Genomic DNA, 115,343 nt, shown 5'->3' on the forward strand with positions numbered 1-115,343 from the left:
GTACAACATGCCGTAACTGTGAAGATCAATGTCCAGTAATGAATGAGCATGTCGATAAAATTATCGATTTACGTCGTTATTTAACGATGACAGAAGGGAAAGTAAACCCAGATGCACAGCGCGCGATGACAAATATCGAGCGTCAAGGCAATCCGTGGGGCTTAAACCGTAAAGAAAAAGAAAATTGGCGTGAGCTTGATGAAACCGTTACTATTCCTACAGTAAAAGAACTGAAAAAGTCAGGCGAAGAAATGGAATATTTATTCTGGGTTGGTTCTATGGGTTCATTCGACAACCGTTCACAAAAAATTGCGCTAGCATTTGCACGTTTAATGAACCAAGCAGGTGTAAAGTTTGCGATTTTAGGTAACAAGGAAAAGAACTCGGGAGATACACCACGCCGCTTAGGGAATGAATTCTTATTCCAAGAAATTGCTGGGGAAAATATTGCAGAGTTCGAGAAAAATAATGTCACAAAAATCGTAACAATTGATCCGCATGCATACAATATTTTTAAAAATGAATACCAGGATTTCGGCTGGAAAGGTGAAGTCCTGCACCATACGGAATTATTATACGATTTAGTGCAAGCTGGTCGTTTAACAATGAATCACCGTGTTGATGAAACAATTGTGTTCCATGATTCATGTTACTTAGGTCGTTACAACGATGTTTATGATCCGCCTCGTGAAATTTTAAAAGGCATTCCAGGTGTGAAGCTTGTTGAAATGGCACGTAACCGTGAAGAAGGAATGTGCTGTGGCGCAGGTGGTGGTTTAATGTGGATGGAAGAACATGTGGGTAACCGTATTAATGTTGCACGAACTGAGCAAGCAATCGCGACACAAGCTTCGGTTATTTCTTCAGGCTGTCCGTACTGCTTAACAATGCTTTCAGATGGTACGAAGGCGAAGGAAGTAGAGGATACAGTAGGCACGTACGATATTGCAGAGCTATTAGAGCGTGCGGTATTCGGTACACCTCAAGCGGCACCGGTTGAAGAAGTAGTGGAAGAAGTAGAAGTTGCATCTGATGTAGAAGAAGAACCAGTGACAGCTGTTCAACCAGAAGTAGTTTCTGAAGAAGTAGCTACTGCAGAAGAAATTCAACAAGTTATCGGAACGGAAAATGTGTCATTAAACGAAGAAAATAAGAATTAGTGAGCACAAATTATTAATTTCAGTATATTCTAATAATATTGTTGCGAAATAATTATGGATTTAATACAATGAAATTAATTAAAAAATGAGAGTCTTTGTTACTCTCATTTTTTTTAAAACATCAAATTGAGCGAGCGTTCAGTCGGATGTCAAACAAAGGGGATTTTCATAAAAATAGTTCGGATATTCAAACAAAGGGGTGTATGGATTGTCGAGAACAGTCATTTTAGATGGGGCAAGAACGCCATTCGGTAAATTTGGCGGTGCATTAAGTGTATTAACTGCAAGCGATTTAGGTGGTATTGCCATACAAGCTGCTTTATCAAAGGCAAATGTTGATACAGAAGAAGTCGGAGAAGTGATTATGGGGACTGTTTTACAAGCGGGACAAGGGCAAATTCCATCTCGTCAAGCAGCGACAAAAGCAGGTATCCCATGGACTGTGAAAACAGAAACGATTAACAAAGTATGTGCATCAGGCATGCGTAGTGTGACGTTAGCTGATCAGCTCATTCGTTTAGGGGACGAAGAGACAATTGTAGCAGGTGGCATGGAATCGATGTCAAATGCACCGTACTATATGCCGAAAGGCCGCTTTGGTTTACGCATGGGTGATGCGAGTTTAGTAGATGGCATGATTTATGATGGCTTGTCTTGTGCATTTCATCCAAAGCAAGTGCATATGGGGATTTACGGCAACGAAACCGCTAACAAATTCACAGTCTCTCGTGATGCGCAAGATGCATGGGCAGTACGTAGTCATAGTAAGGCTTTGGAAGCAATTGAAACAGGGAAATTTGCTGAGGAAATTGTTGCAGTCGAAATTCCGCAGCGTAAAGGAGACTCAATCGTAGTCGCACAAGATGAAGCACCACGAGTAGGCACAACAATGGAAACGCTTGCAAAATTAAAATCAGCCTTTAGTCAAGACGGTACGATTACGGCAGGGAATGCACCTGGTGTCAATGATGGAGCATGTGCGTTAGTACTAATGAATGAAGAGAAAGCGAAGCAAGATAATCGCCCGATACTCGCAACGATTTTAGGTCATGCAGAAGTGGGTGTTGCACCAGAGGATTTCCCGCAAACGCCTGGGCTTGTCATTAATGAGCTATTACAGAAAACAGGGAAGTCACTTGAGGAAATCGATTTATTTGAAATAAACGAAGCGTTTGCGGCAGTAGCGCTTGTTAGTAATCAAATTGCAGGGTTAGATGCAGAAAAAGTCAATGTGAATGGCGGCGCGGTGGCACTTGGTCATCCAATTGGTGCAAGTGGCGCGCGTATTATTTTAACGCTTGCCTATGAATTAAAGCGTCGCGGTGGGGGCCTAGGGATTGCCGCGATTTGTTCAGGTGGCGGTCAAGGAGATGCGGTATTAATTGAAGTATCAAATTAAGGGGATGAAGGAATGAACATAAAAAAAGTGATGGTTATTGGCGCGGGACAAATGGGTTCAGGTATTGCTCAAGTATGTGCTCAGGCTGGTTTTACAGTCATTTTAAATGATGTAAAAGACGAATTTTATGAGCGCGGTTTAGCGACAATTACGAAAAATCTGGCGCGTGATGTGGAAAAAGGGCGAAAATCAGAAGACGAAAAATCGCAAATACTAGCACGCATTACAAAATCAACATCAATTGATGATGCAAAGGATGCGGATATTGTCATTGAAGCAGCTGTTGAAAATATGGAAATTAAACAATCGATTTTCAAACAGCTGGATACCATTGCTCCAGCACATACGATTTTAGCGACGAATACATCAAGTTTACCAATTACGGAAATTGCAGCAGTGACGAATCGTCCTGAAAAAGTAATCGGTATGCACTTTATGAACCCGGTGCCAGTGATGAAGCTTGTTGAAATTATTCGTGGTTTAGCAACAGCGGATGAAGTTTATGAGGCTGTTGCAGAGATGACGAAGCATTTAGGGAAAACAGGTGTTGAAGTAAATGATTTCCCAGGCTTTATTTCGAATCGTATTTTATTACCGATGATTAATGAAGCAATTTATGCGCTTTATGAAGGGGTTGCGACGAAGGAAGCAATTGATGATGTCATGAAAATGGGCATGAATCATCCGATGGGACCATTAACATTAGCTGACTTTATTGGCTTAGATACATGTCTATCCATCATGGAAATTTTACATGAAGGGCTTGGCGATAGTAAATACCGCCCTTGTCCACTACTACGTAAATATGTGGCGGCTGGCTGGTTAGGTAAAAAATCTGGTCGTGGCTTCTACGTATACGAAAGCTGAGGTGCACATGCATGAACTTACAATTTACAGATGAACAGTTGATGATGCGTAATATGGTTCGTGATTTTGCACAAACAGAAATTGCACCGTTTGTTGAACAAATGGAGGCGGGCGAGTTTCCGCGCCATTTGCTAAAAAAAATGGGCGAGCTTGGCTTAATGGGGATTACAGTACCTACAGAATACGGCGGAGCAGAAATGGATTTTACGTCGTATATCATTGCGATTAATGAACTATCGAAGGTCAGTGCAGTAATGGGCGTCATTTTATCAGTACATACATCAGTTGGAACAAACCCAATTTTGTATTTCGGAAATGATATACAAAAGCAAAAATACGTCCCAAAGCTTGCAAGTGGTGAATTTATTGGTGCATTTTGCTTAACTGAGCCAGGAGCGGGTAGTGATGCAGGTTCTTTAAAGACACGTGCGGTCCGTGACGGCGATGACTATGTATTAGATGGCTCGAAGGTGTTTATTACAAATGGTGGTGAGGCAGACGTTTACATAGTGTTTGCTTCAACGAATTCTGAAGCAGGGACACGTGGAATTTCGGCATTTATTGTAGAAAAAGGAACACCAGGATTTATTATCGGAAAAGATGAGAAAAAGATGGGGCTTCACGGTTCACGTACAGTGCAATTAACATTCGAAAATATGCGTATTCCTGTTGGAAATCTACTCGGTAATGAAGGGGAAGGTTTTAAAATTGCGATGGCGAATTTAGATGCTGGTCGCATTGGGATTGCCGCACAAAGCTTAGGTATAGCAGAAGCAGCGCTTGAAGCGGCAACAGATTATGCCAAAGAGCGTGTGCAATTCGGTAAGCCAATCGCACAGCAACAGGCAGTCGGTTTTAAAGTAGCCGATATGGCAACAGCAGTGGAAGCCGCCAAACTACTCGTTTACCGTGCAGCTCATTTACGTAGTGAAGGATTACCGTGTGGTAAGGAAGCAGCAATGGCGAAGTTATTTGCCTCACAAGCGGCAATGGACACAGCAATTGAAGCGGTTCAAATTTTTGGTGGTTATGGCTACACCGAAGATTACCCAGTAGAGCGCTATTTCCGCGATGCTAAAGTAACGCAAATTTACGAAGGAACAAGCGAAATTCAGCGCATTGTCATTAGTAAGCACTTACTTGGCTAACGCTTTAAAATAAAACAATAAAGGGGTATGGGGAAATGAACTTTCAATTATCAGAAGAGCATCAACAATTACGCGAAATGATTCGCGACTTTGCAATGAACGAAGTAGCACCAACTGCAGAACACCGTGATGAGCACGAGGAATTTGATCGCGGGATTTTTGACAAAATGGCGGAGCTTGGTTTAACAGGAATTCCATGGCCAGAAGAGTACGGCGGCGCAGGCTTTGACTATTTAGCATACTGTATCGCAGTAGAAGAATTATCACGTGTTTGTGCATCAACTGGAGTAACATTATCTGCGCATACTTCACTAGCAGGTTGGCCGATTTTCAAATTCGGTAACGAAGAACAAAAGCAAAAATACCTACGTCCAATGGCAGAAGGTAAAAAGATCGGAGCATACGGTTTAACAGAGGCCGGTTCAGGGTCTGATGCGGGTGGTATGAAAACATACGCAGTAAAAGATGGCGATGATTACGTATTAAATGGCTCAAAAATCTTCATCACAAATGGTGGCGTTGCAGATATTTATGTTGTATTTGCTGTAACAGATCCGAATTCAAAAAATGGTACTTCGGCATTCATCGTAGAGGCAGATTTCCCTGGCTTCTCTGTTGGGAAAAAGGAGAAAAAGCTTGGAATCCGTTCATCACCGACGACAGAAATTATTTTTGACAACTGCCGCGTACCAAAAGAAAACCTACTTGGCGAAGAAGGTCAAGGCTTTGTTATCGCGATGAAAACATTAGATGGTGGCCGTAACGGGATTGCTGCACAAGCAGTTGGGATCGCACAAGGTGCACTAGATGCAGCGGTGGATTATGCAAAAGAGCGTGTACAATTTGGTAAGCCAATTACTGCAAACCAAGGCGTATCATTTAAATTAGCGGATATGGCAACAGAAATCGAAGCTTCTCGCTTATTGACGTATCAAGCAGCATGGTTAGAATCAAATGATTTATCATATGGAAAAGCATCAGCAATGGCAAAATTATTAGCTGGGGATACAGCGATGAAGGTAACGACAGAAGCTGTACAAGTATTTGGTGGTTACGGCTATACAAAGGACTACCCAGTCGAGCGCTATATGCGTGATGCAAAAATTACGCAAATTTACGAGGGCACACAAGAGATTCAACGCCTTGTAATTTCGCGTATGATTACGAAATAATGTATGACAAACATAGATAAGCTGCATGTAGAATCGTCAATAAAAGATGGAAATAAAATTATCGAAAGACGCCAACAAATTGTTGATGCCGGTGTAAAGCTCTTTAAAGAAAAAGGCTTTCACCGCGCGACGACACGCGAGCTCGCAAAAGCAGCAGGATTTAGCATCGGTACGCTGTACGAATATATCCGTACAAAAGAAGATGTGCTGTTTTTAGTATGTGACAATATTTTCAACGAAGTAACAAAATGCTTATCCCAATTTCCAGCTGATAATGGCACGATTACAGCATTGGAGGAAGCAATTCGTCAATATTATTTATTGATCGATAAAATGCCTGAAGAATTTACGATTATGTATCAAGAAACGAAGTCATTGCAAAAAGAGGCAATGCATTACATTTTGGGTAAGGAACTTGAAATGGTCGCTATTTTTGAACGCATGTTAAAAGGCTGTGTCGAGGCTGGAAGTTTAACTTTGAGCGACGAAGCAATTTATTTAGCTGCTAATCAAATTGTGATTCAAGGCCAAAGTTGGGCGTTTCGTAAATGGGCATTGCAAAAGCGTTATACCATTGAACAATATATAAAATTACAAACAACAATGTTTTTACAAGGCATTATGAAGTTTGAATAATACCAAGAAATCTGCCATGTAGAGCGCTAGTAATGAATACGTGCTTTATGTGGTGGGTTTTTATTATTTTGATATAACAAAGGGGTAGAGAGACATGGGGAAAATCGAAGTATATAAACCAAAAAACCACGTTCGTTTTGTTACTGCATCAAGTCTATTTGATGGTCATGATGCATCCATTAATATTATGCGTCGAATTTTACAAGGAAGTGGCGTGGAAGTAATTCATTTGGGGCATAATCGTTCTGTTGAAGAAGTAGTAAATGCGGCGATTCAAGAAGATGCGCAAGGGGTGGCCATCTCTTCTTATCAAGGTGGGCATATGGAATACTTTAAATATATGTATGACCTACTGCGTGAAAAAGGCGCACCACATATTAAAATTTTTGGCGGCGGTGGTGGTGTAATTTTACCGCGTGAAATTAATGAGCTACATGCATATGGGATTGCGGGAATTTTTTCTCCAGAAGATGGCCGTCAATTAGGGTTGCAGGGCATGATCAACAAAAATATAGAAGGTGCTGACTTTTCAACATTAAAAGGAAATTACAGTGAGTTACTAGAAGATTTATCAACAGATACGCCAGAAATTTTGGCAAATTTAATAACAGCTGCTGAAAATGGTCATGATGTAGAGATTGAAGATATGTTAGAACTAGCACGTAAAAAATCAAAAAATACGCCAATTATCGGTATTACTGGAACAGGTGGCGCTGGGAAGTCTTCATTAACGGATGAATTGATTCGTCGCTTTTTACAGGAATTCCCTAACAAGAAAATAGCTATTTTGTCAGTCGATCCTACGAAGCAAAAAACAGGTGGGGCCTTACTTGGTGACCGGATTCGTATGAATGCAATATTTAATAATCGTGTGTATATGCGTAGTTTAGCAACACGTGGCTCACGTACAGAATTATCAAGCTCGATTGGCGATGTGCTGGATGTTGTGCGTGTAGCAGGATTTGACCTAGTCGTTGTTGAAACAAGTGGTATTGGCCAAGGTGACGCAGAAATTACGAAGTACACCGATCTTTCGATGTATGTAATGACGAGTGAGTTCGGTGCGCCAACGCAGCTTGAAAAAATCGATATGATTGATTATGCCGATTTAATAGCGATTAACAAATTTGAACGGAAAGGTTCTGAAGATGCACTAAGACAAGTGCAAAAGCAATACCAACGTTCACGTGAATTATGGGATGAATCGATTGATACAATGCCAGTGTTCGGTACGATTGCATCACAATTTAATGATTTAGGAACGAATTCATTATTCGCTGCACTTGTCGGTAAAATTAATGAAAAATTTGGCTTCGATTGGCATACATCGTACGAGCAATTTGTAAAAACACAAAAGCAAAACATTGTCATTCCAACAGACCGTCGCTATTATTTACGTGAAATTTCAGAAGCGATTCGCAACTACCATAAGCATGCTGAACAACAAGCTCAATTAGCGACGAAATGGTATCAATTAGAAGGAACAAAAGCGCAATTAGCTCCATCTGAAACAGCATTAATCGAGTCATTGAATATGTTAATCGAAGGTGTCCAAAATGAATTAACCGCCGAAACGAAGCGTATTTTAAACAATTGGCATGCATTAAAAGAGGCTTATATGGGTGATGAGCTCATTACAAAAGTGCGCGATAAAGAAATTAAAACGATTTTACGTACCGAATCATTATCGGGCTTAAAAATTCCGAAAGTGGCATTACCAAGCTTTAAAGATTACGGTGATATTTTACGCTGGGTATATAAAGAAAACGTTCCTGGCGAATTCCCATATACAGCAGGCGTATTCCCATTTAAACGTGAAGGGGAAGATCCAAAACGTCAATTCGCAGGGGAAGGCACACCAGAGCGTACGAATAAACGCTTCCACTATTTATCGAAGGATGATGATGCGAAGCGTCTTTCAACGGCATTTGACTCGGTAACATTATACGGTGAAGACCCGCATATACGACCTGATATTTACGGTAAGGTTGGCGAGTCGGGTGTAAGTATTTGTACATTAGATGATATGAAAAAGCTGTATGCCGGCTTTGATTTATGTGCACCCTCTACTTCCGTATCGATGACGATTAATGGTCCAGCACCGATTATTTTAGCGATGTTTATGAATACCGCGATTGATCAGCAAGTGCAAAAGCGTGAACAAGCACTGGGACGTACATTAACTGTTGATGAATTTACTGAAACACGTGAACAAACACTACAAGTTGTGCGCGGTACTGTGCAAGCAGATATTTTAAAAGAAGATCAAGGTCAAAATACTTGTATTTTCTCGACAGAATTTGCATTACGTATGATGGGCGATATTCAGCAATATTTCATCGACCATAAAGTACGTAATTATTATTCTGTATCAATTTCGGGTTACCATATTGCAGAAGCAGGTGCAAACCCGATTTCACAATTAGCGTTTACATTGGCAAATGGCTTTACGTATGTGGAATATTACTTAAGTCGTGGTATGAATATCGATGACTTTGCACCGAATCTAAGCTTTTTCTTCTCAAACGGTCTAGACCCGGAGTATACCGTTATTGGTCGTGTTGCTCGTCGTATATGGGCAGTTGTCATGCGTGATAAATACGGTGCGAATGAACGCTCGCAAAAACTGAAGTATCATATTCAAACATCAGGTCGAAGCTTGCACGCACAGGAAATTGATTTCAATGATATTCGTACAACATTACAGGCATTGATGGCATTGCAAGACAACTGTAATTCACTGCATACAAATGCATATGACGAAGCGATTACAACACCAACAGAGGAATCGGTACGCCGCGCGATGGCCATTCAAATGATTATTACAAAAGAGCATGGCTTATCGAAAAATGAAAATCCATTACAAGGGGCATTCATTATTGAGGAGTTAACGCAATTAGTGGAGCAAGCGGTATTGGAGGAGTTCGACCGGATTAATGATCGTGGCGGTGTCTTAGGTGCTATGGAAACGCAATATCAACGCGGTAAAATTCAAGAAGAATCAATGTACTATGAGCATTTAAAGCATTCAGGTGAACTACCGATTATCGGCGTAAATACGTATTTGAATCCAAATCCACCTTCAGATGAAGCGATTAACAACATGGAAATCGCACGTGCATCTATAGATGAGAAAGATTTACAGATTACTAATTTACAAAATTTTAAAGCGCAACATGAGGCAACGAGTGAAACGGCCATTGAACAATTAAAGCAAGTGGCAAAAACAAACGGCAATATATTTGAACAGCTAATGGAAACAGTAAAGGTTGCAAGTCTAGGACAAATTACAAATGCTTTATACGAAGTAGGTGGACAATATCGCCGAAATATGTAGATGAAATTAGCTACTTCGATAAATAAAATTTCTTCTATACTTGAGATTTTAAAAAAAATATAAAAACTGCGACTTGAAATTCCACGTTTGGTACAAATTTCGTTATACTAAATAGCATGAACAACTATTTTTGAAAGAAGGTGCGGCACGTTGCGACAATATACACATTACATTTTAATTTTAGCTTGCCTTGTGGCGACCTTCTTTTTATATAACAAACAACTAGCTGCAATACCACTGCTTCTGTTATCATTAATTTTGTTTTACGTTGCCTATAAGAAAGCAACAAATTTAAAAAACAAGAAATGAAACTAGCATAGTAGTAGCATGTTTGTATATAATGGGTATTATGCTTATCAATAGACATGTAATAAAGGAAAGGACGTGCACGATTTGAACTTTCGTGGAATGACAGACGAGCAATTAGCAGAAGAGTCGTTAATCGACTTAGCATACGCAATTTTAGAAGATAAAAAACAAGCAATGCCTTTAAATGATTTATTAAAAGAAATCCAAAAATTAAATGGTATATCAGAAGAGGACTTAAAATCACGCTTAGTACAATTCTACACAGACTTAAATGTAGAAGGACGCTTTTTATTAAACCACGAAAATGGTTGGGGCTTACGTGAATGGTACAAAGTTGAAACAATTGAAGAAGAAACAGCACCAACAATTAAAACACGTAAAAAGAAATCAAAAGTGGCTGACGATGAAGACGAAGATTTAGTAGAGCTTGATGAAGAAGATGTATTATTCGAGGAAGACTACGATGAGTTCGTAGACGGTGAAGATGATGCAGATGATTCAGAAGAAGAAATCGATTTCGTTGAAGAAGATATCGAAGACTTAGATTCTGATATCGATGAAGAATTAATCGATGAAGAAGATGATAGCTTCATTGTTGAAGACGACGACGAAGACGTTGAAGAAGACGAAGACGAGGAGTTTGAAGACGAATTAAAATAAGCACTTTGGATTTTTAATGTAAAGTACTTGACTTCTAATTCACTTCCGTATAATCTTTTACTTGGGCTCCTTTAAAGAGGAGAATGACCGTATAAGTAATACGCTCCCCCTGCAAGCAAGATGCAGGAGGAGCGTTTTTTTATTTTTTAGTGGATACGGAAGTATAAGTTTTCAAAAAAATCCACATAAGAAAAGACAACAGTTCATGCCGTTTGGTACGAAATGCTCTTTTCTAATAGGACACTTTATTAGAAAAACATTCATTTGCACTGGGAGCAACGGATGTTTTTCTAATTTGTTTAGCAACGAGGAGGAATTAGCAATGACAAAGTATATTTTCGTAACAGGTGGCGTAGTTTCATCACTTGGTAAAGGGATTGTAGCAGCATCTTTAGGCCGCTTATTAAAAAACCGTGGACTAGAAGTAACGATCCAAAAGTTTGACCCTTATTTAAACATCGATCCAGGTACAATGAGCCCATATCAGCACGGTGAGGTTTTCGTAACAGATGATGGCGCAGAGGCTGACTTAGACTTAGGTCACTATGAGCGTTTCATCGATATCAATCTGGGTAAACACTCAACAGTAACGTCTGGTAAAGTATATCAATCTGTATTAAATAAAGAACGCCGTGGTGATTATAACGGTGGTACCGTTCAAGTAATTCCTCATGTAACAAATGAAATTAAAGACCGTGTGCAACGTGCGGGTCGCGAAACTTCTGCTGATGTAGTAATTACAGAAATCGGTGGTACGGTAGGTGACTTCGAATCACTTTCATTCTTAGAAGCCGTTCGTCAAATGCGTCGTGACTTAGGTCATGAAAACGTAATGTACATTCACTGTACGTTAATGCCGTATATCGCAGCTGCTGGTGAAATGAAAACAAAACCAACGCAACACTCTGTAAAAGAGCTACGTTCATTAGGGATTCAACCAAACATCATCGTTTTACGTACAGAACAACCTGTACCACAAGATATGAAAGAAAAAATTGCGCTATTCTGTGATGTTCGCTCATCAGACATTATCGAATCTCGTGATGCTGAACACCTATATGAAGTACCATTAAATTTACACGCGCAAGGCTTTGACCAAATCGTTCTTGATCACTTCGGTATAAATGCTCCGAAAGCAGATATGGAAGACTGGAAAGAGCTAGTACAGCTAGTGAAAAACCTAGAGCACAAAACACGTATTGCATTAGTTGGTAAATATGTAGAGCTACAAGATGCCTACATTTCTGTTGTTGAAGCACTTAAACACGCAGGTTATGTTTACAATTCAGATATCGAGATTGAGTGGATCAATGCAGAGCACGTAACACCAGAAAATGTACAAGAATTACTTGGACAAGTAGATGGTATTTTAGTACCAGGTGGCTTCGGTGATCGTGGTGTTGAAGGTAAAATCGAAGCAATTCGCTATGCACGTGAAAACGATGTACCGTTCTTCGGTATTTGCTTAGGTATGCAAATGGCGACTGTAGAATTCGCACGTAACGTAATGGGCTTAGAAGGCGCACACTCTGCAGAATTAAACAAAGATACGAAGTACCCAATTATTGACTTCTTACCAGATCAATCAGAGAGTACAGATATTGGTGGTACATTACGTCTTGGTTTATATCCATGTAAATTAAAAGAAGGTTCAGTTGCTCGTGCAGCTTACAACGGCGAAGAGTTAGTTTACGAACGTCACCGTCACCGTTATGAGTTCAACAACGAATTCCGTGAAGCAATGGAAGCAGCGGGCATGGTATTCTCAGGACTTTCACCAGATGGCAAATTAGTAGAAATTGTAGAATTACCAGAGAAGAAATTCTTCGTAGCGGGTCAATTCCACCCAGAATTAATTTCACGCCCTCAACGTCCACAATCACTATTCCGTGAGTTCGTAGGCGCGGCGTTTAATAATCGTAAATAATGAAAAATACAAAGGGAATGTCCGAGAAGTAATTCTGGGACATTCCCTTTTTGCTGAGGCTGTAGGCCAGCACGATGTTAGTCAAGAATGCGTTGTCACATGATGTGACAACGCATTCGTTCTTATTCTGACCATCGCCTATAGTGGATTTTTAATACATGAGAAGAACACTGTCCGAAAAGTTTTTACTTTTTGGACATTCCTTTACTTATGCAAATGGTGAAGTTATTTCTGATTCGTCCTCGTCTTCATCATCGTCTACCATTTCATCAAATTCCATTTTGATTGCTTCATAAATATATAAAGCGGCCATAATATGTGGGAAAACAATACGCTCGCCAAGTTTTGTAGGGTGCGGTAAAATTCCCCCACGCATTTTTAATGAAATGTATGTGTACGCTAAATTGCTTAATTCATTGTCTTCTGACGCTACTTCGCTTGCCACTGCAGCAAATGGAATAAAATCAGCATGTAATTTTTGTGCTAATTGAATTACTTGTGCATCATTTGCCTGACGTGTGAAAATAATGACACGATCTGCAGGGATTAATTTTACTGAATCGTTATAACGTGCAAATTTTGTGAACCGCTGTACACCTAGTTCTGCCTGCATCGCAATGGCATCCATCTCACCAAATGTTGCAAAGTAGACCGTTCCTTGACCAATTGCAGCTTGAGCAAGTAATCGTGCTGTTTCTTCAATCGCTTCTTCTTCTGATTGCCCGATACGCTGTAGAAGACCTGTTAATTGTGTTGTTAAAATTTTTGACATGATTCCACCTCAAAACTATTATAAAATTGAAGGTACGAAAAAGCAAAATGGTCAAATATTAGCTTGCTAAAGAAGGAATTTATTGTTATTAATAGAAGTAGTTTACTTACATATCGAGTTTGTAAGGGGGATGGCTTTGAAGGAAATTTTAATAGTTGATGATCAATCAGGCATTCGATTGTTACTGAATGAAGTATTTAAAAAGGAAGGCTACAACACACATTTAGCCGCAAATGGTTTAGATGCATTAAAAATAGCGGAAACAGTCACACTGAATTGTGTATTATTAGATATGAAAATACCGGGTATGGATGGCTTAGAAATTTTAGCACGTTTAAAAAGGATGCAGCCAAATTTACCGGTAATTATGATGACAGCTTATATTGAGCAGCATATGATTGATAGCGCGACGGAACTTGGTGTCACAAAATATTTTGCAAAGCCATTTAATATTTTTGAGATGCGCGATGAAGTGGGGAAGATATTAGCTATTCCAGAAAAAATATAGTGAAAAACAAGTTAGCAGGCAGTAGCGCATACTGTCTGTTTTTGTTATGATTAATCTGAATGTTTTTTGTCTTTTTAGTTTAAAAATTTTATGAATTCTGGCAAAAAACACAGTACTTCAAAAAGTAATCTATTTTTTTACTTGTAGTAAACTAACTAACTATCTTCGAGGAGGATTTTAATAATGGCATTAGTTTCGATGAAAGACATGTTAATTAAGGCAAAGGCAGAAGGTTATGCAGTTGGTCAATTTAACATTAACAACTTAGAGTGGACACAGGCAATTTTACAAGCAGCAGAAGAGGAAAAATCACCAGTAATTTTAGGAGTATCTGAAGGCGCTGGTAAATATATGGGTGGCTTTATCGCACTTGTAAAAATGGTTGAAGGCTTAATGGAAAGCTATAAAATTACAGTTCCAGTTGCAATTCACTTAGACCATGGTTCAAGCTTTGAAAAATGTAAAGAAGCAATCGATGCTGGTTTCACTTCTGTAATGATTGATGCTTCTCACCACTCATTCGAAGAGAACGTAGCGATTACAAAAGAAGTTGTAGAGTATGCGCATGCTAAAAATGTTTCAGTTGAAGCAGAATTAGGTACAGTTGGTGGAGAAGAAGACGGCGTAATCGGTGGTATTATGTACGCAAACCCACAAGAATGTAAAGCATTAGTAGAAGCAACAGCAATCGACTGCTTAGCTCCTGCATTAGGATCTGTACACGGTCCATACAAAGGTGAACCAAACTTAGGCTTTGCTGAAATGGAAGAAATCTCTACATTAACTGACTTACCATTAGTATTACACGGTGGTACTGGTATCCCAACGAAAGATATCCAACGTTCAATTTCTTTAGGTACAGCAAAAATTAACGTAAACACTGAAAATCAAATCGCGGCTACGAAAGTTATCCGTGAATTTTTAGATAACGACAAGAAAACTTACGACCCACGTAAATTCTTAGGCCCAGCTCGTGAAGCGATTAAAACAACAGTAATCGGCAAAATGCGCGAATTTGGCAGCTCTCAAAAAGCGTAATTTATGATGGATTCAACGAAAAAGGGATGTACCGAAATGACTTTTCGAACAGTCCCTTCTTTGTGAACATTTGTTTTCTACTAAAGCATCTCGTTCACAATTGGGCGGGATGCATTTTGTTAATTATAAAAGGATTCATTGCATTTAAATTTAATTTTGGAGGAAAATAATTATGAAATTTTTTATCGATACAGCAAACTTTGATGAGATCAAAGAAGCATATAACTGGGGAATTTTATCAGGCGTAACGACAAACCCATCATTAGTAGCAAAAGAATCCGGCGTTAATTTCCACGATCGTTTACGTGAAATCGCGGAATTAGTAAATGGTTCAGTTTCGGGTGAAGTTATTTCTCTAGACGCTGAAGGCATGATTCGTGAAGGGGAAGAGCTAGCAGCCATTCACCCAAATATCACAGTGAAATTACCAATGACGCCAGCTGGTTTACAAGCTTGCCGTCACTTCGCAAATAAAGGGATTAAAACAAACGTAACATTAATTTTTTCTGCAAACCAAGCATTAATGGCTGCTCGTGCAGGTGCAACGTATGTATCACCATTTATCGGTCGTTTAGACGATATTGGCCAAGATGGTTCAGAATTAATTTCAACGATTGCAGAAATGTTTGCGATTCACGGTATTGAAACAGAAATTATCGCTGCATCGATTCGTCACCCACAACATATCCAAGCAGCAGCTTTAGCGGGTGCGCATATTGCAACAACACCATTTAAAGTATTACAACAATTGTTCAAACATCCATTAACAGACAAAGGAATTGAAGGATTTTTAGCGGATTGGGCAAAGCGAGAAGGGAAATAATAAGACTAACCTTTAAAAGCTTCTTGTAATTGTTCAATTGTAAAGTAAGGGAGAACTCAAAATGGATGTTTATAAAATTAAGGGCGGAAATCGTCTACAAGGTAAAGTAACAGTAAGTGGCGCTAAAAATAGTGCGGTCGCTTTGATTCCTGCATCAATTTTGGCAGGTTCTTCCGTTACGATTGACGGAATTCCTGAAATTTCAGATGCATGGACGTTAAAAGCACTATTAGAAGAAATTGGCGGAGAAGTGTCATTTGAAAATGGCATAATGACGATTGACCCTACAAAAATGGTTGCAATGCCTTTACCAAACGGAAACGTTAAGAAGTTGCGCGCATCGTATTATATGATGGGTGCGATGCTAGGACGTTTTAAAAAGGCAGTTATCGGTTTACCAGGCGGCTGTTTTTTAGGTCCTCGACCAATCGATCAGCATATTAAAGGCTTTGAAGCATTGGGTGCAAAGGTAACAAACGAGCACGGTGCAATTTATTTGCGTGCGGATGAGCTAATCGGTGCGAAAATTTATTTAGACGTTGCAAGTGTAGGCGCGACAATTAACATTATGTTAGCTGCAGTGCGTGCAAAAGGGAAAACAATTATCGAAAACGCTGCAAAAGAACCGGAAATTATCGATGTAGCAACCCTGTTAACAAATATGGGTGCCAATATTAAAGGTGCAGGTACAAGTGTTATTCGTATTGAAGGTGTCGAAGAGCTTAATGGCACGAATCATACGATTATTCCTGACCGTATCGAAGCAGCGACTTTTATGATTATGGCTGCTGCAGTGGGGGATGGTGTACTAATCGATAATGTCATTCCCCTGCACTTAGAGGCAGTAACCGCAAAGCTACGTGAAATGGGCGTAAAAATTGAAGAAAACGAAGAAAGTGTTTACATCCCGAAACACGAAAAATTCCGTGCGGTCGATGTTAAAACACAGGTTTATCCAGGTTTCCCGACAGATGTACAGCAGCCATTAGCTGTGTTAATGACCCAATCGGAAGGTACATCAAAAGTAACGGACACAATTTATTCTGCTCGCTTTAAACATATCGATGAATTGCGCCGCATGAATGCAAAAGCGCGTGTGGAAGGTAGTACAGCAATTATCCAAGGTCCGTCTGCTTTAGAGGGATCTGCAGTAACTGCAACTGACCTTCGAGCGGGTGCCGCACTTGTTTTAGCAGGATTAATTGCAAAGGGTGAAACAGAAATTCACGACATTTATCATATAGAACGTGGTTATAGCGAGCTAATCCAAAAGCTTTGTGCACTTGGTGCAGATATTCGCAAAGAATCAATCATGGTAAATACAAATAATAAGGCGTAAAATGGCGTAAGACAGTTTCGGTTTTAACCGAACAATCAGGAGGCAAATATAAAATGGAACGTAGTTTATCAATGGAAGTAGTTCGTGTAACAGAAGCAGCAGCAATTGCATCAGCAAAATGGATGGGACGCGGACTAAAAAATGAAGCAGACGACGCAGCAACAACAGCAATGCGTGTCATGTTTGATACAATCCCAATGCATGCGACAGTTGTAATTGGTGAAGGTGAAATGGATGAAGCGCCAATGCTTTACATCGGTGAAGAATTAGGACTTCGTAACGGCGGACCGGAAGTTGATATTGCAGTCGATCCATTAGAAGGAACAAATATCGTAGCAAAAGGTACTAACGGTGCAATGACAGTTCTTGCAATTGCAGACCGTGGCAATCTTTTAAATGCGCCAGATATGTACATGGAAAAAATTGCTGTTGGCCCAGAAGCAGCAGGTAAAGTAGATATTAACGCATCTGTAACATATAACTTATTACAAGTGGCAAAAGCGAAAAACAAAGACATCTCAGACGTAGTGGCAACATTACTGGACCGTCCACGTCATCAGCATATCGTTGATGAGATTCGTGAAGCAGGCGCGCGTATTAAATTTATCCAAGACGGGGATGTAGGTGCTGCAATTAATACAGCATTCGACGAAACGGGTATTGACATTATGTTCGGTATGGGTGGCGCACCAGAGGGCGTTATCTCAGCAGTTGCATTAAAATGTTTAGGTGGCGATTTCCAAGCGAAATTAGTACCGGAAGACGAAGAACAATTAGAGCGATGCAAAAAAATGGGCATCGACGTAGACAAAGTGTTAATGATGGATGACTTAGTAAAAGGCGATGATGCTATTTTCGCAGCTACAGCAGTAACAGACTCAGAGCTTTTACGTGGTGTTCAATACAAAGGTTCTTATGCGTTAACACATTCAGTAGTAATGCGTGCAAAGTCAGGGACAGTTCGCTTTATCGAAGGGCGTCACAGTATTGCTAAAAAACCAAAATATGGTCAAAAATAACGTTCAAAAGTATAAATGATTTTTATCTTTATATAAGCGGGTGTCCAAACATTTGCTATAAAGAAAAAATACTATTTCCACTTCATTTACGCTATTATATACTTAATGCCCGGTGATCTTTTACCGGGCATCTTTCAAATAAAAGTAAATATACTTCTTCTACTAAACCCTTAAGTTTGCACACATTCAAGTGTTATTACCCACAGACAGAAATTATAAAAAGACTGGAGAAAATTTATGACAGCATTAACAATTGCTCAATTAGAAAGCATGACGTTAAAAGAATTATATGCTTTAGCGAAGCAATACAAGTTAACAAATGCGAGTAAACTAAATAAAAAGGAACTGATTTTTGCTATTTTAAAATCTCGTTCTGAACAAGAAGGCTTCTTTTTCATGGAAGGCGTACTTGAAATTATTCCAACAGATGGCTTTGGCTTCTTACGCCCAATCAATTATTCCCCATCAAAGGAAGATATTTATATTTCGGCTTCGCAAATTCGTCGTTTTGATTTACGTAACGGGGATAAAGTATCGGGGAAAGTACGTCCTCCGAAAGAAAACGAGCGTTACTATGGGTTATTACAAGTCGATGCAGTCAATGGGGAAGACCCTGAAATTGCAAAAGAACGTGTACATTTCCCTGCATTAACGCCACTTTATCCGGATCGTCATATCAAATTAGAAACAACGTCTACTAATCTATCGACGCGTATCATGGATCTAGTAGCGCCAGTTGGTTTCGGGCAACGTGGTTTAATCGTAGCGCCTCCAAAAGCAGGTAAAACATCATTATTAAAAGAAATTGCTAATTCAATTACAACAAATTACCCTGAGGCAGAGTTAATCGTGTTACTAATCGATGAACGTCCAGAAGAGGTAACAGATATTGAGCGTTCGGTAAAAGCGGATGTCGTATCATCGACATTTGACCAAGTCCCTGAAAATCACGTAAAAGTAGCAGAAATGGTATTAGAGCGTGCGCGTCGTTTAGTAGAGCATAAGCGTGATGTTATCATCTTAATGGATTCCATTACACGTCTTGCTCGAGCGTACAATTTAGTCATTCCACCAAGCGGCCGTACGTTGTCAGGTGGTATTGACCCAGCTGCGTTCCACCGTCCTAAACGCTTCTTTGGTTCAGCACGTAATATTGAAGATGGCGGAAGCTTAACAATTTTAGCGACAGCACTTGTTGATACAGGAAGCCGTATGGACGAAGTAATTTACGAAGAATTTAAAGGTACTGGTAATCTAGAGTTACACTTAGATCGTAATTTAGCAGAACGTCGTATTTTCCCTGCACTTGATATTCGCCGCTCAGGTACGCGTAAAGAAGAGCTGCTTATTCCGAAAGATCAGCTTGATAAATTATGGGCAATTCGTAAAACATTTAGCGATTCTTCAGATTTTGCAGAGAAGTTTTTACGCAAATTACGTCCAACAAAAACAAACGAAGAGTTTTTCGCGAAGCTTGATGCAGATATGAAAAAAGCGACGAATGGTAAAGGATTGCTATAAAGGATTGAAACTATAAATTAAATACTTGCAACATAAAATTAATCTTGTTATAATTATTTAGGTATGTATCGTGCACATATATAGCTGACCTCAAACATTGCTTAGCAGTGATATATTCGGGCTATGTAAGGTGCAGTACGAAAATACTCTGTTCCAGATGGTTCAGGGCGAGAGGAGAAAACGAATATGAAACAAGGTATCCACCCAGATTACAAAACTGCAACAGTAACTTGCTCTTGCGGTAACTCATTTGAAACTGGTTCAGTAAAAGAAAAGATCGTTGTCGAGTTCTGTAACGAATGTCACCCATTCTACACAGGTCGTCAAAAGTTCGCTTCTGCTGACGGTCGTGTTGATAAATTCAACAAAAAATACGGTATCAAGTAATATCGTTACCCATTTCCACATTTGTGGAGATGGGTTTTTTTATGTTCTTTCAACATGGTATAATCAATAGAAAAAATGTAATATTAGATAGATGATTGTAGGTGCTAATCATTTAGAGTGGGAAGTAGCAAGCTTCAACAGTCATTAAAAATGATTAGAAATTAAAATAGGCCGAGTGAGAGAACATTTTCTAAAAAGAGGATGTCCCGGAATTACTTCTTGGACATCCTCTTTTTAGAGAGACTTTTCAGGAAAGTATGAAATGGGGTATTTAAGATGGCACAATTATTTTACAAACATGGTGCGATGAATAGCGGGAAATCGATTGAAATTTTAAAAGTCGCACACAATTATGAAGAACAACAAAAAGCAGTATTAATTTTCACCTCAGGTATTGATACACGTGATGAGGTTGGGACTGTTTCAAGTCGTATCGGATTGCGTCGCCCTGCAATAGCGGTATTTGAAGATACGAATCTATATGAAATCGTAAAACAGCATAATGAAAAATTGTATTGTGTATTAGTCGATGAAGTCCAGTTTTTATCAAAAGAGCATGTTCTACAATTAACACAAATCGTCGATGAATTAAATATTCCTGTAATGGGCTTTGGCTTAAAAAATGATTTCCAAAACGAACTTTTTGAAGGAAGCCGCTATATGATGATTTATGCTGACAAAATTGAGGAGATGAAAACCATTTGCTGGTTCTGTCACAAAAAAGCGACGATGAATTTACGTGTCGATGAAAATAAAAAGCCGGTGCGCACAGGTGATCAAATTCAAATTGGGGGTAATGATAGCTATTACCCAGTATGTCGCCAATGTCATACAAACCCACCATTATAAACGGTATAGAAATTCAAGAAAGTTTCAGCATATAGGTAGCAACAAGCGCGGAATTTCTTTATACTAATATAGGTACATTTTACAATGATTCTATGGTTTGAATCGATTGACAATATATATTAATGTTTTGTTTTATGATGAAATTTACTGTTGCTTGAAGCGGAGAGAATCGACTCCAAGGGCAGCGAGCAACTTTTATAAAAACAAAACCTAAAAATTCTCTCTAGAGGTGAAAATAGATGTTTGATCGTTTACAAGCGGTTGAAGACCGTTACGAAAGATTAAATGAATTACTAAGTGATCCGGATATCGTTAGTGATTCGAATAAATTACGCGAGTATTCTAAAGAACAATCGGATATTCAAGAGATGGTAGACGTATATCGCGAATACAAATCCGTAAAAGAGCAATTAGCTGATACACGTGAGCTGATGGAAATGGAAAAAGATGCAGAAATGCTAGACATGATGAAGGAAGAGTTTAATGATTTAAACAAACAAGTTCCTGATTTAGAGGATCGTCTACGTATTTTATTAATTCCAAAAGACCCGAACGACTCTAAAAACGTAATTATGGAGGTTCGTGGCGCAGCAGGTGGGGACGAAGCTAATATTTTTGCGGGCGACTTATTCCGTATGTATACACGCTATGCAGAAACGCAAGGCTGGAAAATCGACATTATGGAAGCCACGCCAAACCCTGCTGGTGGATACAAAGAAGTGATCTTCATGATTAATGGTCAAGGTGCTTATTCAAAATTCAAGTATGAAAATGGCGCACACCGTGTACAACGTGTCCCAGCGACAGAGTCACAAGGCCGTATTCACACGTCTACAGCAACAGTAGCGTGTTTACCAGAAGTACATGTTGAAGAAGTAGAAATTCATGAAAAAGATATCCGTGTAGACACATTCGCATCATCTGGTGCAGGTGGTCAATCGGTAAATACAACGATGTCTGCCGTACGTATGACTCACTTACCAACAGGGGTTGTCGTGTCGATGCAAGATGAGCGTTCACAAATTAAAAACCGTGAAAAAGCGATGAAAATTTTAGTGGCACGTGTAGCGGATAAACACCGTGCTGAGGCGCAAGCAGAAATCGATTCTACACGTAAGTCGGCAGTTGGAACAGGCGACCGTTCTGAACGTATTCGTACTTACAACTATCCACAAAACCGTGTAACAGATCACCGTATTGGTTTAACGATTCAAAAATTAGACCAAATCGTTGAAGGTAAGCTGGATGAAATTATTGATGCACTCATTTTAGATGAGCAAGCAACACGCTTAGCGAACTTAAACGAAAATGCATAAAACAATTTTTGAGGCCCTTAATTGGGCTTCTTCTTTTTTAGAGAACAATGGTCGCGAAGGAAATGCCGCTAGATTATTATTGCAACATGTATTGCAAACAAATTATTCTGGCTTAATGATGAAAATGCATGATGAAATTTCAGCAGGACAGATGCAACAGTTTACTGCCTATATCGAGGCCCATGTAAAAGGACGCCCAGTACAATACATTACAGGTGTTGAAGAATTTTATGGTCGTACATTTGAAGTAAATGAATCGGTTTTAATTCCACGTCCTGAAACAGAGGAATTAATTGTAGGAACAATAGAGCGCATCAATCAATTATTTAACAATAATGATTTAACGCTTGCTGATATTGGAACGGGTAGCGGTGCCATTGCGATTACGATGAAAAAAGAATGTCCAAAATTAGATATTACGGCAACCGATCTTTCAACTGCCGCGCTAAAAACAGCGCAGAAAAATGCGAAAGATTTACAGGCAGAACTCACATTTATTGAAGGGGATTTAACAGCGCCAATTGCCTATCAAAAATGGGATATTGTTTTATCGAATCCCCCGTATATCGCGTTTGATGATATGTCTTCAATGTCTGATGTTGTTGTCGAGTATGAACCGCATAGCGCATTATTTGCTGATGAGGACGGGCTTATTTTATATCGTAAATTGGCAGAGCAATTGCCACCGCTTATGAATATACCGGGTCTGATTGGCTTAGAAATTGGTTATACACAAGGGGAGACAGTGGCAAATTTCTTCCGTGAGCATTTCCCGCAAGCACAGGTTTCAGTTGTAAAAGACATTAATGGCAAAGATCGTATGGTATTTTGTGAAATTATTGAATAAAATCTTCTATTCTTGCAAACAATGAGTTGCAAGGGGGAGAGAACATGTTACATGATTACGAGATTGTAAAAAAATCAAAATGGTGGATTGCTAGCTGGAAGTTGCTCGCAATGACATTTGTTTTATATAGTGCATTTATAATCATTCCAACAATTGTAGCGGATGTACAGGCAGAACGTCAGCAGTTAAATGAACAATTAAAGGTGCGTGTGATTGCAAATAGTTCATCAAAGGCGGATCAGCTTATAAAGCAGCAAGTTGTGGATAATATTCAATATGTAATCGAAAGTTCTGATGAATGGACTGTGGATAAACAAGGAATGGACATGATTGTTCAAGAAATTCAAAAAAATTACCCACAATTAAAATTCCGCTATGAATTTGGGGATAACTTAATGCCGCCGAAATGGCAATTTGGCGAGTTTTATCCACAAAATCATTATTATTCTGTGAACTTTATTATTGGACAAGGGCGCGGAGAAAATTGGTTTTGTTCAGTATTTCCAACGCTTTGCGCACCGAAAAAACAAGAAGTAAGTGAACGTCCGCAATTTTATTTGAGCGAATGGTGGCACAAAAAGAAAAATAAGAATAATCCACAAATTTCAGAAAATTACCCACAGTCACCTGTGAATTATTAACGATTTGTGGATATAGTACAGAAAAATTTATAGAAAGAAGCAGAATAAATGAAGACGTTATTATTAACTGCGGATGAATTTGTGGATAATTCAGAAAATTATACACAAGCGGTGGATTTTTTAAATAATGGGGAAGTTGTAGCTTTTCCTACTGAAACGGTTTATGGTTTAGGAGCAGTAGCAACGGATGAGCAAGCGGTAAAGAAAATATTTACTGCGAAAGGTCGACCGTCTGATAATCCACTGATTGTTCATATTGGAACAATTGAAGAAGTGGAAGACTATGCTGTGGATATCCCTGCAGTAGCAAAGAAATGTATGGAAGCGTTTTGGCCAGGACCGCTTACATTAGTGATGAATGTGAAGCCAAATGTATTGGCAGCTAGTGTGACGCCTGGTATGCAAACGGTAGGACTTCGCATGCCGGATCATCCTGTTGCACTTAATTTGTTAAAAGCATTAAAAAAACCATTAGCTGCACCAAGTGCCAATCGTAGTGGGAAACCAAGTCCAACGAAAGCAACTCATGTATTTGAGGATTTACAAGGTATTATTCCTTGTATTTTAGATGGTGGAATCACTGGAATCGGTGTGGAATCAACGGTGCTTGATGTGACATTAGATCAACCTGTTATTTTACGTCCAGGCGGTGTGACAAAAGAAATGCTTGAGCAAGTGATTGGTTCAGTATTAGAGCCGAACTTTGAGCAGCAAAAAATTGAATCAACACCAAAAGCACCAGGTATGAAATATACGCATTATGCCCCGGATGCACCGGTCTATTTAATTAACCAAGACAAGAATCAAATTGAGTGTGCGGTAGAAAAGTTACAGCAACAACAGCACAAAGTAGCTTTGCTAGCCCCACAAAAATTTGACAATATAAATGCCGATTATTTTTTCTCATTTGGGGATGAACATGAGCTAGCGCAAATGAGTAGTAAACTATACGATGTGTTACGTGCATGCGATAAAACAGATGCCACAATTATTTTAGCAACTGTAACTGAGCGAAAAGGTGTCGGTACAGCTATTATGAACCGCCTCGAAAAAGCAGCGGGCGGCAATTGGTATCAACAATAATGAAATCCATATTTTACACGGATGATGTGTAGAATGTGGATTTTTTTTATGTTAAAAAAAAGATTGAAATTCGTATTGTGGATAACTTAAGCGCTTATGTTTATACACCTAAAAAATTTGACTTCGGTTAGCATTGGCGTATTTGAATGGGGAAACGCATAACGTATAAGAGGAATGTAGTTTTGTGATTAACAAAAAATAAATGAAAGAAGGCCTTTATGCAGGAAATTATAGCAGGCATATTAATGTCATTTGATGTAGTGGCACTGTATTTAGTTGCGAATAATGTAAAATATAAATGGCTGCTTGCGGGTTGGACAGCCTGCTTACATATGATTTTCCCATTAATTGGTTTTTATTGTGGTCAGTGGCTTGCGGATTTATTAGTGCAATGGTCAAATAGTATTTCACTGTTGTTATTATTTTTTATTGGATTACAATTACTGCTATCAAGGGGAAATGAGAATTTTCCAGCAAAAACTTTACCTATTATCGCAATATTTGCGAGTTTTGATACCTTTTCAGTAAGCCTATCTTTTGGTATGCTAAATTTAGATAAATATACTTTTATTTTAAGTGCTGGGATTTCGACTCTGATTTTGTCTTATATGGCACTAATTATTGCGCAAAAAAATACAATTTTAAAAAATGGCTTGTTAAAAAAATTGGCAGGATTATTATTAATTATTATGAGTGTTTTACTATTAATATAAGGAATGATTGTAGATGAACATATATTTTATTTGTACCGGAAATACTTGCCGTAGTCCAATGGCAGCAGCTATTTTAATGAATAAAGATATTCCAAATGTAGAAGTGCGTTCGGCGGGGATTTATGCTCAGACTGGAAGTATAATGTCGATTAATGCACAACATGTTTTAAATCAACAAAATATTAAACATAACCATTCTTCAGAGCTATTTAATGAGCAAGATGCTCAGTGGGCAGATTTAATTTTGACGATGACCGCGGCCCATAAAGAGCTAGTCTTACATTTAGTAAATAATATTGAACATAAAACATTTACATTAAATGAGTATGTAGCGCAAGATGTTCTTGATATTCAAGATCCTTATGGTGGTAATGTAACCGTCTATGAACAAACATTCGAACAGTTAAATGAAGCAATTGAAAAGTTAGAGACAAAAATACGTTTGGGGGAACATCAATAATATGGAAACGAACAAAAAAATGTTTACATTACGTAGTAAGCTTGTACTGTTTGTAGGGATTTTAGCATTAATTACTTATTCAACGAGCTTTCTATTTATCGAGTTTATTCATCCTATGTTTTTTGAACAAACCAATCCACTAATCTTTCAAATCATTACATATGCGCTAGGAATTTTTTGGTCGTGCTTACTAGCAGCAGTATTTAGTTTAATTATTGTGCGCCCGTTACAGCGATTAGAAAATAGTGCAAATCAAGTAGCGGAAGGCAAAATAGGTAAAGATGTAGAAATGCCACGAACTAATGATGAAATTCGAAGCGTAGGGGAAGCATTTCAAGCGATGGTTGTTAACTTACGCAAAATGGTAAGTGGAATTGAAGATAACTACAAGTCAACAGATGCCACGATTGAGGACCTATCTATGCAAAGTAGCTCCGTAGCGAAAAATGCAGAATCGATTTCAAGTAATATCGGGCAAATTTCGCTGGGTGCGGAATCTTCAGCCGCTGCCATTCAAGAAACTGTAGAAGCAATTGAAGAAGTCCGTGAATTAGCAACTGAAGTGAATCTCAAGGCAATTGGCTCGGCAAATCGTTCTAAAGAAATCTTATCCAATCTATCTTCGACAACAGAAGCGATTCACGGTGTAGTATTAAGTATTCAGAAAATCGCCTCCGATAACGAGGATGCGTTGGTAAATATTCGTGAACTTGAAAAAAATGCAGAGCAAATTGAGCACATTATCGGTCTAGTGGGGGATATTGCAGGGCAAACGAACTTACTTGCACTCAATGCCTCAATTGAAGCTGCACGTGCGGGTGAACATGGAAAAGGCTTTGCGGTAGTAGCTGAAGAAGTGCGCGGTTTAGCAGATGAAAGTGCCAATGCGGTGAAGGGGATTACGACATTAGTACAAACAATGCAACAAAATGTAAACGTAGTAGTAGCGCAAATGAATAAGCAAGTTTCATTTGCCGTAAGTGAATCTTCACGAGTATCAGAAACGACAGTTGCTGTAGAAGGTATGTCCAAAGCAGTTCATGAAATGGCAGATGATGTTGTTCAAATATCACAATTAGTTAGTCAACAAATGCATAATATTGAATATACTTCACGTCAATCACAAGAAGTAGCAGCGATTGCTCAAGAAACGTCAGCGAGTGCACAGGAAGTGAACGCTGCATCAAACGAACAATCCTTTGCTATTCAGCAAGTAGAAGCATTAGCGAATGATTTACAAAAACAATCTGCTGAGCTTTACAAGATGATTCAGCAATTTGATAATAATTAATCTTACACCGAAATTTTAATTAAATTAAAGTTTCGGTGTTTTTTCCGTATATTACTCGTACTTAGACAATCAAATATACGTGAAAAACTAACGATTATTCACACGGACGCTCAATTATTCGTGTTTTATGCCGAAAATTGAAAATCATTATGGAAAATACGTGTCATTCTGATGTAATAAATGGTACACTGTTGATGAAAATAAAAGTAAAAATATATTAGGGAGGAAACCCTCTATGAAAATTGCGATTTCTTCAGATCATGGCGGCAATAATTTACGTAAAGAAATTATGGCACTATTAGACGAATTAGCGATTAGCTACGAAGACTTTGGTCCACAATCAAGCGACTCAGTTGACTACCCAGATTACGCGCGCCCTGTTGCAGAGCGTGTTGCATCAGGTGAATTTGACAAGGGTATTTTAATTTGCGGAACAGGGATTGGAATTTCAATCGCTGCCAATAAATTTAAAGGTATCCGTTGTGCATTAGTACATGATACTTTTTCAGCTAAAGCGACACGTAACCATAACGACTCAAATATTTTAGCGATGGGTGAGCGTGTTATTGGTGCGGGTCTGGCACGAGAAATTGTAACAACTTGGTTAAACGCAGAATTCGAAGGTGGACGTCATATCCGCCGTGTTGAAAAAATTTCTGAAATCGAAGAACAACAACAATAGGTGACCGCATGAAAAACTTACGCGATGTTCAAAAACAGTTGGCCGGGGCCTTACATGAATTCGAGCAGCAAGTGAAGTTTACCGAGGATCAGTTATTTGTTGTCGGCTGTTCGACGTCCGAAATACTTGGCGAAAAAATCGGAACAGCCGGTGCACTCGATGTTGCGCAAATGCTGTATGAGGAGTTTTCAAACTTTGCACACAAGCATAAGATGTATTTAGTTTTTCAAGGCTGCGAGCATATTAACCGTGCGTTAACATTAGAAGCAGCAGCCGCTAAAAAGTACCATTTAGAGCCTGTTTCAGTCGTCCCTATACGAACAGCAGGTGGCTCAATGTCAGCTTACGCTCATACACAAATGAACGAACCTGTTGTTGTAGAATCCATTCAAGCTCATGCGGGTATTGATATTGGACAAACATTAATAGGCATGCATTTAAAGCATGTGGCAGTACCCATTCGTACATCAGTAAAGTGTGTAGGAGACGCAGTCATTACGTTAGCTACAACACGTCCAAAGCTAATTGGCGGCGAACGTGCGCAATATAAGTAACGTTATTACGTTACATAACTATCATTTTGAATTGGAAACTCCGGAGTTAATTCGGAACAAAATTTAGGAGGATTTAGACAAATGGCATTTGAAAAATTAGCAGGACAAGACAAGGCAATCTTAGACGCGATTTTATTAGAGAAAAAACGTCAAAATACAAACATCGAATTAATCGCATCAGAAAACTTCGTATCAGAAGCAGTAATGGAAGCACAAGGTTCTTACCTTACAAACAAATACGCTGAAGGTTACCCAGGTAAACGTTACTATGGTGGCTGTGAGCATGTAGACGTAGTGGAAAATATCGCGCGTGATCGTGCAAAAGAATTATTCGGTGCAGCTTATGTAAACGTACAACCTCACTCAGGCGCACAAGCAAACATGGCAGTTTATCATACAATTTTACAACCAGGTGATACGGTGCTTGGTATGAACCTTTCACATGGTGGTCACTTAACACATGGTTCACCAGTGAACTTCTCTGGTATTTTATATAACTTCGTTGAGTACGGTGTAACAGCAGATACAAACGTAATCGACTATGAAGATGTTCGTCAAAAAGCTTTAGAATCAAAACCAAAATTAATTGTTGCTGGTGCTTCCGCTTATCCACGTGCAATTGACTTCGCAAAATTCCGTGAAATCGCGGATGAAGTAGGTGCATACTTCATGGTAGATATGGCGCACATCGCAGGTTTAGTAGCTGTTGGTGAGCATATGAACCCAGTACCATACGCTGATTTTGTAACAACAACTACACATAAAACATTACGTGGTCCACGTGGCGGTATGATTTTAACAAATGATGAAAAATGGGAAAAAGAATTAAATAAATCAGTATTCCCAGGTATTCAAGGTGGCCCATTAATGCACGTAATCGCTGCAAAAGCAGTAGCATTTGGTGAAGCATTACAACCTGAATTTAAAGACTATGCAAAACAAATTAAAGTAAACGCAGCAGCACTTGCAAAGAGCTTACAAGAAGAAGGCGTTGAAATCGTATCTGGTGGTACAGACAACCACTTACTATTATTAAACGTAAAATCTTTAGGCTTAACTGGTAAAGTTGCAGAGCACATCCTTGATGAAGTGGCGATTACAACAAACAAAAACACAATTCCTTACGATACTGAAAAGCCATTCGTAACATCTGGTGTTCGAGTTGGTACAGCAGCAATCACTTCTCGAGGTTTCAAAGAAGAAGATGCAATCGAAGTAGGTAAAATTATTGCATTAGTACTTAAAAACCCAGAAGACGCAGCTGTGAAAGAAGAAGCTCGTAAGCGTGTAGATGCATTAACTGCGAAACACCCATTATATGCATAATTAAAAATAATATAAAAAAGGCCTTTTTATCTCTTAATTATGAGGTGAAAAGGCCTTTTTTAAAATAATAGTGATTAATTTAAAGATTCCGTACATAATTACCTATTTTTCTGAATTATTTGATTGATTTATATTAAAATGGATATAGAATGTAAAGTATGTTATTACTATTTATAGAATAAAAATACAGAGTGAGCGAGGGAAATTGAAATTTGATGGAGGTACTATGGAAAAAACAAATGTAAGTTATTTTGAAAGATTAAAAAAAGTTGGCGACCATATACAAACAAACCTCATTATTATTGATGATACTTTACAAATTATCGATAGTAATCTCGTTTATTCGCAAGGAAACTTTCAATCATTATCTAATCTTTTGGAGCATTTTATCTTTCAACCCGAAGAACAACAGCAATTTGTAAGCTCTATTATTAATGCAACTGGTGACCCGATAAAAGTTCACCATAATCGGCAAGATGGTTCTACCTGTTTAGTTCAACTTCACAGTGTACCTATTTTATTAGAAAAACAATACTATATGTTAATAATGGTAGAGGTCGAACCCAACGCATCAGTATTACTTACACACACCACGAATGATATTATCATTCAAGAAACAAGTTTCGAAAATAAGATTCAAAAAATTTGTACAGAATTAGAGCCCTTGTATCGTGTGATGATTACATTTACATATACAAAAGAACATTCAATCTTACTTATTCCATCAAATAGTTTTAAGGGAGTTGAAGTTCCGCCCATTTCAAGCGAAGAGCAGCATTACCACAGTCAAATGCGAGGTAAAGCATTAGTGCAGTTAGCATTGCATCAGTCAACAAAACAATATGCAGAACAAAATGGCTATAGTAATAGCTTTGTTGTACCAGTCAGTACAATAGAAAATGAAGCAATCGGCTATTTTGTCATCTATCATAATGACCGAGAAATATTTGATAAAGAAGATGATTTGTTTCAGGAGAGGCTAATACAAGTTGTACAACTGCTCAATAAAATTTCGATGTATGAACAGCGAATTCAAATACTACAAACGATTGATAGTACAACAAATTTGCCTAGCTATAATCAATTTATTAAACAACTCAATCTACATAAACAACAGCAAAAAGTAGGGGTCATCAAAATTATCGAGCCAGGTGAGTTTTCAAAAGTAGTGGAACTGTATGGCCGACCTGCTGGAGATGAGTTACTAAAACAATTAGGAAAACATTTAAAACAAGCTTCAATTAGTAAAGATAGTGAAATTGCACGTTTCACAAGCTCTTCACTCATCATGTATACACCGGTCGATTTTCAAACACTCTTCAATCGCCAATCAGTAATAAGTGGGGATGAAATGGAGTCATTTACGATATTTAATCAACAAATACATATCACACTAAAAGTTGGGATTGCGCCATTAGATGACTACACATCAACGCATGATTCGGTTCGCTTTGCGGAATATGCATTGACGAAGGCACGTCAAATTCATGGCGCACATACGGAATTTTATACCGCACGCCATGATGATATTCTGGGGCGTGAAATACAACTGAGTAATCATTTAAAAAATGCGATTCGAAATAAGGAAATTACCGCATATTTTCAGCCGAAATATGCAGTTCATAATGAAAAAATCGCCAGCATGGAGGCATTAGCGCGTTGGTTTTCGCCTTCCCTTGGATTTATTTCGCCGGTAGAGTTTATTGCAATTGCCGAAAATACAGGACTGATTAGAGATTTAGAGTTGCAAATTATTGAAAAGGTGCTCGCATGGCAGCAACAACGTCAATATGATGGTAAGCGGATTGTGCCAATTGCTGTTAATATTTCGCCAGATCATTTCTATCATCCTCAGTTCATTCCAAAGTTAAAACATTTGCTTAATCACTATTATGCTGACCCAAAATATTTAATTGTAGAAGTGACAGAAAATATGGGGCTGTTTGATTTTGAACGAGCCAACAAAATTATAAATAAATTACAGACAATTGGGATTGTGACAAGTATAGATGATTTCGGAATTGGCTATTCATCTCTCAGTTATCTACAAAAATTTTCATTTAACGAATTAAAAATTGATCGTAGTTTTGTTATGAAAATTAAAGAACTGGCAACACAAACAATCGTGAAGGCCATTATTGATATCGCACATACACTTAATATGGTCGTTATTGCTGAAGGTGTTGAAACAAAGGAGCAACGTGATATATTAAAAGCTATTCGTTGTGATGAAATTCAAGGGTACTATTATTCAAAACCATTATCGATGGAAGAAGCCTCGAAGTTAATTGATGACGAACGTCAAAAAAGAAAGTGAATTTGATAATCTTTGTGAACGTATAAAAAACATCCGGTGAATAGTTTTCGATAATATCCTTTTCTGTTATACTAACTTAGATAAACAACAGTTAGGAGATGTTAACGTGAGCAAAGTATACGTATTTGACCACCCGTTAATTCAACATAAGTTAACTTATATTCGAGATAAAGAAACAGGTACAAAAGAATTCCGTGAGTTAGTTGATGAAGTAGCAACATTAATGGCATTCGAAATTACACGTGAATTACCATTAGAAGAAATTGAAGTGGAAACGCCAGTTACAAAAGCGAAAGCAAAAGTTCTATCAGGTAAGAAAATTGCTATCGTGCCAATTTTACGCGCTGGTATCGGGATGGTAGACGGGGTATTAAAATTAATCCCTGCCGCAAAAGTAGGTCACATTGGTCTTTACCGTGATCCAGAAACGTTAAAACCAGTAGAATATTATGCAAAACTTCCAGCAGATGTGGAAGAGCGTGATTTCATCATTGTTGACCCAATGTTAGCAACAGGTGGTTCAGCAGTAGAGGCTATTAACTCACTGAAAAAACGTGGTGCGAAAAGTATTAAGTTCATGTGCTTAATCGCTGCTCCAGAAGGTGTAGAAGAAATTCAAAAAAATCACCCAGATGTAGATATTTACATCGCAGCTCTAGATGAAAAATTAAATGATCACGGTTATATCGTACCTGGCTTAGGTGACGCAGGTGACCGTTTGTTCGGCACAAAATAATATACAACAACGCCCGTGAAGTCGTTTACGGGCGTTTTTTATAGAAGAAGCCAATATTATTTAAATTAATAAAAGGAGCTCTATCATGACTAACAAATATAAAGTAATGACAATTTTTGGTACGCGCCCTGAGGCAATTAAAATGGCGCCGCTTGTATTAGAACTTCAAAAACATCCAGAACAAATCGAATCAATCGTTACCGTTACTGCACAGCACCGTCAAATGCTTGACCAAGTGCTTGAAACATTCAAAATTACCCCAGACTATGACTTAAATATTATGAAAGATCGCCAAACGTTAGTGGACGTGGCTACAAACGCATTAATTGGCTTAGATCGTGTTATGAAAGAGGCAAAACCGGATATAGTACTTGTACATGGTGATACCGCAACAACCTTTATAGGAAGCTTAGCGGCATTCTATAACCAAATTGCAATTGGTCACGTAGAAGCAGGTTTACGTACGGGTCAAAAATACTCTCCATATCCAGAAGAAATGAACCGTCAATTAACAGGAGTTATGGCAGATCTACACTTCTCGCCAACTGAGCAATCACGCGAAAACTTATTAAAAGAAAATAAGCCTGCTGAAGCAATTTTTGTAACAGGTAATACGGCAATTGATGCATTAAAAACGACAGTAAGCGAAAACTATACACACCCAGTGCTAGAAAAAATGGGTACGGATCGCATGATTCTATTAACTGCGCACCGTCGTGAAAACTTAGGGGAGCCAATGCGCAATATGTTCCGTGCAATCATGCGCTTACTAGCTGAACATGAGGATGTACAAATAGTGTATCCAGTGCACATGAACCCAGCTGTGCGTGAAGTAGCAAACGAAATTTTAGGGGACAATCCACGTGTACATTTAATCGAGCCGTTAGAAGTGTTTGACTTCCATAATTTCGCGGCACGTTCATTTATGATTTTAACGGATTCGGGTGGGGTACAAGAAGAAGCGCCATCTCTAGGTAAGCCGGTACTTGTATTACGCGACACAACAGAGCGCCCAGAAGGTATTGCAGCAGGTACATTAAAGCTTGCAGGGACTGATGAAGAAGTGATATACACAATGGCAAAGGAATTACTAACGAATCAAGCGGCCTATGACAAAATGGCACATGCCTCAAATCCGTATGGTGATGGATTTGCTTCTCAACGAATTGTAGAAACACTAATTAAACACGCTAAGTTATAGAATGAACAATCTTTTAGGCGGATGTCACAGATTTTTAGAGGAGCTTTTTCGAGTAAGCTCAAAAAAATCTGGACGCAATTACGCCGAGGTGTATTCCAAAGGTTTAACAACTTTTACATGAGCGTAGAAGTTGTTAAACTTCACTCAAAAATAATAGGGTTTGATGAGTAAGCGTTTTTTTTATGAGGAATTATATAATAAACAAAAAAATAGTTTTGTCAATAGTAAAAATCAATTTAAATACAAGAAAAAAAACTTTTTTTACGTAGAAATAAATGGAAAACAGAAAGAAAGCGTGAAATAGCGAATTTTGTTGTTAGTGAAGAAATGCAGATTGAGATTATGCATAACTTTACACAAATTTGTCAACAATTTGACAAGGACTACAACTGTGTGAAGTTTTTCACCAATAGCAATTGACATCAAAAACCCCCTATTGTATGCTTACAAAGGGTAAGAATGATAAGAGTTTCCTCTAGTCTCAAGACGTTGAAACACTTGTTATATCAAGTTTCTACTAGATTGACATTTGAAACTAAACTTGTCAATTTGCAACGTTTTATGCGTCTGGATTAAACGTCCACAAGATTACGAGTCATTTAGAAGTATGGAATGAATAGTGACGTTGGATAATGCTTCCATAGTTAAAATTATTTAGTACTTGTAACGGCCTCTGATTTTGTAGTGCATTCACTACAATTTAAATTCACTTAATGGTCGAAGAACGCTTTCTTTACTCGAAAAATGTTTCAGGAGATTAATTGCCAATGCTAAATTTGCATCACATGTTCGCAATGCAGAAAAAGGCGTTCTTTTTTTTGCTTGCTATTTGTGCGTTAGGCTGGGGATTTTCGCCATATGATTCGATATTTGCTGGTATAGCCCTAGGTGCTTTCTTTGGTACGTATAACTTTTGGATATTAGTTCGACGTATGGAAAAATTTGACCGTTCCATGAGTGAAGGGACAAAAGCACCATCTATAGGCATGGCATATCGCTTTTTTTCAGGTGTTGCCGCAGTCGCAATCGCAATATCGTTGCCACAATATTTCCACTTAATAAGCACGGTCATTGGGCTCATGATTCCGTACATCTTTTTAGTAATAGAAAGAATTGTACACCAGAATAAAAGCCATTAATGTGCATTTGAAAGAGAGGTGAATGCAGAAATGAATCATACAGCTCCAGAGTTCGACTTGGATTTAGGTTTTATAACACTTACGTTCAACATGTCTACAGTGTTAACTCTTTTTGTATCGGCAGTCATCGTATTTTTAATAGCAGTTACTGCAACGCGTAAATTAGCGTTAAAACCGACTGGAATGCAAAACTTCATGGAATGGATTATGGATTTCGTGAAGGGGATTATTAAGAGTAACATGGACTGGAAAACAGGTGGTCGCTTCCACATTCTAGGTATTACATTAATCATGTTTATCGCGGTATCAAACTTACTTGGTTTACCATTAGGTGGTATCGTTATCGGACATGATTTATGGTGGAAATCACCAACAGCCGATCCAGTCGTAACAATGACATTAGCGTCGATGATTTTAGTATTAACTCATTACTACGGTATTAAAATGCAGGGTACAGGTGGTTATGCAAAAACATTCGTCCAACCAATGTCATTCATGTTCCCTCTAAAGGTTATTGAAGAGTTCGCGAACACGTTAACTCTTGGTCTACGTCTTTATGGTAACATCTATGCCGGTGAGATCTTACTAGGTTTACTAGGTGGTCTAGCAGGCGCAAGTGTTCTAGGCTTTGTCGGTGCAATCGTACCAACAATGGCATGGATGGGATTCTCGATTTTCGTCGGGTTTATCCAAGCTTTCATTTTCACTATGTTAACGATGGTATACATGGCTCACAAAGTGAGTACAGACCATTAATTATAAATTTTCACATTCAACATAATGTGAGGATTTGAACCAAAAAAAATTACACATCCAAGGAGGATATTTACAAATGGTAGGTTCAGTAGGTTTATTAGCAGCAGCAATCGCAATCGGTTTAGCAGCACTAGGTGCAGGTATTGGTAACGGTTTAATCGTTTCAAAAACAGTAGAAGGTATCGCTCGTCAACCAGAAGCACGTGGCGCACTTCAAACAGTTATGTTCATCGGGGTTGCGTTAGTAGAAGCATTACCGATCATCGCAGTAGTAATCGCATTCATCGTAATGAACAAATAGTCTTTATAAAAGATTATTTCCAGTGGCGAAGAAGACTTTTCGAAGGCCCTTCGCCATTACTTTTGTATAAATAAGGTATACCCTTATTTATCATCCTTTAACATGAAAGTAAAAGTTTTACAAAATATAGATTTCTATTTAAGCTCTTGAAGGGAGTGAAACAATCGTGTTTTTAGACTATCTTGTACTAGGTGCAGGCGCTACTAAAATCAACTTAGGTGATATCATCGCGACTTTAGTTATCTTCTTAGGTTTAATGGCCCTTCTTAAAAAGTTCGCTTGGGGTCCTTTAATGGGTATCATGCGCGAGCGTGAAGAATTAGTGGCAAGTGGCATTGATGCTGCTGAAAAAGCTAAGAAAGAAACGCAAGCACTATTAGAAGAACAAAAGAGCCTTCTTAAAGAAGCTCGCACAGAAGCGCAATCTATCGTAGAAGGCGCTAAAAAGCAAGGCGAAGCAACTCGCGAGGAAATCGTGTCAGCTGCACGCGCTGAAGCTAACCGTCTAAAAGAATCTGCAGTTCGTGATATCGAAGCAGAGAAAGAAAAAGCAATCGCTGCGGTACGCGAAGAAGTGGTTTCATTATCAGTTCTTGCTGCATCTAAAGTTCTTGGAAAAGAAATTTCTGAAGCAGACAACAGCGCATTAATTAAAGAAACGATTGCGAAGGCAGGCGAAGCGAAATGAGTCAATCGACTGTAGCAAATCGCTATGCTCAAGCAATATTTGAATTAGCGTCTCAGCAAAACTTACTTTCAGAAGTGGGTGCAGATTTAAAAGAGATCAAAGAAGTATTAGCTTCAAACGATGAGTTTATGGCATTACTTACTGCTCCAAAAATCTCAGCTGACCGCAAAAAAGAGCTTATCGCCCAAATCTTAACTGGTGCTCAGCCAATCGTTGTAAACATGGTTCAATTTTTAATTGAAAAGAAACGTTTAAACGAATTATCAGCTGTAGCTGAACAGTTTCAAGCATTAGCAGCAGCTGCTCAAGGCGCTGCAGATGCAAAAGTATTCTCTACTCGTGAATTAACTGAACAAGAGCGTGCAGAAATTTCTGCTGCTTTCGGTAAATTAGTAGGTAAAGAAACACTTAATATTACAAACATTATCGATGCGTCACTAATCGGTGGCGTACGCGTTCAAATTGGCAACTATATTTTCGACAGCACTGTAGCATCTAAGCTAGAGGACTTAAAAAAAGTATTAGTTGGTTAAATCTTAAGAAATGTGAGAGGTGAACATACATGGGCATCAAAGCTGAAGAAATCAGCAGTCTGATTAAACAGCAGATTGAAGGTTATCAATCGGAATTAAAAGTAAGCGAAGTAGGTACAGTTATCACTGTTGGTGACGGTATCGCTCGTGCTCATGGCCTCGACAACGCCATGGCTGGAGAGCTTTTAGAGTTCTCAAACGGTGTTATGGGTATGGCACAAAACCTAGAAGAAGGTAACGTTGGTATCGTAATTTTAGGGGACTACCTAGGCATCAAAGAAGGCGATGAAGTTCGTCGTACAGGTCGTATTATGCAAGTTCCAACTGGGGAAGCGTTAATTGGACGTGTTGTAAATCCACTTGGACAACCAGTTGATGGTTTAGGACCAATCAACACAACTACTAGTCGTCCAATCGAGAGCCCAGCTTTCGGTGTAATGGCTCGTAAATCAGTACATGAACCATTACAAACTGGTATCAAAGCGATTGACGCTTTAGTACCAATCGGTCGTGGTCAACGTGAGTTAATCATCGGTGACCGCCAAGTTGGTAAAACATCTGTAGCGATCGATACAATCTTAAACCAACAAGGCGAAGATATGATTTGTATCTACGTTGCAATTGGTCAAAAAGAATCAACTGTACGTGGTACTGTTGAAACTTTACGTAAGCACGGTGCTTTAGAATACACAATCGTTGTAACTGCATCTGCTTCACAACCAGCGCCATTATTATACTTAGCACCATTTGCTGGTGTATCTATGGCTGAAGAGTTCATGTTAGATGGTAAACACGTATTAATCGTGTATGATGACTTAACTAAACAAGCATCAGCTTACCGTGAGCTTTCATTATTATTACGTCGTCCTCCAGGTCGTGAAGCTTACCCTGGTGACGTATTCTACTTACACTCACGTTTATTAGAGCGTGCAGCGAAGTTAAACGAAACTTACAAAAACGGTTCTATTACGGCGCTTCCATTCGTAGAAACGCAAGCGGGCGATATCTCTGCATATATCCCAACAAACGTAATTTCAATTACAGATGGTCAGATCTTCTTACAATCTGACTTATTCAACTCTGGTGTACGTCCAGCAATCAACGCAGGTTTATCAGTATCACGTGTAGGTGGTTCTGCTCAAATCAAAGCAATGAAAAAAGTAGCTGGTACATTACGTCTTGACTTAGCATCATTCCGTGAGTTAGAGTCATTCGCTCAATTCGGTTCTGATTTAGACGCAATCACACTTAAAAAATTAGAGCGTGGTAAACGTACAGTTGAAGTTTTAAAACAAGACTTAAACAAGCCACTTAAAGTTGAAAAACAAGTAGCGATCCTTTATGCATTAACTAAAGGTCACTTAGATGATATTCCAGTACAAGACATCGTTCGTTTTGAAAACGAATTCTTAAGCTGGTTAGATTCAAACCACACAAACGTTTTAGATCACGTTCGTACAACTAAAGAACTTGCTCCAGATGCTGAGTATATCGAAGCAATTAACGCATTCAAAAAAACTTTCGCTAAATCTGAGTAAGAATTGAACAGATTTTTTACGTGTGTATTCGTATGCACGTAAAAAACTGAACAGCTCTTTTTAAGAACTTGATAAAAATCAAAAGGTGGTGAAATACCAGTGGTAAACTTACGCGAAATTAAAGGTCGTATTAACTCTACAAAGTCTACGAAACAAATCACAAAAGCAATGCAGATGGTTTCTTCTTCAAAGTTACGTCGTGCAGAGCAAAACGCTAAAGCTTACGTTCCTTACATGGAAAAGATCCAAGACGTAGTAGGTGCAATCGCAGCAGGTACAAAAGACATTGGACACCCAATGTTAACTGTGCGTCCTGTTAAGAAAACAGCTTACTTAGTTATCGGTTCTGACCGTGGTTTAGCAGGTGCTTACAACTCAAGCATTTTACGTGAAGTTCAAAATACAATTAACTCACGTCACAAGTCTAAAGACGAGTACGTAGTATTAGCAGTAGGTCGTGTTGTTCGTGATTACTTTGTAAAGCGTGGACACAACGTTATCGCAGATGTAGTTGCTCTACCAGACCAACCATCATTTGCTGATATTAAAGAAATCGCACGTAATGCTGTTGGTATGTTCACTGATGGTACGTATGATGAACTTTATATGTACTACAATCACTTCGTATCAGCAATCGCTAATGAAGTGACTGTGAAAAAAGTTCTTCCTTTAACTGATATTGCACCGTCATCAAGCAATGCTGCATATGAATTCGAGCCATCAGGCGAAGCAATTCTTGAAGTATTATTACCTCAATATGCAGAAAGCTTAATTTACGGCGCGGTATTAGACGGAAAAGCGAGTGAACATTCAGCGCGTATGACAGCAATGAAAAACGCTACAGACAATGCCAACGATCTTATTGCAGACCTTTCTCTACAATACAACCGTGCACGTCAAGCGGCGATTACACAAGAAATTACAGAAATCGTTGGTGGAGCTGCAGCCTTAGAATAGGCCGCACACACCAACGTCGTATAAGAATACGATAGGAGGGTACACAGTAATGAACAAAGGACACGTTCTTCAAGTAATGGGTCCAGTAGTAGACGTTAAGTTTGCTAATGGTCAATTACCTGCAATTTATAACGCTTTAACAGTTACAATCGAACGTCCTAATGAAGAACCAACTACTCTTGCATTAGAAGTAGCGCTTCATTTAGGTGACGATTCTGTTCGTACGATTGCCATGTCATCTACTGACGGTTTACAACGTGGAGCAGAAGTAACAAACTCAGGAGCACCAATCTCAGTACCAGTTGGTGAAGCTACATTAGGTCGTGTATTCAACGTACTTGGTGAAGTTATCGACTTAGGCGAAGAGATTCCTGCTGAAGTTCGTCGTGATTCAATTCACCGCGAAGCTCCATCATTCGATCAATTATCAACTACTGTAGAAATCCTTGAAACAGGTATCAAAGTAGTAGACTTATTAGCACCATACATTAAAGGTGGTAAAATCGGTCTATTCGGTGGTGCCGGTGTAGGTAAAACAGTATTAATCCAAGAATTAATCAACAACATCGCACAAGAGCACGCTGGTATCTCAGTATTCGCAGGTGTAGGTGAGCGTACTCGTGAGGGTAACGACTTATTCTTCGAAATGACTGATTCAGGCGTAATCAAACAAACAGCGATGGTATTCGGACAAATGAACGAGCCACCTGGAGCACGTATGCGCGTTGCTTTAACTGGTTTAACAATGGCTGAATTCTTCCGTGATGAGCAAGGTGCTGACGTACTTTTATTCATCGACAACATCTTCCGTTTCACACAAGCAGGTTCTGAGGTTTCTGCCCTATTAGGTCGTATGCCTTCTGCGGTAGGTTACCAACCAACACTTGCTACTGAAATGGGTAAATTACAAGAACGTATCACATCTACAACTAAAGGTTCTGTAACTTCTATCCAAGCGATTTACGTACCAGCCGATGACTATACTGACCCGGCTCCGGCTACAACTTTCGCTCACTTAGATGCAACAACAAACCTTGAGCGTAAATTATCTGAAATGGGTATCTATCCTGCGGTTGACCCATTAGCTTCGACTTCTCGTGCATTATCACCAGAAATCGTTGGTCCAGAACACTACGCAATCGCAACTAACGTTCAACGTACAATCCAACGTTACCGTGAGTTACAAGATATCATCGCCATCTTAGGTATGGATGAGTTATCTGATGAAGATAAACAAACTGTAGAACGCGCTCGTCGTATCCAGTTCTTCTTATCTCAAAACTTCCACGTAGCGGAACAATTCACTGGTCAAAAAGGTTCTTATGTACCTGTTAAAGAAACTGTTCGTTCATTCAAGGAAATCCTTGATGGCAAATGGGATCACTTACCAGAAGATGCATTCCGTCTAGTTGGTTCTATTGATGAAGTAGTAGCGAAAGCTAAAGAAATGGGCGTACAAGTTTAATTAGCTGACGAGGAGGAAAAAATATGAAGACAGTTACAGTCAATATTGTCACTCCCGACGGCCCAGTATACGATTCTGAAGTAACGATGGTAATCGCTAAAACAACTTCAGGTGAAATTGGTGTGTTAGCAGGCCATATTCCTATGGTTGCTCCACTAACAATTGGTGCAGTTAAGCTGAAAAAAGCTGACGGTACTACTGAGGTTGCAGCGATTAGCGGCGGTTTCATTGAAGTTCGTCCTGAAAAAATTTCGATTTTAGCTCCTTCTGCTGAAGTTGCTTCTTCAATCGATTTAGCTCGTGCTAAAGAAGCTTTAGTTCGCGCTGAAGGCCGCCTTCAAAAGAAACAAGATGACATCGATTTCAAACGTGCTGATTTAGCATTAAAACGTGCGTTGAATCGTATCAACGTTCATGAGGGTAATATCTAATTTTGATACAAAGTGGGCAGAGCAATCTGCCCGCTTTTTTAAATATATCCTTGACGTTTGAAAACTCTAAGGATTTATAATCTTCAATTAGTAATTTTCCTTGATTTAAAGGCTTAATGAATAGAAGGAGTGAAAGTGTGAAATGGATTTAATCGTGCAAACTGGTCAACAAGCACTAATGAATATTATTGCAAATATTATTTTTATTGGTATGGCTTTGTATGCTTTACAAGGACTTCGTATTGAGCAGCTGTTTAAAAAAGGGAAAACATTTCAAATTCAACTATTTTATATATTTATGAGTATTGTTATAGGATCAACTGTGGCAGATTTCTTTTTAAATTTTTTGAGTTGGTCTAAATCCATTCCCTATATTTACCAATAAAACAGGAAATTTAATGTGTCATTTTATTTCTTGTAGGGGGCAATAATCACTTGTTTTTCACTACAAGGAATAAAAATTTCCTAGGAAATACAGTACGTTTATAAGATTATGACGTGCAGGTAGTTATTTAGGTATGGTACTTCTTTCATAAGTGGTTAGGAATGCATAATTTTTTTTGCGAGGAAAACCCAAAAAAAAAAGACCTCATATCGCGTTATTCTGCGTGTGATTTGTATTTCTAATGAATATTTGTCTATTCACATTAAATACTTGTACTGCGTATTATATATTTATAGCTATTTTGATAAAATTAGCTTAAAATAGTGATTTGGGTGCTTGAATGTGCACCATTATTTATGTAGTATGTTTTAGTGTGTAAAATAACAGTCAAATGAAAAATTAATTGAACTTATCCATTCATTTATTAATTATATGAGAATCGAATTCGGAGGGACGAATTGTGGAAAGAATTATTGTTACTGGGGGTAAAACGCTAAAAGGTAACGTACGTGTCGAAGGTGCGAAAAATGCTGTATTACCGATTTTAGCTGCGTCTCTATTAGCTTCTAAAGATAAAAATATTATAAAAGATGTACCAAACTTAGCAGATGTAAGTACAATTAGCGAAGTATTGAAAAGCTTAAATGCAAAAGTAGAATATAAAGTAGAACAAAATGAAATGATCATTGATACGTCGATGAAGCTTTCTAGTGAAGCACAATTCGAGTATGTTAGCAAAATGCGTGCCTCAATTTTAGTAATGGGGTCATTATTAGCACGTAATGGCTACGCACGTGTAGCTTTGCCTGGTGGATGTGCAATTGGTTCACGTCCAATAGAACTTCATTTAAAAGGCTTCGAAGCAATGGGTGCTAAAATATCATTTGGTCATGGTTATGTAGAAGCAAAAGTAATAGAAGAATTAAAAGGCGCAGAGATTTATTTAGACTTCCCAAGTGTTGGGGCGACTGAGAATATTATGACAGCAGCAGCATTAGCAAAAGGCATAACAGTCATTGAAAATGCAGCTAAAGAGCCTGAAATTGTTGATTTAGCAAACTTCATTAATTCAATGGGCGGTCGTGTCATCGGTGCAGGTACTGATACGATACGTATTGAAGGTGTGAAAGAATTAAAAGGTTGCGAGCATTATATTATTCCAGACCGTATCGAAGCAGGGACGTTTATGGTGGCTGCAGCAATTACTCGTGGTGATGTATTTATCGAAAACGCTGTACCAGAGCATATGACGGCATTGATTGCGAAAATGCGCGAAATGGGTGTTGAAGTAATCGAAGAAGATGAAGGTCTACGCGTACGTGCAAATGATCCGTTAAAAGCAGTGGATATTAAAACTATGCCACACCCAGGCTTCCCAACAGATATGCAATCACAAATGATGGCATTAATGTTAACGGCTAAAGGCACAAGTATCATCACTGAAACTGTATTTGAAAATCGTTTCATGCACGTAGAAGAATTCCGCCGTATGAACGCGGACGCTAAGATTGAAGGCCGTTCTGTGTTTATTGAAGGTGATAAAAACTTACAAGGTGCAGAAGTTTCAGCAACAGATTTACGCGCAGCAGCAGCACTAATTTTAACAGGATTAGTTTCTGAAGGTGTAACACGCGTTACAAAATTACATCACTTAGACCGTGGCTATGTGGACTTCCACAAGAAATTAGCTGCTCTAGGTGCAAATATTGAGCGCGTAGATATAGAAGAAGTTGTAGTAGAAACAGTGGTAACAGTATAACCGTTTAAGTATTTTTAAGCATCTAGTTGCTCGAATAGAATTTCGAGTAGTTAGGTGCTTTTTATATTGCTTAGATATATGGTAGGAAATATTTTTCCGTAGAATATTTTGAGTTTTCAGGTATATCTACTGGCAAAAAACATACATTGTCACATGAAAAAAATCATTCTCACGTTGTTAGTAATTAGCTTATTCCTTATGCCAGTTTTTATGCAAAAAGGTGAGACAAAACAATCGGTTTCTACTATAGAAACACCGAAAGATGAATGTCCAATATTTATCAAAATCAATAATACTTCGATCCCGTTAGAAGAATATTTAGTAGGGGTACTAGCTGGAGAAATGCCAGCGAGCTTTCATGAAGAAGCACTAAAAGCACAAGCAATCGCCTCAAGGACGTATGTATTAAAGCAAACAAATAATGGACAAACTCCGATTTTAGCAACTACCGCACATCAAGTTTTTCATGATAAAGATTTGCGCGAAGAAAGATGGAAGGCCGCGTTTGCACAAAACGAACAAAAGGTGCAACAGGCTGTCGAGCAAACTAAACAACAAGTGCTTACTTATAACGATCAGTTAATTACAGCAATGTTCCATGCTTCTTCCTTCGAACAAACTGAGTCCGCACAAAATTATAGCAATAGCATAGTTCCCTATTTACAGTCTGTCTCATCACCAGAGCCGCTTGAAGAAACGGAAACTACTTACACATACAGTGAATTAAACAAGCTGCTCAAACAAAATTTCACCATTGCACAGTACAAAAATACGAAAGTTAGTTTTAATAGCTCAGGTCGCGTGCAATCTATTACAATTGCAAATAAAACGTGGTCAGGGCGTGAAATGCGAGAATTATTAAATTTACGTGCAACCCACTTTACTTGGCAGTCCACTACAAAGGGGGTCACACTAACAACTCTTGGATATGGGCATGGTGTCGGCATGAGTCAGGAGGGGGCAAATACGCTGGCACAAGGTGGAACCACAGCACAGGAAATTTTGGCGCATTATTATCCGAATACATCATTACAAACTTTTAATAATTGTCAAAAATAATGTTTAACTTGAGAACTTCCTGTCCACACTCTCTCTTGAGGTGATGAATATGGGAGAAGATAAACGAAAGCCTTCTCGGAAACCATTTATGGAGAGACCGTGGTTTTGGCCGGTGATTTATAGTAGCATTGCAGTAATGATTGTTGGTGTTATCTTAAGTTACAATGTTCTGTACAACAGTAAGCAAGATGAGGTTGCAATTAAAGGACAGCCAGAAACGAATCAACAATCTATTTTGCCAACTGCATCGAAGTTAGAAATGTTAAAATATCCGTTTAAAGAGGAATTATTCAATGAAGTAAGCATCGTACAAGAATTTTATGATGTAACTGCTGACGAAGCGACTCGAGAAAAAGGATTATTAGTTTTTAATCAAGTATATACGACTTCTACAGGCGTCTCTATTGCCATTAATAGCGAGCCATTTGAAGTTGTAGCAGCAATGAGCGGCGAGGTCACACAAGTCAAAATGGACGTTTTCACAGGTAATCAAATTACGCTGAAACATCCAAATGGTATGGAAACACGTTACAGCTCAGTCTCTGATATTGTAGTAAAAGAAGGAGACAAAGTTACACAAGGGGAAGCCATTGCCAAATCGCAAGAAAATGAATGGAACCCACAAGCAGGCGTTCATTTATACTTTGAATTGTTAGAAGATGGTGTGCTAATCAACCCACGTAAATATTTATCGTTCTAAATCTGAAAACAAATTCGAATAAACCTAAACGTTGACACATAAGGTGAACCAATAAGAACTAAACACTCTTCATACATTTTATAGAGAGGAAGAGAACGTGCACGAGCATATTCGGCAGCGTTGCGTTCGATTAGGTGAGCTGTTTGTGGAGACAGGTGGAACGGTGCGTGCTCTTGCCAGTAAAACAGGATTTTCGAAAAGTACGGTGCATAAGGATTTAACAGAAAGGCTTGTACAAGTAAATGAGCCGCTTGCTAAACAAGTCCAAGACATGCTAGCGTACAATAAATCGATTCGACATTTACGAGGCGGAGAAGCAACACGCAAAAAATGGTTAACAAAGCCAATACAATCCCAAGCAATGTCTAGCGAGTTTTAACCTCACTAGGCATTTTTGTATTTGCAAGGTACACAAAAAAACCCTATAAATCCCAAAGTAAAGGAAATTCCCTACCATAATTTTAGATGTAATTTACGTATTGTATATGATAAAATAATCTAGATAAAGAGAAAAATGAAACGTACACATGTTGAAATCGGTGGAAGGAGATTAAATAAACATGTTTTCTAAAGATATTGGGATAGATTTAGGTACTGCAAACGTGTTAATTCACTTGAAAGGGAAGGGCATTGTCTTAAATGAACCTTCAGTAGTGGCGATTGACAAAAAGAGTGGAAAAGTACTTGCTGTAGGTGAAGAAGCGCGTCAAATGGTAGGGCGTACACCTGGGAATATCGTTGCAATTCGTCCGTTAAAGGATGGGGTAATTGCCGACTTTGATGTAACGGAAGCCATGTTAAAGCATTTTATCAATAAGTTGGATTTAAAAGGATTCTTATCAAAACCTCGTATTTTAATTTGCTGTCCGACAAATATTACATCTGTCGAGCAAAAAGCGATTCGTGAAGCAGCTGAAAAATCAGGCGGTAAAAGGGTTTATTTAGAAGAAGAACCGAAAGTTGCAGCAATTGGGGCAGGTATGGATATTTTCCAACCAAGCGGTAATATGGTCGTTGATATCGGTGGTGGTACAACAGACGTAGCAGTATTATCAATGGGCGATATCGTAACGAGCGAGTCAATTAAAGTCGCAGGCGACGTATTCGACAATGACATCTTGCAATACATAAAGAAAGAATACAAGCTATTAATCGGTGAACGTACAGCAGAGGATATTAAAACAACAATCGGTACAGTATTCCCTGGTAGCCGTGAAGAAGCGATGGAAATACGTGGACGTGATATGGTAACGGGTTTACCGCGTACCATCGAAATCCACTCAGTAGAAATTGAGCAAGCATTGCGTGAATCAGTAAGCATGATTGTACAAGCGGCGAAGGACGTACTTGAAAAAACACCGCCAGAATTATCAGCAGATATTATTGACCGCGGCGTTATTTTAACAGGTGGTGGTGCATTATTACATGGCATTGATCAATTGTTAATCGAAGAATTGAAAGTACCAGTATTCATTGCTGAAAATCCGATGAACTGTGTAGCTGTTGGAACAGGCATTATGTTAGATAATATTGACCGAGCAGTTAGTAATAAATAACTAACTAACTATTCTCACCTATGTTCCTAACATTTAAGTGACTTTTACCGATATATAAACAATTACGCATCGGCGTAATTGTGTCCAGGTTCTTTCTAGTATAGTGCCACAGGGCGTTGGTCAGTCAGCTGCTGTTACAGAATGTAATGTTTTTAGCCTTCGTTCTCCTATTCAGCCGGGGATGCCTCCACTGAAGTAAGGTCCTTTGGTATTCAACGCCCACTTTTAGAATTAGGGGACTTCTGTATCTGTCACTTTGCTGATGGTACAAAAAGAATCTGCAGTAGCAAGGTAAATAAGACGTAAATTCGAGGTGAAGCGAATGTTTAAAGGGTTTTATACAGTAGCGACAGGAATGGTTGCTCAACAACGTAAAACAGAAATTTTAACAAATAATATGGCGAATGCGAATACACCTGGTTTCAAATCAGATCAAACGACAATTCGCTCATTTCCAGATATGTTGATGTCGGCAGTAAGTTCAACAAATATCCCTACAGAAAATGGCTTTGCACTTAAAAGACTAGATACAGTTGGCGCATTAAATGCGGGTGTATATTTACAAGAAACAATGCCAGACCAAGCACAAGGACAGATTTATTCTACGGGCTTGACGACAGACGTAGCGCTTATTAATAGTCAAGTTCCAACAGATGTAGCTTCAGGCAACTCCGGGCAAATTTTCTTCCGTTTAGAAAACGAAAACGGCACAGAAAGCTATACGCGTAACGGGAATTTTACTTTAGACGGCGCGGGGAACTTAGTGAATCCAATGGGGTTATTCGTACTTGATGAAAACGGCAACCGTATGCAATTTGCGAACGATAACATTCGCATTGATTCAACAGGGGTTATTTTTGATGAAAACAACGCACAAGTGGGCGTATTAGGCGTAGCATTTTCGGCAAACCCAGACGTTTTAGTAAAGCGTGGCAATGGTCTTTACAATACGTTAGATGGTGCAGACTTACCTTCAGCTTACGGACAAGATGGCGTACAATTTTCAATGCAACAACAATACTTAGAAGGTTCTAATGTCGATGCTTCAAAAGCAATGACGGACCTATTAACGGCTTATCGCGCATTCGAAGCCAACCAAAAAGTATTACAGGCATACGATAAAAGTATGGATAAAGCCGTAAACGAAATCGGACGTGTGTAACTTCGTTTAGCACAGTGAATTATTTTCATTCATGGACGAAATTACGTATAATAAGGAGGTAGTATTCAAATGCTACGTACAATGATTACAGCGACAAATACGTTGTCTCAAATCCAGAATCAATTAGATACCATTAGTACAAATATCGCAAATAGTAATACACACGGTTATAAAGCACAACAAGCGAACTTTACAGAGCTGCTATATCAACAGTTTAATAATGATGAATACGACAAAACAGTACGACAAACGCCAGTGGGCATTCGCTATGGAGTTGGAGCACAAATTGGTCAAATTCAATCAAATCAAACGCAAGGATCGATCCAAGTAACAGATCGTGACTTAGATTTTGCTTTAACAACGAAAAATCAATACTTCAACGTACTGATGACAAATGATGCAGGCGAAACGCGTACAGCATATACGCGTAACGGGAGCTTTTACGTATCGCCAACGCAACCAGGTATTGTAACACTTGTAAATAGTGATGGCTATCAAGTGGCGGATGTGAATGGTCAAGCAATTACGTTCCCAGACAACGCAACACAGTTTACGATGGATTCAGATGGAACATTAGTAGTAAATTATGCAAATGGTCAACCACAACGTTTCCAATTAGCGGTTTCATCACTGCAAAAGCCACAAATTATGGAAAACCTGCAAGGTGGTACATACATTGGCTTGCCAGAAAATCTTGACGAACTTGGTTACACAGAAGCCGAGATTTTAACAGATTTACAGGGGGCAAACCGTCAAGTTGGCATTCAAAAAGGGGCACTTGAAATGTCAAACGTTGATTTATCGAAAGAAATGACAAATTTAATTCAGGCACAGCGTTCTTACCAGTTCAACACACGCGCGGTAACGATTGCTGATCAAATGCTGGGCTTAATAAACGGTATTCGCTAAAGGATATTGTAAGGGAGAATAGTTATGACAGATGAGTTTGAACAACAAGCAGCACAGCCGACATTAAAAAAGACGAGACGTGGCTTCAGAAGACAACAAGAGACACCACAGCCGGAGCCAACGAACGATCAGCCAGTCCGCTGGGTTCAGCTTCGTCTCATTCCCATTTGGTTACGCATAATTTTAGTAGTAGTACTTTTTGTTGCCGCTGCTGCAATTGGTCTTATAATTGGCTACAGCGTCATTGGTGATGGTGATTCTGCCGACGCATTAAAATGGAGCACTTGGCAACATTTACTCGATATTATGAGTGGAAAACAGTAAAGAAGTTGTCATAAACATGATTTTGTGCTACCCTTTTAAGCCTACTAATTGTGATATAAAGAGTGAGTGAGCATGGCTGTAGGAAAGAATTTCTACAGCCTGTTTACACATAGTTTATAAGAATTTTCTACATAGTTATCACGTTTCAAACAACAGAGGGGGAAGTTATATGTTAAATGCAGAGCAAATTCAAAATATTTTACCACATCGTTATCCGTTTCTATTAGTTGATCGTATTTTAGAGATTGAAGAAGGTAAGCGTGCAATCGGTTTAAAAAATGTGTCAATTAATGAACAATTTTTCAATGGACATTTTCCAGGTTATCCAGTTATGCCAGGTGTGTTAATTGTGGAAGCATTAGCACAAGTTGGAGGCGTAGCATTACTTAACATGCCGGCCTATAAAGGTCGTCTTGTATTTTTAACAGGCATTGATAATTGCCGCTTTAAACGTCAAGTTGTACCGGGCGATCAGCTAAAACTTGAAGTAGAGTTTATAAAATTACGTGGGCAAATGGGCAAAGGGAAAGCAATTGCTACTGTAGATGGTGAGCTAGCTTGTGAATGTGAAATCTTATTTGCAATTGGACCGGAACAGCCGTAATAAAGCAATTTGCAATTATACCGCAAAGATTATAGAATATATAGGTTGAAGTGAAATTTTTACCTTTTGACAGGAGTTAAAAAAAATCGGAGCTCTACTGATTAATAACCGTATGCAATTGTCAAAATATAAATATAAAGAATGATAACAAGCAAAGTTCGGCTTTAAACGTAGGAGGTTTTAAAAGAGATGTATAAACAATTGTCTTCAGGCGTAAAAATTAGTATTACACGATCAATCTCGACGTCGTTTGAAGCTTATTTAGCAAATATTGGTTGGGATGAAGAAAAATTTTCAATGGAAGACTACATGGTAAGTTGGCAAAGTTACTTCAAGGAAAATGCGGCTTGGATCGACAAAATACCAACAGAGGTATTATTAAGCCCTGAATTCCACGAAGAAATCGCCAAGAAAATGGACGAGGTTATTGCAAAAATTTTAAATGAAGCGCCAACTGATAAGCAAAAGAAAGAAATTGCGAAGTTACAAAAACAGTTAGGCACGGACTATAAATTTGATTGTAAGGCTGAGGCTGCTTACGTGGAGCAACTGTTAAAAGATAAATTAAAATAATCCCATTTATATGTTGGATAGATCCTTCTTTTCCCGGGCACTATATTTATGATCACTTGAAGTGATTATGAATTGAGTTTCTAAGCGAAAGGAGGGATTTTTTTATGCGTACTTCCGCAGTAATGGTAAGTGTATTTTCACTTTTTTTACTTGCTGGCTGTAACTGGAACACAGCTGAGCGTGATACAACAACTCCGGCAGAGGATGTAGAACGTGGAGTAGATGATGTGATGGACGATACGCGGGATGCCATTGATGATACAATCGATACTGTTGATCCGAATCAACCAAGGAACGGGGAAGTAAACGAAAGTACGATTGATGGAAATAAAACGTATCCAAACGGGTCAAGTAACCCAAATGGTGAAAATGGGATAACTGCACCAGGGGCTCCGTCTGTCAATCAGGAGGATATCATCGAGGATAAAAAAGACCGCGAAGATAAAGACAAAGTGGATAATCAATAATGAAAAAAGGAAATCCGTGGTTAATGCGGATTTCCTTTTTCATTGTGTCTAGGCTAAAGTGCCAGCTCCTCGATCTTTTCGGTCCCGCCGTCGAAAGTCGGTGAAGCGCATACTTTCTAGTCGGGCCCTCCAAAGCTGGTCGGAGCTAAACGGGCGCTTTAGCACTTTTCTTATTCGCTTTATTTAATAACCTGTGTATTTTCTAAACGTTCATTTCGTTCTTGGAGTGATGGGCGTTCACGCATGCCTTGTTCAAATGCGACAAGTAGTTCATCGTTGCGCAAGCCCTGCTCAAGCAATTGTGATAATAATAACTCAGCGTATTTTTTGCGCTGTGCTTTCAATCGTCCTTTAAATAGTACCGAAATATTTTGATCAATAGGTGTTAAGGAATGTGTGATAATTGAAAACGGCGCGGGCTCGTTGTCTGGAAATGAAATAATAACGCGTGCATCGAGCATTGTACCGGATAAAATGAGCTCGTCAAAAAGTTCTTTATATTCAGAAGTTGTAAATGCTTCAATTACCCAAAGTTGGTGGCTATTTTCTTGGTTGATAATTATGCCATCTGTTAGTGGGATTTTTTTGAGTTTGCCGTCTAGTTCTAATTCAAACGAAAGCATTTTAAAAGTTTTCAAAAATTATCCCCCCTTCGAATTTATTGATACATAAAGTATAACATATTCAAATTGCGAAACTGTCAAGATCGGCTACAAGAATAATGCTTTCAAACCATGATTACGTCTTATTTTGTTCAAAAATCAATAATATTAACGCATCAAAAAAAGCAATTTGACTTGTAAAATGGGCTTAAAACTCATTTTTCAGATTTTGAAAAAAATTAGGTAATTATTTATTATGTAGTTAATTTAATACGAAAGGAGGAGAACGCATGAATCATGTTGGAATTGTCGGACGCACGACGAAGGATTTGAGCCTGCGTCAATTATCAGAAGGGCGTGTACAAACAACTTTCACCGTAGCGATAAATCGCCAATATAAAAATAGTGAAGGGGTGAATGAGGCAGATTTTGTGCAATGTATTGCATGGGGAAAGCTAGCAGAACTACTAATAAAACATTGCGGAAAAGGCTCATTAATTGGCATTAAAGGTCGTTTACAAACAGGTTCCTATATTAATCGAGAAAACCAAAAAGTGTTTACAACAGATGTTGTAGCCGAGGAAATTCGCTTTTATGCATTGAAGCCAGTTGCAAATGCCACAGAGGCACCAGCAATTCCAAAAGATTTTGTATTACCAGAACAAGAAAGTGAGCTAGTAAAATCGTTATAATTTGTCCTCGTTAGCTTACCGTTACATTGGACAAGTCTACTGTATGACCGCACAGTAAAATTCTATTCCAATCTCAATGAAAACAAGTTGTGAAGTAAGCAAAAACAGAGTCTACTTCAAGGCGTAAAGTAGACTCCACATTTTATTTGAATGTTGCTATATCGAGGGTAAGTAAATTCATGAGTTCCTGATCATCGAGCTCAGTAAGCCATTTACTGGATTGAATCAATTCCTCTGACAGCGCAGACTTCATCGTGATCATTTTATCGATTTTTTCCTCAACTGTTCCAATTGTCACAAATTTATGCACTTGTACAAATTGTGTTTGGCCGATACGATAGGCACGGTCTGTTGCTTGGTTTTCAACTGCCGGATTCCACCAACGATCGGCATGTAGTACATGTGTAGCCGCTGTTAAGTTAAGCCCCGTACCACCAGCCTTCAGTGACAGTAAAAATACTGGAAATTCCCTCGCTTGAAAGGCCTCTACTAAATGGTCACGTTGAGCTTTTGAGGTACTACCTGTTAAAAACGGTGCATCGACATTGTAAAGCTCTTGCAGGCAATGTTGAATTAAATTACCCATACCGATATATTGGGTGAAAATTAAGCATTGTTCACCACTATCAATTATTTCCTTCGTCATTTCAATTATGCGTTTAAGCTTCACCGAACGATTCATCATCGTTTGTGCTTCATCAAAAGGTTCTTTTAAATAAAGGGCAGGGTGATTACATAATTGTTTAAGCTTTCCGAGCATTTTTAAGATGCGACCTTTTTTCTCAAAGCCCGCTAGTTGTTCTAAACTTGCAAGTGTATCTTGAATATAGCCTTCATATAGCGCGGCTTGCTCTGTTGTTAATGCACAGAACTCATGAGATTCTTGTTTGTCAGGTAAATTTAATTGAAGCTCTGGATCTCGTTTAGAGCGACGCAGTAAAAACGGACTAATTTTTGTACGTAGTATGCGTTTATGTGATTCCGATTCGTCGCGTTCAATCGGGATAATATATTGTTCCGAAAATTTATTGAAGCTACCTAAATACCCTTTATGGATAAAGTCAAAAATAGCCCATAATTCAGAGAGGCGATTTTCAACAGGCGTACCGGTTAATGCAATATGGTGTGTCCCACTCAGTTTACGAATGGCACGGGATTGCATCGTTTGCATATTTTTGATATTTTGAGCTTCATCAAGCGCAATCGTCGACCAATGAAGGAGCTTTAAATCATCTGCGTCTTGTGTCACTGTACCATAAGTCGATAAAATTACATTCGGACGCTGTGTTAGTACATAGCTTGTTAAATCGTCACCTTTCAAACGGCGAGGACCGTAATGCGTATACACTTCTAAATCTGGTGCGAATCGCGTTAATTCCTTCTGCCAGTTCCCAACAACAGAAGTTGGACAGACGATTAATGTAGGCTCCTGTACTTGCAAAGTTTGAACCGTGTGTAATATATACGTAATTAACTGAATGGTTTTTCCTAGACCCATATCGTCAGCAAGACAAGCGCCGAATTTTTGCTCACGCATAAACGTTAACCATTCAAATCCCTCTTGCTGATATGGACGTAGCTCGGCGTGTAGCTTAGATGGCACTACGATAGGAGGTAAGCCCTTTTTATGTTGAAGCTGTTCGATATATGCGGCGAGTGATTGCTGCATTTCAAAGGCAAATAGAGGATCATCGCGCTCTGCATCTTCTTCGTCTTCATCAAGTGGTGCGGTTAACGTTTCTGGTAGCTCACGGAATAATAAATCCTTTACGGTCCAATTTTCTTCTTCCGCTTGCTCCATTAGTTCTTTCATTTCAGTAAGCCACTGCTCATCGATGCGGAACCATTCATTACCGATACGTACGAATTCACGTTTTTCGTCAACTAAACGCTTGAATTGCTCGGCAGAAACCTCTTCACCATTCATCGAGAATTGCCACTTAAATGTTAAAATATCATCAAGTCCAGCGACACTACGCGTAGATTGGTTACCTGCGCTTACACGAACTCGTAGTTTTGACTGCTTTAATTCTTTTAACCATGCAGGCAAAATAACTTCAAATCCAATTGCCTGAAGCTTCGCTAAATCATGGCGTAAAAATTCGCGTACAGCTGCATCTGCTAGTGTTAAACGAATAAATTGAGAAGGTTCCAAATCGATTTGCAATAACTCTAACACTTGCTGCTGCGTATTTTCAATTTGTGATGCAATAGGTTCCCATTTTTTCGGTAAGGCATCATTGATTGGTAGTTGTCGTTTTGTAGCAGCAGGTGTCCAATGCTTTGCGGAAGAAGGACTTATTAAAACGGTTTCTAATAGCCAGTTTTCTTCATTGTCCTCTGGTTCACTTAAACGTAGCGCCATTTTTACGCCATCAAAAGTATGTGTTCCTTGCAGTGGCCAACCCCCGTTTAAGAAGTATGGAATTAGCGTAAGAGAATCTTCTTTTGACAGTCCTGCATTTGCGAGCTTTTGTTCCATTGCATGCTGCAATAATTCCTGCTCAAAGTTAAAGCCATCTTCTGTTAATGTTGCATACTGCCATAGCTTTGAATCCGACCATAAAGGGAGTATCATTTTTAGGTCACTAAACAGCTGAGTGGTTTCACTATTTAGCGCCGAAAAATCTATAAATGGATGACGGTAGCGAGGGGATAATACATCAAGTAAATCCGCTGCATCTATAAGTAAGTCACGTTCTTCTAAAGACGTGTTTAACCCATATAAATTTTGATCAAATTTAAAAAACAATGTCGGTACCCAGCTTGCGGTTGGCAAAATTAAATCGTCCTTATTGTACGCAGTCATACGAAAAAGTCCCGGACGTACTGTGGCAAGCTTGATGCGCATTGTTTGTAAAAATGGCAGTTTTGTATTGAGTAAAGTTTGCATAGCTAGCTTGCGTTACGCAAGTTCACCTCCTAATGACAACATACATATTATGAAGCAATTAAATTGCTTTTTATGATTTCTTCTTGTAGTGCACGTAGACGCTTAAACTGCTGTTGCACGGCATCTATATAGTTTTCAAAATAGTCGAGCTTTCCTGCTTTTTTAGCCGCAGATTTCATTGATCGCCAAATACGGACAGCCTGTTTATAATTTTGACGCGATTTTTGGTTAATTTCATCCATCGCATAAAAATGATAAAGCGGTAATGCGGCTTCTGGGGCATGGGCAACAACTTCCTTTAAGCCACTTTGCTCTAAATAAGCAATGGAAGTAGGGTAGAGCTGATGTAATGCGACCCATTCATTATAACGCGCATGGCGTAGTAAATAATCAGAAAACGCCTCGATACCAAATTTACCAAATGCCGCATACAGTGTAAGTTCCTCGGCTTCTGTTAAGTCAATTTGCTCGTACAGTACATCGAGTTTACGAGTGTATTTTTGACGACGAATAGGTAGTAACTGTTCTTGAATAAAGGTTTGTAAAAAAGGAAGCGCCTTTTTCAAAATCAGTGTCGCTTCAGCAAGATAGCCTTTTTCAAGACTTTGCTGCGCAACATCGATAAAGCTTTCTACATTTTCTAATGACATCTCTTGTATTGTTCGTTCTAGCGGTGTGATTGTACGTAATAAAATATAGAACAGCGCTTTCACTACGTTTAAATCGATATCGATTGGAGCGTTTGTTTTTTCTAAAATGGAAAGCTCCGCTGTTAAGCGCTTTTTCTCTGTGAATAGCTTCGTCCAAAATTGTAAGTATAGTGCAAGACGAAAATGCGTAGCCCCTTTTTCGAGCAGTAAAATATCGCGTGTTATTAACTGTAGTGCATCAAAAAATGGTTCGGCTGCGAATAATTTCGTCGTTCTACTAATGATATCAATTGCACGCTCCATACGAATGAACGCATTATCTAAGTAATAGTTGAAGTAATTATTGTCCATTGACATGCCCGTTTTCACAGCATGCTGTAATAGGCGCTTCATACACGCAATTTCCATATACAAATCAAATAATTGCTGCCACTCTTGTTCAAATGGGCGCTGGCGTTGTAATTTTAAACGGGCATTTTCAAGAAGCGAAGAAATTAAAAAGCTATCGATCGGTCGCTGCTCTTTAAAGGTATAGTTCAGCACTTCGTCGGCCATACGCTGCCAGCTTTCAGGACTTCGCTCAGAGGCGAGGGTACTCAACTGCACTGTTTTTTTCGCGCGCCAACTTGTTAGCCAATCTTGCAACGAAATGAAATATTGTGAAAGCTTAAAAATAACTGCTAGCTGATGTCGACATAGCTTTTTTTGAGGGCATGTACAGCTAATTTGCTGCTGTGTAAAAGATATGGTTACGTCGGTAGTGCGAACATCTTGAATTTGGCACACCAATATTTGTGTAAACGCTGAGTAAGTACGCAGCTTGATCGCTTGATTACGCACGGAAAACATCGCACGAGTGACAAGTTCGGCATCCTCATTTGCAGAGGGATGGAGCTGCTCTTCGAAGCGCTGTAATGTTTTTTCAATAAAATCTTTATGTGAATGAGCAACATCAGAAAAACTGGAACTCACAATAGACGTCCTCCTATCTAAAAAAGTCGTTCCTTTCATTATAATATGAATTCCAACAAAGTGAAACTTTACTCGATTGGGGTTTTTCTCATTCCCTTCCGAGCATTAGCCTTCACTAGTCAGGCTTTTGTAAAGCTTTTAAGGGCTACGACATGTCGGCTTTGCGTGAATACGTGAGATTGCCTAGAAAATCCCTGTTTTTTCAATGCGAATTTAAATGCACAAACGCTCGCAAATCATTTTGAATGCATATATTAAAGAAAAAAATGTAATCCCAAATTATGGAGAACAACCTCAATTTTGACCAGGTACATTAATTGGAAAGTTTGAAACGTTGAAAGTATGGGGATACTAAATGCATATAAAAAATTTATCGAATTTTCAAAAATATTTAACCTCGAAATAAGGTCTTTTGGTTAGGATAAAAACGAATGGGAACAAAACGACATCCAAGGAGGAATTCATATGATTCAAGTTCAATTTATGAAACCATTTTATACAAAATTAAATGGTTCAAAACTACGCTTAGTATTTGCCTATCAATACTTTTCAATTACAAAGGACGACGAGATTTTTCATTTCATTCCAATTGAAGGAAAAGAAATGATTGTTGATTTAAATACTTTGCAAGTTGAAAATTTATCAGAAGTATTTGTCTTCCAGCGTGGGAACCGTTTCGTGCGCCTTCCGCTTTATCAACTACTATTAGTATCCAACGTTCACGATCATTTAATGCCGATTATCGATAACGTATCGACACATGTGAAGCCATCACAAGCTGAGGTGCTATATAAATTTGACGAGGAAGTAGAAGGGATTGTGCGCGTATTAGAAGAGGAAAACTTATCTCGTTTGATCGACAACGCACTTGAAGCACGTAATGAAGCATTGTTTCATACTTTAATGGCAAAGAAGGCAAAATTGACTGGAGGCTTCGCCGCATCATGATTGTCAATACGGCTAATTAGCGCCCACTGACGTATAAATTATACGCCAGTGGGCTTTTTTGATTTCAAAAAAAAATCCCATGAAGCTTTTCCTCAAAAATGAAAAGCCCATGGGACCAAAGAAATTATTTACCTGTAAATAGATCCATCGCTAATTGCGCGGTATGTTGTGCTTGTTCATGTAATACGACAATTTGCGTGCGTAACGAAGCTTCGATTGATTCACGTTCTGCTAGCATGTGTTCGGCTTGTTTGAACAAGTCTTTGCCAGTCCAATCATCTTTTTCAACATGTCCAATAGTTGGTTGATTTGCGATATCGGCAAAGGCATCGATTTTTGGGTCATATGAAATGGCGATAAATGGTGTAGTTTGAATCGCGGCAAAAATTAAAGAATGCAGGCGCATCCCAATTAATAAATCCGCGTTGCCAATAATCGCAATTTTTTCTTCGATGGATAAGTTACCAGGTGCGACTAAGCTTTGTTCAGCCATCATTTGTGAAAGCTGAAATGAAGCTTTTTCATCATGTTCATCATGCATCGGAATAAAGACAATTCGCTGACCTGCTTGTGCGAGTAATGATAAGCTATCGACAATTTTTTGTTTGAAGTCCACGTCAGATGGCCAATCACGTACACTTACCGCAATATAGCCACCCTCGAATGCTTGATAGTCTAGCCAGCAGCTTTTGAATTCCGTCGCGTTGAGCCCAATAACGGGGTCAGGGACAATCGACATAGGCTTGTTTACACCGATATCGATTAATAACTGACGAGAAGCTTCATCACGCAGGGTGATTTGGTTGACCTTGTTTAGTGTAAATTTCGTCATCCACTTGCTAAATGCATGATTGATTGGGCCCATCCCTTGTGCATAGACGAAGACAGGTTTTTTATGAAATTTAGCGATCTGCATAATCGCGCAGTAGTAAGGAATGGTTTTCATTCCTGTTTGATCCTGTAGTAAACTACCCCCACCACTAATTAAGCCATCAGCACGCTTTAATACAGCAGATATTTCTTTTAGTTTCCAACGATTCACTGCTTGGACACCGTAAGTAGCTGCTGTGTGCTCTGGATTATTTGATAGCACCGTTATTTTTACAGCAGGCTCTAACTTGCGTAGGGAAGTGATAATTGATAACAAAATAGCTTCATCGCCTACATTATCAAAGCCGAAATAGCCAGAAAGAACGATATGCATTATGACCACCTCGCGATTGCTTTTTTCACTAATTTCGCTAAAACAATATAAATCCCTATAAATACTAACCCAACAACAAAGCCTAACACAACACTATAAAACGTACGTAATAACGAAACATCTAACGGAATGTGTAAGTGTGTAAAGGTATTCATAATTGATAAGAAACCAATTACACCAGGAACTAGTAAAATGCTACCAAGCTTTTTGTTAATCCCCATCACATATAGCGCTAATACAAAGAATGGGAAGCCGATTAAAAATTCCTTCGTACGTGGACGAACATACAGTGTATTTTCTAGCCATTGACGAAGAGCCAGCTCAAGCGCACTTGCTGTACCAGAGTTACCAGTACGCGTAATGTAAAACGCACCCACTGCCGCAATTACAACGAATAATAGAAGATGCCAGTAGCGGACTTCCATGTTCACAAGCTTTACTGAACGAGTAAGCGCATGCTTGTAGCCATTTTCGAAAATATTGTACATTTGCATAATGACAAGAACAATGACACCTGCAATTGGAATTACGTAAACCAATTTAACACCACGGAACGCTTCAATTCCTGTTAAGAAAGGATTGCCGTTTAGTAAACCAACAACGATTGCAATACCTATCGCACTAATCGCAATTGCTTTTACATATTGTACGAGGATGTTACCGATTTTACGCGAACCTTTTGCCGTAGACATTACTGCATAAATAGGTGTTAATACAGCGATAATTAACGCAAAGACTTGAATAAATAGTAAGCGATCTAATAAGAAATACGCCACTGCCAGTAAAATCATCCCCACTGTAGCGACTAAACGTAGCGGATGGCAATTAATAATACTAAACATCATGTACGTAAATAATACACCTGCCAGTAAAATGAATGCCGTAGACCAAGATGGAATCGTTACTTTATCTAATGTAGTCGGCTTGCCTAAAGTGAATGATGAAGGCACGGCTGATTGAATATCTGTTAAGTAATCCGTTGCTAATTCTAGATTTTCTTCAACATCGCCCTTTGTTTTCACATGGTAGAAAATCGATTTAATATTGCGCTCTTTAATTGCACGTACGGTACGTTCTACCATTACTTGGTTTGTTAGATTTGGCTGACGATTAATATCGATACTGTGCAGTCGCACAATGTCGTAATCTGTTTGACGAGCAATCGATTGCTCACCTTTTAGTGGGCCACCTTCGATTAAGTAGAAGAAGTAGCCCGCTTCTTCTAATTTGTCTACAAATTTCGGTTGAGATGTTTGTCCAAATCCGATTGTTTCTTCACCCATACCAAGTAAACCAGATGTAGACTCATTTTTCATCTCTACTAATTGCGATACAATTTTGCCGTTTACTTCATCCGTTTCGGCATTTGTTGCGCGGAAAACATGTAGTAAATTATGCTGTTCAATCGTTTGTAGTGCTTGTTCATCATAGCCAATCGGTGTATCTAAATCATAAAACTCATCTGAGCTTGCTAGGAAGTAGAATGGTTCATCACCAATCTTTGTATTTTCAACGTCGATGGTATCAGTAATCAGCTTTTGATGTTGTTCGTTTTCAGGAATAGAAATATAGAAGCCTGTTTTTTTCACATCCACTTCATCACGATACGGCGTGAAGCGTAGCATAGAAGCTAACTCATTTTCTTCAAAAATAGTCAGCACATTTTGATTTTGTAAATCTTTTAAGCTTAATGGACTTAAGCTAACTGTTGTTAAACCAGCATCCTTCAACTCTGATAGAATATCGTCTACAGATAGCTCACTTTCCATCGATAGCGTTAAAATTTCTTCATATGGAATAATCACTTCATAATTGTGACTGTTTTGCTCGGCATTCCAGCGATTTATAAAGCCAATGGAGCCAGCAAGCAATAAAATAAGAATGGCTGCCCATAGCCATGTACGTTTATTCTTCATAGTAGTACGATTGCCCCCGTTTCTTTCTTTAAGCTGTAGTTTTTTCCCAAGGACAGGGATGCGTTTCAAATCTTCTGGATGAATGGCACGAAGCACCCAAAGTAGCGCAAAGTACACAACGCCGCCAATCGCAATCGCGACGAACACATAACCAAGCGCAAGCATACGCCCAAAGTTTGCTACGTCGAACCACAAAGTAGGGAGCCCAACGATGACTGCCATTATAATAGAAGAAATAATGATTTTTAATATTGTGGCATTGAAAGCCGAGAATGAAATTTTACGTAAAATAAATAGTGTGTTCACAATAAATACAACAGCATACACTATTAAAGTTGACCACGCGGCACCTTCTAAGCCATATTGCTGAATAAGTACGATGTTAAGTACGATTTTTAACGCAACACCTACCAAGATAATATAGGCGGCAAGCTTTGCTTGGTTCATGCCTTGTAAAATCCCAGTACTTACAAGTGTTAATGAAGTAAATACCGCACTCGCATTAATAATAGCAAGCATCGAGCTACCTTCAATATTTGTATAGAGTGCTAAGTTTAGTGGTAACGTTAATGCCAGTAAGCCCATCGCAGCAGGCCATGTAATTAAATGCGTCATTCGGTAAGTTTGCTCGATTACAGAACGTGTACCAGCTACATCATTTTGCGCTAGCTTTTTTGTGATGAGTGGCACAAGCGGTAAAATAATTGACGACGCAAATACCGTAGTAATTTGAACTAACGTAGCACCACGACCATATAGTCCGTATAAGTAGTTAATTTCTTGCTGTGTAGTAATACCGATTTGTTTTAATGAATATGTAGCAGTAAACGAATCAACAAAGTTAAACAATGCCATTGTTACCGAACCTATTGCAATCGGTATCGAAATTTTTAAAATCGTGCCACTCCATTTTGAGAAGTCGCTAGATTGATATTTTTCGTCTGAAGTTACTTTTACAGCAGACCGCTGATATCTCAGACGCAGATAGATTAATGAAGCAAGTGCCCCAATTACAGAGCCGATCATTACACCACCGGCAATTATTTCAGTGGATAGCTCCATTTTTACAAGAACATACGCAGCCACGATAATGAGTACAGCGCGGATAAGCTGTTCTAAAACTTGCGAAATTGCAGTAGGGCGCATATCATCATAGCCTTGGAAAAATCCTCGATAGACTGCCATATAAGGTGCTACTAATAATGTCAATGCTACAACAATAAGGGCAAAGCGTGTTGAGGGCCCCCCAAGCCAATCTGCTAAAACGTGAGAGAAGCTAAAGATAATCGTAAAGCTAAAAAGCCCAAAGCAAATGGCTAATATACTTGCTGTAAGATAAATCTTTTTGACCTGCCCAGCTTCACCTCGCGTATTTGCTTCGGCAATGAGCTTGGAAATCGCGAGTGGAATACCAGCTACTGATAGATACAGTGCCACCATATATACGGGATACACAAGGCTGAAAATACCGAGTACCTCATCGCCCGCGATATTTTGCAGCGGAACACGGAAAATACTGCCTAATATTTTGGAAAGCAATGTAGCAATCGTTAAAATGAGCGTGCTTTTCACTAATGTGGATTGGCTCATTGCTTTTTACCTTGTCCTTTAAATTTAAGTGCAAATACTTTCAAAGCGAATTGTGGAAGCACAAGCGCACGCTTCCAACGGCTAGGCTGTTTTAGGAGGCGATATAGCCATTCTAAATTGAGCTTTTGCCAAACTATCGGTGCACGTTTAACTGTACCAGCGATTACATCAAATGAACCGCCAATCCCCATAAAGACCCCATGTGAAAACTTGTCCATATTTTCAGAGATCCATTTTTCTTGGCGCGGCACACCAAGCGCTACAAAGATGAAATCAGGCTGTAGGGCCGCGGCTTCTTCGGCAATCGTATTGTCATTCCAATCAAAGAACCCATCATGATAGCCAACAACCTCAACATTTGGATAATCACGCTGAATATTGGCCGCTGTTTTTTCAATCGTTTCCTTTTGAGCGCCAAGTAAATAAATTTTGTAATGCTTTTCTTGTCCAATCTTTAAAAGCTCTACCATTGTATCGTAGCCGGTCACACGCCCCGGTAAATCCTCGCCTAGAATGGATGCCGCTTTCACAACACCAATTCCATCTGCGCATATATACGTTGCTTCATTAATATACTGGTTAAGTGTGGCATCTTCATTGGCGCGCATGACAATTTCCGGATTCGCCGTAATGACAAAGGTCTTTTCCTTGTGCTCAGCTCGCTTGGCAAGTAATTTCACAAATCCTTGCTGATCGATATGTAGAAAGGGAACGCCCATAATCTGTACATGTTTCATATTTTTTTGACAACCTTTCTTATTTAAATACAATTAACTGCCCCTTATCATACCACAAATTCTACATGGAAAAAATATGTCACAGGGGGGAAATGGTTAGGTGCAGTTAATCATTTGACGAGGAATCGAAGGGAAGGTTCTTGTGAGCTAAGGTATATAAAAAAAATTGAAAATTAGCGGATTTACAGGAAGAATTTACATTACAATTGCATTACAAGATTGACACTTATATTACTAAAAATAACAAATCGGTAACGTATTTATGATGCTATTTTAAAGTAATTAACCTAAAAAGTTAGTATTTGGTTATACAAAAGAATCAGAATAATAAAATTTTATATTTACAATTTTATTAATTATCTGCCGTATTTTGGTGTTTTATGTTATGAAATGGTTTAAAAAAGCAACGATTCGCCTAAAAATATGCAATATCATAATGCAAACTTTTCCAACATAAGGTATACTAGGTTTTGGATATGCCATAATTAGGGTTAGTAGGATATATTATTATTTTAAACTTTTTGGTAATGTGGAATTATTTAAGAGTCGAAATATATCCTTGTTTTCTAAAATAATAGATGGTATATTATTGAAGTAATTAAATGTGCCAAATTGATACTCTTGTACCAATTTATGCTCATTTACTAAAAAAATCCCTTATTCAGCCGTTAGAGGTAGCTAAAACGCAATGCGTACTATTTCTGGATGGATAAACGGAAAATTTAGGAGGAAAAAAATAAAATGGCAAAATCAAACAAAGGTCGTAAGTTATTTGCGACAACTGCAACTGCTGCATTAGTAGCATCTGCAATCGTACCAGTAGCTTCTGCTGCTCAAATTAATGACTTCAATTCAATTTCATCATACGCTCAAGAAGCGGTACAAGATTTAAACGATCGTGGAGTTATTAAAGGTGACCAAAAAGGGAACTTCAACCCTAAAAACCCAATCACTCGTGCTGAAGCAGCTACAATTTTAGTTGGAGCTTTAGAATTAGAAGGTTCTGGTTCTACTAGCTTCACAGACGTGAAAAAATCTGCTTGGTACTACGAAGCAATCGATGCTGCAGTATCTAACGGAATTTTCCAAGGTCAAGGCGCTGGTAAATTCAACCCATCTGCTAACTTAACTCGTTCTGAAGCGGCAATCATCCTTGTTGATGCTTTCGGTTTAGAAGGTTCTGCTGATCTTTCAGAATTCAAAGACAGCGCTAGCGTTAAATCATGGGCTGAAGAAGCTCTATCAATCGCAGTAGCTAACGGCGTTATGAAAGGCGACAACGGCAACTTAAAACCAAATGCTGCTATTTCTCGTCAAGACTTCGCTGTAATGTACCACCGTACAGAAGCTGCTGAAGGTACTGAAGAAGTATCAGGTTCAGTTAAAGCAATTAACAATACTACTGTAGAAGTAACTTTCGAAGATGCTGTAGCTGATTTATCTGCATTAAACTTCGCAATCGAAGGTTTACAAATTACTAATAAAGCAGTTAAACAAACTGACAAAAAGACTGTAGTATTAACTACTTCAGCTCAAACTGCTGACGTAGAATACACAGTAACAGTTAACAATGAAGCTGTTGGTAAATTCAAAGGTGTTACTGCTGTAATTCCTACAGCTGTTAAAATGCTTACTCCATCTGTACAAGGTACAATTGGTAAAGAAGTAACTGTAAAAGCTCAAGTTGAAGTTCCAGCTGGTCAATCTAAAGCAGGTATCCCAGTAACTTTCAACATCGTTAACGGTACAGTAAACCAATTAAACGAGAAAATTGAAGTTGTTGCTTACACGAACGAAGAAGGTATTGCTTCACACTCTTACACTCGTTACTACAAATACGATGACAATGTTACTGCTTATGCATCTCAAAAATCTTCAGTATTTGCTAATGCTAAAGTTTACTGGGCTCAAGGCTTAACAGTTACAGAAGTTACTTCTGGTAACACATTAGCTAACGGTTCTAAAAAAGTTTACAAAATCAAAACTGATACAACTGTAACTGAAACTTTTGGTACAGCTGCAACTTCTGATGATTACAACTATGTAAACGTAGCATTCTTAGAAAACGTTAACGTTGCTCCAGATAAATTAGTTCGTGGTGTTGAAGTAATTGACACTGGTCTTATTACAAACGCTAGCTACCCATCACAAGTAACTACTGGTGGCGTACAAGTTGTACGTGTAAAAGTGAACGCTAATGGTGAAGGTTCATTCACATTAACAGGTTCTAACGGTACAGTAACACCAATCGTATTCGTTGATGAGTCAACAAATCGCGTTGGTAAATACACTGAAACAGCATTACAATCAGCTGCTCCAGCAGTTAAATTTGAATTAAACCACACATTAGGTTTAACAGTTAAAGCAGAAGGCGTTCAAAATGCTGCTGCAATCAATGTTAATAATGATAAAAACAAAGGTACTGGTGAAGGTGGACGTGATTACACTGTAACTATTACTGATAAAGACGGTAAAGTAGCTCCAGCTGGAACTGTAGCACATGTTACATTCCAAGAAGGTAACTACAGCACAGATAAAAAAGCATATATTTTAGATGCTAATGGTAACCGTGTTGAAGTTAAAAAAGGAACTACTCAAGCAATCGCAGTTACTGGTACAAAAGGTGAAGCAACATTCACTTTAGTAGGTAACCACGATGCATACGCAACTCCTACAGTTTACTTAGAAAACGGTAAAGAAGTTGGTTTAGACAAAGCTGACTTACAAGTTATCGGTGAAGGTACTTACTTCGTAGATGCTGTAATCAAAGACGCTACATTAAAAGTTTTAAATGCTGACGGTAAAGAAGTTAAAACATTACCAAGCTCTCAAGTAGCTACATTTGAATACCAATCTGTTGACCAAAACGGATTTGATTACTTTGCTGGAACTGGATCTTATGAAGTTTCTTACCAAGTAACTGCTCAATTTGCTGATGTAACTGCAGGTGGAAAATTAGTAAAAGCTGGTACAACTGAAACTGTAAAAGTTAACGCTGTAAATGGTAAAGCTGAATTAAAAGTAACTTCAACTAACGTTGCTTCAAACGTATCAGTTCAAGCTTCTGCTTCATTAGTAAGCTTACCAAACCAAACAGCTACTTTAGCATTTACAAAAGGTACTCAAGTTCCTGATGTTTACACAGGTCTAGTATCTTCAATCAATGCTGTTAACAACAAGTTAACATTCGTTGGTGGATTTGACCCAATTACGTATGACACAACAGCATTCAAAAATGAACAAGGTATTACAATTGATGAAGCTACATTTGAATCTACAATTGCAACTGCTCTAGCTGCTGGAAGTGCTGTAAAAGTTTCTGCAGTTAAAAATGCTGATGGTAAATATGTACTTGAAATTGAATCATTAACACACGCTAACAACATTCCTGTTTCTGTAGTTTCTGCAGTTGCAGTTGATAGTGACCGTAACGGTAAAGCAGACCAAGTTCAATTAGTATTCAGCAAACCAGTTGATGCTTCTAAATTAACTGCTCTTGGTGCAGATTTCTCTGTAACTGATGGTACTGTAACTAATGTTGTTGATGGAACAGCAAATGATAATAAAGTAACACTTACATTAGGTACAGAAGCTTCTGACTTATCAGTAGGTACTTTAACTATTACTACTAAAACTGCTGTAGCAGTTGATGGTGCTCCACTAGCTGCAGGTACAATTAATGTTGTTGATGCATCTGCTCAATCTGCTTTAGTTGCTGGAATTTCAACAGCTCCTGGAGTAGTAGTAGATGGTGCTGCTGCTAATAAACAAGTATTAACTGTAACAGCTACTGCTGCTACTTCAACTGGTAATGCTATTGCTACAGTTGCAGGTAATGGTTTCTCTAAAGACATCCACTTTGGTGTAGTTGCTGCAGATACTGATGCACAAGTTGCACAAAAACTTTACAATGCTGTTAAAGATGATGCTACGGTTAAAGCATACTATGATGTTACGTATACAGCTGGTGCAAATACAGTAACGTTTACTAATAAAGTAGCTGGACTTGGTAACGCGGCTGATAAAGTAACTGTAGCAAACCAATTTGCTGCTGCGATCGTATCTACAGTGGCTGCTGGTGCTGATGCTACTAAAGAAGTAACAACTATTGCTAACTTCACAGATGCAGGTGCTGGTGCAACTACTGGAGGTAAACTTGAAGCTACTATTACTAGAGGCGGAGTAGTATTAAAAACTGTTTCAATTGACGTTGCATTAGGAACTACTGGTGCTGCTGCAACTGCTCAACTTTATACTGCATTATATACTGATGCTACAGTTAAAGCATACTATGATGTAGTTTATGATGGAACAAACATCAAACTTACAAATAAAACAGCAGGTGTATTAGCTGGTACTTCTAATGTTACAACTTCTGTAACTGTAACTCCTTAATAAAACTAAACGAAACGTTACTTTATAAGCTAGCTTGCTAGTGAAATAAGTGGAAATGAAAACCCGTGTCTTGTGTTATGCAATACACTGGGTTTTCTTTCTAACTACAATTACCAAATGAAGGGTGAAAATCCTTTCCTTGTAAACAGTCATTCTACAAGTGCCTAATCCTCCTGCATCCAGTGATGTGCTGAATTACACAAAAGGGATGAAGTCAGGTGAAGTCGTACTCAGGTAGACCTGAGGCGGGGTTCTTTAAAAAATTTCTATGGTTAGGCAAACGAATCCATGTAGGCAGGGTAAGTTAGTGTATGGTGCGAAATGAAGCTAGGAGTTCACTGTACATCCCTATAGACGAAATGCTATAGTGGCGATCGATGAATTGACTGTTAAACCGGTCGTTCTTACACCTGGATAGTGGGAACCTAAGGGAATTAAAAAGAGGGATGGAAGTTGTGGAACGTTTGAAGTCTTGTTAGAAGAGGTGTATCAGCACCAGTGATGCTAATAAGATGGCAGCGGGTTCATAGTAGTGTAGATAGCTAGCCGTTTGGACTTGTATGGTAACATACGAGAAGGATAAAACTAGCAGGAGCGAAGGAACCCAGTCAGTAGTGATTCTTGAAGAAACTTATTTCCCCAAGAATTTGTTTCTTACAATTGAATTTACCAAAGAGGCAATCATGTAATGATTGCCTCTTTTTTTGTTTAGAAAGACTTTTTGGGGAAAAATGAGTTTTTGTAGAAAAATGTAGATGGAAGTTTTAAAATGGTTTTTATTTTTAACCTAATTTTAACCTTTAGGTAGTATGCTCATTAATGGGGAATAAGTAGAGTAGAAAATGATTGCTGACGGATCGCCGTGTGCGGTGAAAGCCGCCTGCATGGTGAAGGCTCGTTATAAAACCGAGAGATAGAGAGGGATAAAACGAAAATAGCGTATTTTTACCTGTAACAAATGTGAGTGGAAGTTCAACAGATTTATCACCGGGTGGCGTCAGAAATACAATTACTTGGACAGATACTCAATCATCTGTAGGAACGGTTACTTATACGATAAAACGTAACACAAGCAATAGTTTAGTTGGGGCAACTGTTATACAATCAAACATTGCGAGTGGTACACAACGATGGAATGATGATTCAGTAACACACATGACAACATATTATTATTTCATTGAAGCAACTAATGGTGTGGAAACCGTTGTAACTACAGGTTTTGAGTTATATGCTGTTTGGGATAAGTATGCATTAAATAAAAATTATCAAAATAAACATTTTGCCAGCCTTGTCTTTAATCCGTTAACTGAGTCATTTGACGAGGTGTAAGTATTTGCAAGTAGCCTAATAATTTAGGCTACTTATTTTTAAGAGGTGAAATTAGTGGAAATTTTAAATCTTACTTCAAGTAATTATAGTATGTTTTCATCTTTTTTGAATCCTAATCATTTTAAAAGTTTGCAATTAATAGATGCAAATTTATGGGGAATAGGTTTAGTTGATTATACACGTCCAATAGGTACCCTTATTGCAGACATCAATTTTGATAATAAGTCAGCAGTGATTACACATCTAGTTGTAAATGATGAGGAGAATGCCCATCAATTTATTATGCAACTATATAATGAAGCAAAGAATTATTTTGAAAAGATCGGCTTTTTGTTAACAGAAATAACGATTACTGTGAACAGCAAATCTGATGATTTCATAAATATATTAACCAATCAAGGTTGGAATGGGAATGTACAAGGCATAGACAAATATGTGCTGGATTTTAATCGAATACAGCAAGATGAGTGGTTATGGAATTTAAAAACTCCCACAAATTTATCGGTTGTCCCTTGGAATCAGCGTGTCAATGAAATATTCACAAAAGCAATCTCTAGTAAGAATAAGTTCGATAATCATGTCTATCCTTTTGTTCAGAATCTAGGCGTTATCGATGAAGAATTTAGCTTTGCTTTATTGCATGAGGGGGATATAGTCGGATGGTGCATCGCTGAGAGAGTTGCACAGAACATGATACTTTTACCACATTCCTATGTAAAGCGTTTGCCAGCTACCAGATTGGGAGGAGGGGGGATGTTAGTGTATGCACCCGTTGTCAAAAAGGCAAGAGAAAAGAATATGTTCGTGACATTCTTTACCGATGTAGATAATGCATCTATGCAAAACATTATTAATAGACGCTTTAAAGAATGCATTATACAAAAGAAATTATTAGTTCGTTTAGTAAAAAAATAGGGAAGGTTTCTGTAATTCTTAGAAATAAGTAGAAGTTACATAGCTAGGGGCTGACGAACAACTGTATGTGAAAAATGGATTAACATTACAACTTACATCAGGGAAAAGCATAGAATTTGCTACAGGAAATGGTATGGAAATCATAGCTAATGCAAAGATTACAAATGTTGATTAAAGTGACCTTGCAGGTACATCGGTTGTTAACGATACTATCAGCGGTTATATAAGTGTAGATGCAACTGCTACTGCGAGTATTGTAGGTAAGTAATAAAATACAGTGCACCAGTCGCACAAATGATGCTCACAATTAACTACAATTTCAGAAATGAGGAAGGGCTCTACATGGCTACGGCTGTGTTGGCCTTTTTTTTGCGCCTAGCAGCTTCCACTCATGTCTAAAGCCGTAACAACCCGACTTTCAAATATTTAATATTATTAAGAAGTAATAAGTAGATGCCTTTCATTCCGAATGTGGACTGAAGGGCTATTTTTATTTTGAAGGAGGAGTTTATATGGAAGGGATCTACATGGTATTGCTGTGTAGGACTTTTTTGTGCCATCAGACTCAATGTTACGAACGCATGACGAATAGGTGCAGCCACATTAACTGCTTTAACAGTTAATACCGAAGATTCAGATGTAACAACAGCGGTTGAAGCAAGCTTTAATTTTGAAGGGTTTGATTTTTTCCTCTGTAGCCCCAAAAGCTAGCGTTACGTAAACACAAGAAAATTTAAAATTCGACATAACTTTTACATCTACTTGGATTATTACTTTAATCAATTGGGGAATGTAACAAATTCCAATACGTTAGTTATTACCGAATTATATATATTAAGATATCCATATATTAAATTGATGGAATTGAATTCCCCTATTTTTTACAAAGGTTAATATAAAATAAATATTTAATGAAGTATATTTTCAGATATTTATTTATATATAAGTAATGGGGAAATAAGTTTAGAGTTTTATGACTACTGATGGCACGCCGTATGCGATGAAAGTCGCCTGTCCGGTGTAGGCCCGAAGCGAAAACTGCGGAATAGCAGTATAAGACGGGAATAGCGATAAGAATTTTAAAATGTCATTGATGCATATGAATGACACACATGCAAGTTTAGCAAATGCTGCAAAGACAGTAACAGCAGTAAAGAAAGTGAGAGGGGAAAAACCAGGGGCTCTATTATTACATGCAGGTGATGTATTTACTGGGACATTGTATTTCAACGAATTTAAGGGAAAAGCAGATTTAGAAATTATGAATTTAATGAAGTATGATGCAATGACGTTTGGTAACCATGAGTTTGATTTAGGTTCAACAACGGAAGGGCATCAAGCATTAGTTGATTTCATTAAAGCAGCGAAATTCCCGTTTGTAAGCTCAAATGTTGATTTTACAAAAGATAATAAGTTCAATGGCTTATTCTCGGATTTAAATTCGAGTAAACCTGAAAACGGGAAAATTTATAACGGCATTATTAAAGAAATTAACGGTGAAAAAGTCGGGATTTTTGGGCTAACGACAGCTGAAACAAAAAGCATTTCGAGCCCAGGTAGCATTCAGTTTGAAGATTATATAGCTGAAGCTAAAAAAGCGGTTGCTGCTTTTGAAGGTCAAGGAGTCAATAAAATCATAGCTGTAACACATATTGGCTACGATGATAATGCAGCGATTGACAATGATTTAACTTTAGCGAAACAAGTGGAAGGTATTGATATTATTGTTGGTGGTCACTCGCATACACCGTTAAACAAACCAACAGTGATAGCTGAAGATAAGACACCAACAGTGATTGTACAAGCAAAAGCAAATAATGAATTTTTAGGAACATTGGATGTAGAGTTCGACAAAAATGGTGTAGTTGTAAACCATAAAGGCGAGCTAATTGAGATTGGTAAATTAGCAGAGGACACAGAAGCAAAAGGCATTTTAGCGCCATATAAAGCTAAGGTTGATGAAGTAGCAGCAAAAGAAATTGGTGTCGAGGCAAGTGTAGCTTTAGAAAGCCCACGTACAGATGGTGATAATACAAAGCCAAGTGTTCGTAAAAATGAAACGATTCTTGGAAATTTAATTACTGATGGGATGCTTGCAAAGGCTAAAGATTTTACTGGTAAAAATGTTGTGATGGCACTTCAAAATGGTGGCGGTATTCGTGCATCAATCGATGCGGGTCCGATTACTGTCGGGGAAGTAATTACCGTATTGCCGTTTGGTAACACATTAGCAGTAATGGATGTAACAGGTGTAGAATTAAAAGCTGCATTTGAGCATAGCTTTAGTCTGTATCCAAAAGAGAATGGTGGTTTCTTACATGTAGCTGGTGCAAAGGTGGAGTTCGATTCTTCTAAGCCAGCAGGTCAACGTGTTGTATCCGTTAAATATAAGGATGCGTCAGGTAACTATGTAGAACTTCAAGATGCTGAAACGTATACAGTTGCAACAAATGCCTTTACAGCACAAGGTGGAGACGGCTTTAATATGTTTAAAAAAGCCTATGATGATGGACGAGTAACAGATCTTGGATTATCGGATTGGGAAAACTTGAAAGACCATCTAATTAAAGTGAAAAATTTACCAACAAAGATCGAAGGACGTATTGTAGATGTAGTTTCTAGTAAAATCGTAGAAGTGACTCCTGAAGAATTCAATGGTACAGAAGGAGCTCCAAAAGTCTTTGAAGGAAATATTAGTGTAGATATTTCAAATGTCTCGGAATTAAAAAACGCAGAAATTAAAGGTAACTTAGTGCTATCTGGAACACCTAAGGGAGAATTGAATTTTTCTAATATTAAAGTATTAGGAAATTTAATTTTAACTGATTTAGAAGGAAATATTATAAACTTCGATGGCATTAATGTAGCAGGAGAAACGGTTCTTTAATGAATGAAGACCTTCTTCATAAGGAGAAGGTCTTTATTTTAGCAAATACTTAAAAAGGGGCAAAAAGAGAATGACTAATAATAAATGGAGAAAGTCATTAAATACTTTATTAGCAACAAGTCTAGTAGCGAGTATAGCTGTACCCGCAATGCCTGCATTAGCAAATACTGAAGGACTAGCAGCAGATTTAATTATTTCTGAGTATATTGAAGGATCTGGTAATAACAAGGCTATTGAGCTTTACAATGGAACTGGCGCAACAATTGATTTGAGCCAATATACTTTGGAGTTATATACAAATGGAAGTCCTAATGTTGGGAATAAACAGAATTTAACAGGCGTTTTAGCGCATGGAGAAACGATTATTTTTCATCATAATCAAGCTAATGGTAATTTAAAATCAAAAGGTGGTACTGTATCAACTATAACTAATTTCAATGGTGATGATGCAATCATTCTCAAAAAAGGTGAAGAGGTTGTTGATTCCTTTGGTCAAGTAGGGGTCGATCCGGGAGCATCTTGGGAGGGAAATGGTGTTTCAACTCTTGACAGTACATTAGTTAGAAAGAGCTCAGTAATTTCGGGAGATAAAATTCCAAACGATACATTTGATCCTTCATTAGAGTGGCAGTCATATCCACTAGACACATTTGACCATTTAGGGTCCCACACAATGGAAGTAGGTCAGCCAGAAGAGCCTAAAGTGGCAGTTGTAACAGCATCCACAGCTCCGGGATCAGTTTATCCAGGTACTTCCATTACATTATCTTCTGCAACTGCAGGGGCGACTATCTATTACACAACAGATGGTACAGATCCGACTGTGGATAGTTCTCATTATACTGATCCAATTGTAATCGAAGAAGCGACAACTATTAAAGCAATGGCAGTTGCGGATGGAATGGAAAACAGTGAGGTGCAAACTTTCACCTATACAGTAATTGAGGAAGAGAATACGGGTTCAATTGCTCATGCTAGAGAAAAAGCAATTGGTGAAACAGTTACACTTAAAGGTGTCGTAGCTGCAAAGTTAAAAAACACTATTTCTGTGCAGGATGAAACCGGTGGGATTGCTGTTCGTCCGACTACTTTAGACGTGCAATTAGGAGAAGAAGTAACTTTAACAGGAAAATTGGCAGACTTTAATGGACTTCTACAATTAGATAGTGCATCAATTGTTGAAAAAGGTTCAAACGTCGGCGTACCTCAACCGAAAACTATAACAGGTGATGCGGTCGCTGAAATCAATGAGTCTCAGTTAGTTACGGTTGAAGATATTACACTCACGCTTAGTACAAGTGGAACTGGGTGGAAAAATTATAAAGCAACAGATGCTTCTGGAAAAACGTTTTTAGTTCGCGATGAAAATGACAATCTTAATTTAGCAGTAAATACAAAATATGAATCGATAACAGGTATTGTTCAGCAATTTAATGCTGACTATCAAATTATTCCTCGTAGCGTAGCGGATATTGTTTTAGATAGTACGACGTTGCATCCGGCAATTGCATCTCCTGCTGCAGGAACATATGTAGAGGCACAAACTGTTAGTCTTTCTACTACAACTGCAGGGGCGGAAATTTATTATACACTAGATGGCTCAGAACCGAGTGTAAATTCAACAAAGTATACTGAACCGATTGCTATTAATAAAACTACAACTTTAAAAGCAATTGTAAAATCAGTCGGTGGTACATTAAGTGAAGTTGCTACATTTGACTATAAAATTACAGATAGCCTACAAATCCATGATATTCAAGGTGAAGCGCATAAGTCACCTCTTTTAGGAAATGCAGTAAAAGGTATTCAAGGGATTGTCACATACGCTTATAAAATTGGTAGTAACAATTATTTCCATATGCAAACACCAGATAGTTTAAAAGATGATAATCCAAATACATCTGAAGCTATTATAGTATTTACAGGAAACCAAGTACTTGCTAGTAAAGGTAATTTAGTAAAGGTTTCTGGAAAAGTAGATGAGTTCCAAATTGATGGCTATACAGATACAAAAAGAGACACTGATTTATCCGTAACACAAATTAATGCAAGAACAGATCAAGGCGGAATTATTACTGTAGAACAGTCATCTGTACCATTACCAGCAGCGGTAACAATTAATGCTTCTAATCTTCCAAATGAAGTAATTGATAATGATGGCTTTGCAAAGTTTGATCCAGAAGAAGATGCAATTGATTTCTGGGAGAGCTTAGAAGGGATGCTTGTAGAAGTAGGGTCAGTAAAAGCTGTTTCGCCACAGGAACATGGTGATTTAATTACGGTTCTTGAGGATAGACCAACTGATACAATTCACGGTGGCGTTAAGTTAACGGAGGAGTCAGCAAACCCAGATCGCATTCAATTTAAGTTATTTGACAATAATGCAGCTAGAAATTTTGAAGTTGCCACAGGTGATAAGTTTACAGGCACAATTCAAGGTGTTGTAAACTACGGTTTCCAAAACTATAAAATTTATGCTGATTATGAATATATGAAGGCAAAGCACGAAAAAGGAAGTACAAAGCCTGAAACTACAACAATTGCAAAAGATGAAAAAAAATTAACGATTGCTTCATATAATCTTGAAAACTTCTCAAATAATACGAAAGAAACAACTGACGATAAAGCACGTAAATTAGCTAGAGCTTTTGTACAAGATATGAAAAGCCCTGATATTATTGGCGTAACGGAAGTACAAGATAATAATGGTTCGAGCACGGGTGATTCAAAGGCTGATCAAAGCTATCAGCGCTTAATTAATGCCATTAAGACAGCGGGTGGCCCTGAGTATAAATACTTGAATATAGACCCGGAAAATAATACAGATGGCGGAGCACCAAATGCTAATATTCGTGTAGGATTTTTATACAATCCTGAACGTGTATCGTTGCCAGCTGGTATCCAGGCAGGAGATGCTAAGACAGCAGTTGGTTATGAAAATGGTAGTCTCACGCTAAATCCAGGTCGTATTGATCCGACAAATGCAGCGTTTAATAGTAGTCGTAAGCCTTTAGCGGCACAGTTTACATTCCAGGGTGAGGATGTTATCGTTATCGCAAATCACTGGAATTCAAAATCTGGCGATACACCGTTATTTGGATCTACACAACCACCAGTATACGAAAGTGAAACGCAGCGCAAAAAAATTGCTCAAATCGTATCTGATTTTGTAGAGGGAATTAAAACAAAAAATCTAAATGCCAATATCGTATCATTAGGGGATTTTAATGATTTTGAATTTACGGATGCTTTAAAAATTCATGAAGGTCAATTTATGACGAACATGATTAATAAAGTAGACGAAAAAGATCGATACACATACTTGTTCCAAGGAAATTCACAAGTATTAGACCATATTTTAGTTTCGAATAACTTAGCAGACAAAACAGCAGTTGATATTCTTCATATTAATGCAGACTTTACTGATATGGCAGGTCGTGCAAGTGACCATGATCCAGTAATGGTACAGGTTGATTTGAAAAATGACTCAAGTGTTGAACCAATCGAGGCTGAAAAAGTCTATAACTTTAAGAACTTTAAAACTGACAAGTTAAAGATTACGAAGCCGAGTGTTGCCTTACATTTAGATGCACAATCTGTTATTTCAAATGGTATTTACTTTAATGGTAGTTACATGGAGTTACACGGGGAAGGACTTAAAACAACAGATGTGACGCTAAATCCTGACAAAGCAGGGGCAATTTTGGACCTAAAAGGGAATGCTGTGAAAACACTTACGATTGATGGTCCAAATGTTAAGGAAATTAGAGGGGCTGAAAATCTTGATTTCAAATCGATAAAATATATTAACGGCGCTACTCCTGAACAAATTAAATTTACAAATTCTAAAGGGGATCCCATTGTGGATCCTTCTTTACCTTCTGAAAATAATAAGCCAATCTTAATAAAGCCTCTTGAAAATAAAAATGCAGCTATTGGAGAAGTAATTCAAATTGATTTAACTAATCATTTTTCTGACCCAGATGGTGACGAACTATCATTTACATCTACTAAAGGTACTGTAAATGGTAAAATATTAAACCTTCAATTAGAAGAAGGTACTCATATTGTAGGAGTGACAGCATCGGATGGAAGCAAGAGTATAACTAGTAACTTCAGTGTTACAATTGGTGCTGAAGATTATTATATGAATGCAATGAATAAGGAGGGGCAAGCTTTGAAAACGGCCCTTCATGAAATTATTTCGAAACAGAAAGTACTATCATATAGTGAAGTATGGGATGCGTTAAAGTATACCGATGAAGATCCTAAAAATAATAATAATGTACTTTTATTTTATTCTGGGAAATCAAGATCAAAAAATAGTAACGGTGGGAACGTCGGGGACTGGAACCGTGAGCATACATGGGCAAAATCACATGGGGATTTTGGGACAAGTAATGGTCCCGGTACAGATATTCATCATTTACGCCCAACAGATGTACAAGTAAATGGTTCAAGAGGGAATTTAGATTTTGATAGTGGCGGTAGTCCTGTTGCTGGTTGTGATGGGTGTTTAAAAGATTCTGACTCATTTGAACCACCAAACCTTGTAAAAGGAGATGTTGCAAGAATCCTGTTCTACATGGCAACTCGTTATGAGGTTGGTGATAAGGTTGACCTCGAATTAAATGAAAAAGTTAATAACGGGAAAGCCCCTTATCACGGAAAGTTGTCTGTACTTTTACAATGGCATCAACAAGACCCTGTTGATGAAGTTGAAAAACAAAGGAATGAAAGAATTTATGAAATTCAAGGCAATCGCAATCCATTTATCGATCATCCTGAATGGGTAAAGTTGATTTGGAAGTAACTACTGAAGACGGACAATTATAGAATACAATAATCACTCTACGTAGCTCTGGCTATGTAGGGTGTTTTTAAATATGAAGTAAAAAATGAACTGCCCCCTTTTGATTTAGAATTAGTAGGTAATGCAAATATTGAACAAGTTATTTTAAATTCAGCGATTGAAGTAGCATTAATGATGACGGGAATTGTATATGCTTTAGAGTTAGTATTTTTTTTTTTTTTTTTTATCCGGTGCATGATATTTAAAATTTGAACATAAATCAAAAATTGAACGCAGTTTAAAAAAATGTTGCATTACCGAAAATAGTCAGATAAAATTAAAATAATCAGAAAATACAGAAAATAGAATACGTGCATTAAGGGGGAATAATTCGACATGAAAGCTACTTTTTTAACGGATGAACATGAAATGTTCCGTGAGGCACTTCGGAAAATGCTCCAAAAAGAAGCGTATCCGTATTACGAAAAATGGGAAGAAGAACGCAATATTCCAAGAGAATTTTGGTTAAAGCTAGGTGAAAATGGTTTTCTACTTCCATGGGTGGACGAACAATATGGTGGCTTAGGGCTTGATTTTTCTTACTCTATGATTTTAACGGAAGAATTAGAAAAAGTTGGGGTTGGTTTAGCCAGTGGCATCTGTTTGCATTCAGATATTGTAAGCCCTTACATCGAGGCTTATGGTACAGCACAACAAAAACAAAAATGGCTGCCAAAGAGCGTTACAGGTGAATATATTTCTGCAATCGCTATGACAGAGCCTGGTGCTGGTTCGGACTTAGCTGGCATTAAAACGAATGCGCGCAAAGACGGAGATTACTATATTTTAAACGGAGAGAAAACATTTATTACAAATGGCATCCATGCAGATTACGTCATTGTTGTTTGTAAAACAGATCCCCATGCACAACCCGCGTATCGAGGGATTAGTTTACTCATCGTAGAAAATGGCGCACCTGGGTTCAAACGGGGAAAAAAGCTAAATAAAATCGGCATGCATTCGGGTGATACGGCAGAGCTTATTTTTGAAGATGTAAAAGTACCTGCCGAAAACCTGCTTGGTGAAGAAGGAAAAGGCTTTTATTACTTAATGGAAAAGCTGCAGCAAGAGCGTCTTGTCGTAGCACTTCAAGTTCAAATAGAAGCAGAGGTCATGCTGCAACTGACAATCAATTATGTGAAAGAACGGAAAGCTTTTGGTAGCCGGATTGCCGATTTTCAAAATACACAGTTTAAGCTAGCAGAAATGGCCACAGAGATCGACATGGGAAGAAACTATGTGAATACACTGACTGAAAAACATATGCACGGCGAAGATATTGTCAAAGAAGTATCGATGGCAAAGTGGTGGATTAGTGAAATGGCGAAACGAGTCGCAGCCGAATGCCTTCAACTTCACGGAGGCTATGGCTATATGGAGGAATACGAAATTGCTCGAAGATATCGCGACATTTCCGTGACGTCCATCTATGCGGGGACAACCGAAATTATGAAAGGCATTATCGCAAAAAAAATACTGTCGTAGGAGGTCTAGTATGAAACTCTCTGAGAAAAAAATCCTAAAGAAGAAAGAACAAATCTTATTATCCGCCATTACGATTGTAAATCGGAGAGGGTATGACGGTGCAACAATGGAAGAGATTGCTGCAGAGATGTTGATGACAAAAGGTTCATTATATTATTACTTTAAAAATAAAGGCGATTTAATGTACCAATGTCATAAACTTGTGCTCGCGCAAGCAACTGGGGAGCTTGAGGAGGAGTTACAAGGGGAGGGCACCGCGGAAGAAATTCTTCGGAAAATGGTCGCTACACATATCAACTATGCGGTGGAGGAAAAAGAAACATTCAACATGATTATCGAACCGAAACAAATGTTTAACCCTGAACAAATCGAACCTGTGCTGAAATTACGAAAACATTACGCTAGTTTGTTTGACCAAGTGATTGAAAAAGGTGTCGCTACAGGGGAATTTCATGTGGATGAGCCGATTATTGTCCGAATGATCATACTTGGTGCAATGAACTGGATTCAACAATGGTATAGCGCGAATGGGAGATTGGCAAAGGAAGAGCTAAAACAGCATTTTGCAGAGTACATTATTAAACTACTGAAATAAAGGGGAGATTGACATGTTACTACCTGAATTATTCGGAAATTATGCGAAAAATCAACCGGACAAAGTGTTTACATCTTATAACGGACGTGAGTGGACGTATCATGAGTTTTATGAAAAGGCGAAACGAATCGCAGCTTATTTTCAATCAAAAGGGTATGAAAAGGAAGATATTATTGCGCTTTATTCATTAAACACTGATGTATTTTTAGTATGTTATTTCGGTTTACAATTAGGTGGATTTACTGTAATGCCCGTTAATACAAAACTTGCTGTACCTGAGGTGGAATATATTTTCAATCATTCAGAAGCAAAGTCCCTTATTTATGATGTACGAATTGAAAATGTCATTAATGAAACACAGCATGTCTTCCATGAAAAGCTAGCAATCGGTGGGGAGAATCAGCTTGGAAAAATTCTTGAAGACGAATCACTCCACTTTTCACCTGTGCCATTAGGAGAACATGATACGTCCGTTATTATGTATACATCTGGAACAACTGGAAAATCAAAAGGAGTTATGTTGACGCATCGAAATATCATTGCGGCTGGGGAAGTTTGGTCAGAAGTAATGGATATTACGGAAAATGATCGGATGCTAGTGTCCACGCCATTATTCCATTGTGCGGCGGCCCATGTATTCGTTGTCCCAGTCACGTATAAAGGGGGCACAATTATTATTGAAGAGGCATTTTCTACTGACAGAACATTAGCACTTTTGCAAAATGCACAGCCGACCATGTTTTTCGGTGTTCCAGCTATGTACACAATCCTGTTGAATTTGCCACATATAAAGGAAATTGAACTTCCAACATTGCGCTTGTTTGGTTATGGAGCAGCACCAATGCCTTACGAAATTTTGAAGAAATTAAAAGAAACATTCCCGAATATAAAGGTACAAAACTTATATGGTCAAACGGAAAATGCACCTGCTGCTTCTTCTCTAAAAGACCATCATGCACTTAGCAAAATCGGCTCAGTTGGTGAACCACTTCCACAAACGGAAGTACGAGTAGTCGATGGAAATGGAAATTTATTACCTATTGGGCAAGTGGGAGAAATCGTTGTTAAAGGTGCACAAGTCATGAAAGGCTATTTAAAAGATGACCAAGAAACAGCGCGCGCCATTAAAGATGGTTGGCTTTATTCGGGCGATTTAGGGCGATTCGACGAGGATGGGCTTCTGTATATTGTCGACCGCAAAAAAGACATGCTTATTCGAGGCGGAGAAAATGTTTATCCTGTTGAAGTTGAAGAGGTGTTATATCAAATCCCTGAATTATTAGAAGCCGCAGTAGTCGGTGTGCCGCATCCAGTGTACGGGGAAGTGCCGAAAGCATTTGTGGTTTTGAAGGAAGGAAAATCATTGACGGCAGCCCAAGTAATGGACTATTGCTCAACACAGCTCGCGAAATATAAAGTGCCAATGGAAGTAGAATTCTTGAATGAATTACCACGAAACGCTTCAGGTAAAGTATTGAAACATACATTGGGGCCAAAAGAGAATATGAGTGTATGAGTCAAGTATTTATGAAGGCGGGTGAGAGAAGTTGAAGATAGGTGTTGTCGGTTCAGGAATTATGGGAAATGGCATTGCCCAAACATTTGCTATGGCCGGATATGATGTTATACTGAGTGACCTTAATGAGGAGGCACTAGTAAGCGCGCGTGAAGTCATTGTCATGAATATTGAAAGAGTGTTAAAAAAGCAAGAAAGTGCGCAGAACGGACATGAAATTCTCCAACGGATTCAGTTTACTACGAGTAAGGGTGCATTAGCAGATGCGGATTTGATTGTAGAAGCCATTATTGAAAATATGGAAATGAAAAAGGCAATTTTCAAAGAGTTAGATGAAATTTGTGAGCAAAAGACCATTTTTGCCTCTAATACGTCTAGTTACTCAATCACAGAAATAGGAGCTGCAACAAAACGCCCTGATCGTGTGTGCGGTATGCATTTCTTCAACCCAGTACCGGTCATGAAGCTCATTGAAGTGATTCGAGGGGAGGCAACTTCGGATGAAACGGTCGCATTTATCCAACAGTTAGTAACGCACATAGGGAAAGAAAGTATTACGGTGGCAGATGCACCATTATTCGTTGGCAATCGTATACTCATACCGATGATTAGTGAGGCGATTTTTGTTTTAGATGAGGGTATTGCCACTGCAGAAGATATCGATAAAGGGGTGGTTTTAGGAACAAATCAGCCCATTGGTCCATTAAAGCTTGCGGATATGATCGGCTTAGATACGTTACTTTACGTTCAAGAGACACTTCTAAATGAAACCGGTGATTCGAAATATCGCATTCCACAATCACTGAAAAAGCTAGTACGCGCAGGGCATTATGGACGAAAAACAGGACAAGGGTTTTATCGTTATACTTAATGGGTGAGCTGTGTGTCTTGTGCCCTGTGCTGCTGTGAGGATTCGTGCGATTTTTCGGTGTTTATGTGCGAATTTATGCAAAATACGTGTAAGTGTGAGACATCTTGCTTGCGGCTTTTGCATTGTATGATCTTTATAACAATCCAACGAGTCCGACACAACACTCCATTAGTGTTGTGTCGGACTCGTTGTTTAAGATGCGGCAGTAAGTTACATAGTGCGATAGTGTGCGTTCTGTCTTTAGTTGAAAATGCTGGAAGATCTGTAGTGGATTTAAATACACTGGTGCTTGATCAGGGATATGACTTTGTTAAATTATTGATTAAATTTAGGATCTAATATACCTAAACCACTGCCTTCAATTTCAAATTTCACTTTTGAAGCACCATCTAAATTAACATTAACCTTTACCTTGTCTTTTATCGAACCACTATCATAAATCAATTTATTATCTGCGTAAATTTTCATAGAACCTATGCCGAAAGAGCCCGCCACTAACTTTTTAACGGGTGCTAAATATGTTTGGAATCCTTTGTAATTTCCATTAGCTAAGTATTCAACTGTATGATCTTGTACAGCCCCTCCACCATGATATCCACCAAGTTGATAGGATTGTTCAAACTTTTCTCCGGTACTACTAATAATAGAGCTTGGGTAATGGAAGAAGTGGTCTTCATCACTCCCGATAGGTTTTACATCTTTTAAAGAGATGAATTTTGGAACATTACCAATATAAACGGATTTCGATTTGCCATCCCATGTCACTTTTTCCCCTAAAGATTCTGTAATAAAACGCATTGGAACATAAGTAGTTCCTTCATAAATAAAGCCAGATTGACCCTCGAGTGGTTTTTTTTCAACCTTATCTACATAGTAATGGATTGTATCTTGAAATACGCTAATCTTTTTCATATTGCTTGCTGCTTCCGTTGTTGAGAGGTAAGTAAAGGTTAAACCTCCTAATATAAAAAAGCCGAAATAACTTGTTATTATAAGTAGTTTTTTCATATAGTCACTCCTCGTATATTGTTATATGTAATTATACCAATAATTACATACTACATAATACCAAAAATTCATGCACCGGGAGAGCAAACGATACGTATGTGACTAAATTCAAAGGAATAGTAACTGGTAGATAAATGTAATAATTATTCTACTAATCTCACAATGATCATTTATTAATATAAAATTTGGAATCGAGTACGTTTATCTAATAAAATCCGTTCTGCATGCTTTCGTCGCAGAAGTTAAAACCAATCCAGACTGCGATTGGTTTTAACTTTGCCGTAGCCCGTCGAAAATAAGTAACACTGCACTTGATCCATTTTCTAGTAGCGGATTTGCTCAATGTCAGGAAGTAATATTAGTAAATACATAATATTGGATAAAATAACAATCCATTTTATGAAACTCTAGCAAAATAGTGTATAATAAATAAGGTCAATTTATTAACTTTATATTAAAGGAATGGAATGAAATGAACTTAAAAGAATCTACTAGAAGATACATATTGTTAGGAGCTTTACTATTTATTGTAGCAGGGCTTATAGCAGCGAATGTACTTGCGAATGGGCAAGATGCGCAATTTACAAAGGAAGATGCACTTTACCAGCAAGTCGCTCAGCTCTATAATGAAAAAAATTATGAAGAAGCCTCCGTTCATATGAAAGAACTCTTAAAAGCACAGCCTAAATCTGAGGCAGTGAATTATTTAGGAGGGTTAGTAGCAGCAAATTTAGAGGACTATGAGCAATCTGCCATCCTACTACAAAAAACATTAGATATTAATCCGCATAAAGTAGAAGATGCGATGTTCATGCTTCAGTTTGGGGAAGTCTTGGTGCTAGCTGAGCGAAAAGAAGATGCGAAAACGGTATTAATGCGCTGCCAAGAGTCAGCGTGGGCTCCAGAGGATTTCCCAGAATATCAAAATCGTGTAGCTGAATTACTTGCACAGATAGACACTAAACAATAAGGAAGGTATATAAAATAATGACTTCATTTTACGAAGAACTGAATAAAACAAGCAAGGTGACCGATGACAAGGAAAACGCCAAATCCCGCGCGAATGTAGATAAATGGATTTTCCGCTTATTGTTACTTCTAATTGGTGTAATGCCACTAATCGTACTTGCTAGTGTTGAGCAAGTAGTAAGCCCACTTATTTCGAATGTTAGTGAACTTTCATCTGGAATGAAAGGGGATTTATTTACACATTATAAAGCATTGTTTGTAATTGCTATTACGGTTATTACGGCCGCAATGCTATTCGTCAAAATCTTTTTTATGGATGGTCAAATTCGAAAAACGCCTTTTAACTATGTCATCGGATTATTCGCATTTGCAATCATTCTATCTACGCTATTTTCACCAAATATTACAGTTGCATTAAATGGTTTATACAATCATTCGGATGGTGCGATTAGCTGGTTATGTTATTTAGCGCTAATGTTCATCGCGATGAATATCGAATATCCGAAAAATGTTACTAAATATGTCATGTACACAATGATACCATTTGTTTTCATTAACTTATTTATTACTTCAATGAACTTTTACGGAAAAGATTTACTTCAGTACGGATGGATGCAAAAGCTCGTTTCAATTGTGCTTCCAGAAGGTGCAAATCTTACGGCAGGCTCTACGTTAGTAGGAACATTAAATCAATGGAACTATATGAGTGGGATGTTTGCAATGATGACGGTCATGTATGTTGCTTGGGCCATTGTCGAAAAATCATGGGTACATAGTATAGTTGGTGCGATTACAGCAGCTGCTGCTATTGCTGTAATGTTTATGTCGATTTCTACAAGTGGGTTTTTAGCAGTATTAATGCTTTTACCTGTATTACTTGTATTAATTTTTAAAGTGCAGCATAAAAAGAAAGCCGCTATTATGCTCGCTATTTTTATCGGGATTTCAGCGCCTATTTTCCATTTCCTTGCCGATAAGGATGACCGCGTATGGGGAGAATCGTTTGGTTTCTTTGTAGGGAACAACCCTTACTTAGATGAAGAGCCAGTCGCAGTAGACAACTCAATTACGCCGCTAAATTGGACAAATAAAGCATATGCCGCGGAGAAAGCATTAGAGCTACCTGTTTTACCGGAACGAGGAATGGCATTTGGCTCTGGTCGTGGTTATATTTGGAAAGAAACTTGGGAATTAGTACAGGATCGACCGCTAGTTGGTTACGGCAGTGACACCTTAATGTATAACTTCCCGCATTTCCAATTAGAAAGCCGAGGTGCGCTAAATTGGGAAGAAATCGTAACGGATAAACCGCATAATGTGTATGTCGGTATTTTATATGGAATGGGTATATTAGGATTTATTGCGATCATCGTACTAGTAATCTTCCAAGTATTAAAATTGGTTCAACAATTATTTAATAAAAAAGGGAATTTAGCGGCTATTGTATTAGGGATAGGCGTAACGGCGTATTTCATTCAAGCGATGTTCAATGACTCTTTACCAGGTATTACTACCGTTGCCTTCGTATTATTTGGCATGATGATTTCTATGATTTCAAATTCTAAAAGGGAGTCAATGGATTAATGGAGGAAACGATTGAATTAAGAGAAATAATTAATATTATTTTAAGAGGGAAATGGCTTATTTCACTTATCGTTATAATTGCCTTACTATTGGCAGGCATTGTTTCTTGGTTTGTAATACCCGAAAAATATGAATCAAAAGCAGTTGTTCAAGTAATTGCTGATGCTCAAGATACAGGCATTATTAACTCGTATGTTAATGCCGAATTTACACCGGTTATTTATACTCAGCGTATTCAAAATGAAGCGATAATGGATGTGCTATTCAAACAAAATGGTTTTGGACAATTCACCCCAAAAAACTTAGTTGTTTCGTCAGATGTTCAAACGAATTTAATAAATCTAAACTATCGCGCAACTAATGCTGAGGAAGCACAAAAACAACTTCAACTATTAACAGAAGAAACTAAAAATCAAATGAATGAATCCGTACAAACGACATTATTGAATTTAGAGAAAACGCATTTAGCTGAATCCGAAAATTTAGCAAAAGAAGTAGAAGTACTAATGGAAAAGTACAATCAATTAATTATTTCAAATAATTTGCCAGAAGTATTGATTTTACAAACGATTTCAACGGAACAATATGTATTGAATTTAAATGAAAATCAAACAGCGGCATTGGCTTCGATTAATGGTGCAATGCAAAATGAATTGTCACGATTAAAGAGTGAAATTGATATTAAATCCGAACAATACCGCCAAGTGTTAGCTAATTATCAATCCGTAAAAACAGGTTTGGACAGCTTTAAGCCGGATCCATTTATTCGCGTGATTGTAGAGCCTACATTACCTAAGGAGCCTTCTGCACCAAATAAAGCAATCAATTTATTGGTTGCACTTGTTTTTGGGGTAATCATTGGTCTAGGGGTCGTATTTTTCCGTGAATATTGGAGAAAATCGGCGGTTGTTAAATAATTGTATTTGAAAGAGGTTGCTAGAAGTGGGTTATAAGCTGCGTTATTTAATATTTTTCATATTAGACTCTTGTATTGTACTTTCAGCGATTTTCATAAGCTATTGGCTACTTCATCCAACTCTTAGTGTCTATTACGATAAAGTCATCGTATTAAGTGCACTTACATTGTTAGTGAGTCATCATATTGCAGCTTATATATTCCAACTTTACACACGAATTTGGAGTGTTGCGACTGTTCGAGAATTGCTAATCATTGTATACGCGGTAACAATTTCTGTTGCTGCGGCCAGTATACTGCAACAAATCATTAATTCCGATATTTACTTTCGCGTTATGACCGTTACATGGATGCTACATATTATTATGATTGGGGGCTCACGCTTTTTATTACGTTTACTGAATGACAGAGAATCGTTTAGGCATGCGCCAGACAGTAAGCGTATTTTAATAGTAGGAGCCGGACAAGCTGGAACGATGCTCGCGAAAAATCTGAAAAATGCACAAAATCAAGAGTCATATGCTGTTGGCTTTGTGGATGATGATGTGAATAAAACGCATTTGAAAGTCATGGGGCTACCTGTTTGGGGGTCTACAAAAGAAATTAAGCGTATTGTCAAAGCGAAAGGAATCGATGAAATTATTATTGCGGTTCCTTCACTGGGTAAGAAAGGGGTTCAGAGCATTTATCAGGAATGCTCGAAAATCGATGTAACAGTGAAAATTATGCCGAAAATTGAAGATGTGATGACAGGTAAAGTAGCTGTTAATGATATGCGAGAAGTAGAGATCAACGACTTGCTAGGGCGTGATGAGGTAAAGCTTGATATGATTGCTATCTCTGGAAAACTAACGGGCAAAGTTATATTAGTAACAGGTGCGGGTGGCTCCATTGGTTCGGAAATTTGCCGCCAAGTGATGAAGTTCCAACCGAGAAAACTAATATTGTTAGGTCATGGGGAAAACTCGATTTATACCATTCATATGGAATTATCCGGGAAAATCGGTAAGGATATTGAGCTTGTACCCGTTATTGCGGATATCCAAGATAGAGAACGAATTTTTGAAATCGTACAGCACTATCAACCGGATGTCATTTACCACGCAGCAGCTCACAAACATGTTCCTTTAATGGAATATAATCCACGTGAAGCGATGAAAAATAACATTTTTGGTACGAAAAATGTTGCCGAAGCAGCGCATGAATATGGTGTCGGTAATTTTGTGATGATTTCAACGGATAAGGCAGTCAACCCACCGAATGTGATGGGAGCAACAAAACGCGTTGCAGAAATGGTTGTCCAAAATTTAGCGAAAACAAGTAGCACAAAATTTGCTGCGGTACGATTTGGTAATGTTCTTGGTTCTCGAGGTTCTGTTATTCCACTCTTTAAAAAGCAAATTGCTGGTGGTGGTCCGGTAACGGTTACGCATCAAGATATGACCCGTTATTTTATGACCATTCCAGAAGCATCACGTCTTGTTTTACAGGCGGGTACCCTAGGTGGAAATGGGGAAATCTTTGTTCTTGATATGGGCGAGCCTGTGAAAATTGTAGATTTAGCGCGTAATCTGATTCAGTTATCCGGTTTGGAAGATGAAATCAAGATTGAATTTACGGGGTTACGTTCAGGTGAAAAAATGTTCGAGGAGCTATTGAACGAGGAAGAAATCCAAGAAGAGCATATATTTCCGGGAATTCATATTGGGCGAGTCAATGTACTTGAGACGAGCAGTCTTTACGAATTGCTTGATTGTATAAAATACATGCCTGAAGAAGAATTAAAAGCAACACTATTAGGGGTTGCTAATAATAAACTAGTCGAAATGAGTTTATAGTACCAAGTAACATGTATTTTGCATACATGATGAAACGATGGATTTTACTGTTCTGGTTATAGTAGGGGATAAAAAAATGAAAATACAAATACTTATTTATATATTGGGCTATAGTTTCGTATATTTCCTATTGTCGACCGGTTTATATTTTCTCAGTGTAACGAGTGGCTATAATGGACTATCACTGCCGATATTTGGCGGTGGAGATGATGGGCAATTTTATTATGAACAGGCAATGAACTTCGCAAATGGTGAGCCCTATATTTATACTTCTATACATGTATGGGTACTGGGCATGATTTTAGATATTTTTAATACTGAAAGTGTAATGATTTTACGGCTTTATAACTTTATATCGAATATTTTAATAATCATTTTGTCACTGCTCATTTTAAAGAAAATAAGCAAGGATCAAACTTTCCATATGGCTGCTACGATATTAGTGCTATTTTTGGCGTTGTATCCAAGTTTACTTTTAAATTCAACACTTTCAATTTATCGAGATTCATGGATTTATGCGTTTTTCTTATGGGCTACATACTTGTTTATTAATCTATTCATTAGTAAAGGCAAATGGCCGAAAGTAATTAATCTGCTGCTTTTAGTGTTTGTTCTAATCATGCTTGGTGGCTATAGAAAGTATGCATTATTAAGCTTTGTAATTGCTTCTATGGTCTACTTATTTATTAATTTGATTAGTAAGAAAAAAGTGAGCCTCATTAAAATCGGTGGGCTATTATTTGTCGGTGTATCTGTATTTTATTTATTGTTTCGCAACTTTAAATTCCCAGTAGTAGGGCTTTCATTTTCGGATGTGCTGCAATATAGGCAGGCAAGTATGGAGTTAGGTGGAAGTCAGATGGGGATATCTTTAGAGCATTCGAATATTTTTTTATTTTACGCAAATTATTTATATAGTATTTTGAGTAATTTTATTGGACCTTTTCCTTGGCAAATTACGGGTGGCTCGACATTACTATTGATGATAACAGAGGGGATTTTATTTTTCTTTATTAGTATTTATTTAGTAAAAAAGATAAAAGTCTTTTCTAAAATCGAATTATTTTTATTTATCCAGGCGGTTGTATGGTTCTTATTAATTAGTATTTCAAACGACAATTTTGGGACGGGTTCTAGACTAAGAATCGTTGGTTGGTTACCATTACTCATTATCTTCGTGAAATATTACTCAGAAGGAATATATAGAAGGAAGTTAAACAGTAAGCGAGTTTAGTGCAGTAAGGAGCTTTTTAGATGCCTAAGATTTCGGTAATTATCCCCATTTATAATAAAGGGAATCGATTAAAAACTACGATTCAATCGGTTTTAGACCAAAGTTATCAGGATTTTGAATTAATTTTAATCAATGATGGTTCAACTGATAATACTGATGAAATCATCCAATTTTATAAAGAGCAATATCCAACTAAAATTAACTGCTATTCTCAAACGAACAAAGGGGTTTCAGCAACACGTAATTTTGGAATGACTGTATCAAAAGGAGACTATATTTCATTTTTAGATGCAGATGATTCTTATCATCGTGATTTTTTGCAAGAAACAATGGCGCAAGTTAATGAAAAGTGCAGCGATGTTATTTTAACAAAACATCATAAACAGTATTTAAGTAATGGCAAATTAATCAAGTCAAAAATGAAAACAAATAGCCGCGATATTCTAAAAGATTTTATTTTAGGTAAAATAGATGCCAATACAGATTCTTGGTTAATTAAGAAAACCTTATTGAATAATCATCAAATCTGTTTTAACGAGGCGTTAACTTTTGGGGAAGACATGCTATTTTTTATAGAGGTTTTATTAAATGCGCAAAATCCTAGCTCTGTGTTAAAAGAGTTAACCACGTATAATATAGGCGTTGAAGATTCATTAAGCTCGAATTCGGTAGATAAAATTTACAAAGATATTGAATGGATCACATTAGCGGTACAATATATTTCGAAGCATTGCAACGATGAAGCAAGAAAATTAGCTTTAGTAGGTGCATTAGAAAGCTATCGATTACCCGCTGCAATTGTTTATCGATTGCATTTGAATAAAGAAGCTGAAAATTATAGCGAGCATAAGACAGCGCTTATGAAATATATTAATAAGTTTCGATTTAACAATGGCCTCAGAAGTATAAAGTTGTTTAAAGCGATTCGGCTACTTTAAATGTAGACGAAAAAGACAATGGGCATACCCAAAATAATTGCACAACTAGCAGGGTGAATGAAGTCATTCATCCTTGTTTAGATTATTGGGTAAAATTTCATTTATACATAGGCAGTGAAATTATTGAATGATGTACTGTGGCAAAGGTAGCTATTAACTACAATAGATAGGCTTCAAAAAAAATATTAAGGATCTAAAGAATGAATCAATTAAAAATAGGAATTGTTTTAAATTATGTTTCAGTAGCTGCAACATTTATTATTGGCTTGTTATATACACCATTCCTGATTCGCACATTAGGACAAGCTGATTATGGAATATACGCATTAGCATTAGCGATTGCTGGTTATTTATCATTGCTTGATTTAGGGATAGGGAATGCCATAGTAAGGTATATCGCACAAAACCAAGCAATCGGTACGAAGAAAAAAGAAGCTCAATTAGTGGGTTATTTCTTTAAAATTTTTTCGTATATCGGACTAGCTACTTTAGTAATCGGGCTTTCTATTGCATTGAATTTGCAAAACGTTGTATCAAGTGATTTTACAAACGAGCAAATAAAAACATTACAGTGGATGATACTTGTATTGACAGTGAATTTCGCAGTAGGTTTTATTTTAAATACGTTTTCGGCCGTTTTACAAGCATACGAAAAGTTTATCTTCTTAAAGGTAGCGAATGTGCTCCGTGTTTCTTTGACACCTATAATTTCTGTCTTTTACTTGTTTTATTCGACGAATCTCATCGTGTTAACGGTGATTTTAGCTTTGGTGAATAGCGCGGTCTTAATTGTCAGTTATTTTTACTATAAAAAAGCATTGAATATTAAGATGTCTTTTGAGCGAGTGCAAAAGGACTTGAAGAAGGAAATTTTAGGCTATTCTTTCGTAATTTTTGTGGTTGCTATTGCAGATAAACTTTACTGGCAAACGGACCAAATTTTATTAGGGATTTTAAAGAACCCTGAAACTGTCGCTGTTTTTGCTTTGGCCATTCAATTTGTCAATATTTTTATGTCATTATCCATTGCGATTAATAGCGTATTTTTACCCCGAGTTACACATATTGTGAGTGCCGAAAATTACGTCAATCAGTTAAATGCTTTATTTATTAAAGTGAGTAAGTTTCAAACATTTGTAATGGGGCTCTTCTTGTCTGGCTTTGTCATCATTGGGGAAGCATTCATCGAGCTATGGGTGGGAAAAACTTTCGAGCTGACATATGTCATTGTTCTGATCTTAATGTCCACTTTCTCGTTAGACTTAATCCAAAATTTAGGCTTAGTCATTATGCAAGCAAAAGGGAAATACATATTCCGAGCGTATACATTAATCATTTGTTCGATCTTAAATGTCTTGATTTCCATTCCAATCATCAAGCTTTATGGTAGTGTAGGCACAGCCATTATTACGGCGATCTTTGTGTTTATCGGAAATGTGCTCGTGTTGAATATTTATTATCACAAAAAATTACAGCTGAATATGCTAGTATATTGGCGAAAAATCGGCAAACTCATTGCTATTATTAGTGTAGTTGCTCTATTAGGGTTTGGTTTAAAAGAGCTATTTTTAGTAGATGACTGGGGCTCATTATTTACGTATATCGTGATTTACTCCGCGCTCTATTGTGTCGTAATCTATTTTACGTATTTGTCAAAAAACGAAAAACAATGGATGCTTACTAAAGTGAAGCGCCTGAAGAATAGAGGCTAAGCTCAGAAAGGAGGCAATTCAATATGATACCTAAAAAGATTCACTATTGCTGGTTTGGCGGCAAAGAATTAGATGAAAAATCTAAAGGCTATATACAAAGCTGGAAGAAATACCTACCTGAATATGAAATCATCGAATGGAATGAAACGAGTTTTGATCTGAGTCAAAATGACTTTGTAAGAGAGGCTTATGAACAAAAAAAATATGCATTCGTTTCCGATTATGTCAGGTTATACGCGTTATATCATCACGGTGGCATATATATGGATACAGATGTAGAAGTGATAAAATCTTTCAATGATCTATTAACTAATAGGGCGTTCACAGGTGTTGAACGAGGCGACTATTGTATAACGGGCACAATGGGAGCAGAGGCATACCATCCATGGATAGAGAAATTGCTACATTACTATAATGGAAGAAAGTTCATTTTAGATAATGGTGAACTTGATTTAACGACAAACACAGTCATTATTACGAAAATCACAAAAGAGCATTATGGATGGAAAGAGGGCAATACGTATTCTGAATTAGCTGAAGGAATCGCTATTTACCCTTTTGATTACTTTTGTGCTAAAAATGGCATGACGAATGAGTATCATATTACAGACAATACATATACGGTACATCATTTTAATGGATCATGGGCGTCTAAGTCGAATAAATTATTGAAAAATTATGTTCGAATAATTAGAAGACTATTTTTCAATAAAAAATACAAAATTTAGTTAGAAAAGAGAAGGATATGAAAATACTATTTGTAGCCTCCGTATACCGTCACCTTACAGTATTCCATATCCCCTATATGCAGTATTTCCAATCGCAAGGATATGAAGTATGGGCCGCGGCAGGTATCGGAAATGAAGATAAAGAGAATTTACAGAAATTGAATATAAAATGCGTAGACATACCTTTTTCAAGAAGTCCGCTTAGTGCACAAAATATGACAGCGTACCAAGCACTCAAAAAGTTGTTCCATAGTGAACGCTTTGACTTAGTGCATGTACATACACCGATAGCTGCGTTATTATCAAGAGCGGCTTTTCGAAATGTCAAGCATGGAAAAATCGTTTATACAGCGCACGGCTTTCATTTTTATAAGGGAGCGCCGAAACAAAATTGGCTTATCTATTATACAGCCGAAAAGTTGGCCGCAAAATGGACAGATTATTTAATTACGATGAATGATGAAGATTATAAAAATGCTCAAAAATTATTGCCAGTGGAGAAAATTTCATACGTGCATGGTGTTGGCGTAGAGTTTACTACAGAAGTATTAACATCATCAGAAAAAGCTGAAATGAAGGCTCAGCTTAGTTTACCAAATGATGCCGTTGTTATTTCATGTGTTGCAGAGATGAATTCCAATAAAAATCATCAGTTTTTACTTCGGAATTGGCAACAGTTGAAGCAGGACAATCCAAACTTAGAGCTATTATTAATTGGTAATGGCGAAATGGAACATGAATTACAGACATATGTAGCAAAAGAGCAATTAGTAGGCATTCATTTTTTAGGGTATAGGCGAGATGTTCCAGAGCTGCTTCAAATTTCAGATATCGTCACATTGCTATCTCATCGCGAGGGGCTACCGAAAAGTATAATGGAAGCAATGGAGGCAAGTATTCCTTGTGTTGTAACAAATACGAGGGGGCTACGTGATTTAGTTCAAACAAATGAAAATGGCTATGTCATTGAACATGGGGACGACCAATCCCTTAAAGTAGCCTTTACAAAGCTAGCACAATCAGCGCAGCTAAGAGAGCAAATGGGGCAGCGAGCGAAACAATTAGTAGAGCCGTTTGTGTTGGACAAGGTTTTACAGGAATATAGTACGATTTATAAGAAATTGCTAAAGTAGGTGAAAGCATGACGATTCTAGTCACGGGTGGCCTAGGTTTTATAGGTAGCCATACAGTAGTAGAATTAATTGAACAAGGGGAAGATTGTTTAATCATTGATAATTTATCAAAATCTGCTATTGATGTATTAGAGCGAATCGAAACAATTGTTCATAAGAAAATTCCATTTATTCAATTAGATTTATTGGACTTAGAAAAGTTGCGAACGGTTTTTAAGGAAAACGCGATTACCGCTGTCATTCATTTTGCAGGCTTTAAATCGGTAGGTGAATCTGTTCGTAATCCACTGATGTATTATCAAAACAATTTAATGAGTACGCTCAACTTGCTCGATGTGATGAAAGAATTTGATGTGAAGAAATTGGTCTTTAGTTCTTCTGCAACGGTTTATGGCGACTTGCATACACCGCCACTAAAGGAAGATTTATCCCTTCATGCACCGAATCCATACGGTCGTACAAAATTAATGCTAGAAGAAATTTTACAGGATATCGTTGCGGCACAAGCTGGCTGGAGTTTTGCGTTAATGCGTTATTTTAATCCAATTGGCGCGCATAAAAGTGGCTTGTTAGGAGAAATGCCCTTTGGTGTGCCAAATAACTTGATGCCTCATATTTTAAAAGCAGCTAGCGGAGAAACTGCGGCATTACAAGTATTTGGTGGCGATTATGAAACCGAGGACGGTAGCTGTATCAGGGATTTTATTCATGTGATGGATTTAGCAAAGGGACATGTAAAAGCGCTAAATTATATAAAAACACTTGAAGGCTGTGAGGCGTTTAATCTTGGGACGGGGATCGGTTACTCTGTTTTTGATTTAATTCGTACTTTTGAAGATGTAAATAGCGTAAAGGTTCCATTTGACATTGTTGCACGCCGAGAAGGGGATATTGTTGCAAGTATTGCTGATATTTCCAAAGCGAGCATGCTGCTTGGATGGGATGCTCAGTATGATTTGCAGGCTATGTGTTATGATTCATGGAATTGGTATCAAAATATTTTACATAGCATGACCGAAGATTGTTAGTTTGTAAGTGTTAGCAGGAGTACATTCTTAACCACTGAAATAGGTAGTAATGGGGAGTAATTTATGAAGGTATTGATAATCGGAAAAAATGGTTATGTAGCCCAAAAATTAGTAAAAGCATGCAAGAATAATCCGCTAATTACGGATACAGTAGCAGTAAGTGTGCGTCAGGGAATAAAGGATATTGAATTTAATCATTTTGACGTATGTATCCACACAGCCGCGTTAGTTCATAAGAAGGAAAGCCATTATCAAGAAGCAGATTATTTTAAGGTGAATACAGATTTAACGATTGAAATTGCTGAAAATGCTAAGAGTCAAGGTGTAAAGCATTTTATTTTCTTAAGTACGATGGCTGTGTATGGACAACAACGAGGCGAAATTAATGGACATAGCTCGTTAAAGCCAACAACTTTTTATGGAAAGTCTAAATTGGCTGCCGAACAAGCATTACAAGCATTACAAGATGAGTATTTTTCGGTATCTATTGTTCGACCACCGATGATTTATGGACCGAATTGTCCGGGGAATTATGCCTTGCTTCGGAAATTGGCAAAGAATACGCCAATCTTTCCTTCTATTGAAAATGAACGTAGTATGTTATTTATTGATCATTTATGTGAATTTATTAATCAATTGATTTTGAGTAAAGATGCTGGCATTTTCCATCCGCAAGATGGGGCTTTTATGAATACGTCGCAAATGGTGTTAATGATTTCTAAGCACAATAATCACCGTATTTTTTTGAGTAAGATAGGTAGAGCTCTAATAACTAAAACACTTTCGAATGTCTCGTTAATGAATAAAGTCTTTGGGAATTTGACATATGCGCAAAATATTTCACAGTATAACGGGAATTCGTATCAGAAATTCAATCTAGCTGAGGCAATTGAACTTACAGAACGGCAGTGGAAGGAGGATGTCAAATGAAGCGTCTGTTAGATTTTTTCCTTTCTTTGGTTGCAATCATTATTTTTGCAATTCCGATGTTACTAGTGGCCATTTGGATCAAGCTAGATTCGAAAGGACCTATTCTATTCAAACAAAAGCGAGTTGGTTTGAATGGTGAATTATTTGAAATTTATAAGTTTCGTTCTATGTATACAGAAACACCGAATGTATCGACTGAAGCTTTAGGGGATCCTAGTGTGTATATTACGAAAGTAGGGAAATTTATACGCAAAACGAGCTTAGATGAGCTGCCCCAACTTTTTAATATCTTAAAAGGTGATATGTCGGTGGTAGGACCTCGCCCTGCACTTTATAATCAGTATGAGTTAATCGCAATGCGCGATGAGGTAAATGTCAACGCAGTGAGACCGGGATTAACAGGATATGCGCAGGTAATGGGACGTGACTTTATCTCCGACGAAGAAAAGGTTCGTTATGATCTACATTATGTAGAAAATAAGGGTATTGGTTTTGATTTGAAAATTATTTGGCTGACGTTCTTTAGTGTGTTAAAGGCTGAAGGGGTTAAATTGAAATAAATTTAGAAGATGGCTCCTTGGTAACGGTACGCCCTTCAGGAACCGAGCCGAAATGTAAGTAAATCACAATTCAAAATGAGTGGCCTTATTTAACTCGAAATATTAGGCAACATCAAACTTAAAAAATCGCTGAATGAATAAGATATTAGTAACTTTACCAAAAGCATTGTGGAATGAAAATTTCTGCAGTGCTTTTGTTTTTTTCTTTAAAGATTATAGACTTACTAGTACCGTACCCCTATATTTCCAAACTTTCATTTGAGAATATTATAAAATTACGTAGCGTAAAAAAGTTCAATTTCTAGCGATGTATCGTTAGAATCCGTATTAATTTTGCCCCTTGCAGTATTAAATTCTTTGTACGAACCGATATAAAGTGTATATACTATTTTGGAAAATTGAAGGAGCTTAAAAAATGAAGAAAATATTTATTACGGCATTATTCGTGTTACTCATAAGCTTAAACCTACACACAACAAATACATATGCCAATTCCTACGGTGTTGTAGAGGATGGCTCAAACCGCACATTTGTACCGCTACGCATGATTGCAGAAACATTTTCAGTGGCTGTCGATTGGGACAATGCCAGTAAGGTTGTGACAATCGACAATAAATACAAGCTAACGCTGGGAAGTAAGGCGATTAAAAGTGCGGGACAAGTCATTCGCCAAATGGATACACAGCCGAAGATGCTTCAAAACGCAGTGTATGTTCCTGTGCGTGAAGTCGCATTTTTATTTGATGCACCGATGAATTGGGATCAAGCGAAAAAAGAAGTTTCCTATCAGGTTGGAGCAAATACATATAAGGTTTCAGTCTATCCAGAGCAAGTTATGAGCAAGCCAAAAGTAACGGTGACAAAGAAAACAGTCAATGCTGGTGGGAAAAAACTAGCGATGAATGTGGTGTCTGTGAATTTATTAGCGCCGAATACATCATTGCATGTGGAGCTTGCGAATGACAAATTAGGTTCAGTTGGTTCGTTAGCTGCCATTGCAAAAAAGCATAATGCACAAGTTGCGATTAACGGTAATTATTTTGATGCCTATTCGAATTCTAGCTACCGTACAGTGTACAACGGTTTAGTGATGAACGGTGAGCGTGTAAAGGTATTTGATCTAAAATTCTCGGTATTTTATGTGTTAAAGGATGGCAATGTCGGCATTTTACCAGGCGATCAATTTATGAAACTATTTGCAGAGGGAAATGTACAAGAAGCGATTCAAGTAGGACCGCGTTTATTAACAAATGGCTCGGTAACGGTTGATCCGATTGCAGAAGGCTTTTCAAGTCACAAAATTTTGAGCTCACCTGGTGCGAGAAGTGCGATTGGTATTTTACCAAATCGTCAGCTTATTTTTGTAACAACAAGTGGTGCAACTGTACAACAACTTGCTTCAGCGATGAAACAATTAGGCGCAGTGGATGCGATGAATTCCGATGGTGGTGCATCAAGCGGTCTTTATGCAAACGGGAAATATATCACACCACCAGGACGCGATATTGCAGTCGGCTTACTAGTGAAATAATCGTGTATATTCGAACATGTCCCACTTTCTCTACCAATCATTTGGTAAGATAAAAACGACAACAATGATGTGAGATGAGGAAGCCTATGAAATTTTTTAAAATCATGTTGAGTGTGCTACTTTTTACTGCGCTATTGCCAAATCCGTTTGTTATGGCGCAGGAGGAAGGGCCGCAATATATAGTGACAACGACAAATGGCGTGTCACTGACAGCAAGTGCAGATGAAAAAGGGATGGTTGTCGCGAAATTATCTAAGGGTGCGCGAGTGAATTTTGTTCGCCAACAGGACAATTGGGTGAAGGTAGATTACAAAGGTAGGCTAGGCTGGGTGCCAAGTGAAACCATTGCACCGTTTACTGCAGATTTATTGTCTATTTATGCAGGCTATTATCAGCAGCTTTCAAAATTTGACCATATTATATACGCCTTAGTTGCTGATTTTACACAGGATGGTATCGAGGACCTTTATATCGTAAGTGATGCAGATCCATCAAAAGGTCAGTATGAAGAATACATATATAGCGGTGAACAACTGATTTATCAAAAGAACAGTAAAAGCGGCTTAACCATTTTAAAAAACGGTGATAACTATTACGTATATCATCATACTCAAACGAATGATGAAAAAAAGTATAAGCTTAAGCAATTAAACAGCCAAGCCAAAACCGATTATTTTGAAGTGAGTGCAGGCAAAGAAAGCTACGAAATTACTGCAAATAGTTATGTAAAGTCGTATTTTGTATTGAGTGCAGGGGATGGCTCTTTGGATGAGCAAACGTTCACCTATGAGCAAGTTGCCTCAAAGGATTATTACGGGGCAGAGCTAAAAAATGATTATGAAGAATCGATTTACTTAGAGAATTATGCGTTGTCAAAGGATGGTCAAACAACGACATTAATGGAGCAGGACTACCGTGAATTATTTTCGACCTATGAAAAATCAAAAGTAATCAAAGTAATTTACGATGATCACTATAAATCATCTGCATTGAATGAGCGCTTCCAATTTGATAGTAATCGTATAAAAAAGGAATTATTGGATTTAGCGGAGACGGTACTGCCTGAAAAGCAATTCGATTTTGAACAAACGGAGCTTGAAAAACTACAGCTAATGCTTGACCAATCTGTTTATTTAGAAATCCCTTACAAAAGTATGGTTGAGCGAAATATGTTGACGTATTTTAAAGCGGTACAGCGCGGAATAGCAAAAGGTATGACCGGCTTTGATTCAACGCAGTTACTCATAACGAACAACGAAACAGCTATTACATATGAACGAGCTTCTATCGATCAAATAATTTACGATTTTTATGGTGTGAAAATGAAGCCAGATGATTTTAACCAGTTGGCTAATGATACGGGCTACTTGATGACCGATGAAAATTATGTAGCAAACATAATAGAGGAAACTCAAGTGGAGACATACATATATCGTCAGCTTTTAGCGATAGAAACGTTAGAAAACGGCTATATTGCACTGAATTACACGGATTATGAAATGCCACATGAGATGAAGGTTTCGCCAGCAAATGAAAGCATGATTATTGCAGGTAACAAAGTCGGACAGGGGTATGTACTTTTAAAAAGACTGCCATTTAAATCAGATGTGAAGTTCGTCTATATCGATACTGTGGACTCGCTTGATTATTTAAATGTAAATCAATTCGGTGTATATGAAAATTCTTTGGATGCTATTCAGAAACTATCTGCAGAGCAAAAAGCGGGGCAAACAGAGGAAAAACAGGAAATGGAAGTAACGGAAACAGAGGAGGATGCACGAGCGCAACTTGAAGCGGAAGCCGAACCACCAATTAGTTGGTGGCTATTATTAGGGGGAGCTATGTTAGTAGTGAGTACTTTTGCATCGTCGTATTATTTTTATCGTAAACGTATTTTTAAATAAGAAGAAACAACATGTAAATAGTAGGCATATCACCATAATAAGGGGTTGATATTCCTGATAAGGTACTATAATGCTTCGGTGAGCTACGATATGTGCGCTTTTCGAAACATACGTGCGAATTTTGTGCAGATCTGTGCGAATTCACGCAAGATACGTGCGAATTTCTGGGGTTTATGTGCGATTTCAGTGCATTTGCGTGCGAAATTAAAAAAATACATGCAAATAACCTAAAAACTCCTTTACTTATTATAATTAGCAGCTACATTTTAATGAAAAATCATCTCATCCTCAATGAACCAATTAGCTATGGATATTACAAAATAATGACAAGCTCATATTAAATGAAAACACGTGAAGAATTCTTTTTTGAATCTTTTCGTGTTTTTTAGTTTCTTAAACAAGAAATATCATCGGAAAATAGCTAAACATCTTATTTATGGATAATAAATAGCGGATTTTTAATAGATAATCAATTGATTGGGATAAATACAATTATTAGTAATTAATACCTCATAGAACCATATATTGTATTAAAATGACATCATTGTTAACTATTTTCTAACGTTTGTAATGGAAAATTAATAAAAATGTAATAAGAAAAGTTAGTACTTTACCAAATGTATGTTATAATCAAATAGAATTATTAATAGAGAAATCTGTTAAAAATAATTCATTAGCGTAAGCGTCAGCCATTTTCTTTTGGAATACATAGTGAAAAAAGAGTAATAATGGTGAAATTTATAGTTTTGTTTCAAAAAATGTGTTGGAACAATGATACGTCTTAGGAGGAAATTTAATGTCAAAACAAAATACAGGTCGTAAATTCTTTGCGACAGCTGCAACTGCTGCATTAGTAGCATCAGCAATCGTACCAGTAGCTTCAGCTGCTGAATTCACAGATGCAGATCAAATCGCATCTTGGGCTAAAGAAGCTGTAGAAGCTTTAGCTGCAAAAGAAGTAATCACTGGTAACCCAGATGGTTCATTTAACCCAACTGGTACTGTAACTCGTGCACAAGCTGCAAAAATGTTCACAGTTGCTTTAGGTTTAGATACTGAAGGTACTGAAAACTTCGCTGACGTTAAAGATGGCCAATGGTTCCAAGAGTACGTTGTTGCTGTAGTTAACGCTGGTATCGTAAACGGTATGACTGCAACTGAGTTTGCTCCAAACGGTAAATTAACTCGTGAACAAGCTGCGAAAATGATCGTAGAAGCTTACGGTTTAGAAGGTGAAGCAGACCTTTCAAAATTTGCTGACGCTAAATCTGTATCTGGTAAATGGTCTGAAGGTTACCTTTCAACTGCTGTAGCTAACGGTGTTATTAACGGTAAAGGCGACAAATTAGCTGCTACTGATTCAATCTCTCGTCAAGAGTTCGCTGTAATGTTAACTCGTGCAATTGACGCTGGAACAGATAACTCAGCTGAATTATTAGCTGCTGTTGAAGAAGCAACTAAAGCTTTAGATGAAGCTGTAAAAGCATTAAAAACTGAAGTTAAAGTAGAAGAAATTGAAGCTGCTAAAGCTGGAGTTACAACTGCTGAAACTGCAATTGTTACTGTAGAAACTGCATTAGAAGCTGCTAAAGAAGTAGTATCTGAAGAGCAAGCTGCTAAAGTTAATGAAGCAATCGCTTCTGCTAAAAAAGCTGTAGAAACTACTAAAGCTGCAATCGCTAAAGCTGAAGAAGCTGCTAAAGATTTAAATGTAGAATCAGTTACTGCGATTAACGGTTCAACAATCCAAGTTAAATTCACTAAAGCTGTAAAGAAAGAAACTGTTATTGATACTAATGGTGATGTAGATGCTGATTTCACGTTAGTTGAGGATACTGCAACTGCTACTCCAGTTACTTTAACTGGTAAAAAAGCGGAGTTATCTGAAGATGGCAAAACTTTAAATGTTTACGTAGCTTCTAACTTAGAGGGTAACTATGTATTAAAGATTGCTAAAGATGTAGTTTTAACTGCTGATGGCAAAAAAGCTTTACCAGAAGTAAAAGCAAAATTCAGCATTAAAGACACAACTCGTGCTGCAATTGAAGGTGTTAAAAACGAAAGTAAGTATGTTTTCAATATTAATTTAACTGAACCAGTAACTTCTACTGGTAACGTTACTGCTACTTTAGCAGATGGAACTTCAGTAATTAGTGGTGCAACTACATTAACTAACAATGGTAAAACATTACAAGTTACTTTAGTGAATAACAATAATGCTGTAAACGCTGGTAAAGAAGTAACTGTTACAATTCCTTCATTAACTGATTTTGCAGGTAACATTTCTGTTCCAACTACACAAACAGTAACGGTATCAAATTCAGATGTTACTGCTCCAAAAGTTGTTTCTACAGTAGCTACATCTGCTACTTCAGTTGAAGTAACATTTGATGAAGCGGTAACTCTAGATACAACTGTTACTGCAGGTAACTTTGATAAATTTAAATTTAACGGTTCTCAAGCTAACACAGTAATTTCTAGTATCGCTCCAAAAGCAGGAGATACTACAAAAACTAAATTTGTTGTTACTTTAGCGTCAGCTCAAACAACAGCAGCTTATTTAGACTTACTAGCTGGTGCAGCTACAGACCTATCAGGTAATACTTTAGAAGCAACTTCTAAATTAGTAACATTCAATACTGATAAAACTGCTCCAACAGTTACTTCTACTTCTGTACAAAAAATTGCTGGAGTTAACTACTTAGTAGTAAACTTCTCTGAAAAAGTATCTAAAGTTGGTAATACTGCTTTAGCATTTAAATTTAAAGATGAGTTTGGTGTTGAACAAACTGCTACTTTAGCAGCAGGTAATATTGCAGCTGACGTAACTCCAAACGGAACAGCTGGAACTTCATTTAAAATTGAATTAACAAACGTTTCACCTGCACTAAAAACTGGTGTAGAATATTCAGTTGAATTTGCAAAAGGTTACTTTACAGATGCATTTTCTAACGATTTAGAAAAAACAACTGTTAAGTTTGTAAACAATTCTTCAGATGCAACTACTACAAAATTAGTAGCTACAATTGGTGCTGAAGGTGTAGATGCTGATGGCCGTTACGTTACTGTGAACTTTGATAAAACAGTAGACCCAGCTTCAGCAACAGACAAAGCGAACTATACAGTTGAAGGTGCTACTGTAAAAGAAGTTAAATTAGCTTCAAATACAGCGGCTTCTGGTTCTGTTAAAGTTTACTTAACTGCCGATACTGTAAAACTTACAGGTAATTATCAAGTAACTGTACAAAATGTAAAAGGATTTAACTCATCAATTACAGCAATTGACTCAACAACTGCATCTGTAGTAATTAAAGAAAACGTTGCTGCTAAAGTTAAATCAAAGTCTATTACTTTTGGTGCAAACTCAGTAATTGACTTAACATTTGATGAAAATGTGACAGTTGCAACTGGTACTGATTTTGATCTATACATTGATGGTGTTAAATCTACTGCAACAGTAGCAACAGCTCAAAATGGTACAACTGGTGTTCGTGTAACAGTTACAGGATTAGACTTATCATCTGATATTGCTTCTACTAAAAAAGTAGTATTAAAAGCAAATGGTACATTTGATATTGAAGATGATAATGATAACATTGCTTCTACATTAGATGTAACATTAAACTAATTTATTGTAACTTAAATTGAAGTTGAAAAACCTGTCGGAGAGAAATCTTCGGCAGGTTTTTTATATATATACTAGGTTTACTAATGAACTATAGGTTGCAGCACAAAATTTTTAATTCAAAGGAGTTTATGACCTAACCTCTTTTGGTCGATCTAGCTAGATTAAATCCAAACAACTGTCACTTCTATCTTAATAATTTCCAATTAATTTCTATTCTAAAAGTATCATTATTCGCTTTTGCTCCCATCTAAGCAAAAGTGTATGTTATCATAGTGAAAGACTTGAAAAGTGTGAGGAGTGTAAAGATGAAAAAATATCTTGCGGTACTGTTTACGGCAGTACTGGCAATGAGTTTGTTCTTTGTAAGTCCAAGCTATGCCGCAGAAACGAATAAAAACTTAGTCGAACAAAAGGTCACAGTAATCATTAATGGAGAAATTATTTCGTTTAATGATCCTATTTTAAATAATAGTGGGACAATTCTTTTACCGATGCGTGATTTTTATGAAGCAATTGGCGCAGAAGTAAGCTGGAATCAAATAGATAAAATAGCGACAAGTGAACGTAATGGTCAAATTGTTGAATTGACAATTAACTCAAAAACGGCAAAAGTGAACGGCGATAATGCGCAATTACTTGTTGCCCCAATGATTTACAAAAATCGTACCTATATTCCAATGCGATTTGTCAGTGAAAATTCAGACGGACAAGTATATTGGAATCAAGAAAACAAAGTAGTAGAAATTATTTTAAACGAAGATACGAATGATGGCCAAAGCCCAGGAGCAGGTGAAGAAGAGCCAGCGCCGATTATACCTGAAGAAAAGTATATTTTATATATGAATAATCAGCGTGTTGAAATGGAATTGCCGCCAATTACAAAAGATGGGCGCATGTATATCGCGGCAAATTATTTCAGTGACTATTTACAGGATAGTTTTAGCCAGTGGGTAGATGAAACGAGCTTCGATCTAACAATTTCAGGTATAACATTTAATTTCACAGACAACAGCAATAAAATTTATATCAATGGAGAGCTGTATTCGGGGAATGAGAAGCCATTTATTCAATCTGGAGAAATGTATGTACCCGTGAAATTTATTGTGGATTCATTTAAAAATGGTGGCTCATTACGCTATGTACAAGAAGATAGAACTATCTATATTTCTTTGTATGACTACATAATGACAAGTGACTTTTTAGAAAAATCATATGGATCATTAAATGTACCACAACTAGTCGAAAATGCAGCATTAGATGGTAATCGTGAGTTATTTGTCAGTGACAACCCTGAGGAATTAACTCCGACAATTATTATGAGTGCCAATGAAACATTAGCTGAAAATCATGTGCAAGGTGTTACTTCGACAAAAGAGCACCGTGTCTATGGTTGGCATATTAACAAACTAGGTGATCGCGCTAAAATCGGGATTACGATTCAAAATACTTCATCTTCTGAAATTCAAGTGATGAATTCTAAAGGTGTGTCACAAACAACAAGCAATAGCTGGAGTACATTCGATGTAGGCTTACCTTTATCAGATGCGGTATTAACTAATACGTTACGCGATGCAAAGGAAAGTAAGATGACCATTGCGCCAGGTGAAACGAAAATCATTCAATCGTATGATATTGGTAAAAATTATTTACTAGGATTTACACATGATTTTGATATCCGTTCGGTAACCGGAGCTGCGGTGAATTATACAATTCGAACAGTAATTAGCTTAGATAGTGAGCCGAAGCTAGAAGCAATTCAAACGCCTGCTGTACCAATTAATGAATATGCAGCCCATCCGCGTGGAGTATGGCCAAGCTCGGCATTAAAGGTAACTTTACCAGCGTATACAGTTGATAGTGAGCAAGTTGGTTATAACATTTCAAACGGAAAAACAGACCATTTCTTAACAGCTGAAAACTCATTAGATAAAATGAATGGCACAGTTGGCAATCCAGGGCATTTTGGTATGTCTTATAAAGTCGATATTCCAGTTGTCAATAACACGGGTAAGCTAAAATATGTTGTTGTTAAAATAACAGGACGCGGCGGCTTTTATAGTGGTGCGGTGAAAATGAATGGGAGAACGTATTTAATCCCAACTTTAAAACCTGGTCAAGAATATGTACAATTACCTGTACACCGTTCGAAAAAAATGAATGATGTCATCAACCTAGAAATCATTCACGCAGGCGGCAGTAATTTGCCAGTCGCAATTTATGTAGAAACGAGATAAATAGTACGGGGCTTACCAAAAAGTCATAACTTTTTGGTCAGTGCAAAGGGTCTGCGCGAGAAGTAAATATTTCTCGCGCAGTACTTCGTTCGTGTATTAATTATCCGCTGCAGGCGGTGGTCGAAATAAGAACGAATGCTAAATCTGTCACATCATGTGACAACGCATTCATGACCAGCATCGTGCTGGCCTCCATCCTCGGCGCAAAGGAGGTGTCCCAGAATCTTTTCTCGGACACCTCCTTTTATATTAATTTTCAATGACGTATGTTTCAATTAATTGAATTTCTCCCGTTGACTATAATAGTATGTTATCCTTTTGAAAGATAGAATGTAATAGAAATGGAGAGAGACTTGTGAACAAAAAAATTGTGACCGCTGCTGTGGCAGTAGTCGCTGCGCAGGCTACGTTTTTTGTAGCAGATAGCGAAGCGGCATTTGACGAAAAAGTAACGGATAAAAAAACAACCGTTTCACCAGGTGTAGAGTACATACAAGAACAATATCAATCAGCAGAAACAAAAGAGGTTGTCAACTTTTTAAATATCGATTTAAACAATCCCTACACCACATTAGAAGTGGGTATGCCAGACCCAATCAATTCCTTAAAAACAACTTCTGCTATTGCGAAAATACATAATTATGAAGGACATAGAGTAGTAGGCGCAACTAACGCGTCATATTTCCTAGGCAATGGATTACCAGCAAATTTATTAGTGAATAATAATGTTATTGTCAATTATGGTATTTTAGGTGAAAACGCAAACAGCCCAACTCAGCAGCCGGTAGCATTTGGTGTAACGGCTTCGGGTCAAGCAATTGCCGATTATTATACAACGGATTTATCCTTTACGGTTGCAGGTCAACAATTTACGATAGACCGCATTAATACGGAGCGTGTCACAGGGACAACGGTGCTATATACGGCTGATAAGGCTTCAACAAGCACCAATAACTGGGGGCTAGAAATTGTCGTGACGGGTGCTTCAAAAAGCACGAAATCATTAAGCTTTGGCGATTCAATATCAGGTACAGTCGCAAGTGTGACGGAATACGGTCAATCCGGTAACTCCGCTGTACCAACGGATGGTTTTGTAATTTCAATCCAAGATAAAGCAACTGCCGAGCAATTAAAGGCATCACTTGAAGTAGGTGCACCAATTCAAGTCGATTTGAATATTGATGATAAATGGAAAAATGCAAAATTCATTTTAGCGGCGGGTCCATTATTAGTAAAAGATGGGCAAGTAAATATTTCGATGCCGACCGATTCGTCATTTGTCAAAACACGTAGCGACCGTACAGCAGTTGCGGTAGATGCTACAGGGAAAAAGGTGTTTTTAGTAACGGTTGATGGGCGTCAAAGCGGCTATAGTAATGGTACGTCTTTAACAGACTTAGCCTCTTATTTAATTTCAAAAGGGGCAAAATATGCGATTAACCTAGATGGTGGAGGTTCTACGACAATGGTTGCGCGTACACCAGGTCAAGAGACGCCTTCGCTTGTGAATCGACCTTCTGATGGGAGCGAGCGCCGAGTTTCTGCTACGCTTCAAGTAATTAATAACGCGCCTGCTGGAACTATAAAAGCCTTTTCAATTACAGGCATTCCAAGCTCAATGACGATGGAAACAACAGCAACAGCAGATGTGTCATTAGCCTATGATGAATTTTTAAATCCGGCTGCCATTCAAAAAGATCAGGTGAAGTGGTCTGTAGAAGGGGATATCGGTACATTAAATGGGACAAGCTTTACGGCAACAAAAGTAGGCGCTGGCAAAATTGTCGCTACTTATAATGGTGTACGTTCCGAGTTTCCTATAAAAGTGACAAAAGCTCCGGAAGCAGTTGAAGTGGTGGATTCATTTGACGTTACTTCGAATTGGGCTGTTACGACAGCAAAAGCTACGGCTACCATTGTGAATGCTTCAAAAGCTGAACCGTTCCGCGAAGGTCAGTCATCATTAAAGCTTAACTATGATTTCACAACGGCAGAATCAGGCACGAAAGCGGCATATGCTGTAGCACAATCACCAATTACTATGGAAGGTTTGCCGAAACAAATCGGTGTTTGGGTATACGGGGATGCGGCGAAGCATTGGTTGCGCGGTTCAATTATTGATGGCAATGGACAAAAGCATACTCTTGATTTCACACAACAAGGCAAGCTAGATTGGTCAGGCTGGAAGTACGTAACGGCTGAAGTTCCACAAACATTAGCATTACCGATAAAATTCGACCGTATTTATGTGACAGAGACTAATGCAGCTAATCAAAATAAAGGCGTGCTTTATTTCGATCAATTACAAGCGGTTTATAAGGACGATTACAAAGAGCCATTATATACAGACTTAAAATTATCTCACTGGGCAAGCTCGACGATCGAATATTTAAATACAAATGAATTAGTAAAAGGCTATCCAAACGGAACATTCAAGCCGGAAAGTACCATTTCTAGAGCGGAGGCAGCAACAATTATCGCACGTGCACTAGGAATTTCATCTACCAATAAGGTTGAATTTGATGATGTGAAGGCGAATCACTTTGCATACGGCGCGATTGCAGCCGTATCAGAAAAGGGAATAATAACAGGTCGTGAAGCAAGTAAATTCAGTCCAGATGGTAAGCTAACTCGTGCTGAAATGGCGACAATATTAAAACGTGCCTACAATTTATCGGGCACAGCGAAGTTACCATTTAAGGATGTGCCAAGTTCTCACTGGGCATATGATGCGATTGCAACCGTGTATTCAAATCAATTAACAGGCGGCTACCCGGATAATACCTTTAAACCAAATAACAGTATCACGCGTGCCGAATTCGCAACATTCCTATCAAAAATTTTGCAAAAATAAGTAGAATAGCATGAAATAATAGTTATTTTGTTTTTAATAAATTTTACTGAAAGGAAGATTAGATGCAATTTAATAAAAAATTTAGTCCGTTTGCAGCTGCTTTTTTAGTAGTGCCTGTAACGGCTGCATTTGTTATCGATGCGCCAGCCACTGCCGCTACCGAAAATCCTTACACGGATGTAGCAACAAAAGACGTACACTACGACGCGATTGTTAACTTAACAGAGCAAGGAATTATTTCAGGTGTATCGAAAACGCAATTTCAGTCAACAAAGGCTGCAACACGCGGAGAAGCTGCATTATATATTGCTAACGCATTAAAATTAAATACAACATCGGTGACGAATCCAAATTTCATAGATTTATCTACAAGTAGCTCATATTATGGAGCGGTAGCTGCATTAAACGAATTAAACATCATTGGTGGCTATACAGATGGTACATTCCGTCCGGATGGCACATTAAAACGGTCTGAAATTGCGAAAATGTTAACGTTAGCTTTTGAACTAGAAATGTCAACGATTACAAAAACGAAATTTGCAGATGTAAATACAATTACAGATATAAATATGAAGCGTTATATTCAAACGCTTGTTGATTATGGGATTACTACAGGAACTACAGCAACTACATTTAGCCCATACGGTACGTTAACACGTGGCCAACTAGCGACTTTTTTACAACGCTCAATCAATGCAGCATCAGATGAATTTAAAATTATTAGTATTGAATAATAGAGCTAGCTATGCAATCCGAAACTTAATTCAGATTGCATAGTTTTTTATTTGTTAAATATAAAAGTATAAACTATCCAAAATTAGTGAATTATAGTTAATTGTTTGTTAAAATAATAGTTAATTATTAGCTGAAGGAGGACTACAGCCGTGCACATAAAAAAAATCAGCTTGCTGTTTTTCATTTTTATGATTTCTTTTTTTACAATTCATAGCTCAAAAACACAAGCAGCATCTATTTCATTTACAGATGTATCTTCAAAGAATCCAGCATATGGAGAAATTATGTACCTCGTAAATTTAGGGGTGTTGGAAGGCTCCTTTGAAAATGGGAAGCGTGTATTTAAGCCAACTGAACAAGTGACACGTGGACAAGCAGCAAAAATGGTCGTAGTGGCAGCAGGAAAAACGCCATTAGTCGTTGAGAAATCTTCGTTCACAGATATTGATGTAAAAACCAATGCAGCATTATCAGGCTACGTTGAACAAGCAGTGCAGCTTGGTTATTTCAGTGAGTATTCTCCAGGCAAATTTGAACCAAAAATTCCACTAACTCGTACTGAAATGAGTAAAGTGCTTTCATTAGCATTCAATTTAAATGTAGACCAAACAGCCAATTTAACAATACCATTTACGGATGTTGCCAAAAGCGATCCATACTATAAATATATTTCCTCAATTTACTACAACGGGATTACTAATGGAACACATAATTCCACAAAATACAGTGCCAATGAACCGGTAACGAGAGCGCAATTTTCATCATTTGTTGCGCGTGCAGCATCAGATACATACCGATTAAAATTACCGGTACAGGATGTATCTAATACGAATCCAGATCCTACAAAAGCGATTGGTAAAGTTTTTGTTACGGTGGACGGGTTAAATATTCGTTCTTCTGCTACAAGTACCAATCAATCGAATATTGTAGGGAAAGCCAATACAGGGAAAGAGTTTTCAGTTTATGAAGATCAAGGTTATTGGTTGAAGGTCGCATATAACGGAAAAATGGCTTTTGTGGCGAAGGAATTTACGAAAACGGCTGAGCAGCTAGAGCAAGAATTAGAGCAGGAACAAGAAATAGAGCAAGAGGTAGAACAAGCCGAAGATAATTCTAATCCACAAGAAACACCTGATGCTGAAGAAAATAACGAAGAACAACCTAATGAGCAGCCTAGTACAGTAGGGATAGCTACAATCAATGATTTAGTTATTCGTGAAAAGAACGATGCAGCTTCCAAATCGTTAGGGAAGATCAGTCGTGGAACAGTAGTGGATGTTCAGTCGATTAACGGAGCATGGGTTGAAGTATCGTATAATGGGATAAATGGCTTTATTGAAAAACGCTTTATACGATTAAAAAATAACGAAGATAGCCCAGTAAAAAACCGAATTATTGTACTCGATCCGGGCCATGGTGGTAAAGATGTAGGGGCAATAAACGAAATATCAAAAACAACAGAAAAATCAATTGTATTAAAAGTAACGACTTTAGTGAAAGAAAAGCTAGCTGCAGATGGGGCAATTGTGCATATGACACGTATAGATGATACGTATCCATCATTGGATGACCGTATCCTATTCGCTAAAGATAAATATGGTGAAATGTTTATTAGTATTCATGTTAATAGTTCTGACAATAAATCAGCAAGTGGAACTGAAACCTACTACAGCGTTTCTTCAAACGTGAATGAAAAAGAAGATCAAGTATTGGCGACAAATATCAATAATCTAATTGTAAAAAACGCAAATATGAGAGATCGTGGAGTAAAACGTGCTGATTTTAAAGTCATTAAAGGCTTAACAATTCCTGCCGTATTAGTGGAATTAGGCTTTATTAAAAATGATCAGGATCATGCAAAGTTAATAGACGATACATACGTCGAAATTTTTGCAGATTCGATTTATCAAGGCATCGTTGAATACTATGCGAGATAATTAATAAGATAATGTATTTTGAAGGGAAGGGGCTGTCCAAAGTGAATACTTTTTGGACAGCCCCTCCTGCGGTTACTCGTCGCAAAGCGTTTGTCAACGCTTTGAAGCCATGCCCCCAGAAAAGCGTCCCCCGTAACGTTGCAAAACGGATTACATTAGATAAATGATCTTAATAAGTTTAAATATTATTTAGATATTATTTTCCTATATTTACAATTTACAATTTTGTAACTAAACACCTATATGATCTGACCGATAAAATAGAGAGAAGTATGAAATTCGAAACCATTTAACTTGCTTCAGCAGGAATCCTTTACTTCTATAAGTGGGGGTGAATGCCAAAGTATGTCCTACATTCAGTGGGGGTTAAACCCTCCGCTGTTAATCCCCCGGCGGATGTCACAGATTTCTAGAAGAGTTTTTCGAGCAGCTCGAAAAAAATCTGGACGAGTGTTTGCCGAGACGTAATTGAAATAGAGGAAGGTGTCAGCATGAAAAAAAATATGAAGATCGGTTTGATGGCAGGTTTACTTATTACACCAGCAGTTGTCGCGCAGGCAGCACCAGTAGCAGCGGAAGAAACTACACAAGCTAGTATAAATGTCGAGAATTTTATGCAAGCAAAAGCTACATTTTTAGCGACGACACCACCCGGAAGCATATCAGCTTTATATACAGCAGTGAATAAAGTGAAGTATGCTTACAATCGATTGACTGAGCAAGAAAAAGCAGCACTCACTGAAGAGGCAAAAAAACAATATGATAATATTATTACTACGTATACAATTGCGAAAAATATTGATGATTTAGTCAAAAAAACAGATACTACAGCCAAGCTATTAGAAGCGATTGTAAGTATAGAGAAGAGCTATAATGTCTTAGGTAGTGCGGATTATCAAAAATTTGTCATGAACTTTGCGAAGTTAGAGGAATTAAAGGGTTCTGTTCAGCAAGTAGTCAACTTAGAAAATGAGATTGCTAAAATTCCTACTACTGCAGAAACACTGACGCTAATTGCTAAAATTGTTACAGATTCTAAGGGATTATCACCACTTCAGCGCAAATATTTATCAGCAGAAAATCAAGCGTTATTACCTTCGTGGGAACAGACGATTGCAGCGGCATCAAATTTAATTAAAGAAATTGACGCTATTTCGACAACGGCATTTGCCACATGGGGAACTACGAATTTATCAATGAAGGCTAACACAGTAAAACAATTTAATACAAAAATTGTTGCCCTTTTAGTGAAGCTAGATAATATTAAGCTAGCATCCATTCCAGCTGAGGTAGATTCAAAAGAGCTTGTTACAAATAAAGCGCGCTTATTTGCGTTAAAAGATTTTGTAGACATTTCAGCATCTATTTTAGAACTAAATGCAGACTCAGCGCGTGTAGCAGAAACGCTGGATGCAGCAAAGGTAAAATTAGCTACATTTGAGGGGAAAATAACTGCCAATGCCAATCACTTATCTGGAACAGATAAATTAAATTTACCTCATCTACAAACCTTTTTAGATGAATATATTAAAAACTTGGAGCAAGAGCTAACTGCTATTAAAGAGATAGAGGACTTAATTAAAGGCTTAGAAACAAATATGGACTTGGTCAAATTAGCTGCTGCACGTGAAAAATATAATGCATTGTCTGCAGAGTCTAAAAAGTTCGTATCCAATGCAAGTCAATTAACAACCCTAGAAAATGCCTATAAAACTGCCTTATCTGTCGTGACGCAAATTGAAGCAATCGAACCAACTGCGAAGGATTTTGCCAAAAAGGTAACAACAGCAAAAGCTGCTTACGATAAATTGGCGACTGCCGCATTAAAAGAATCCGTAACAAACTATGCCGTATTAGAGGGCTATTTAGCAATCGCGCAATTAATGCAAGACATTGATGCGTTACGTGTCACGAACAAAAGTTTCCGCCAAGATTATGAAAAAGCTAAAAGCACATTCACAACATTAACGGCAGGGGTAACGCTAGATTCTGAAAGCAATACAGAAAATCCAGATGCAACCCCGTCAGATGATAAAGTGCTGATTGCCAAGAAGCAGCTGTTAAAGGTGTACGGACCAAAGCTTGATCAATTCGGAATGAGCATAGCAACGGCAGATCGTATTGATCAGCAAATTGCAGAGCTTGCTTCAAAATCAGGGGAAAGCTTTATGACAGCACTAAAACAGCTTTCAGAAGAATATAGAAAGCTAGATTCTATTATAAAAAGTCTAATTGCCAAAGCTAACGAATTAAAAGCGTTTGAGAAAGATTACAACGCTTCATTAAAGGTATTTAATTTAATCGAGCAGCTTCCAGTTAGTTCGGACAAGCAATTTTCTTCAAAAGTAACATCGGCTGAAGCAGCTTATCAGAGATTGACGACGGCGCAAAAGGCGAATGTCTATAATTATAACAAGCTAGCTGATGTCCTAAAGGCAGCAACACTTATTTCAAGTATCGATAAGCTACGAACAACAAGTAAAACATTTGAAACGGATGTCAAAGCGTTACGTGAACAATACGAGGCGCTTAGCGATGAAGAAAAGGCGATTGTGCACAATATTGCGAAGCTCGTTGAAGCAGAAGAAAGCATTGGACTGGCCGAAAAGGTAATTGAGCTTATTAACCAAGCTGTGCCAACTGCCGAAAATTACCTATCAAAATTAAAAGCAGCTCGAGAGGCATACGATAAGTTAGACCGTTCTAAGCAAGCAATTGTACTTAATGCGAAGGAATTATTTGAACGAGAGCGAGCGGTAAAACCAATTTTAAAATTAGATAGCGATATTTTAATTTTAGATCCATCAAATGCCAAAAGCTTTATTTCAAAATATAATTCTGCTCAAAAAGCGTATGAAAAATTATCGATAGTAGACCGTAACCTTTTAGAAAATGCCGGCTTACTTACAGGTGAGCTAAAGGAGCTTTATACGGTAATTAATGCCATTGACTCGATTAAAAGCTCAAGTAAAACCTTTGTTTCTGACACGCAAACAGCCCGTAATATGTATGAAGCATTAACTCCGGAGCTAAAAGCGAAAGTGTCCAATTACAAAGTATTAACGGATCATGAGTTAAATGTTGCAGGAGGAGCTGCGGTTGATGAACAAATTCGTAATTTATCATCCGTTGAACCATTGCAATTTATTGGAAAGGTGAAGGAAGCAAGTGAGGCTTACAAAAAGCTGAGCTCTTCAAATAAAAAGGCGGTCACTTTAATAAAGGATTTACAAAGCCTAGAGAAGTATATTAAGCCTGTAGAAAAGGTCATTGACGAAATTGAAGGCCTATCAAACCCACGTAATAATTTGGCGAAACAATTTTCAAAAGTAAGCACATCTCTACAAAAATTGGATGCGAAACAATATAGCTATATTACGAATATGGATAAATATTCGAACTTAGCAAATGTTATTCATGCTTATGAGCTGATTGAAAAACTAAAGCCAAGTGACAAGTATTATGAAGGAAACTTAGAGGCTGCAATAATTGCATACAATAAGCTTTCAGAAGACGAAAAGAAAAGAGTAACCAATTACTATAAGCTAC

At 37.9% G+C, this 115,343-nt stretch carries 90 protein-coding genes and 1 pseudogene (2 of these 91 running past the window's edge); 83 read left to right on the forward strand and 8 right to left on the reverse strand.

The features are described from left to right. From O7776_RS02510 to O7776_RS02550, 9 genes are all read left to right on the forward strand, one after another. Nucleotides 1–1,160 carry the 3' portion of a heterodisulfide reductase-related iron-sulfur binding cluster gene (locus O7776_RS02510; RefSeq protein WP_274309081.1) on the forward strand. The gene continues 1,123 nt to the left of window position 1, outside the view, so the window shows 1,160 of its 2,283 coding nt (coding positions 1,124–2,283); its start codon lies off the left edge, out of view; it ends in the stop codon at nt 1,158–1,160. A 208-nt stretch (nt 1,161–1,368) separates the two neighbouring features. Next, nucleotides 1,369–2,559 carry an acetyl-CoA C-acetyltransferase gene (locus O7776_RS02515; protein WP_274309082.1) on the forward strand — a complete coding sequence of 397 codons (1,191 nt, stop codon included), beginning with the start codon at nt 1,369–1,371 and terminating at the stop codon, nt 2,557–2,559. Nucleotides 2,560–2,571: 12 nt separating this feature from the next. Next, nucleotides 2,572–3,426 carry a 3-hydroxybutyryl-CoA dehydrogenase gene (locus O7776_RS02520; protein WP_274309083.1) on the forward strand — a complete coding sequence of 285 codons (855 nt, stop codon included), beginning with the start codon at nt 2,572–2,574 and terminating at the stop codon, nt 3,424–3,426. Nucleotides 3,427–3,437: 11 nt separating this feature from the next. Then, nucleotides 3,438–4,574 carry an acyl-CoA dehydrogenase gene (locus O7776_RS02525; protein WP_274309084.1) on the forward strand — a complete coding sequence of 379 codons (1,137 nt, stop codon included), beginning with the start codon at nt 3,438–3,440 and terminating at the stop codon, nt 4,572–4,574. 35 nt (nt 4,575–4,609) lie between these two features. After that, nucleotides 4,610–5,746 carry an acyl-CoA dehydrogenase gene (locus tag O7776_RS02530; RefSeq protein ID WP_241367552.1) on the forward strand — a complete coding sequence of 379 codons (1,137 nt, stop codon included), beginning with the start codon at nt 4,610–4,612 and terminating at the stop codon, nt 5,744–5,746. Nucleotides 5,747–5,749: 3 nt separating this feature from the next. Continuing rightward, a complete protein-coding gene (locus O7776_RS02535) occupies nt 5,750–6,382 on the forward strand; it encodes a TetR/AcrR family transcriptional regulator (protein ID WP_274309085.1) in 633 nt (210 codons plus the stop codon). Between the two features lie 94 nt (nt 6,383–6,476). Continuing rightward, the gene (gene icmF, locus O7776_RS02540) at nt 6,477–9,719 is read left to right on the forward strand and encodes a fused isobutyryl-CoA mutase/GTPase IcmF (RefSeq protein ID WP_274309086.1); all 3,243 of its coding nucleotides are present in this window, start codon (nt 6,477–6,479) and stop codon (nt 9,717–9,719) included. 384 nt (nt 9,720–10,103) lie between these two features. Beyond that, nucleotides 10,104–10,688, forward strand: a complete 585-nt coding sequence (gene rpoE / locus O7776_RS02545) for a DNA-directed RNA polymerase subunit delta (RefSeq protein WP_274309087.1) — start codon at nt 10,104–10,106, stop codon at nt 10,686–10,688. 322 nt (nt 10,689–11,010) lie between these two features. Continuing rightward, complete coding sequence (locus O7776_RS02550; protein ID WP_274309088.1) at nt 11,011–12,615, forward strand: CTP synthase; 1,605 nt, start codon at nt 11,011–11,013, stop codon at nt 12,613–12,615. Between the two features lie 208 nt (nt 12,616–12,823). On the opposite strand, the gene O7776_RS02555 is transcribed toward O7776_RS02550, so the two are convergent. Then, on the reverse strand, nt 12,824–13,387 hold the full coding sequence (locus tag O7776_RS02555; RefSeq protein ID WP_274309089.1) for a DUF2529 family protein: 564 nt from the start codon (nt 13,385–13,387) through the stop codon (nt 12,824–12,826). A gap of 130 nt (nt 13,388–13,517) precedes the next feature. On the opposite strand from O7776_RS02555, the gene O7776_RS02560 reads away from it, so the two are divergent. The 42 genes from O7776_RS02560 (at nt 13,518) to O7776_RS02765 (ending at nt 51,344) form a co-directional block, all read left to right on the forward strand. After that, nucleotides 13,518–13,895, forward strand: coding sequence for a response regulator (locus O7776_RS02560; protein WP_274310434.1), 378 nt, complete (start codon nt 13,518–13,520; stop codon nt 13,893–13,895). 183 nt (nt 13,896–14,078) lie between these two features. Beyond that, entirely contained in the window at nt 14,079–14,933 is an 855-nt protein-coding gene (locus O7776_RS02565; RefSeq protein WP_274309090.1) for a class II fructose-bisphosphate aldolase, read from the forward strand. A 172-nt stretch (nt 14,934–15,105) separates the two neighbouring features. Then, nucleotides 15,106–15,756 carry a fructose-6-phosphate aldolase gene (gene fsa / locus O7776_RS02570; protein WP_241367561.1) on the forward strand — a complete coding sequence of 217 codons (651 nt, stop codon included), beginning with the start codon at nt 15,106–15,108 and terminating at the stop codon, nt 15,754–15,756. Between the two features lie 61 nt (nt 15,757–15,817). Further along, entirely contained in the window at nt 15,818–17,095 is a 1,278-nt protein-coding gene (locus O7776_RS02575; RefSeq protein ID WP_274309091.1) for a UDP-N-acetylglucosamine 1-carboxyvinyltransferase, read from the forward strand. Between the two features lie 53 nt (nt 17,096–17,148). Next, nucleotides 17,149–18,114: a class II fructose-bisphosphatase gene (glpX, locus tag O7776_RS02580; RefSeq protein ID WP_274309092.1), complete on the forward strand. Its 966-nt coding sequence runs from the start codon at nt 17,149–17,151 to the stop codon at nt 18,112–18,114. Nucleotides 18,115–18,351: 237 nt separating this feature from the next. Beyond that, nucleotides 18,352–19,635, forward strand: coding sequence for a transcription termination factor Rho (gene rho / locus O7776_RS02585; RefSeq protein WP_274309093.1), 1,284 nt, complete (start codon nt 18,352–18,354; stop codon nt 19,633–19,635). 186 nt (nt 19,636–19,821) lie between these two features. Then, a complete protein-coding gene (gene rpmE / locus O7776_RS02590; protein WP_241367565.1) occupies nt 19,822–20,022 on the forward strand; it encodes a 50S ribosomal protein L31 in 201 nt (66 codons plus the stop codon). Between the two features lie 276 nt (nt 20,023–20,298). Beyond that, on the forward strand, nt 20,299–20,871 hold the full coding sequence (locus O7776_RS02595) for a thymidine kinase (RefSeq protein WP_241367566.1): 573 nt from the start codon (nt 20,299–20,301) through the stop codon (nt 20,869–20,871). 239 nt (nt 20,872–21,110) lie between these two features. Next, nucleotides 21,111–22,187 (forward strand): peptide chain release factor 1, encoded by a 1,077-nt coding sequence (prfA, locus tag O7776_RS02600; protein ID WP_274309094.1) that lies wholly within the window; start codon nt 21,111–21,113, stop codon nt 22,185–22,187. Next, entirely contained in the window at nt 22,180–23,034 is an 855-nt protein-coding gene (prmC, locus tag O7776_RS02605) for a peptide chain release factor N(5)-glutamine methyltransferase (protein WP_274309095.1), read from the forward strand. Before prfA ends, prmC begins: the two co-directional genes overlap by 8 nt. A gap of 44 nt (nt 23,035–23,078) precedes the next feature. After that, complete coding sequence (locus tag O7776_RS02610) at nt 23,079–23,675, forward strand: stage II sporulation protein R (RefSeq protein ID WP_274309096.1); 597 nt, start codon at nt 23,079–23,081, stop codon at nt 23,673–23,675. Nucleotides 23,676–23,723: 48 nt separating this feature from the next. Continuing rightward, complete coding sequence (locus O7776_RS02615; RefSeq protein WP_274309097.1) at nt 23,724–24,758, forward strand: L-threonylcarbamoyladenylate synthase; 1,035 nt, start codon at nt 23,724–23,726, stop codon at nt 24,756–24,758. A 218-nt stretch (nt 24,759–24,976) separates the two neighbouring features. Then, complete coding sequence (locus O7776_RS02620; protein ID WP_274309098.1) at nt 24,977–25,471, forward strand: manganese efflux pump; 495 nt, start codon at nt 24,977–24,979, stop codon at nt 25,469–25,471. Nucleotides 25,472–25,484: 13 nt separating this feature from the next. Next, complete coding sequence (locus O7776_RS02625; RefSeq protein WP_274309099.1) at nt 25,485–25,931, forward strand: low molecular weight protein arginine phosphatase; 447 nt, start codon at nt 25,485–25,487, stop codon at nt 25,929–25,931. Between the two features lies 1 nt (nt 25,932). Beyond that, nucleotides 25,933–27,222, forward strand: coding sequence for a methyl-accepting chemotaxis protein (locus tag O7776_RS02630; protein WP_274309100.1), 1,290 nt, complete (start codon nt 25,933–25,935; stop codon nt 27,220–27,222). 235 nt (nt 27,223–27,457) lie between these two features. Continuing rightward, entirely contained in the window at nt 27,458–27,904 is a 447-nt protein-coding gene (gene rpiB, locus O7776_RS02635) for a ribose 5-phosphate isomerase B (RefSeq protein WP_241367574.1), read from the forward strand. 8 nt (nt 27,905–27,912) lie between these two features. After that, nucleotides 27,913–28,458 carry a TIGR01440 family protein gene (locus O7776_RS02640; RefSeq protein WP_274309101.1) on the forward strand — a complete coding sequence of 182 codons (546 nt, stop codon included), beginning with the start codon at nt 27,913–27,915 and terminating at the stop codon, nt 28,456–28,458. A gap of 81 nt (nt 28,459–28,539) precedes the next feature. After that, the gene (gene glyA / locus O7776_RS02645; RefSeq protein WP_274309102.1) at nt 28,540–29,784 is read left to right on the forward strand and encodes a serine hydroxymethyltransferase; all 1,245 of its coding nucleotides are present in this window, start codon (nt 28,540–28,542) and stop codon (nt 29,782–29,784) included. A 226-nt stretch (nt 29,785–30,010) separates the two neighbouring features. Beyond that, nucleotides 30,011–32,101, forward strand: coding sequence for a putative bifunctional diguanylate cyclase/phosphodiesterase (locus tag O7776_RS02650; protein ID WP_274309103.1), 2,091 nt, complete (start codon nt 30,011–30,013; stop codon nt 32,099–32,101). Nucleotides 32,102–32,207: 106 nt separating this feature from the next. Then, nucleotides 32,208–32,837: a uracil phosphoribosyltransferase gene (gene upp, locus O7776_RS02655; protein WP_241367578.1), complete on the forward strand. Its 630-nt coding sequence runs from the start codon at nt 32,208–32,210 to the stop codon at nt 32,835–32,837. An 85-nt stretch (nt 32,838–32,922) separates the two neighbouring features. Beyond that, the gene (gene wecB / locus O7776_RS02660) at nt 32,923–34,038 is read left to right on the forward strand and encodes a non-hydrolyzing UDP-N-acetylglucosamine 2-epimerase (RefSeq protein ID WP_274309104.1); all 1,116 of its coding nucleotides are present in this window, start codon (nt 32,923–32,925) and stop codon (nt 34,036–34,038) included. Nucleotides 34,039–34,805: 767 nt separating this feature from the next. After that, nucleotides 34,806–35,177 (forward strand): ATP synthase subunit I, encoded by a 372-nt coding sequence (locus O7776_RS02665; RefSeq protein WP_274309105.1) that lies wholly within the window; start codon nt 34,806–34,808, stop codon nt 35,175–35,177. Nucleotides 35,178–35,207: 30 nt separating this feature from the next. Then, nucleotides 35,208–35,933, forward strand: a complete 726-nt coding sequence (gene atpB / locus O7776_RS02670; RefSeq protein WP_274309106.1) for a F0F1 ATP synthase subunit A — start codon at nt 35,208–35,210, stop codon at nt 35,931–35,933. Nucleotides 35,934–36,009: 76 nt separating this feature from the next. Then, nucleotides 36,010–36,234, forward strand: a complete 225-nt coding sequence (gene atpE, locus O7776_RS02675) for a F0F1 ATP synthase subunit C (RefSeq protein ID WP_274309107.1) — start codon at nt 36,010–36,012, stop codon at nt 36,232–36,234. Between the two features lie 166 nt (nt 36,235–36,400). Continuing rightward, entirely contained in the window at nt 36,401–36,922 is a 522-nt protein-coding gene (atpF, locus tag O7776_RS02680) for a F0F1 ATP synthase subunit B (protein WP_274309108.1), read from the forward strand. Further along, on the forward strand, nt 36,919–37,455 hold the full coding sequence (locus O7776_RS02685) for a F0F1 ATP synthase subunit delta (protein ID WP_274309109.1): 537 nt from the start codon (nt 36,919–36,921) through the stop codon (nt 37,453–37,455). Before atpF ends, O7776_RS02685 begins: the two co-directional genes overlap by 4 nt. A 29-nt stretch (nt 37,456–37,484) precedes the next feature. After that, entirely contained in the window at nt 37,485–38,993 is a 1,509-nt protein-coding gene (gene atpA / locus O7776_RS02690; protein WP_274309110.1) for a F0F1 ATP synthase subunit alpha, read from the forward strand. 99 nt (nt 38,994–39,092) lie between these two features. Further along, nucleotides 39,093–39,950, forward strand: coding sequence for an ATP synthase F1 subunit gamma (gene atpG / locus O7776_RS02695; RefSeq protein WP_274309111.1), 858 nt, complete (start codon nt 39,093–39,095; stop codon nt 39,948–39,950). Nucleotides 39,951–39,999: 49 nt separating this feature from the next. After that, nucleotides 40,000–41,415 carry a F0F1 ATP synthase subunit beta gene (gene atpD, locus O7776_RS02700; protein ID WP_274309112.1) on the forward strand — a complete coding sequence of 472 codons (1,416 nt, stop codon included), beginning with the start codon at nt 40,000–40,002 and terminating at the stop codon, nt 41,413–41,415. A gap of 23 nt (nt 41,416–41,438) precedes the next feature. After that, complete coding sequence (locus O7776_RS02705; RefSeq protein WP_274309113.1) at nt 41,439–41,846, forward strand: F0F1 ATP synthase subunit epsilon; 408 nt, start codon at nt 41,439–41,441, stop codon at nt 41,844–41,846. A gap of 142 nt (nt 41,847–41,988) precedes the next feature. Next, nucleotides 41,989–42,231 carry a DUF1146 family protein gene (locus O7776_RS02710; protein ID WP_274309114.1) on the forward strand — a complete coding sequence of 81 codons (243 nt, stop codon included), beginning with the start codon at nt 41,989–41,991 and terminating at the stop codon, nt 42,229–42,231. A gap of 460 nt (nt 42,232–42,691) precedes the next feature. After that, nucleotides 42,692–43,990, forward strand: coding sequence for a UDP-N-acetylglucosamine 1-carboxyvinyltransferase (gene murA, locus O7776_RS02715; protein WP_274309115.1), 1,299 nt, complete (start codon nt 42,692–42,694; stop codon nt 43,988–43,990). Nucleotides 43,991–44,200: 210 nt separating this feature from the next. Further along, on the forward strand, nt 44,201–45,049 hold the full coding sequence (gene spoIID, locus O7776_RS02720; protein ID WP_274309116.1) for a stage II sporulation protein D: 849 nt from the start codon (nt 44,201–44,203) through the stop codon (nt 45,047–45,049). Nucleotides 45,050–45,098: 49 nt separating this feature from the next. Beyond that, on the forward strand, nt 45,099–45,749 hold the full coding sequence (locus O7776_RS02725; protein WP_274309117.1) for a M23 family metallopeptidase: 651 nt from the start codon (nt 45,099–45,101) through the stop codon (nt 45,747–45,749). A gap of 97 nt (nt 45,750–45,846) precedes the next feature. After that, entirely contained in the window at nt 45,847–46,128 is a 282-nt protein-coding gene (locus O7776_RS02730) for a sporulation transcriptional regulator SpoIIID (protein ID WP_241367593.1), read from the forward strand. 181 nt (nt 46,129–46,309) lie between these two features. Beyond that, nucleotides 46,310–47,305, forward strand: coding sequence for a rod shape-determining protein (gene mreB, locus O7776_RS02735; protein ID WP_274309118.1), 996 nt, complete (start codon nt 46,310–46,312; stop codon nt 47,303–47,305). A 322-nt stretch (nt 47,306–47,627) separates the two neighbouring features. Then, nucleotides 47,628–48,467, forward strand: a complete 840-nt coding sequence (locus O7776_RS02740; RefSeq protein WP_274309119.1) for a flagellar hook-basal body protein — start codon at nt 47,628–47,630, stop codon at nt 48,465–48,467. 69 nt (nt 48,468–48,536) lie between these two features. Continuing rightward, nucleotides 48,537–49,376, forward strand: coding sequence for a flagellar hook-basal body protein (locus O7776_RS02745; protein WP_274309120.1), 840 nt, complete (start codon nt 48,537–48,539; stop codon nt 49,374–49,376). Nucleotides 49,377–49,400: 24 nt separating this feature from the next. Then, complete coding sequence (locus O7776_RS02750; protein WP_274309121.1) at nt 49,401–49,700, forward strand: DNA-directed RNA polymerase subunit beta; 300 nt, start codon at nt 49,401–49,403, stop codon at nt 49,698–49,700. Between the two features lie 169 nt (nt 49,701–49,869). Further along, nucleotides 49,870–50,304 (forward strand): 3-hydroxyacyl-ACP dehydratase FabZ, encoded by a 435-nt coding sequence (gene fabZ, locus O7776_RS02755; protein ID WP_274309122.1) that lies wholly within the window; start codon nt 49,870–49,872, stop codon nt 50,302–50,304. Nucleotides 50,305–50,493: 189 nt separating this feature from the next. Further along, nucleotides 50,494–50,877 carry a hypothetical protein gene (locus tag O7776_RS02760; RefSeq protein WP_241367599.1) on the forward strand — a complete coding sequence of 128 codons (384 nt, stop codon included), beginning with the start codon at nt 50,494–50,496 and terminating at the stop codon, nt 50,875–50,877. Between the two features lie 104 nt (nt 50,878–50,981). Next, a complete protein-coding gene (locus O7776_RS02765; RefSeq protein WP_274309123.1) occupies nt 50,982–51,344 on the forward strand; it encodes a hypothetical protein in 363 nt (120 codons plus the stop codon). A 179-nt stretch (nt 51,345–51,523) separates the two neighbouring features. On the opposite strand, the gene O7776_RS02770 is transcribed toward O7776_RS02765, so the two are convergent. Further along, nucleotides 51,524–51,982 (reverse strand): YwpF family protein, encoded by a 459-nt coding sequence (locus tag O7776_RS02770; RefSeq protein ID WP_274309124.1) that lies wholly within the window; start codon nt 51,980–51,982, stop codon nt 51,524–51,526. 254 nt (nt 51,983–52,236) lie between these two features. Between O7776_RS02770 and O7776_RS02775 the strand changes: the two genes are divergently transcribed. Next, the gene (locus O7776_RS02775; RefSeq protein WP_274309125.1) at nt 52,237–52,638 is read left to right on the forward strand and encodes a single-stranded DNA-binding protein; all 402 of its coding nucleotides are present in this window, start codon (nt 52,237–52,239) and stop codon (nt 52,636–52,638) included. Nucleotides 52,639–52,780: 142 nt separating this feature from the next. Here the strand turns inward: O7776_RS02775 and O7776_RS02780 are convergent, their stop codons facing one another. Both O7776_RS02780 and O7776_RS02785 read right to left on the reverse strand, forming a co-directional pair. Continuing rightward, nucleotides 52,781–55,531 carry a DEAD/DEAH box helicase gene (locus O7776_RS02780; RefSeq protein WP_274309126.1) on the reverse strand — a complete coding sequence of 917 codons (2,751 nt, stop codon included), beginning with the start codon at nt 55,529–55,531 and terminating at the stop codon, nt 52,781–52,783. Nucleotides 55,532–55,578: 47 nt separating this feature from the next. Continuing rightward, nucleotides 55,579–57,153: an SWIM zinc finger family protein gene (locus O7776_RS02785; protein WP_274309127.1), complete on the reverse strand. Its 1,575-nt coding sequence runs from the start codon at nt 57,151–57,153 to the stop codon at nt 55,579–55,581. A 465-nt stretch (nt 57,154–57,618) separates the two neighbouring features. Here O7776_RS02785 and O7776_RS02790 point away from each other — a divergent pair, with 465 nt between their 5' ends. Continuing rightward, complete coding sequence (locus tag O7776_RS02790; protein WP_274309128.1) at nt 57,619–58,101, forward strand: IDEAL domain-containing protein; 483 nt, start codon at nt 57,619–57,621, stop codon at nt 58,099–58,101. Nucleotides 58,102–58,225: 124 nt separating this feature from the next. On the opposite strand, the gene csaB is transcribed toward O7776_RS02790, so the two are convergent. The 3 genes from csaB to O7776_RS02805 are packed head-to-tail and all read right to left on the reverse strand — an operon-like array spanning nt 58,226 to nt 63,548. Further along, nucleotides 58,226–59,305, reverse strand: coding sequence for a polysaccharide pyruvyl transferase CsaB (gene csaB, locus O7776_RS02795; RefSeq protein WP_274309129.1), 1,080 nt, complete (start codon nt 59,303–59,305; stop codon nt 58,226–58,228). Next, a complete protein-coding gene (locus O7776_RS02800; RefSeq protein ID WP_274309130.1) occupies nt 59,305–62,811 on the reverse strand; it encodes a DUF5693 family protein in 3,507 nt (1,168 codons plus the stop codon). Before O7776_RS02800 ends, csaB begins: the two co-directional genes overlap by 1 nt. Further along, nucleotides 62,808–63,548 carry a WecB/TagA/CpsF family glycosyltransferase gene (locus tag O7776_RS02805; protein ID WP_274309131.1) on the reverse strand — a complete coding sequence of 247 codons (741 nt, stop codon included), beginning with the start codon at nt 63,546–63,548 and terminating at the stop codon, nt 62,808–62,810. Before O7776_RS02805 ends, O7776_RS02800 begins: the two co-directional genes overlap by 4 nt. 741 nt (nt 63,549–64,289) lie before the next feature. Here O7776_RS02805 and O7776_RS02810 point away from each other — a divergent pair. The 9 genes from O7776_RS02810 (at nt 64,290) to O7776_RS02850 (ending at nt 82,393) form a co-directional block, all read left to right on the forward strand. Next, complete coding sequence (locus tag O7776_RS02810) at nt 64,290–67,943, forward strand: S-layer homology domain-containing protein (protein WP_274309132.1); 3,654 nt, start codon at nt 64,290–64,292, stop codon at nt 67,941–67,943. Nucleotides 67,944–68,903: 960 nt separating this feature from the next. Next, a complete protein-coding gene (locus O7776_RS02815) occupies nt 68,904–69,272 on the forward strand; it encodes a hypothetical protein (RefSeq protein ID WP_274309133.1) in 369 nt (122 codons plus the stop codon). Nucleotides 69,273–69,326: 54 nt separating this feature from the next. Further along, nucleotides 69,327–70,187 carry a hypothetical protein gene (locus O7776_RS02820; RefSeq protein ID WP_274309134.1) on the forward strand — a complete coding sequence of 287 codons (861 nt, stop codon included), beginning with the start codon at nt 69,327–69,329 and terminating at the stop codon, nt 70,185–70,187. A 1,093-nt stretch (nt 70,188–71,280) separates the two neighbouring features. Continuing rightward, entirely contained in the window at nt 71,281–73,074 is a 1,794-nt protein-coding gene (locus O7776_RS02825; protein WP_274310435.1) for a bifunctional metallophosphatase/5'-nucleotidase, read from the forward strand. Between the two features lie 70 nt (nt 73,075–73,144). Next, nucleotides 73,145–77,887, forward strand: coding sequence for an endonuclease (locus O7776_RS02830; protein WP_274309135.1), 4,743 nt, complete (start codon nt 73,145–73,147; stop codon nt 77,885–77,887). Nucleotides 77,888–78,262: 375 nt separating this feature from the next. After that, nucleotides 78,263–79,411 (forward strand): acyl-CoA dehydrogenase family protein, encoded by a 1,149-nt coding sequence (locus O7776_RS02835; protein ID WP_274309136.1) that lies wholly within the window; start codon nt 78,263–78,265, stop codon nt 79,409–79,411. Nucleotides 79,412–79,421: 10 nt separating this feature from the next. Continuing rightward, entirely contained in the window at nt 79,422–80,006 is a 585-nt protein-coding gene (locus O7776_RS02840) for a TetR/AcrR family transcriptional regulator (protein ID WP_274309137.1), read from the forward strand. A 13-nt stretch (nt 80,007–80,019) separates the two neighbouring features. Continuing rightward, the gene (locus O7776_RS02845; protein ID WP_274309138.1) at nt 80,020–81,522 is read left to right on the forward strand and encodes a class I adenylate-forming enzyme family protein; all 1,503 of its coding nucleotides are present in this window, start codon (nt 80,020–80,022) and stop codon (nt 81,520–81,522) included. A gap of 31 nt (nt 81,523–81,553) precedes the next feature. Next, the gene (locus O7776_RS02850; protein WP_274309139.1) at nt 81,554–82,393 is read left to right on the forward strand and encodes a 3-hydroxyacyl-CoA dehydrogenase family protein; all 840 of its coding nucleotides are present in this window, start codon (nt 81,554–81,556) and stop codon (nt 82,391–82,393) included. Between the two features lie 315 nt (nt 82,394–82,708). On the opposite strand, the gene O7776_RS02855 is transcribed toward O7776_RS02850, so the two are convergent. Beyond that, nucleotides 82,709–83,401, reverse strand: a complete 693-nt coding sequence (locus O7776_RS02855) for a stalk domain-containing protein (protein ID WP_274309140.1) — start codon at nt 83,399–83,401, stop codon at nt 82,709–82,711. A 472-nt stretch (nt 83,402–83,873) separates the two neighbouring features. Between O7776_RS02855 and O7776_RS02860 the strand changes: the two genes are divergently transcribed. The 21 genes and pseudogenes from O7776_RS02860 to O7776_RS02955 form a co-directional block, all read left to right on the forward strand. Next, nucleotides 83,874–84,371, forward strand: coding sequence for a tetratricopeptide repeat protein (locus O7776_RS02860; RefSeq protein WP_274309141.1), 498 nt, complete (start codon nt 83,874–83,876; stop codon nt 84,369–84,371). A gap of 17 nt (nt 84,372–84,388) precedes the next feature. Further along, the gene (locus O7776_RS02865) at nt 84,389–85,954 is read left to right on the forward strand and encodes an O-antigen ligase family protein (protein ID WP_274309142.1); all 1,566 of its coding nucleotides are present in this window, start codon (nt 84,389–84,391) and stop codon (nt 85,952–85,954) included. Further along, nucleotides 85,954–86,871 carry a Wzz/FepE/Etk N-terminal domain-containing protein gene (locus O7776_RS02870; RefSeq protein WP_274309143.1) on the forward strand — a complete coding sequence of 306 codons (918 nt, stop codon included), beginning with the start codon at nt 85,954–85,956 and terminating at the stop codon, nt 86,869–86,871. The genes O7776_RS02865 and O7776_RS02870 overlap by 1 nt, the downstream gene beginning before the upstream one ends. A 25-nt stretch (nt 86,872–86,896) precedes the next feature. After that, nucleotides 86,897–88,708 (forward strand): polysaccharide biosynthesis protein, encoded by a 1,812-nt coding sequence (locus O7776_RS02875; protein ID WP_274309144.1) that lies wholly within the window; start codon nt 86,897–86,899, stop codon nt 88,706–88,708. A 76-nt stretch (nt 88,709–88,784) separates the two neighbouring features. Beyond that, nucleotides 88,785–89,942 carry a hypothetical protein gene (locus O7776_RS02880; RefSeq protein ID WP_274309145.1) on the forward strand — a complete coding sequence of 386 codons (1,158 nt, stop codon included), beginning with the start codon at nt 88,785–88,787 and terminating at the stop codon, nt 89,940–89,942. A 20-nt stretch (nt 89,943–89,962) separates the two neighbouring features. After that, entirely contained in the window at nt 89,963–90,880 is a 918-nt protein-coding gene (locus O7776_RS02885; protein ID WP_274309146.1) for a glycosyltransferase family 2 protein, read from the forward strand. Nucleotides 90,881–91,080: 200 nt separating this feature from the next. Next, nucleotides 91,081–92,592: an oligosaccharide flippase family protein gene (locus tag O7776_RS02890; RefSeq protein WP_274309147.1), complete on the forward strand. Its 1,512-nt coding sequence runs from the start codon at nt 91,081–91,083 to the stop codon at nt 92,590–92,592. Nucleotides 92,593–92,609: 17 nt separating this feature from the next. Beyond that, a pseudogene (locus tag O7776_RS02895) lies at nt 92,610–93,320 on the forward strand (glycosyltransferase family 32 protein); the annotation flags it as partial. Between the two features lie 17 nt (nt 93,321–93,337). Then, nucleotides 93,338–94,453, forward strand: coding sequence for a glycosyltransferase family 4 protein (locus O7776_RS02900; RefSeq protein WP_274309149.1), 1,116 nt, complete (start codon nt 93,338–93,340; stop codon nt 94,451–94,453). Nucleotides 94,454–94,461: 8 nt separating this feature from the next. Beyond that, nucleotides 94,462–95,481: a UDP-glucose 4-epimerase GalE gene (galE, locus tag O7776_RS02905; protein ID WP_274309150.1), complete on the forward strand. Its 1,020-nt coding sequence runs from the start codon at nt 94,462–94,464 to the stop codon at nt 95,479–95,481. Nucleotides 95,482–95,544: 63 nt separating this feature from the next. After that, complete coding sequence (locus tag O7776_RS02910) at nt 95,545–96,411, forward strand: NAD-dependent epimerase/dehydratase family protein (protein WP_274309151.1); 867 nt, start codon at nt 95,545–95,547, stop codon at nt 96,409–96,411. Next, nucleotides 96,408–96,971, forward strand: a complete 564-nt coding sequence (locus O7776_RS02915; RefSeq protein ID WP_274309152.1) for a sugar transferase — start codon at nt 96,408–96,410, stop codon at nt 96,969–96,971. The genes O7776_RS02910 and O7776_RS02915 overlap by 4 nt, the downstream gene beginning before the upstream one ends. A gap of 17 nt (nt 96,972–96,988) precedes the next feature. After that, entirely contained in the window at nt 96,989–97,033 is a 45-nt protein-coding gene (locus tag O7776_RS20300; protein ID WP_420802166.1) for a hypothetical protein, read from the forward strand. Between the two features lie 353 nt (nt 97,034–97,386). Beyond that, nucleotides 97,387–98,502 (forward strand): phosphodiester glycosidase family protein, encoded by a 1,116-nt coding sequence (locus O7776_RS02920; protein WP_274309153.1) that lies wholly within the window; start codon nt 97,387–97,389, stop codon nt 98,500–98,502. A gap of 86 nt (nt 98,503–98,588) precedes the next feature. Further along, nucleotides 98,589–100,406 (forward strand): SH3 domain-containing protein, encoded by a 1,818-nt coding sequence (locus O7776_RS02925; protein ID WP_274309154.1) that lies wholly within the window; start codon nt 98,589–98,591, stop codon nt 100,404–100,406. A 796-nt stretch (nt 100,407–101,202) separates the two neighbouring features. Beyond that, the gene (locus O7776_RS02930) at nt 101,203–104,034 is read left to right on the forward strand and encodes an S-layer homology domain-containing protein (protein ID WP_274309155.1); all 2,832 of its coding nucleotides are present in this window, start codon (nt 101,203–101,205) and stop codon (nt 104,032–104,034) included. A 305-nt stretch (nt 104,035–104,339) separates the two neighbouring features. Beyond that, a complete protein-coding gene (locus O7776_RS02935) occupies nt 104,340–106,268 on the forward strand; it encodes a stalk domain-containing protein (protein WP_274309156.1) in 1,929 nt (642 codons plus the stop codon). 355 nt (nt 106,269–106,623) lie between these two features. After that, nucleotides 106,624–109,122 (forward strand): S-layer homology domain-containing protein, encoded by a 2,499-nt coding sequence (locus O7776_RS02940; protein ID WP_274309157.1) that lies wholly within the window; start codon nt 106,624–106,626, stop codon nt 109,120–109,122. Between the two features lie 62 nt (nt 109,123–109,184). Beyond that, nucleotides 109,185–109,856, forward strand: coding sequence for an S-layer homology domain-containing protein (locus O7776_RS02945; protein WP_274309158.1), 672 nt, complete (start codon nt 109,185–109,187; stop codon nt 109,854–109,856). A 150-nt stretch (nt 109,857–110,006) separates the two neighbouring features. Further along, on the forward strand, nt 110,007–111,794 hold the full coding sequence (locus tag O7776_RS02950; RefSeq protein ID WP_274309159.1) for an N-acetylmuramoyl-L-alanine amidase: 1,788 nt from the start codon (nt 110,007–110,009) through the stop codon (nt 111,792–111,794). Between the two features lie 491 nt (nt 111,795–112,285). Continuing rightward, nucleotides 112,286–115,343: the 5' portion of a hypothetical protein gene (locus O7776_RS02955; RefSeq protein WP_274309160.1), read on the forward strand. The gene runs 359 nt beyond the window's last position; the window shows 3,058 of its 3,417 coding nt (coding positions 1–3,058); the start codon lies at nt 112,286–112,288; the stop codon falls past the right edge of the window.

The sequence above is a fragment of the Solibacillus daqui genome (assembly GCF_028747805.1).
GTDB classification, from domain to species: domain Bacteria; phylum Bacillota; class Bacilli; order Bacillales_A; family Planococcaceae; genus Solibacillus; species Solibacillus daqui.

Bases quoted from the DNA above. Each gene is read 5' to 3' on its own strand.
- O7776_RS02520 (WP_274309083.1), top strand. From the start codon at position 2,572: ATGAACATAAAAAAAGTGATGGTTATTGGCGCGGGACAAATGGGTTCA.
- O7776_RS02525 (WP_274309084.1), top strand. From the start codon at position 3,438: ATGAACTTACAATTTACAGATGAACAGTTGATGATGCGTAATATGGTT.
- O7776_RS02530 (WP_241367552.1), top strand. From the start codon at position 4,610: ATGAACTTTCAATTATCAGAAGAGCATCAACAATTACGCGAAATGATT.
- O7776_RS02535 (WP_274309085.1), top strand. From the start codon at position 5,750: ATGACAAACATAGATAAGCTGCATGTAGAATCGTCAATAAAAGATGGA.
- icmF (WP_274309086.1), top strand. From the start codon at position 6,477: ATGGGGAAAATCGAAGTATATAAACCAAAAAACCACGTTCGTTTTGTT.
- O7776_RS02550 (WP_274309088.1), top strand. From the start codon at position 11,011: ATGACAAAGTATATTTTCGTAACAGGTGGCGTAGTTTCATCACTTGGT.
- O7776_RS02555 (WP_274309089.1), bottom strand. From the start codon at position 13,387: ATGTCAAAAATTTTAACAACACAATTAACAGGTCTTCTACAGCGTATC.
- O7776_RS02560 (WP_274310434.1), top strand. From the start codon at position 13,518: ATGGCTTTGAAGGAAATTTTAATAGTTGATGATCAATCAGGCATTCGA.
- O7776_RS02565 (WP_274309090.1), top strand. From the start codon at position 14,079: ATGGCATTAGTTTCGATGAAAGACATGTTAATTAAGGCAAAGGCAGAA.
- fsa (WP_241367561.1), top strand. From the start codon at position 15,106: ATGAAATTTTTTATCGATACAGCAAACTTTGATGAGATCAAAGAAGCA.
- O7776_RS02575 (WP_274309091.1), top strand. From the start codon at position 15,818: ATGGATGTTTATAAAATTAAGGGCGGAAATCGTCTACAAGGTAAAGTA.
- glpX (WP_274309092.1), top strand. From the start codon at position 17,149: ATGGAACGTAGTTTATCAATGGAAGTAGTTCGTGTAACAGAAGCAGCA.
- rho (WP_274309093.1), top strand. From the start codon at position 18,352: ATGACAGCATTAACAATTGCTCAATTAGAAAGCATGACGTTAAAAGAA.
- rpmE (WP_241367565.1), top strand. From the start codon at position 19,822: ATGAAACAAGGTATCCACCCAGATTACAAAACTGCAACAGTAACTTGC.
- O7776_RS02595 (WP_241367566.1), top strand. From the start codon at position 20,299: ATGGCACAATTATTTTACAAACATGGTGCGATGAATAGCGGGAAATCG.
- prfA (WP_274309094.1), top strand. From the start codon at position 21,111: ATGTTTGATCGTTTACAAGCGGTTGAAGACCGTTACGAAAGATTAAAT.
- prmC (WP_274309095.1), top strand. From the start codon at position 22,180: ATGCATAAAACAATTTTTGAGGCCCTTAATTGGGCTTCTTCTTTTTTA.
- O7776_RS02610 (WP_274309096.1), top strand. From the start codon at position 23,079: ATGTTACATGATTACGAGATTGTAAAAAAATCAAAATGGTGGATTGCT.
- O7776_RS02615 (WP_274309097.1), top strand. From the start codon at position 23,724: ATGAAGACGTTATTATTAACTGCGGATGAATTTGTGGATAATTCAGAA.
- O7776_RS02620 (WP_274309098.1), top strand. From the start codon at position 24,977: ATGCAGGAAATTATAGCAGGCATATTAATGTCATTTGATGTAGTGGCA.
- O7776_RS02625 (WP_274309099.1), top strand. From the start codon at position 25,485: ATGAACATATATTTTATTTGTACCGGAAATACTTGCCGTAGTCCAATG.
- O7776_RS02630 (WP_274309100.1), top strand. From the start codon at position 25,933: ATGGAAACGAACAAAAAAATGTTTACATTACGTAGTAAGCTTGTACTG.
- rpiB (WP_241367574.1), top strand. From the start codon at position 27,458: ATGAAAATTGCGATTTCTTCAGATCATGGCGGCAATAATTTACGTAAA.
- O7776_RS02640 (WP_274309101.1), top strand. From the start codon at position 27,913: ATGAAAAACTTACGCGATGTTCAAAAACAGTTGGCCGGGGCCTTACAT.
- glyA (WP_274309102.1), top strand. From the start codon at position 28,540: ATGGCATTTGAAAAATTAGCAGGACAAGACAAGGCAATCTTAGACGCG.
- O7776_RS02650 (WP_274309103.1), top strand. From the start codon at position 30,011: ATGGAAAAAACAAATGTAAGTTATTTTGAAAGATTAAAAAAAGTTGGC.
- wecB (WP_274309104.1), top strand. From the start codon at position 32,923: ATGACTAACAAATATAAAGTAATGACAATTTTTGGTACGCGCCCTGAG.
- O7776_RS02665 (WP_274309105.1), top strand. From the start codon at position 34,806: ATGCTAAATTTGCATCACATGTTCGCAATGCAGAAAAAGGCGTTCTTT.
- atpB (WP_274309106.1), top strand. From the start codon at position 35,208: ATGAATCATACAGCTCCAGAGTTCGACTTGGATTTAGGTTTTATAACA.
- atpE (WP_274309107.1), top strand. From the start codon at position 36,010: ATGGTAGGTTCAGTAGGTTTATTAGCAGCAGCAATCGCAATCGGTTTA.
- O7776_RS02685 (WP_274309109.1), top strand. From the start codon at position 36,919: ATGAGTCAATCGACTGTAGCAAATCGCTATGCTCAAGCAATATTTGAA.
- atpA (WP_274309110.1), top strand. From the start codon at position 37,485: ATGGGCATCAAAGCTGAAGAAATCAGCAGTCTGATTAAACAGCAGATT.
- atpD (WP_274309112.1), top strand. From the start codon at position 40,000: ATGAACAAAGGACACGTTCTTCAAGTAATGGGTCCAGTAGTAGACGTT.
- O7776_RS02705 (WP_274309113.1), top strand. From the start codon at position 41,439: ATGAAGACAGTTACAGTCAATATTGTCACTCCCGACGGCCCAGTATAC.
- O7776_RS02710 (WP_274309114.1), top strand. From the start codon at position 41,989: ATGGATTTAATCGTGCAAACTGGTCAACAAGCACTAATGAATATTATT.
- spoIID (WP_274309116.1), top strand. From the start codon at position 44,201: ATGCAAAAAGGTGAGACAAAACAATCGGTTTCTACTATAGAAACACCG.
- O7776_RS02725 (WP_274309117.1), top strand. From the start codon at position 45,099: ATGGGAGAAGATAAACGAAAGCCTTCTCGGAAACCATTTATGGAGAGA.
- mreB (WP_274309118.1), top strand. From the start codon at position 46,310: ATGTTTTCTAAAGATATTGGGATAGATTTAGGTACTGCAAACGTGTTA.
- O7776_RS02740 (WP_274309119.1), top strand. From the start codon at position 47,628: ATGTTTAAAGGGTTTTATACAGTAGCGACAGGAATGGTTGCTCAACAA.
- O7776_RS02745 (WP_274309120.1), top strand. From the start codon at position 48,537: ATGCTACGTACAATGATTACAGCGACAAATACGTTGTCTCAAATCCAG.
- O7776_RS02750 (WP_274309121.1), top strand. From the start codon at position 49,401: ATGACAGATGAGTTTGAACAACAAGCAGCACAGCCGACATTAAAAAAG.
- fabZ (WP_274309122.1), top strand. From the start codon at position 49,870: ATGTTAAATGCAGAGCAAATTCAAAATATTTTACCACATCGTTATCCG.
- O7776_RS02760 (WP_241367599.1), top strand. From the start codon at position 50,494: ATGTATAAACAATTGTCTTCAGGCGTAAAAATTAGTATTACACGATCA.
- O7776_RS02765 (WP_274309123.1), top strand. From the start codon at position 50,982: ATGCGTACTTCCGCAGTAATGGTAAGTGTATTTTCACTTTTTTTACTT.
- O7776_RS02775 (WP_274309125.1), top strand. From the start codon at position 52,237: ATGAATCATGTTGGAATTGTCGGACGCACGACGAAGGATTTGAGCCTG.
- O7776_RS02780 (WP_274309126.1), bottom strand. From the start codon at position 55,531: ATGCAAACTTTACTCAATACAAAACTGCCATTTTTACAAACAATGCGC.
- O7776_RS02790 (WP_274309128.1), top strand. From the start codon at position 57,619: ATGATTCAAGTTCAATTTATGAAACCATTTTATACAAAATTAAATGGT.
- csaB (WP_274309129.1), bottom strand. From the start codon at position 59,305: ATGCATATCGTTCTTTCTGGCTATTTCGGCTTTGATAATGTAGGCGAT.
- O7776_RS02800 (WP_274309130.1), bottom strand. From the start codon at position 62,811: ATGAGCCAATCCACATTAGTGAAAAGCACGCTCATTTTAACGATTGCT.
- O7776_RS02805 (WP_274309131.1), bottom strand. From the start codon at position 63,548: ATGAAACATGTACAGATTATGGGCGTTCCCTTTCTACATATCGATCAG.
- O7776_RS02810 (WP_274309132.1), top strand. From the start codon at position 64,290: ATGGCAAAATCAAACAAAGGTCGTAAGTTATTTGCGACAACTGCAACT.
- O7776_RS02825 (WP_274310435.1), top strand. From the start codon at position 71,281: ATGCATATGAATGACACACATGCAAGTTTAGCAAATGCTGCAAAGACA.
- O7776_RS02830 (WP_274309135.1), top strand. From the start codon at position 73,145: ATGACTAATAATAAATGGAGAAAGTCATTAAATACTTTATTAGCAACA.
- O7776_RS02835 (WP_274309136.1), top strand. From the start codon at position 78,263: ATGAAAGCTACTTTTTTAACGGATGAACATGAAATGTTCCGTGAGGCA.
- O7776_RS02840 (WP_274309137.1), top strand. From the start codon at position 79,422: ATGAAACTCTCTGAGAAAAAAATCCTAAAGAAGAAAGAACAAATCTTA.
- O7776_RS02845 (WP_274309138.1), top strand. From the start codon at position 80,020: ATGTTACTACCTGAATTATTCGGAAATTATGCGAAAAATCAACCGGAC.
- O7776_RS02855 (WP_274309140.1), bottom strand. From the start codon at position 83,401: ATGAAAAAACTACTTATAATAACAAGTTATTTCGGCTTTTTTATATTA.
- O7776_RS02860 (WP_274309141.1), top strand. From the start codon at position 83,874: ATGAACTTAAAAGAATCTACTAGAAGATACATATTGTTAGGAGCTTTA.
- O7776_RS02865 (WP_274309142.1), top strand. From the start codon at position 84,389: ATGACTTCATTTTACGAAGAACTGAATAAAACAAGCAAGGTGACCGAT.
- O7776_RS02870 (WP_274309143.1), top strand. From the start codon at position 85,954: ATGGAGGAAACGATTGAATTAAGAGAAATAATTAATATTATTTTAAGA.
- O7776_RS02880 (WP_274309145.1), top strand. From the start codon at position 88,785: ATGAAAATACAAATACTTATTTATATATTGGGCTATAGTTTCGTATAT.
- O7776_RS02885 (WP_274309146.1), top strand. From the start codon at position 89,963: ATGCCTAAGATTTCGGTAATTATCCCCATTTATAATAAAGGGAATCGA.
- O7776_RS02890 (WP_274309147.1), top strand. From the start codon at position 91,081: ATGAATCAATTAAAAATAGGAATTGTTTTAAATTATGTTTCAGTAGCT.
- O7776_RS02900 (WP_274309149.1), top strand. From the start codon at position 93,338: ATGAAAATACTATTTGTAGCCTCCGTATACCGTCACCTTACAGTATTC.
- galE (WP_274309150.1), top strand. From the start codon at position 94,462: ATGACGATTCTAGTCACGGGTGGCCTAGGTTTTATAGGTAGCCATACA.
- O7776_RS02910 (WP_274309151.1), top strand. From the start codon at position 95,545: ATGAAGGTATTGATAATCGGAAAAAATGGTTATGTAGCCCAAAAATTA.
- O7776_RS02915 (WP_274309152.1), top strand. From the start codon at position 96,408: ATGAAGCGTCTGTTAGATTTTTTCCTTTCTTTGGTTGCAATCATTATT.
- O7776_RS02920 (WP_274309153.1), top strand. From the start codon at position 97,387: ATGAAGAAAATATTTATTACGGCATTATTCGTGTTACTCATAAGCTTA.
- O7776_RS02925 (WP_274309154.1), top strand. From the start codon at position 98,589: ATGAAATTTTTTAAAATCATGTTGAGTGTGCTACTTTTTACTGCGCTA.
- O7776_RS02930 (WP_274309155.1), top strand. From the start codon at position 101,203: ATGTCAAAACAAAATACAGGTCGTAAATTCTTTGCGACAGCTGCAACT.
- O7776_RS02935 (WP_274309156.1), top strand. From the start codon at position 104,340: ATGAAAAAATATCTTGCGGTACTGTTTACGGCAGTACTGGCAATGAGT.
- O7776_RS02945 (WP_274309158.1), top strand. From the start codon at position 109,185: ATGCAATTTAATAAAAAATTTAGTCCGTTTGCAGCTGCTTTTTTAGTA.